The sequence below is a fragment of the Klebsiella sp. BIGb0399 genome, from assembly GCF_003752615.1.
GTDB classification, from domain to species: Bacteria; Pseudomonadota; Gammaproteobacteria; order Enterobacterales; family Enterobacteriaceae; genus Klebsiella; species Klebsiella lignicola.
On the sequence record NZ_RKHT01000007.1, the window covers coordinates 169,330 to 283,278 of the forward strand.

Consider the following 113,949-nt stretch of genomic DNA (forward strand, 5'->3'; position numbering starts at 1 on the left):
TTCGTGATTGCCGATGACTTCGTCATGAAGCTGGCGGGGGAGAAGGTGCTTAATGGCCTGCATAACCACGGGCTCAGCTGCCATGCCACACGCTTTAACGGCGAATGCAGTCATGCGGAAATCAACCGCCTGATCGCCATTCTGCAGCAGCACGGCTGCCGCGGCGTGGTGGGGATTGGCGGCGGTAAGACGCTCGATACCGCCAAAGCCATCGGCTTCTACCAGAAGCTGCCGGTGGTGGTGATCCCGACCATCGCCTCGACCGATGCGCCAACCAGCGCGCTGTCGGTGATTTACACCGAAGCCGGTGAATTTGAAGAGTATCTGATCTACCCGAAAAACCCGGATATGGTGGTGATGGACACGGCGATTATCGCCAAAGCGCCGGTGCGTCTGCTGGTGGCGGGGATGGGCGATGCGCTGTCCACCTGGTTTGAAGCGAAGGCCTGTTTTGATGCCAGGGCTACCAGCATGGCCGGCGGCCAGTCCACGGCGGCGGCCTTGAGCCTGGCCCGCCTGTGCTATGATACGCTGCTGGCGGAAGGCGAAAAAGCGCGTCTGGCGGCCCAGGCCGGCGTCGTAACCGATGCGCTGGAGCGCATTGTCGAAGCCAACACCTACCTCAGCGGCATAGGCTTTGAAAGCAGCGGCCTGGCGGCGGCGCACGCTATTCACAACGGCTTCACCATTCTGGAAGAGTGCCACCATCTGTACCACGGCGAGAAAGTCGCCTTTGGCACCCTGGCTCAACTGGTGCTGCAAAACAGCCCGATGGAAGAGATTGAGACGGTGCTGGGCTTCTGTCAGAAAGTGGGGCTGCCGGTGACGCTGGCGCAGATGGGCGTGAAAGAGGGCATTGAAGGGAAAATTCAGGCGGTGGCGAAAGCGACCTGTGCGGAAGGTGAAACCATCCATAACATGCCTTTTGCCGTGGCGCCTGATAACGTCTATGCCGCGATTATGACGGCCGACCTGCTCGGTCAGCAGTGGCTGGCGCGTTAAGGTTACGCGAACGCGTGGTCTGAACGTGAAGGACGTTTCTCCCCTCCGGCAGTCTCTGCCGGAGGGGTTGTCTATTGGTCAACAGTGGAAAGGGACATGGCGGCGCAGACTCAGGATTCTTCACAATCAGCATCTTCCGTAATTGGCCAGTCGTGGCATCGTTGCAGCCGGTTTATGCAGCGGGACACCTGGCAGGCGCCGCATCAGGCGCAGGGGCTGACGTTTGAGTCGATCTGTCGGCGTAAAACCGCGTTGCTGACTATCGGCCAGGCCGCGCTGGAAGATGCCTGGGAATTTATGGACGGCCGCCCCTGCGCGCTGTTCATTCTGGATGAGTCCGCCTGTATTCTCAGCCGCTGCGGTGAAGCGCAGACGCTGGCGCAGCTGGAAACGCTAGGGTTCCTCGACGGCAGCTATTGCGCCGAAAGCATTATCGGCAGCTGCGCGCTGTCGCTGGCTTCGATGCTGGGACAGCCGGTGAGAACCTCCGGCGATCAACATTTTAAACAGGCGCTGCACGACTGGTCATTTAGCTCGACGCCGGTGTTTGATAATCACGGGCGCCTGTTTGGCTCCATTTCGCTGTGCTGTCTGCGCGAACAGCAGGCGGCTTCTGATTTGTCCCTGACCCTCGCGATTGCCCGGGAGGTGGGGAATTCACTGCTCACCGACAGCCTGCTCGCCGAATCCAATCGCCACCTCAACCAGATGTACGGCCTGCTGGAAAGCATGGACGACGGGGTGATGGCGTGGAATGAGCAAGGGGTGCTGCAGTTTATTAACGTCCAGGCCGCGAGGCTCCTGCATCTGGATGCGCAGGCCAGCCAGGGGAAAAATATTCACGACCTGGTGATGCTGCCGGCGCTGCTGCGTCGGGCCATTAAGCACGCGCGGGCGCTGAATCATGCGGAAGTGACGTTTGAGAGTCAGCATCAGTTTATCGACGCCGTGATTACCCTCAAGCCGATTGTCGAAGCGCAGGGCAACAGCTTTATTCTGCTGCTGCATCCGGTGGAGCAGCTGCGTCAGCTGATGACCAGCCAGTTGGGCAAAGTGAGCCATACGTTCGAGCAGATGTCTGCGGACGATCCGCAAACGCGGCGGCTGATACATTTTGGCCGGCAGGCCGCACGCGGCGCTTTCCCGGTTCTGCTGTGCGGCGAAGAGGGCGTCGGGAAAGAGCTGATCGCCCAGGCGATTCATAATGAAAGTGAACGGGCGGGCGGCCCGTATATTGCGGTTAACTGCCAGCTGTATGCCGACAACGTGCTGGGGCAGGATTTTATGGGCAGCGCGCCGACCGATGATCAAAACGGCCGTCTGAGCCGCCTGGAGCTGGCCAGCGGCGGGACCTTATTCCTGGAAAAAATCGAGTACCTGGCGCCGGAACTGCAGTCCGTGCTGTTGCAGGTGATTAAGCAGGGGGTGTTAACCCGGCTCGATGCCCGCCGGCTGATCCCAGTGGATGTGAAAGTGATCGCCACCACCACCGTCGACCTCGCCAACCTGGTGGAGCAGAACCGCTTTAGCCGCCAGCTCTACTATGCGTTGCACTCGTTTGAGATTGCCATTCCGCCGCTGCGGTCGCGACGCAGCAGTATTTCCGCGTTGGTGCATAACCGTCTGCGCAGTCTGGAGCGGCGTTTTTCATCGCGCCTGAAAGTGGACGACGACGCCCTGGCGCAGCTGGTGAACTACTCCTGGCCGGGCAATGATTTTGAGCTCAACAGCATTATTGAAAATATCGCCATCAGCAGCGATAACGGCCATATCCGCTTGAGCAACCTGCCGGAATATCTCTTCTCCGAGCGTCTGGGCAGCAGCGACAGCGCGTCGCCGCTCTTACCCGCCAGCCTGACCTTCAGCGCCATCGAAAAAGAGGCAATTATTCATGCCGCCCGCGTCACCAGTGGCCGGGTGCAGGAGATGTCCAGCCTGCTCAATATCGGGCGCACGACGTTGTGGCGCAAGATGAAGCAGTACGATATCGACGCCAGCCAGTTCAAGCGTAAAAACCAGGACTCATCGTTGACCTGACGCCCGCGCGGCGCGCCAGTTAGTGCGCAAACGAGCGTTTTAAGTGCGCAGAAAACCGCCATGCAAACGTTTGAATGAGGGCTGAATCAAATAAAGGCAACGTTCTCTTTGATATCCCGGCGAACTTGGGTCCATAGTATAAACATGTTCATCACATGGTTAATTTTAAGGATAAGAGCATGCCAACAGCGATAGATAAAGCATTAGATTTTATTGGTGGTATGAACACATCAGAACCGGCTCCGCCTTCAATGGATGAAAGCACAGCTAAAGGCATTTTAAAGTATTTGAATGAGTTAGGTGTTCCGGCAAGTGCCGACGACGTGATGGCGCGAGGTCAGCAGGAGGGATGGAACGCCGGGTTCACGGAAAAAGTGGCCGGATGGGCAGATAAGATCGCATCTGGTGACCGTCTCATTATTAAAAACCCTGAGTTCTTCTCTTCCTACATGCGGGAGCAGCTGCGGGAACTGGTGTGAGTTGAGCGTTTCAACCGCCCATTCATGACCGTGCTGTTCAGCGTATAAGGTATAAAAAAGGAGCGAACCGTTATTAACGGCGCTCCTTTTATTTTTACCTGTCTGCGGATGGCTTCAGTGACGATGGCGGCGGTTTCTAACCGCACACGTAGGTCGCGTTGTGTTCTATCAGCACCGGCTTAAAACCTGCTTTCACCGCCAGCATGGCGTTCTCAAGGCCGCCCGTTTGCTTGTAGATGCCGACTTTAAAACCGTCATTGGCATCCGTCGATGACTGCAGCTCCAGAAATGTACCGTTTACCCGCAGTGTTTTCGGGAACAGCGTCACATCCACCTGATAATGCTGGCCCCCGTCGGCGCCACACGCCAGCACCGGACCGCTTGAAGCGGGAAACACGCTTGCGTTAGCCGAAACCGAAAACCACCCCGCAACCAAAGCCAAAATCATGACCTTTCTGAAATCCATCGTATCGCCTTCAAAATGAAAGGGGCGAAATGTAATGGTGTTCCGTGGGCAGCGACAGTCCTTTAATGGCCTGTTGGCGGGCGTTAACTGGTGTGGTGGCAGTGCGAAACGCTAAAAAGCACAAGGGCCGGCGATTTCTCGCCAGCCCTTGCGGTGTCTGGTGGCCCCTGCTGGACTTGAACCAGCGACCAAGCGATTATGAGTCGCCTGCTCTAACCACTGAGCTAAGGGGCCGTGGCGAGGGATTATAAAGTAACTGGCAAGCGCAATCCAGCGTAAAACGCACGGCTGCTGATTTTATAAACAACGCATTTTCAATCCTTTATAATCACCTTTTCGGTATTGAGTGGGTGAAAAGATGATCAACGATATTCTGGCTCCGGACCTGCGGGTAGTCTTCTGTGGCATCAACCCCGGGAAGTCCTCCGCGCATACCGGCTTTCATTTTGCCCATCCGGGCAATCGCTTCTGGAAGGTGATTCACCAGGCCGGATTTACCGAGCGCCTGCTGGCGCCGGAAGAGGAGCAGCATCTGCTCGATACCGGCTGCGGTATCACGATGCTGGTGGAACGCCCGACGGTGCAGGCCAGCGAAGTGGCGTTGCAGGAGTTTCGCAGCGGCGGGCGGGAGCTCACCCTGAAAATGGAACAGTATCAGCCGCGAGCGCTGGCGATCCTCGGCAAACAGGCTTTTGAGAAAGCCTTTCAGGTGCGCGGCGCGCGCTGGGGAAAGCAGTCGGTCATCATCGATGCCACGCAAGTATGGGTGTTGCCAAACCCCAGCGGGCTCAATCGCGCCACGCTGGAAAACCTGACTGAAGCCTATCGCGAGCTGTACGATTCGCTCTGAATCAACGCTATACCGCGCTTTATCCCGACATTTCTCTGCTGCCCTGACGCCGGCCTGAACCCGGAGTCAGGCAATATCACGACGCCCTTTCGGAATGTGACCTCCGCCGCTAACTCGGTGTGATGCCTGTTTTGTCCTGTTTTATGTCATCTCTGTCCGTTGATCCCAAATGGCATCCGGCATTTTATGAAGCTCAAGGTTCCGGCTTGCGGAACCGATGGCCTGTCAAACTGCTACTGACCTGAAGGATAAACGAGATGACGCATCACATTACCCTTCGCTTCGACGACGGAGCGACGCAGTCCATAGAATGCCGTGCGGGAGAGTCCGTTGCGGATGCCGCCCTGAGAGCGAAAATCTATATCCCACTCGACTGCCGTGACGGCGTCTGTGGCACCTGCAAGTCAACCTGCGAATCCGGTCAGTACCAGCACGGGGACTATGTCGACGACGCGCTTTCAGCGCAAGAAGTGGCTGCCGGCCGGGTGCTGACCTGCCAAATGCACCCCTCCAGCGACTGCGTGGTGAACATCGCTGCCGCCTCCGGGATGTCGGGCGCCAGCGATGCCGTTTATCAAGGGCGGGTAACCGCCAGCCAGCAAATCTCGGCCACGGCGCTGACCTTCTCCGTCGCGCTGGACGATCGCCAGGCGCTGAGCTTTTTACCCGGCCAGTACGTCAATGTTACGGTTCCCGGTAGCGACCAGACGCGCTCCTATTCCTTCAGCTCTGGCCCGTCGAAAGACGAGGTCTCATTCCTGATCCGCAACGTACCGCAGGGGTTGATGTCGACCTGGGTCCGTGAACAGGCGCGCATTGGCGATGCCATTACGTTGCAGGGGCCGATGGGCAGCTTCTACCTTCGGGCGATCGAGCGTCCCGTACTGTTCCTCGCGGGAGGGACCGGCCTCGCGCCGTTCTTGTCAATGCTGGATAAAATGGTTGAGGACGGTCCCGGCGAACAGCCGGTGCATCTGATCTTTGGCGTGACCAGGGATGAGGACCTCGTCGAAATCGCGGCGCTGGAAGAATACGCCAGCCGCCTGCCGAACTTCAGCTTCCTCTGTACTGTGGCGGACCCGGACAGCAGCTATCCCCATAAAGGCTATGTCACGCAACATATCACCGGGCAGCAGCTCAACGAGGGTGATGTGGATATTTACCTCTGCGGGCCGCCGCCGATGGTGGACGCCGTGCGCTCATATCTCTCGTCGCGCGAGTTAACGCCGCGCAACTTTTACTATGAGAAATTCGCCGGGAGCGCGGTCGTGGCCCAGACGGGTGAAGCGCCGATCGCCCCGGTCGATGTGGATAACGCCTTCGACCTGCGTCTGGCACTGGAGCTTGGTGCGGTACAGTTGACGATGGGACGCCTCTCTGCGGAACAGCTCATGACCTTCCGCCGGCTGGCGGAGGCGATGGCCCCGTGGGTCTCCGGACGGCGGTTTATCGATGTGGCGCGCTATAGCGAGGCGAACCACGCCTTCCACATGTTTCTTATTGAAGCGTCAAAGAATGCCTTACTCATCGCGCTCTACAAACAGCTCGCCATTCAGGATTACATCGGCCGGGCGCTGACCAACACCATCGAGATTGTGGGGGACATCGTTCAGCAGCACCGGGATCTGGTGGCGGCATTTGAATACGACGATCTCAACGCGGCGCGCAACGTGCTGGCGCAGCACGCACTGCACTCACGAGCGACTATGAGCCGGGCGCTGGAGCAGATGACGCCTGCCGCCAGCGCGCCTGCTGCGGTGAAAACGACACCGTTGCCTCCGGTGGCGGAACCAGAACCGGAACCGGCGCGCTGTCCGTTTGCGGCCCTCGCCATGCCGGCCTATTCCCATGAGCTGGAGTGGCCTCCGGAACTGGCGCCGTTTAAGGTGGTGGACGATGGCTATCAGGGCGATCCCTACGAACACTATCGCTGGATGCGTGAACACGCGCCGGTCCTGCGCTGCCAGTCGGCGACCTCCGACGTCTGGTTCCTCTCGCGCTACGAAGATGTGTATCAGGCGATTCGTAATCCGAAATTGTTCTCCTCGGAAGTCGTCAGCCCGCCGCCGCTGACCTTCCTGACGCTCTTCGACTCCCCGGCCCACTCGCGGTTGCGGAAGGTGGTTCAGCCTTCGTTTATGCCGCTGTCGCTGGAGCCGTTTATCGCCGAGATCGAGCGACGCGCCGAAGTGCTGATCGATAACCTGATTGCCAAAGGCGGAGGCGACGTGGTGGAGGAGTTTGCTATTCCGCTCAGTATCGCCACGATTTCAGCGCTGATCGACGTGCCCAACGAAGACGAAGATAAGATGAAGTTCTGGTCCGATGAAACCTTCAGCTACTTCGGCCGTCTGGCCCGAAACGCGCCGGGAACCGGTACGGACGAGCAGAGTGCGAAAGCTTTCTTCGCCTATCTTAAGGCAGCGATGGAGCGCCTGTACCTCAGCAACAGCCAGTCTATCGGCGGCCATATTGCCCGTATGTGGAAAGAGGGGCTGCTCTCTGAAAAAGAGTCCACCGAACTGTGCGCCTTCGTGTTTATCGCCGGGCATGACACGACCACTATTCTGGTGGCCAACGCCTTCCGGATGTTTGCCGAACAGCCGCAACTGGTGGGCCGGATCCGCGACAACCTTGACGATGCCGAGCGCTTTGTTGAGGAGGTGGCTCGCTATCGCGGCACGGTGCAGCGGGTGAGTCGTATCACCACCGAAGCGACTGAAATCGCGGGTGTGACGCTGCCGAAAGGGGCGGTGGTGCGCCTGCTGTTGTCCGCCGCCAATCGCGACAGCCGGAAATTCCCTGACGGCGACACCTTCGATATCGACCGCGACACCAACGGGCATCTTGGCTTTGGCAACGGCATCCACAAATGTCTCGGCCAGCCGCTGGCGAAGCTCGAAACATTGATAGCGAGCAGGCTGGTGGCGCAAAAAGTGGGGGAGATAACCTTCGATCCGCAACGGCCCATTCAGTATGTGCGCGGCAATAACCTGACCAACTCCGGGCCGGAACATCTGTTTGTGCGCTTAAGCAAACGCCCTGACTAAGTCGCTCCAGCCACCGCCGGGTTCCGGCGGCGGTTACGGTTCGTCAGCGTCGTTCGGGGAGTAAAGCGACAGCCGGCTCTGCTCCTTGATGCGGTATTCGGTGGGGCGCAAGCCGGTCTGCTTGCGGAAGAAGCGGCCAAAATAGGCCTCGTCACGAAAGCCCAGCTCGCCGGCTATCTGCTTCACGCTGAAGGATGAATAGCCGAGCAGCCTTTTGGCTTCGTGGATCGCCCGCCGGTCGATGGCTTCAATCGCCGAAATGCCGAAGGCTTCGCGACAAATCCGCGTCAGCTGGCCGGGAGTGACGCCCATGGCGTTGGCATAGCTGGCAACCGGACGACGCGTGCGGCAGCGCTCATCAAGCAACGTGCGAAAGCGCTCGATACGCGCGGCAAGCGCCGCGCGTGCCGGGTTGCCCGCCAGCCGGGCCTTCTCGCTGAGACGGGCGATCTGGACAAACAGGGTGATCGCCAGCGCCAGTCCGGCGGTGAACTGCCAGCGCTCGGGGCGCTCGGCTTCCCGGCCGATGGCCTCAAACAGCGTCTCCAGCGGTTCGCCGCAGCGGCTTGCGGGATCGACGGTCAGCACCGCCGGCGTTCGCACGAAGGTCAGCAGTTCAGGCGCCACGGTGATGGCGACGGATTCGATAGCCGACTGGGCCGCCGTCATCACGTGGCCATCGACATTTTTGCAAAAGCGAAAGCCGTGGACCGAGCGGGCCGGTACGACGATCAGGCACGGCGCGTTAAAGGCCCAGACCTTACCGTCGATGGTGGCCTCGCCGCTGCTGTGCGTCACATACAGCGCCTGAATTAACGTGTCATGAAAGTGGGGCGTGATATCGAAGTCAAAGCGGCCCGCGCGCGATGGAATGCGCTCGTGATGCACGATATCGACGGAGGATTGCGCGGCCTCGGCGCCGTACAGCGCATAGTTTGGCAGCTCCCGCTGGCGGAGGCCGTTAGCAGGCATGGCGCTGGCTCTGAGTGGGGTGACTCTGCTGCATAAGGGCTATCTCCAGAGGATGACGGGGCATTTATTCGGCAGTAAACGTTTCTGCCGCGCAAGTGCAAGATCCTCATCTTGTGAGCTCGGTCGGAATGATGTTTGTCCCCCAACGTAGCGTTTTCGGATGAGAAATTTGAAGCCCGGCACACTTCTGCGCAATTTTTCAAAAGTGCATGTTTTGGCGAGAAAGTGACCTTCTTTTTCCCCGGTGAGATGTCAAAAATGCAAATGAAACAAATTTAAAACAATAAATCGACAATTTAGATCATTCATCTGCGAGGTACCCTATGAAAAACCCGAACGCTCGTGCTGACGCCGGTTTGCGTGCTGTGCAATCCAGGGGAGAGTGCTGATGGCCGGAGAACTTCTCGTTCGCGAATGCGATGTTCTGGTGGTCGGCAGCGGCGTTGGCGGTCTCTCCGCCGCCGTCACCGCCGGTCTGAAGGGGCTGGATGTACAGGTCATTGAAAAAGATCGGGTGTTCGGCGGGACCACGGCCTTTTCCGGCGGCGTGCTGTGGATCCCCGATAATCACCTGGCGCGTCAGCAGGGGATCGAAGACAGCCAGGAGGCGGCCCGTACCTATCTGCAGGGCGAGGCGGGGGAGAGCTACCGCCCGGAGATGGTGGAGGCATTTTTACGCCATGGTCCGCAAATGCTGCGCTTTTTGGAGGAAAAGAGCCGCTTTCGCTGCAACCTCTATCAGTACCCGGACTACCACCCCGATGCACCTGGCGGCGTGATGCGCGGGCGCTCGGTAGTACCGGAAGCCTTTGATATTCGCGCGCTTGGCCCGGCAATGCGCCGTTTGCGTAAGCCTCTGCGCACCATCACCTTCATGGGCATGATGTTCAGCTCATCGAATAACGATCTGAAGCACTTTTTCAATGCGACCCGTTCCCTGACCTCGTTTATCTACGTCGCGAAACGCCTGAGCCGCCATCTGCTGGAATTGGCCCGCTATGGACGCGGCGTCACGGCAAACGGCGGTAATGCGGTGGTGGCCCGGCTGGCCTGCTCGGCGCTGGATCTCGGCATCCCGATTCATACCGGCGTGGCGGCAAAAGATCTTATCGTGGAGCAGGGCGTGGTCCGCGGCGTCATGGTTGAGCATCAAGGGGAACGCATCGCGCTGTATGCCAGACGCGGAGTGGTGCTGGCCAGCGGCGGGTTTGCGCGCGATGAACCGCGGCTGAAAAAGAGTTATCCGCACGTCCGGCGCGGCGGGAGCCAGCTCTCGCCCACCCCGCCGGGCGTGGATACCGGCGATGGCATCGCGATGGCGGAACGCATCGGCGCCCGCTTTGATGATAGCTACCGCCATGGAGCGGCGTGGATCCCGGCCTCGAAAGTGAACATCGGGCGTCGGGAATATGTCTTTCCGCACCTCGTCGACCGCTATAAGCCGGGTTTTATCATGGTTAACCGCCATGGAGTTCGCTTCTGCAACGAGGCCGACTCCTATCACGATGTTGGCATCGCCATGCTGGAAACCTGCCGTGAGGATACCGAAACCTTCGCCTGGCAAATCTGCGATCGGCGGGCGTTACGCCAGTACGGGATGGGCTTTGCCAAACCGGCCCCGTTGCCGGTGTCGCTGTACCTGAAAAGCGGCTATCTGGTCGCCGGCAAAACGTTGCAGCAACTGGCGCAGAAAATCGGGGTACCGCCTGCGGCACTCGAAAACACGGTGACCACCTACAACGCCGCCGCACGGCAGGGCAAAGACCCGCAGTTTGGCCGCGGCGAATCTGCGTATAACCGCTACCTTGGCGATGCGAATCACCAGCCTAACCCTTGCGTGGCTCCGATCGAGCACGGGCCGTTCTATGCCGTGAAGATGTTTATGGGCGACCTCGGCACCTTCCATGGGCTGAAAACCGATGCCAACGCCCAGGTGCTGGATAACCAGGGGATCGCCATTCCGGGGCTGTACGCCGCGGGGAATGAGATGGCCAGCATTATGGGGGGAAGCTATCCCGGAGCGGGGATCACCCTTGGCCCTGCCGCCACCTTTGGCTATATCGCCGCCTGCAGCCTGACGGCTCTGGGGGAAACCGAAACGATGCCGCAGCGTGCCGCATCATGAGTTTGGAGAACACCATGTCAACACTCTTCAGTCCGTTACCGGTCGGCCCATTGACGCTGACCAACCGCATTGTCGTGCCGCCGATGTCGCAATATTCAGCGTCAGACGACGGTATCGCCACGCCCTGGCATGCCCAGCACATTGGCGGATTAGCGATCTCCGGGGCCGGAATGGTGATTTGTGAAGCCAACGGCGTGACCGCCGATGGCCGGATTACGCCCTGCTGCCTTGGGCTGTGGAACCACGATCAGCAGCAGGCGCTCGGTCAATTGCTCGCGGATATTCGCACCTACAGCAACACCCCCATCGGCGTGCAGCTTAATCATGCCGGGCGTAAAGCGGGGACGAACCCGCCGTGGCGCAACCAGGGCGCTTCGCTGGCGGATGACGAAGGCGGCTGGCCGACCGTGGCGCCGTCGGCCATTGCGTACAAGCCCGGCTGGCGTGTGCCGGCGGCGCTGGACGAAGCCGGTATGACGCGGATCATCGCCGGCTTCGTCGAGGCGGCGCAGCGGGCGCTGGAGGCCGGCGTGGACTTTGTCGAACTGCACGCGGCGAACGGGTATCTGCTGAATCAGTTTTTATCGCCGCTCAGTAATCAGCGTGATGACCAGTATGGCGGCAGCGCTGAAAACCGCATTGCGCTTCCCGCTGCGGGTCGCCCGGGCGTTACGCGATGCCTGGCCGAAAAACCGTCTGCTGGGCGTGCGCTTTAACGGCGGCGAGTTTGCCGAAGGGGGGCTGTTGCTGGATGAAGCGGTGCAGTTTGCACGTGAGCTACACCAGCTTGGCTATGATTATCTTCATGTTTCTGGCGGCTATAACATCTATAACCAGCAACCGCCCGCCGACCAGCCCGGCTATATGGTGCCTTTCGCGCAAGCGGTGAAAGCGGCGCTTCCCGACGCGGTGGTCATTACGGTGGGGCTGATCTACGAAGCCGCGCAGGCGGAGGCCATCATTGATGAGCAGCGCGCGGATCTGGTGGCGATTGGCCGCGGTCTGCTGGACGATCCAAACTGGCCCATTCATGCGGCGATCGCGCTGGGGGTACCGGCGCCATGGCCGAAACCGTACGATCGTTTTGGTCCGCTGGGGTGGCCAACGCACCAGACTCAGGAGGCCAAATGAACACGATGCCGATAGTGGATCATCGGATCTATACCATCCGCTTGCGCAAGATGGGCGAGTTTCTGGAGGTGTTTCATCGCCTGGCGATGCCGGTGCTGCTGGATACGCTGGGCCAGCCGCTGGGGTTCTACACCAGCCTTGTCGGCCCGCAGAATCAGTTTGTGCACCTGTGGGGATACGAGAGCCTGAGCGAGTATGAGCGCCGCAGCGCCCTGCGCGATACGCATCCGGATTTCGCGGCCTATTTAAGCGCGTCTGAGCAGCTGATTATTTCTCAGGAGACCCGGCTGATCCGCGCGGCGGCGATGCCGTCCCGCTGAACCCGATCCACTTTCCCCTCACCGCCGGGTGAGGGGAAGCGTGACGATGTTGATGGAGGCATCATGAACCAGGTTAACCACATTCCGGTTTTTAAACTGTACGGCGAAAACCGGCACTGGACCACGCCGGATCTGCTGCACTGCGAATCGATCCAGAGCCGCAGCAGCCTGTATGACTGGAGTATTCAGGCGCACCAGCATACCGATCTGATCCAGCTGCTTTATATTCATAAGGGGCAGGGCGAGATCGAGATCGAAGGGATGACCCACCATTTTAGCGATGCCTGTATTCAGATAATCCCGGTGCTGTGCGTGCACGGCTTTCGTTTTTCATCCGGAACCGAAGGCTTTTCACTGTCGCTTGCTACCCCCCTGGTCGCGCAGTTTGAACAGCAGTTTGGCCGGTCTTTGCAGGTGCTCAATCAGCCGGCCTGTCTGCCGGTTGGCGAGTCAGGATGGCAAATTCATTCCCTGTTTCACACCCTTCATCAGGAGTGCCAGGCGGACAACGATGCCCGGGACATGATGCTCTATTCACAGTTGAGCGCGCTGATGGTGTGGTTGAATCGCCAGGCGCTGCCCCGTCCGGAGGTGAGCGATAAGGTGGAGCGTAAGCGCGCCGTTATTCGGCGTTTTAATCAGCTGGTGGAAAGCCACTACCGCGAACATTTTCAGATTGCCCATTACGCCAGCCAGATTGCGATGTCCGGCGCGCATCTCAACACCCTGTGTCGGGAGTTTTATGGTTGCAGCGCGCTGAGCGTTCTGCATCAGCGTCTGCTGCTTGAGGCCAAGCGCAGCCTGCTGTACACCAGCATGACGGTGAGCCAAATCTCGGATTACCTTGGCTTCAGCGACGCGACCTATTTTTCGCGTTTCTTTCGCCGCAGTACCGGCGTGTCGCCGCGCGGCTTCCGCGAGAGGCCGGTGGAACCAGACCGCCAGCCTCCCGGAATAGCATGATCCGCCAGGCTGGCGGGCAGTTTAGTTGCCGGAGTAACCGGGACGCGGGATTTTCCCCATCAGCATGGTGGGCAGGCCGCCATCCACTCCCAGTTCCGCGCCGTTGATATAGCTCGAGCGTTCACTTAGCAGGAACAGAACGGCGCGGGCAATGTCTTCCGGCTTACCGATACGCTGGCTGGCGGTGAAGGATTCGCGGCTCTGGCGTACGCCGGGTTGCGCGTAGTACTCGGCGGTCAGGGCGGTTTCAATCATCCCCGGGGCGACCAGGTTACTGCGGATACCTTCCTGGCCCCATTCCACGGCAATTTGCTGCGATAGTAGACCCACCGCCGCTTTCCCCGGGCTGTAGGCGCCGCTCCAGGGCTGCGGGATACGCCCGGAAATAGAACCGATATGCACGATGCTGCCGCATCTGGCGGCGCGCATATCGTGGGCAAATTCACGCGCGCACAGCAGATAGCCGGTCAGGTTCACTGCCAGCTGGGCGTTCCACTGCTCGAGGCTGATATCCGCCAGCCCCGCCGGGCGTAAAATACCGGCCGCGTTGACCAACCCATAGCAGGGGCCGAGGTGGGCGCGCACGCTCTGTGCCGCTTCTTTTACCTGTTCTTCATGAGCCACATCACAGGCGACGGCCAGGCGTTTGCCGGGGTACTTTTGCAGGCGTTGGCGCAGCGCTTCACACCCCTGAGGGTTTCGGTCGAGCAGGGCGACATCGGCGCCTTGCTGCGCCAGCGCGGTGGCGATGGCTTCGCCGATCCCGCTGGCGGCGCCGCTCACGGCAAAGACGCGATTAGCCAGACCCAACCAGTCATGAGTGGTCTGTGATTCAGTCATGGTGTCTTCCTTTTTTATTGGTATATGCAGGGGTAAGCAGAGCGTTTATTGTTCGATAAGCGCTGGCGAAAAGGAATGCACGAACGAAAAGCAGAAGAGGATTTTTCGCGGAAATAAAAAAAGCCAGTCGGTTGACTGGCTTTTTGTCGGATCGTTAATCGGAACCGATTAATCGTCGAGGAAGCTACGCAGCACTTCAGAACGGCTCGGGTGACGCAGCTTACGCAGCGCTTTCGCTTCGATCTGACGGATACGTTCGCGGGTTACGTCGAACTGTTTGCCGACTTCTTCCAGCGTGTGGTCGGTGTTCATATCGATACCGAAACGCATACGCAGAACTTTCGCTTCACGGGCGGTCAGGCCAGCCAGAACGTCGTGAGTGGCGGCACGCAGGCTTTCCGTGGTAGCGGAATCCAGCGGCAGCTCGAGGGTGGTATCCTCGATGAAATCACCCAGATGCGAATCTTCATCGTCGCCGATCGGCGTTTCCATGGAGATTGGCTCTTTGGCAATTTTCAGCACTTTGCGAATTTTATCTTCCGGCATCAGCATACGTTCAGCCAGCTCTTCCGGCGTCGGCTCGCGACCCATTTCCTGCAGCATCTGGCGGGAGATACGGTTGAGCTTGTTGATGGTCTCAATCATATGCACCGGAATACGGATGGTGCGCGCCTGATCCGCGATAGAGCGGGTAATTGCCTGACGGATCCACCAGGTCGCGTAGGTGGAGAACTTGTAGCCGCGACGATATTCGAACTTATCAACCGCTTTCATCAGACCGATGTTACCTTCCTGAATCAGATCCAGGAACTGCAGACCACGGTTGGTGTATTTCTTGGCGATAGAAATAACCAGACGTAAGTTTGCTTCAACCATCTCTTTCTTCGCACGGCGGGCTTTCGCTTCACCGATGGACATGCGACGGTTGATATCTTTAACCTGCTCGATGGTCAGGCCGGTTTCTTCTTCAATCTGCTGCAGTTTCATCAGGCCGCGCTGAACGTCTTCTTTCACGTCATGCAGCTTTTCAGACCACGGCTTGTTCATAGCGACAGCGGCGTTGAACCAGGTTTCGCTGGTTTCGTTGCCGGTGAACAGCGTGATGAAGTTTTTCTTCGGCATTTTGCACTGTTCAACGCACAGTTTCATGATGATGCGTTCCTGAGTACGGACGCGATCCATCATGCTACGCATGCTGCCAACCAGGTAATCGAACTGTTTCGGTACCAGACGGAACTGTTTGAACACTTCGGACAGCTTGAGAATTTCTTCCTGCGCGGCGGCGTGGCTACGACCTTTTGCTTTAATGGTGTCGCGGGTCAGTTCGTACTGCGTACGCAGTTCACCGAATTTCGCGCGCGCCAGCTCAGGGTCGATGCTGTTGTCGTCATCGCTGCTGTCGTCATCGTCGTCTTCATCTTCGTCTTCGTCGTCATCCATCTCTTCCTGAGACAGTTCAGAACCGACGTGCGTTGCGGTCGGCGCCAGATCTTCTTCAGCGTTAGGATCGACAAAGCCGGTGATCAGGTCAGACAGACGTGCTTCTTCCGCTTCAACGCGATCGTACTGCTCGAGCAGATAGGTGATGGCTTCCGGATATTCAGCAACGGAGCACTGAACCTGGTTAATCCCATCTTCAATACGTTTGGCGATGTCAATTTCGCCTTCACGCGTCAGCAGTTCGACGGTACCCATTTCGCGCATGTACATGCGCACCGGATCGGTTGTCCGTCCGATTTCAGATTCAACACTGGACAGCACCTGTGCAGCTGCTTCTTCTGCATCTTCGTCAGTGTTGTTGCTGTTTTCAGCCAGCAGTAGATCATCGGCATCCGGTGCTTCTTCCATCACCTGAATGCCCATGTCATTGATCATTTGGATGATGTCTTCGATCTGATCGGAGTCGACGATATCTTCCGGCAGATGGTCATTGACCTCGGCATAGGTCAGATAGCCTTGCTCCTTACCACGTTGGACAAGAAGCTTCAGCTGTGACTGCGGGTTTTGCTCCATAAGACGGTATCCACACTTATTTCGTTTGATTGGTGTCGACAACAAACTGCCAACATTTAAAGCGAGGGCGTACTTATATTATTGCCGCTGCGCCTCAGCGCGGCTGTCGGGGGCTTCCCGAACGATATTCGGCACTTAAGCCGTGCAATTCATTTCTTTGCCAGTTCCTGACTGATGGTCCAGAGTTCCCGGCGTTCTTCACTGCTTAAACCGTGTGTGCGGTCACGAGCTATCAACTCTTCTTGCCGCAGTTCCAGCAGTGAATCAAACATATGGTTGAGCGAGTCGGTGAAGGTTTTTTCCGCGATATCTTTATCTGCTATATCGTCCCACATCGACAGTTTTTCAAGGGTGGCGGCCTCATTTGTGCCGCGATACTGCTCTAAAAGCTGCCCGGTCGTCAGACCTGGCTGTGACAAACAGGTTTTCACCAGTTCGCTGAACAGACCCAGTCCCGGCATTTTGCGCTGATCCAGACCTTCTAAAGGTGGAACCAGCGGGGCCAGGTCCGGGTTTTGCACCAGCAGCCCTATAAGTATACGCATGGTCGTGCGTTTTAGCTGCGGTGCGGGACGCGGGGCACCACTTTCTGTCTGTTTTGGCATTAAACGTTCAAGCTGGGCGTCATCTAAAATCCCTAACTTGTTGCCTAATTCCTGACGTAAATATATGCGCAGCGTTTCGCCCGGCACCTGGGTTATCAGCGGCAGCGCCAGCGTACTGAGCTGCGCGCGCCCATCCGGGGTGCTTAAGTCGACCTGCGGCATCAGGCTGTTAAACAAAAACGTGGAGAGCGGCTGAGCCTGCTCCATCCGCGCTTCGAACGCCGCTTTACCCTCTTTACGCACCAGCGTATCCGGGTCTTCACCGTCAGGCAGAAACATAAAGCGTAGCTGACGACCGTCGGTCATGTACGGTAGCGCCGTTTCCAGCGCTCGCCAGGCGGCATCGCGGCCGGCCCGGTCGCCGTCGTAACAGCAGATGACCTGGTTGGTGGCCCGGAACAACAGCTGAATATGGTCAGCTGTGGTCGAGGTTCCCAACGACGCTACGGCATAATTGATGTCGTACTGCGCCAGCGCCACAACGTCCATATAGCCTTCGACAACCAGCAGACGGGGTGGTTCGGCGTTATCCTGCTGCGCCTCATAAAGGCCATACAGCTGGCGACCTTTATGGAAAATATCGGTTTCCGGGGAGTTCAGGTATTTCGGCAGGGCATCGCCCAGCACGCGTCCACCAAACCCAATGACCCGGCCTCGCTTATCGCGGATGGGGAACATCACCCGTTCGCGGAAGCGGTCGTAACTGCGCCCCTTATCGTTCGTAACCAGCATGCCGGCATCGATAAGCGACTGGCGGTTTTCTTGATTGCCGCCAAACCGTTTTAAGACGTTATCCCAACCGGGCGGCGCGTAGCCAATCGCGAAGCGCGCAATGACCTCGCTGCTTAAACCGCGTTTTGCCAGATACTGGCGCGCAGGGTCGGCGGCGGGGTGTGTCAGAGACTGTTGGTAAAACGCATTCAGACCGTCCATTAACTGATAGAGACTTTGCCGTTGATGGCGCTCTATCTGACTCGGCCCGCTGCCTGCTTCGTATGGCACTTCGAGGTTGTGCATGGCGGCAAGTTCTTCGACCGTCTCCACGAACTCGAGCTTGTCGTAGTTCATCAGGAAGTCGACGGCGTTGCCGTGCGCACCGCAACCAAAGCAGTGGTAAAACTGTTTTTCACCGTTGACGGTAAAAGAGGGGGTTTTTTCGTTATGGAATGGACAGCACGCGTGGTAGTTCTTGCCCTGCTTCTTGAGCTTTACCCGCGCGTCGATAAGATCGACGATGTCGGTTCGAGCCAGCAGGTCATTAATGAATACGCGTGGAATTCGTCCAGCCATAGGCCCCGTAAACTATACACATGATCCTGTAGACGGCCTCAGCGTTGACTGCGGACGTTCTGACCTGATGCTGTGTATATGCTAATGCATAAACGAAAATAAGCCGCGCATTCCTTCCGGAAGCACGGCCTTACAACTACAACTCGGTCTGAATTGAGGGCTGTGCCCTCAACAGATTAGTACAGACGAGTGCGGCGTGCGTTTTCGCGAGCCAGTTTCTTCGCGTGACGTTTCACTGCAGAAGCTTTAGCGCGCTTACGTTCGGTAGTCGGTTTTTCATAGAACTCACGACGACGAACTTCCGCCAGAACACCCGCTTTTTCACAGGAACGCTTGAAGCGACGCAGAGCTACGTCGAACGGCTCGTTTTCACGTACTTTAATTACCGGCATGTGCCTCTCACCTTTATTAATTCGGTTTGCTGCTGGCATCAACGCCAGCTTATTTCAAAATGGTGCGGAATTTTACTGCAACTACTGCTGCTTTGTAAAGCACCTGCGCCCTTTTTGAAAGGACTTTTATAAGGGTGAGGAGTATACACGAGCCTTCTTCCTGGGGCGAACAAAGTTTTACCGCGATACGCTGAGGGTATACATCAACCGGCATTGGTCCTACACTGCGCGGTATTAGAGTGAGGTAAAAAAGACATGCGTGTACTGGGTATTGAAACATCCTGCGATGAAACCGGCATCGCCATTTATGACGACGAAAAAGGGCTGCTAGCCAACCAACTGTATAGTCAGGTGAAATTACATGCTGACTACGGCGGTGTTGTGCCTGAGCTGGCTTCACGCGATCACGTGCGCAAAACCGTACCGCTGATCCAGGCAGCATTAAAAGAGGCCGGGCTGACGGCAAAAGACATTGATGCAGTGGCCTATACCGCCGGACCGGGTCTGGTTGGCGCGCTGCTGGTCGGCGCTACGGTCGGGCGCTCGCTGGCGTTTGCCTGGAATGTACCGGCGATTCCGGTGCACCATATGGAAGGCCACCTGCTGGCACCGATGCTGGAAGATAATCCGCCGGAATATCCTTTTGTGGCGTTGCTGGTTTCCGGTGGCCATACCCAGTTGATCAGCGTCACCGGCATTGGCCAGTACACGCTGCTGGGCGAGTCTATCGATGATGCCGCAGGCGAAGCCTTCGATAAAACGGCGAAGCTGCTGGGGCTGGATTATCCTGGCGGGCCGATGCTGTCTAAAATGGCGGCGCAGGGCACCGAGGGACGATTTGTCTTCCCGCGTCCGATGACCGACCGTCCGGGGCTGGATTTTAGCTTCTCAGGCCTGAAAACCTTCGCGGCTAACACCATCCGCAATAACACCGACGACGAGCAGACCCGTGCCGATATCGCCCGGGCGTTTGAAGATGCGGTGGTGGATACTCTGATGATCAAGTGCAAGCGAGCGCTGGAACAGACCGGCTTTAAACGCCTGGTGATGGCCGGTGGCGTGAGCGCGAACCGCACGCTGCGAGCGAAGCTGGCACAGATGATGACTAAGCGCGGCGGCGAAGTCTTCTATGCTCGCCCGGAATTCTGCACCGATAACGGCGCGATGATCGCCTATGCCGGGATGGTGCGTCTGCGCACCGGCGCGAAGCCTGACCTCGGGGTGACCGTGCGTCCGCGCTGGCCGCTTGCTGAACTGCCTGCGGCGTAAGCCACTCTACAGGCCGACGCTGCGTCGGCCTGTTTCTTTCCTGCTTTCCTGCGTTACTCCATACTCTTACACAGCGAGCAAATCGCGCCCTGATGCTTGTGCGAGTGCATCACGTCCGGACGTTCATACTCTTCATCACAGCTGAGACACTGGTAAACGGTGGTGGAAGCGTTGCCTTGCGCGTCGTAGCGCGGTTCGCTGATACCGTCGTCGTGCTGTTTGATGTAGTAACGGCCACCGGTAAGGATCCCCATCAGCGGGGTCATCACCAGCGCCACAACCAGGGCAATCAGCGGAGAGAATGGCGCCAGGGTCGCTCCCAGCAGGCCGAAGAAGGCGCAGATCGACAGGCCAGCGGCCAGGGCGAAAGAGACCACGCCGACCGGGTTGACGTTGTGAATCATCCCGCGACGATATTCCGGCTGCGCCGGCGCGAGCTTCAGCAGCCCCTTGTTCACGGTGATATCGGTGGCAACCACCACAACCCAGGCAATGGCAAAGTTAGAGTAGAAGCCGAGGATCCATGACAGGGCGCTGAACATATCGCCCTCCATCAGCGCCAGCGCAATCGCCAGGTTGACGATCACGAAGATAATCCGCCCCGGATAGCGTTTGGTGGTCCGTGTCCAGGCGCTGGTCCACGCCAGCGAGCCGGAATAGGCATTGGTAACGTTGATTTTAATCTGCGAAATCACCACCAGCACCACGGCCAATGTTAACGCCAGCCAGCCGGGCACCAGGTTATCAAAGACGCTGACAAACTGTTGCACCGGTTCGGTGTTGTGCACCGCCGGGAAGCGGGTCAGCAGATAGAAGCCGAGGAAGGCGCCGATGATCTGTTTAATCGCCCCCAATACGACCCAGCCCGGTCCGGCGGAAAAGACCGCCAGCCACCAGCTTTTGCTGTTCTCCGCCGTTTTTGGCGGCATAAAGCGCAGGTAATCGATCTGTTCACCAATCTGCATAATCAGCGACAGGCACACGCCGGCGCCGAGCATAATGGCGGTTAAGTCGACGTGCGCGGCGTTGTTTTTGCCGCTGAAATTCATGAAGCCGTCCACCAGGCCCGGGTCTTTGGCAATCAGCCAGGCCACCGGCACCACCATCAGCACTAACCACAGCGGCGTCGTCCAGACCTGCAGGCGGGTCAGCGCTTTCATACCGTAAATTACCAGCGGCAGGACCATCAGGGTGGCGATGAGATAGCCCATCCACAGCGGGATCCCAAGGCCAACCAGCAACCCCTGGGCCATGATCGAGCCTTCAAGGGCGAAAAAGATAAAGGTAAAACCGGCAAAGATAATGCTGGTGATCACCGAGCCAAAATAGCCGAAGCCGGCGCTACGGGTGATGAGGTCGAGGTCGATGTTGTAGCGGGCTGCGGTAATGGCCAGCGGGATCCCGGTCAGAAAAATCACCAGCGCCGCCAGCAGGATAGCGTAAATGGCGTTGGTGGTGCCCCATGCCATGCCGATGCTGGCGCCGATTGAAAAGTCCGCCAGATAGGCGATGCCGCCCAGCGCGGTTACCGCGACGACGCCCGGTCCCCAGCGACGGAAACTCAGCGGGGCGTAGCGCAGGGTATAATCTTCCAGGGTTTCCCGGGAGCCTGATGTATCGGTCTGTACAGGCAGCTCAGTTTTAATATCCAGTGATGACATCGTCATTCCTTAATGGTTAGGCATGACTATGATTAGCAAACCTTATGCCACATCCTGATGTCACATCGTGGCGCAGCGGCGGCGGGCCTGGTGGGGTGAGCGAGCGTAAAGAAAGGGCAGGGCGTGCACCATGCGGGCGCAGGCGCGTCCGCATGGTGCAGAGGATGTTATCGCAGCATGCCCTTGTCTTCGAGGAAGGCGATGATGTTGTTCAGCCCATCGCCGCTTTTCAGGTTGGTGAAGGTCCACGGGCGTTCGCCGCGCATGCGCATGGTGTCGCGTTCCATCACTTCCAGCGATGCGCCCACATACGGTGCAAGGTCGGTTTTGTTGATCACCAGGAAGTCAGATCTGGTGATCCCTGGACCGCCTTTACGCGGGATCTTTTCGCCTTCCGCGACGTCGATGACGTAGATGGTCAGATCCGCCAGCTCGGGGCTAAAGGTGGCGCTCAGGTTATCGCCGCCGCTCTCAACGAAGATCAGGTCGAGGTTACCGAACTTTTCGCTCAGCGCTTCCACCGCCGCCAGGTTCATCGAGGCGTCTTCACGGATCGCGGTATGCGGGCAGCCGCCGGTTTCGACGCCGACGATACGCTCTGGCTCCAGCGCACCGGCTTCGGTGAGGATGCGCTGATCTTCTTTGGTGTAGATATCGTTAGTAACGACCGCCAGTTGATAGCTGTCACGCATCGCTTTACACAGCGCTTCCAGCAGGGCCGTTTTCCCGGAACCGACCGGGCCGCCGACGCCAACGCGCAGCGGGTGTTTGTAATTGTTCATGCTGTCTCCTAGGAACGGAATATTCGGGAATACTGGGTTTCGTGCCGGGCGGAGGCAATCGCCGCCAGCGGCGTCGAGGAGCCGATGGCGCTGTCCGGTGCCGCAAGGGCGCTGGCCATATCCGCCGCGTAACGATCGCACAGACGTAAAATCAGCTGTTGAGCTGCCTGCTGGCCGAAGGGGACCAGCTTAACGCCCGCCATCACCGCGCTTTCGATCCAGCTGTAGCCAAGGCTCAGGGCCAGATCGGGGATGGCGATTTGCCAGCGCACGCCCAGCCAGGCTATCCCGGCGAGCTGGCTTTGCTGGCACAGCTTGCGCCAGGGCGGCGGGCAATCCGGCTGCCAGTCCGCCAGCAGCCGGGCAAATGCCGCACCGCGATTGCGCTCTTCCTCGCGCAGTTCGCGGGTTTCGCGGCAGGCCAGCAGCCAGGCGGTCCAGCGCTGGGCGGACGGTAAATCGTCCTGTTCGCAGGCGCGATACAGGCGGGCGAACAGCGGCAGATCGACGGTGAAAAAGCTCTGTTCCATCTGCTGTAGCTGCCAGCGCTCAAAGGCCGGGGTATCCGGCACCCAGCCCGCTTCCACAGCCCATTCCAGCCCCTGCGACCAGCTGTAGCCGCCGACCGGCAGGCTGCTGCTGGCCAGCTGCATCAGCCGCAGACGTTTTTCCGGCGTCGGCATTTAGTGGTTGTGCTCGTGATGGTGATGTTCGTGATCATGGCCGTGACTGTGCCCGTGACTGTGCCCGTGATGATGCCCGTGGCTTTCGCTGGCGTACGCGCCTGCTTCCGGCTCGAAGGGTAACTGGGCAAAACTCACCGCCAGGCCAAACTGACGCAGCATATCGTCCAGCACGTGGTCGTGATGAAAGCGCAGTTCGCCGGGCATGATCTGCAGCGGGACGTGGCGGTTGCCGAGGTGATAGCAGGCTTTCGCCAGCATGAACGGATCGTCGCAGCGCACCACCGATACCCCTTCATTAGCGGCGATCACTTCGATGAACTCGCTACCCTCTTCATTGCTGAGCACATCGCCACCGCGTAACAACAGCCCGCGCGGCAGCAGCAGGCCCGCTTCACGGCCATCGTTAAGGGTCACTTTGATACGGCTTTTTACCCGCACATCAATCGGCAGCGTGACGCTGGCGGTCAGCGCTGCCGCGGGAGAATCAACTCGTTGGGTCAGATAGAGCATCCGGACTCCTTAAAACAGAAAATAACGTTGCGCCATCGGCAGAACCTCTGCCGGTTCGCTGGTAATCAACTCGCCGTCGATACGGACCTCATAGGTCTGGGCGTCGACGGTGATATTCGGCTGCAGACTGTTGTGGATCATATCGGCCTTCTGCACCGTCCGGCAGCCTTTGACCACCGCCGTCGCGCTGTGCAGATTCAGGCGTTGCGCCACGCCGCCGTCTACCGCCGCCTGCGGCAGGAAGGTGAGGCGGCAGTGATGGCGGGCGCTGCCCAGAGCGCCGAACATCGGGCGATAGTGCACCGGCTGCGGCGTCGGGATCGAGGCGTTGATGTCGCCCATCGGCGCGATGGCAATCATGCCGCCCTTGATCACCGTCGCCGGCTTAACGCCGAAAAATGCCGGTGACCACAGCACGAGGTCCGCCAGTTTCCCGACTTCCACTGACCCTACTTCATGGGCGATGCCGTGGGTCAGCGCCGGGTTAATGGTGTACTTGGCGATATAGCGCTTCACGCGGAAGTTGTCGTTATCGCCACGCTCTTCCGCCAGCGGCCCGCGCTGGACCTTCATCCGGTGCGCCACCTGCCAGGTGCGCAACACCACTTCGCCCACGCGCCCCATCGCCTGTGAATCAGACGAGGTCAGCGAGAAGGCGCCGAGGTCGTGCAGGACATCTTCTGCGGCAATGGTTTCCCGGCGTATACGCGATTCGGCAAAGGCGACATCTTCGGCGATATCCGGGTCGAGATGGTGGCAGACCATCAGCATATCGAGATGTTCGTCGATGGTATTGACGGTGTAGGGCAGCGTCGGGTTGGTAGAGGAAGGAAGAATATTGGGGTGCGCGCAGGCGGTGATGATATCCGGCGCATGGCCGCCGCCCGCCCCTTCGGTATGGAAGGTGTGGATGGTCCGTCCGCCAATCGCCGCCAGGGTATCCTCGACAAAGCCAGATTCATTCAGGGTGTCGCTGTGTAACGCCACCTGGATATCCATTTCGTCGGCCACGGTCAGCGCGCAGTTGATGGTCGCTGGCGTCGCGCCCCAGTCCTCATGGATCTTCAGGCCTATCACCCCGGCGGCGACCTGCTCGCGCAGCGCTTCCGGGTTGGAGCCATTACCTTTCCCCAGCAGGCCGATATTCACCGGCAGGCTGTCTGCCGCCTGCAGCATCCGTGAGATGTACCACGGGCCGGGAGTGCAGGTGGTGGCGTGGGTCCCGGCCGCCGGGCCGGTGCCGCCGCCAACCATGGTGGTGACCCCGGAGACCAGCGCCTCTTCCGCCTGCTGCGGGCAGATCCAGTGGATATGGGTGTCCACGCCGCCTGCGGTGACGATCTTCCCTTCGGCGGCAATCACTTCGGTTGCGGCGCCGATCGGGATCGTTACGTTGGGCTGGATATCCGGGTTACCGGCTTTGCCGATGGCGAAGATCCGCCCCGCTTTGACCCCGATGTCCGCCTTGATGATCCCCCAGTGGTCGATAATCAGGGCATTGGTCAGCACCAGATCGACGCACTCATCGGCCAGCATTTGCCCCTGGCCCATCCCGTCGCGGATCACTTTGCCGCCGCCGAATTTGACCTCTTCGCCGTAGGTGGTGAGATCGTCTTCGACCTCTACCCACAGTTCGGTGTCCGCCAGCCGCACTTTGTCGCCGGTGGTGGGGCCAAACATATCGGCATAGGCCTGGCGTGAAATATCACTCATCGTGTGCCTCCAGATTACCCATCACATCGCCACGAAAACCGTACACCGCGCGGCTACCGGCAAGCGCCACCAGCTCTACTTCGCGTTTTTGCCCCGGTTCAAAACGGACCGCGGTACCGGCGGCAATATTCAGGCGATAGCCGGTAGCCTGCGCCCGGTCAAACTTCAGCGCCGGGTTAACTTCGGCAAAATGGTAATGCGAGCCGACCTGAATCGGCCGGTCTCCATGATTCTCAACGATCACGCTGCGGGTGGCACGCCCCACGTTCAGGGCGATGTGCCCCGGCTGCACCTTGTATTCACCTGGGATCATCGTGATACCTCAGATTATCGGGTTATGGACGGTGACCAGCTTCGAGCCGTCCGGGAAGGTGGCTTCGACCTGGATGTCGGGGATCATTTCGGGCACGCCCTCCATGACCTGTTCGCGGCTTAACACATGACGGCCGGTTTCCATCAGCGTCGCTACGCTGGTGCCGTCGCGCGCGCCTTCCATAATAAAGGCGCTGATCAGGGCCACCGCTTCCGGATAGTTCAGCTTGAGGCCACGGGCCAGACGACGCTCGGCGACTAAGGCGGCGGTAAACAGCAACAGCTTGTCTTTTTCTCTGGGGGTCAGTTCCATAGCGTTCTCTTAGGTCAACCAGATTCGGGGAAGAACCGGGGATTTCCCGGTCAAATGCGGGCGCATAAACTGCCAGATATCACGCATTGCCCGCTGGCAAAGTAAGTTGTCGTCACTTAAAAATCGGACCGTCAGCAGGCCGTCGGTGAGGGTGGCGCCGGCATAGTTCGCCAGCGGCGCCAGTCGGTCGCGTACGCCCTCCAGCAGGGCTTCAGTGGCAGGGTAGAACAGCAGGGTGCCGACCCACGGCTGCTCCGCCACACTGGCCAGCCGCCCATCTGCGAGGCTCAGGCGTTCGATTAGCAGCGGCGAGCCATCCATCCATACTTCAAGGCGGTTGTTGAGGCTGCCGTGGCTAAAAGTTTCGCCGATGACCGGACGACCAAGACACAGCAGATCCCAGGCGAGCAGCGTGCTGGAGGCGCTCAGGTGAAAAGCGGTGTGCAGCGTGGCCTGCGCGCCGGGAAAGAAAATAGCGTCCTGCGGCAGCCACTCCAGCGTGGCGTTTTCCGCCAGCGTCAGCGTTTGTTGCAGTCGGGCTTGTGGGCCGCTGCTGCGATAAAACTTGCTGGCGCCGGGCATGGTGATCAACGTGTGGCAGCCTTCATCGAGCGTGGCGCTAATCGTCAGCTCATCACCGCCGACGATGCCACCGGGAGGATGGAGCAAATAGAGATGGCAGGTATCTTCTTCCGGGTAAAAGGGACGCTGGACGGTAAGTGGACCGACATGGCGGGCGGAGGTCAGAACCGTTTTGCCGCTGCGATGGTGAAAGTGAAGATCCAGCGTGGCCTGCCAGCCTTTTTTATGTTCTGGTAACGCGGTGCTGTGCAATGTAGCGCCCCTGCAAAAATCAAGATAAAACAGCAGCGATGAGTATTGATCGGAGAGAAAGTATCGCGATCATATGAAAAGCTTATGAATGAAACGCGGGAAAACAGCCGCCTGCGCGACGGCTGTTCAGAGGCTGGTTATGGCGCCTGGTAATCCTCGGCGTCAATGTCGTAGCCCGAAGGCTCCCAGCGAATGGCAAGCAGCGACAGCAGGCCAATCAGCGGCGCGGCGGCGATAACCCAGAATACCTGAGTATCCAGCGCCGCAACCAGCAGCGGGAACAGGAACAGCGACAGAGTAGAGCTGCTGCGCATCAGGGTCTGGTTGAGGCCAACCCCGACGCCGCGCAGCGAAGTCGGGTAGCTCAGAGATGCAAAGGTCATGGTGTGCGCGCCGGGGCCAAAGCCCTGACCAAAAAGGAACAGGGCCAGCATGGCGACCGCCGCGATCCCTTCACCGACACCTTCCGGGCGGCCAACCAGCGCCAGGCCGAGCAGCGCCGTCAGCTGGCAGCTGTAACCGGCCAGCGACATCCTCCACGCGCCTAAGCGCGGGACCAGCCGCACGGCCAGCAGGCCACCAACGAACGCAAACAGCAGATTCAGCGCCAGCGAGATCAGAATGGTGGTCAGCATCGACTGGACAAAGAAGCTGGAGATAATGACCGGCAGGCCGAAAGCCACGGCGTTATAGGCAAAGGAGGAGACTACCGACAGCAGCGTTGCCAGGGTGGTACGCCGCAGATAGACGCCCTGGAACAGACGTAAATAGTTACTCCACTGGGCCTTTTTCACCACCGGCGCAGGGTTATCCAGCGCCTCCTGGGCCACATGGGCATTAATGTTATAGGCCTGGCGCAAAATGGAGGCCGCTTCGCGCAGGTTGCCCTGATTGGCGGCCCACACCGGGGATTCGCTCATGTAGCGGCTACGAATCGCGATGATCACCAGCGCGGGGACGGCGCCGAAGCCGAGAATGATGCGCCATAGCCAGTCGCTGTGGCTGTCCGGCAGCACGGCGTAGAAAAAGAGCACCAGCAGATACGAGATGCTGATGGCGGCATACCAGGTCGGGCACCACATGGCGACGCTGGAGGCTTTGTTGCCCGGCCCTTTGAGCTTCGCGAACTCGCTGAGGAAGGCCATCGCCACCGGCAGGTCGATCCCGACCCCAAGCCCCATCACAAAGCGGGCGGCGGTCAGGACATATTCATTGGGCGCCAGCGCACAGGCGATAGCGGCCACCACAAAGAACAGCATATCGGCCATAAAAACCCGATAGCGGCCGATTTTATCGGTCAGGTAACCCCCGATCAACGCGCCAACGATAGCCCCGAAGGTGATGGCGGATGCCACCATCCCGGTGCCCGCCGGGGTCAGGTTGAACTCGCGGGTAATATCTTTCAGGCCGAAGGCGAGGGAGCCAAGATCGTAAGCATCAAGGAAAATCCCGCCAAGGGCGATGCCGATGACAATACGCGCATTGTTGCGCCCGCTGCTGCCTTCATTAATTAACCGGGATACATCGGCGGCGCCGCGTATCCATTGGACTTCCCCGCCAGGCGAGCCGGTCGCGGTGACCGGAGCGGCATTAATTACGTCTGTCATGATGGTGTTCTGTGATGTCTGTTCAGGAGGATCAGAGTAAACAGCGCTACAGGCGGGAATAAATCACATTTGGTTATAAGACATAACTAACTGATTGTTGTGAAAGGATTATCTTCGGCGAGGTGGCGAATCAGGATGATTGGCGGTAAAACAGGGCAATTCTGTGAGATTGTCGGGGCTAACGCCGCCCGGCAACGGTAACCGGGGGCGAGATTATTTCTGCTCTGGCTTTTTTTTGTTCTTCTTCAGGCGGCCCCAGATTTTGCTTTCCTGGCGGCGCCACAAGCGCTGAATATTGTCGTGGTGGCGCAGTAGAATCAGGCACGAGAGCATCGATACCGGGAAGGTATACTGCGGTTTGAACCACCAGACATAGAAGGGGGCAATCAGCGCGCTGACGATAGCCCCAAGCGACGAGTAGCCGCTCAGCAGGATGGTCAGCAACCAGGTGCCGGCCATCACGCCGGTCAGATCCCAGCCGATAGGGGCAATTGCACCAAACGCGGTGGCGACACCTTTACCGCCGCGAAAATGAAAGAACACCGGCCAGATATGGCCCACGCAGGCCGCAATCGCGACCAGGCCCAGCCAGAACGGCGTCAGGCCGAGCGCCCAGGCACCCCACACGGGAAGCATGCCTTTGAGCACGTCAAAAATCAGAACCGTTACGGCTGCTCCTTTGCCGCCAATTCGTAGCACGTTAGTCGCCCCAGGATTGCCTGAGCCGCTATCGCGAGGGTCGGGCAGGCCAGCGAGACGACACACCAGAATGGCGCTGGAAATTGAGCCGCAGAGGTAGGCAAGGATAACCAGTCCAGGCGCGATTGCACTCATCAGCTGTTCCATTTTGAAAATGTCATTTTGTCCCCTTTACCCTTCGCGTCGCCGGCGCACCGGTGGTTCTCGTTCAGACGCAGGCCGCCTGAAACGTCGAGCCAGACCGCGTGTACCGCCGCGGAGTTCCTGCTATGCGAATTATTTTGGGGATGTCTTTGCATCTGTGGATAATACGCATAATTCGCCGGAAGTGGTATCCGGTTTAGCCAAAAAGCAGGCAGGTCGTGATGGATATTGTATTTATAGAGCAACTTTCGGTAATCACCACTATCGGGGTTTATGACTGGGAACAGACTATTGAACAGAAACTGGTGTTCGATATCGAAATGGCCTGGGACAACCGCAAAGCGGCGAGCAGCGACGATGTCAGCGATTGCCTCAGCTATGCTGACATCAGCGAGCTGGTGGTGGGGCACGTTGAAGGAGGGCGCTTTGCACTGGTCGAACGTGTGGCGGAAGAAATTGCCGATCTGCTGCTGGAAAAATTCCCGTCTCCGTGGGTGCGGATCAAAGTCAGCAAACCAGGTGCGGTGGCCCGGGCGGCCAATGTCGGCGTGATTATCGAGCGCAGCCGGGCATAATCGGGCATGGCCTTAATCTGAAATAAAACTTTTCAGGTCATATTGATTAAACAAAGGGTGTTTATACCGGTCATAGCTGGCGGTTATCGGGATACATTATTGTTATGGACTACAGGAGAGGACTCGAAATTTGAGCGGACTCCGTGTACGCTCCGATTTCCCGCGCCGTCCGTGTCCAAACTGGCCGCATCAATATCACCTGATGGAAGGGTTCAGCGTATCTGGTTTTTTCATTTTACTGTTAAAGGGTTTATGGGATGAGCGATATACACTCGCTGCTGGTGGCGGCAATATTGGGTGTGGTTGAAGGGTTAACGGAGTTTTTACCGGTTTCCAGTACCGGGCATATGATTATCGTCGGTCATCTTCTGGGTTTTGAAGGTGATACCGCGAATACTTTTGAGGTGGTCATTCAGTTAGGTTCTATCCTGGCGGTTGTCGTGATGTTCTGGCGTCGTCTGTTTGGCTTGATCGGTATTCATTTCGGCAAACCGCCGGTGCATGAAGGGCAGGGAAGCGGGCGCTTATCGCTGATTCATATTCTGTTGGGGATGATTCCGGCGGTGGTGCTGGGGCTGGTCTTCCACGATATGATCAAATCGCTGTTTAACCCGATCAACGTGATGTATGCGCTGGTGGTGGGTGGCGTACTGCTGATCGCCGCGGAAGTGTTTAAACCGAAGCAACCGCGCGCCGTGGGCATCGATGATATGACCTATCGTCAGGCGTTTGCGATTGGCTGTTTCCAGTGTCTGGCGCTGTGGCCGGGCTTCTCCCGTTCAGGGGCGACCATTTCCGGTGGGATGCTGATGGGCGTCAGCCGTTATGCGGCATCAGAGTTCTCTTTCCTGCTGGCCGTGCCGATGATGATGGGCGCCACCGTGCTGGATCTGTATAAGAGCATCGGTTTCCTCAGCGTGAGCGACATTCCGATGTTTGCCGTTGGGTTTATCATGGCGTTCATCGTGGCGCTGATCGCGATTAAAACCTTCCTGCAGCTGATTAAACGTATCTCGTTTATCCCGTTCGCCATCTACCGCTTTATCGTCGCGGCAGTGGTCTACGTGGTGTTCTTCTAAGCACTAAGCACAGGGTAAACCTGGCCCTCAGTCTTGCGGCTGAGGGCAGCGTTGTTCCTTCCACTGCGCGACGGCCAGAATCCGGCGTCGCGTCAGTTCTTCACGAATCTCCGGCCCTTTAAGCCCCAGCGCGACCACCTCTTTGGTCGACACCGACTGGGCGACATCCCAGGCTTCAAGCAGCAAACGCCCCTGCGGGTAATCGCAGGCTTCAAACCCGGTGCGTCCGCGAACATCGGCCTCGCTGGTTAGTGCAATTTGCCTGACGCGCTGCGGCTTGCGCCAGGCGTCGATATTGTCGAACAGCTTAATCAGCGTTTTGGGCTGCAGGATTGGCAGGGTGTGGATCAGGTCGTGGAACTCGGCAACCAGCTTCGCCAGATCGCGAATATCGTTTGGCACACGCAGACGGGCGCAGAGTTGCTCCACCAGCTTAACACCCGCCGGGCCGTGGCCGTGGTGGCGTGGCCACAGCGCCTTCGGCGTCAGCCCTTTGCCAAGGTCGTGGCACAGGGTCGCAAAACGCACGTCAACGTCCGGCGACAGCATTGCCGCCATCGTCAGGGTCATCAGGGTATGCAGGCCGGTGTCGATTTCCGGGTGCCATTTTGCCGGGGCGGGTACGCCGTACAGCGCGTCGATCTCCGGGAACAGCACGCCGAGCGCATGGCAATCGCGTAAGGTCTGGAAGAACACCTGCGGATTGCGGGTGCTGAGGGCGTTTTCGGTCTCTTTCCACACCCGCTCGGGCGTCAGGTGGGCCAGTTCGCCAGCGTCGGCCATCTCGCGCATCAGCGCCAGGGTCTCATCGGCAATGCGAAAACCAAGGTGGGCATAACGCGCCGCAAAGCGCGCCACGCGTAAAACGCGTAGCGGATCTTCACTGAATGCCGGGGATACATGGCGCAGCAGGCGCAGGTGCAGGTCGGACTGACCGCCGTAGGGGTCGATAATCTGGCCGTCAGCGTCCTGGGCCAGCGCATTGACCGTCAGGTCACGGCGCAGCAGATCTTGCTCGAGAGTGACATCCGGGGCGGCATAGCAGGTGAAGCCGGTGTAGCCCGAGCCGGATTTCCGCTCGGTACGCGCCAGCGCGTACTCTTCCCGGCTTTGCGGATGCAGAAACACGGGAAAATCGCGGCCTACCTGCTGGTAGCCCGCGTCAAGCAGTTGCTCAGGCGTCGCGCCCACGACAACCCAATCTTTATCTTTGACCGGTAGCCCTAATAATGCATCCCGAACCGCACCACCGACCAAATAAATCTTCACGCCCTGCTCTCCCGTATCTGCTTTGTGCAAGATGATACGTAAGTCTGGCAGAGAAGACGAATTAGTTCATCCACCGGTCTTTACGTTTACGGCTCGGAACCAGATGAGGCAACACGAGACCGAGCAGCAGGCCGATACCCAGCACGCCACCGCCGTACATAAACCACTGCATAATAATGGTGCGCTGTTTGTCATCCAGCTGGAGATTGGCGGCATTGACCTTCTTCTGGGCGACAACCAGCTCATTTTTCAGCTTTTGGTTCTCGTCTTTCAGCGCGTTGATGACGTTATCGCTGCCCGCGACTTTTTTCTGCATGTCGGCAGTGCGCTGGTTCCAGGTGGTATCGATGTTATTCAGCTTGTCGGTCAGGGTTTTCACCTGATTTTCCAGATCCGGCACGCGGGTACGCAGGCTGGGCTCGGTGCTCAGCTCTTTCAGCGGAATCCAGGCGGTACGGCCATTGCCGTCGCGGATCTGTGCATAATTGGTGCTGTCATTGGTTTGCAGCAGAGAGACTTCTTCCCCAGCGTTGATGGTGCCCTGAAGACGATAATTATCGCCAGGACCCGTACGAACCCAGGTGTTCAGTTCATCAGAAACATAGCGTTTTTCTTCTGCATGAACCGCCGTCGCGGCGCTAAGCGCCAGCACAACAAAAGTAATAAGGCGTAATTTTGGCATCAGGTCATCGTTAAGTCATAAAAAGGTGAACGATAGTAGTGGCATCGCCATAGCGACGCAAAGTTTTCTGCCACAATCGGAAACATCCAAAGGGTGGCCCGGCAAAATGCGCAATGTGCATTGCATGGCGAATCGCCGCAAAATACTATCTACTGACAAAAAATATCGGCATTAGTTCGCCGTATTTTCCCGGCAGAGCACAGAAGCGGAAGAATTCAGTCATGACTCAAGAAATCGAATTAAAATTTATCGTCTCCGACAATGGCGTAGAAGCACTGCGTCAGCACCTTAACACGCTCAATGCCCAACATACGCCTGCGGGCCAGTTGCTCAATATTTATTATGAAACCGCGGATAACTGGTTGCGTCGTCATGATATGGGGCTGCGGGTTCGCGGCGACAGCGGTCGTTACGAAATGACCCTGAAAATTGCCGGCCGGGTGGTGGGCGGATTGCATCAGCGTCCGGAATACAATATCCCGCTGGACGGTCCCGAGCTGGCGCTGGAGCGCCTTCCTGCCGAAGTCTGGCCCCAGGGGGAGCTGCCTGCTGAGCTTGTACAAGGCGTGCAGCCGCTGTTCAGCACCGATTTTGAGCGTGAAAAATGGGTGGTCAGTGAAGGTGAAAGCCAGATTGAAATCGCCCTCGATCGCGGGGAAGTGAAGACCGCTGACCATCAGGAAACGATCGGCGAACTGGAACTGGAGCTGCTCTCCGGCAAGACGGAAGATGTGCTGACGCTGGCCCGTCGTCTGCTGGAAACCGGCGTACTGCGGCAGGGGAGCCTGAGCAAAGCCGCCCGCGGCTACCATCTGGCCCAGGGCAACGCTGAGCGCCCGGTCACGGCGTTCGGGGTTGTGCAGGTCGCGGCAAAAGCCAGCGTTGAGCAGGGGCTGGAAGCGGCGCTGGAAAACGCGCTGGCGCACTGGCTCTATCATGATGAGGTCTGGAGCCGCGGCAATCCGGCGGCCAAAACCGAAATTCTGCGGGCCATCGCGCGGGTTCGTCACGCGCTGGTGCTGTTTGGCGGAATTGTGCCGCGTAAGGCTACCGCCTCGTTGCGTGAAGCGCTCAACGTGGCTGAAGCGGCGCTGGTAGAGGCCGGAAAAGACCCATCGGCGGTGTTTAGCATTGCCACGGTCAGCGCCAAACTCACGCTGACCGAATGGCTGGTGAACCGCGGCTGGCGTGAATCGTTAAATGAGGGTGCGCAGAAGAAAATCGCCGGCTCGTTTAAACGCTTTGCCGATATCCAGCTATCGCGCGCGGCTGCCGAATTAAAAAATGCGTTCCAGCAAACCCTGGGGGACGACTATGAAGGCCAGCTGCCGCGCCTCACCCGTGACATCGACAGCATTCAACTGCTGGCCGGCGCCTATGCCGACGCTGCCGCCGCCTGGCTGGAGAACTGGCTGGAAGTGCGTCGTGCCATAGAACACCGGGATCGCAGCGTCATCGATTATTTCCGCCGCCAGGCGCTGGCCGCAGAGCCATTCTGGCTGCATAGTGGCAAACGATAATTTCAGGCCAGGGAGACCCCTATAATGCCGCTTTCTTCGCAGTTACAGCAGCACTGGCAGACGGTTGTGGACCGCCTGCCAGCGGATTTTCCAGTATCGACATTAAGCCCACAGGCGCAGTCGGTGATGGCGTTCAGCGATTTCGTCGAGCAAAGCCTGGTGGCCCAGCCGCAGTGGCTGGCGGAGCTGGAAAGCGCCCCGCCCAGCGCGGAAGAGTGGCGACACTATGCCGAGTGGCTACAGGCGGCGCTGGCTGAGGCTAACGACGAAGCGGCGCTGATGCGCGAGCTGCGCCTGTTCCGCCGCCGTATTATGGTGCGCATCGCCTGGGCCCAGGCGCTGCTGTTGGTCAGCGAAGAGAGCAGTTTGCAGCAGCTAAGCGCGCTGGCCGAGACGTTAATCGTTGCCGCCCGCGACTGGCTGTATAGCGCCTGCTGCAAAGAGTGGGGGACGCCATCGAATGCCCAAGGCAAGCCTCAGCCGCTGCTGATTCTCGGGATGGGCAAACTGGGCGGCGGCGAGCTTAACTTCTCGTCGGATATCGACCTGATTTTTGCCTGGCCGGAGCATGGCTCCGCCCTCGGCGGGCGTCGGGAGCTGGATAATGCCCAGTTCTTTACCCGCCTGGGACAGCGACTGATTAAAGTGCTCGACCAGCCGACGCAGGATGGCTTTGTCTACCGCGTCGATATGCGCCTGCGTCCCTTTGGCGACAGCGGGCCGCTGGTGCTGAGCTTTGCCGCGCTGGAAGATTATTATCAGGAGCAGGGGCGCGACTGGGAGCGCTATGCGATGGTCAAAGCGCGGATCATGGGCGATAACGAAGGGACTTACGCCAACGAGCTGCGCGCCATGCTGCGGCCGTTTGTCTTCCGTCGCTATATCGACTTCAGCGTGATCCAGTCGCTGCGCAATATGAAAGGGATGATTGCCCGTGAAGTCCGCCGTCGTGGGCTGAAGGACAATATAAAGCTCGGCGCTGGCGGCATCCGCGAAATCGAATTTATCGTCCAGGTCTTCCAGCTGATCCGCGGCGGGCGCGAACCGGCGCTGCAGCTCCGGGCCTTGCTTCCGACGCTGGCCGCCATTGAAGAGCTGCATTTGCTGCCGGAAGGCGACGCCACCCGGCTGCGCGAAGCCTATCTGTTCCTGCGGCGCCTGGAAAACCTGCTGCAAAGTATCAATGACGAGCAGACGCAAACGCTGCCACAGGACGATCTCAACCGCGCCCGTCTGGCGTGGGGGATGCAGGCTGATGACTGGGAGACGCTCAGTACGCGGCTGGCGGAAAAAATGGCCAACGTGCGCCAGGTGTTTAACGAGCTGATTGGCGATGACGAAGCCCAGTCACCGGATGAGCAACTGGAAGAGTACTGGCGCGAGCTGTGGCAGGATGCGCTGGAAGAAGACGACACCAGCCCGGCGCTGGCCCATCTTGAGGATAGCGATCGCCGCAGCGTGCTGGCGCTGATTGCCGATTTCCGCAAAGAGCTGGATAAGCGCACCATCGGCCCGCGCGGGCGTCAGGTGCTGGATCAGCTGATGCCGCATCTGCTCAGCGAAGTGTGTTCCCGCACCGATGCGCCGGTACCGCTGGCGCGCATTACCCCGCTGTTGACCGGCATCGTCACCCGCACCACCTACCTTGAGCTGCTCAGTGAATTCCCCGGCGCGCTGAAGCACTTAATCAGCCTCTGTGCCGCTTCGCCGATGGTGGCCAGCCAGCTGGCGCGCCACCCGCTGCTGCTGGATGAGCTGCTGGATCCTCACACCCTCTATCAACCGACGGCTACCGATGCCTACCGCGATGAGCTGCGCCAGTATCTGCTGCGCGTGCCGGAAGAGGATGAAGAGCAACAGCTGGAAGCGCTGCGCCAGTTTAAACAGGCGCAATTGCTGCATATTGCCGCTGCCGATATCGCCGGAACGCTGCCGGTGATGAAAGTGAGCGATCACTTAACCTGGCTGGCTGAAGCGATGATTGATGCGGTGGTACAGCAGGCCTGGATGCAGATGGTGGCGCGTTATGGTCAGCCAACCCATCTGCATGACCGCCAGGGACGCGGTTTTGCGGTTGTCGGCTACGGCAAACTGGGAGGCTGGGAGCTGGGTTACAGTTCTGACCTCGATCTGGTGTTCCTCCATGACTGCCCGGTTGAAGTGATGACCGATGGCGAGCGTGAAATCGATGGCCGCCAGTTCTATTTGCGCCTGGCCCAGCGCATCATGCACCTGTTCAGCACCCGCACATCGTCGGGCATTCTCTACGAAGTGGACGCTCGCTTACGCCCTTCCGGCGCTGCCGGCATGCTGGTTACCACCGCCGATTCTTTCGCCGACTATCAGAAAAATGAGGCCTGGACCTGGGAGCATCAGGCGCTGGTGCGCGCTCGGGTGGTCTATGGCGACCCGGCGTTGCAGGAGCAGTTTGATACCATCCGTCGCGATATTCTCAGCACGCTGCGCGACGGGGCGACGCTGCAGACCGAAGTGCGGGAAATGCGCGAGAAGATGCGCGCCCACCTCGGGAATAAGCAGCGCGACCGCTTTGATATTAAAGCCGATGCCGGAGGCATTACCGACATTGAATTTATCACCCAGTATCTGGTCCTACGCTATGCGCATGAAAAACCGAAGCTGACGCGCTGGTCGGATAACGTGCGCATTCTGGAACTGCTGGCACAAAACGACATTATGGATGAAGGCGAAGCTCGGGCGTTGACCCACGCCTACACCACGCTGCGTGATGCGCTGCATCATCTGGCCCTGCAGGAACTGCCGGGCAATGTCGCCCCTGATGCCTTTACCCACGAGCGCGAGCAGGTGAGCACCAGCTGGCAGAAGTGGTTGATGGATTAACTAAAAAACCGGGTGTGCTATTATCGCGCGCAAAGTTTGCATCTCGCAGGAGAGAGTCATGAAAGTAACGCTGCCGGAGTTTGAACGTGCAGGAGTGTTGGTGGTTGGCGATGTGATGCTGGACCGCTACTGGTATGGTCCCACCAGCCGTATTTCCCCTGAAGCCCCGGTACCGGTGGTGAAAGTGGAAAATATTGAGGAACGTCCTGGCGGCGCAGCAAACGTGGCAATGAATATCGCCTCCCTCGGCGCGACCTCCCGTCTGGTCGGGCTCACCGGCATTGATGATGCTGCGCGGGCGTTGAGCAAAGCGCTGGCTGACGTCAATGTGAAGTGTGATTTCGTCTCCGTGCCGACGCACCCGACCATCACCAAGCTGCGCGTGCTGTCGCGTAACCAGCAGCTGATCCGCCTTGATTTCGAAGAAGGATTCTCTGGCGTTGACCCACAGCCGATGCATGAGCGTATTCAGCAGGCGTTGGGGACCATCGGGGCGCTGGTGCTGTCTGACTACGCCAAAGGCGCGCTGACCAGCGTTCAGACCATGATTAAGCTGGCACGTGATGCCGGCGTGCCGGTACTGATTGATCCGAAAGGCACCGATTTTGAACGTTATCGCGGCGCCACGCTGCTGACGCCGAACCTCTCTGAATTTGAAGCGGTGGCGGGCAAATGCAAAGACGAAGCGGAGATTGTCGAACGTGGCCTGAAAATCATTGCTGATTTCGAGCTATCCGCGTTGCTGGTGACCCGCTCTGAGCAGGGGATGACGCTGCTGCAGCCGGGCCGTCCGCCACTGCATATGCCGACTCAGGCGCAGGAAGTGTATGACGTGACCGGCGCCGGTGATACGGTGATCGGCGTGCTGGCGGCGACGCTTGCCTCCGGCAACACCCTGGAAGAGGCCTGCTACTTCGCCAACGCGGCGGCGGGCGTGGTGGTCGGCAAACTGGGGACCTCTACCGTATCGCCTATCGAGCTGGAAAACGCGGTCCGCGGGCGTGCCGAGACCGGGTTCGGGGTGATGAACGAAGACGAGCTGAAGCAGGCGGTAGCGGCGGCACGTAAGCGCGGTGAGAAAGTGGTCATGACCAACGGGGTGTTTGACATTCTGCATGCCGGTCACGTGTCGTATTTGGCCAATGCGCGCAAGCTGGGCGATCGCCTGATTGTGGCGGTTAACAGCGATGCATCGACCAAACGTCTGAAGGGCGAGACCCGACCGGTTAACCCGCTGGAGCAGCGCATGATCGTGCTGGGCGCGCTGGAAGCCGTGGACTGGGTGGTCTCGTTTGAAGAGGATACCCCGCAGCGCCTGATCGCCGGGATCCTGCCGGATCTGCTGGTGAAAGGCGGTGATTATAAGCCGGATGAGATTGCCGGCAGCGAGGAAGTCTGGGCCAACGGCGGCGAGGTGCTGGTGCTCAACTTTGAAGATGGCTGCTCAACCACCAATATCATCAGGAAGATTCAGAAAGATAGCGGGAAGTAATGACTGACGCCGAAGTGCCGGTAAAACGGCCGGCGGCGTAAGGAATAAGCCCGTTGAAAAGGCCTGCGATCGCGAGATCGTGGGCTTTTTTTTATTTAATCATGAGAGAAATGATTCAGCGCAATAAATAATCTATTCAGGCGCATTTTTCGTACAGAAAGCGGTAGCGTAAGTATAAATACTGAAGTCAGTAAACAGCATATGACCTAACAGAACACTCACGGTTGAAGGAGTATGCGGATGAATCATCACGAACTGTATTCAATGAAGAACTTTGATTTTCTGGCGCTGAGTTTTGCCAGAATGCGCGCACAAGGCCATAGCGTTGATCTCCAGGCCATTGTCGGCAATATGGATGAGGAACATCGTGAATGGTTTTGTCAACGGTATGAACTCTACTGCCGTCAGGTCGATGAAGAGGTTGCGTCGGAAGTTGAACACTAAGAGCACGGCCCAGGGCCAGGCAACAATGTACGCCTACCAGGGTAGGCTCTGAAGCAATAACGGGCCGCAGCGGGCCCGTTATTTTTTACGGCTTCTCTTCGACGTCCGGGGCCGCCGAGCGGCTTTCCAGATCGCTGATACGCTGTTCCAGTAAAGCCAGTTTCTCGCGGGTGCGCAGCAATACCTGAGTCTGTACATCAAACTCTTCGCGGCCAACCAGATCCAGACGGGTCAGCTGCGACTGGAGGACCTGGCGGATTTTCTTCTCCACATCATCCCCAAGATCGCGCAGGCCTTTCGGCATTGACTCATGGACCTGGCGGGCGATTTGTTCAATTTTTTTCGGGTCAATCATGGTGGTTTCCTGCTCTGGTCGATTTGTCGCTTATTGTAGTGCGAACGGCGGGCGCTATAAACCAGAAATGTTTGAAGCTTATACGTTGCCGATGATAATCAATAGCGTTATAGTTACTTCGCTTATTCTCAGGGCGGGGCGAAATTCCCCACCGGCGGTAAATCAACCATGCGTTGAAAGCCCGCGAGCGCTTTTTGCGAAAGCAGAAAGGTCAGCAGATCCGGTGTAATTCCGGGGCCGACGGTTAGAGTCCGGATGGGAGAGAGTAACGGCTCAGCCGGATTGCGATCCGCTTGCGTTGACTTTTGCCGCTTAACCGGCACTCCTAAGACTGCCCTGATTCTGGTAACCATAATTTTAATGAGGTTTATTTACCATGAATCAGACGCTCCTTTCCTCTTTTGGTACCGCTTTTGAACGTGTGGAACACGCTTTAAATGCACTGCGCGAAGGCCGCGGTGTGATGGTGCTTGATGATGAAGACCGTGAAAACGAAGGCGACATGATTTTCGCCGCCGAAACCATGACCGTTGAGCAGATGGCGCTGACCATTCGTCACGGCAGCGGCATTGTCTGCCTGTGCCTGACCGACGAACGCCGTAAGCAGCTTGACCTGCCGATGATGGTGGAAAACAACACCAGCGCCTATGGCACCGGCTTTACCGTGACCATTGAAGCCGCTGAAGGCGTCACCACCGGCGTGTCCGCCGCTGACCGTGTGACCACCGTGCGTGCGGCTATTGCCGACGGCGCAAAACCTTCCGACCTGAATCGTCCGGGCCACGTTTTCCCGCTGCGCGCGCAGCCGGGCGGCGTATTGACCCGTGGCGGTCATACTGAAGCGACCATCGATCTGGTGACCCTGGCGGGCTTCAAGCCGGCGGGTGTCCTGTGCGAACTGACAAACGACGACGGCTCCATGGCGCGTGCGCCAGAGTGCATCACCTTTGCTCAGAAACAAAATATGGCCGTTGTCACCATCGAAGACCTGGTGGCCTACCGTCGTGAGCATGAGCGTAAAGCCAGCTGATAACGACGGACGTCATCTCAAAGCCCACGCTTGCGTGGGCTTTGTTGTTTTCAGGTCAGCCGATTCCCATAGCCTGCAGGGCAACCAGACTTAATCCCATCACCGACATCCCGCACAGCACGCCATAGCTGGGGTTGCTCTGGGGATCGATCTCTTTTGCCAGCGGCATCAGCTCATCGACCGAGAGCGCCACCATAATGCCGGCAACGGCGGCCATAATAGCGCCCATCACGACCGGCGACACCAGACTGCCAAGGATCAGCCACGCCAGCACACCGCCGAGGATTTCCGCCAGTCCGGACAGCCCGGCCCACAGCACGGCTTTAGAACGCGAACCGGTTGCGGCATACACCGGGCCGGCAACCGCCAGCCCCTCAGGAATATTATGTAACGCGACGGCCAGCGCGATGCCCATACCCAGCTCGAGGTTGTTGCTGGCGGTCACAAAGGTGGCAATCCCCTCCGGGAAGTTATGCAGGCTGATACCGAGGGTCAACAAAATCGCGGTACGGCGTAGATTACGCGGCCGTGCGATACCGGGTGACATCAGGTCCTGCGGATGGGCGTGCGGTAGCAGATGGTCGAGCGCAAAGTAGCCCAGCAGGCCGATGACAAACATACCGTAACCGAGCAGCGGCGACATCCCTTCGGCGTTCAGCGCCGCGGGTAGCATCTCCATCAGCGAGATCAGCAACATGATCCCGGCGGCAAATCCGAGGGAGAATCCCAGCAGGCGATTAGACGGTTTCTGACCCAGGACGCCAAAAATAGCACCGATGAACGTCGCGCTCCCGGCCAGTAGCGTCAATATTAAGGGTGACGACATCATTCCCCTCCTTTGATAAGGATTATCATTAATAATATCGAAATTGTCAGAGTACGGCGAGAGGGTGAAGTGCCCTTTTACAGCGAATTATATCCGTCATACTTCAAGTTGCATCAGCGTTGGCCTTCCTGCAACTCGAAGTATTGAGGGTATACATTCAAATTTTCTGACGATCATCATCATGCTTATCTGAGTTATTCCTGACGCAAAAACGCGTAATGTGAAGGCATCACAATTCCTCTCTAGTTATTAAGGATATCACCATGTCCCGTACCCGAATGCCAGCGTTGTTTTTAGGCCACGGCAGCCCGATGAACGTGCTGGAAGACAATATTTATACCCGTACCTGGCGCCAGCTGGGCGACACATTGCCGCGTCCAAAAGCGATCGTGGTGGTTTCTGCGCACTGGTTTACGCGCGGCACCGGGGTGACGGCCATGGAAACGCCGAAAACGATCCACGATTTTGGCGGCTTCCCGCAGGCGCTGTACGATACGCATTATCCGGCTCCTGGTTCCCCGGCGCTGGCGCAGCGCCTGGTTGAGCTGCTGGCGCCGGTTCCCGTCACGCTGGATAAAGAGGCCTGGGGCTTCGATCACGGCTCATGGGGCGTCCTGATTAAAATGTACCCCGATGCGGATATCCCGATGGTGCAGCTGAGTATCGACAGCACCAAACCGGCGGCCTGGCATCTGGAGATGGGGCGTAAGCTGACGGCGCTGCGTGATGAAGGCATCATGCTGGTGGCGAGCGGTAACGTAGTCCATAACCTGAGAACCGCACGCTGGCACGGCGAGAACACGCCATACCCGTGGGCGGAGTCCTTCAACGATTACGTGAAAACCAACCTCAGCTGGAAAGGACCGGTGGCTGAACATCCGCTGGTGAACTATCTGGCGCATGAAGGTGGCTCGCTCTCAAACCCGACGGCGGAACACTTCCTGCCGCTGCTCTATGTGCTGGGCACCTGGGACGGCGAAGAGCCGATTTCTATTCCGGTAGACGGTATTGAGATGGGATCGCTGAGTATGCTGTCTGTGCTGATTGGGGCGTAACGGCGGCGGCAATAAATCACCCCGGCAACCATTTTGCGCTGCCGGGGTGAGGTTTACTCGACGAAAATATGCGGGTAGAAGCGGGACAGATCCTGAGTGATCAGCGCCCGATCTTCGCGCACGCCGATCCCGGCGGGCTGGTCGTTGATCAGCCAGCTGCCGATCAGCGTATAGCTGTCGCCAAATTTCGGCAGCGGATAGAACTCCTGCACGATCGTACCTTCTTCACCGTACGGGCCTTCTACGGCCTCCAGCACTTTGCCGTTCTCGACGATCGACACGTTGGCACCTTCGCGGGAGAAGATCGGTTTGATGACGTACTTCTCCATCTCCGGGTGCGCATCTTCGCTGAAGTAAGCCGCCAGCAGGTTCGGGTGGTTAGGGAACATTTCCCACAGCAGCGGAAGCAGCGCTTTGTTAGAGATGATGCTCTTCCAGGCCGGTTCCAGCCAGCGTACGCCAGCATCTTCCAGCTTGGTGGAGAACATCTCGCGCAACATGTATTCCCACGGGTAGAGCTTGAACAGATTGCCAATCACCTGATCCTGCAGGTCGGTAAACTGACCCTTTTCGCCGAGGCCGATATCTTCGATATACAGAAACTCGGTGGCGACGCCGGCTTCCGCCGCGCAGTCCTGCAGATACTGGACGGTGCCGCGATCTTCTTCGGTATCGCGACAGCAGGCCATATGCAGCAGCTGGAAGCCAAACTGCTCGCGCAGCTGGCCGAAGCGCTCAATCAGTTTTTCCTGCAGGCTGTTGAACTGGTCGCTGCCTTCCGGCAGCTGCCCGGCGTTGATCTGATCTTCCAGCCAGATCCACTGAAAGAACGCGGCTTCATACAGCGAAGTCGGGGTATCGGCGTTGTTCTCCAGCAGCTTTGGCGCACCGACACCGTCCCACGCCAGATCGAGACGCGAGTACAGCGACGGCTGGTTGGTTTTCCACGACTGGCGCACAAAGCCCCAGGTATGTTTCGGGATACGGAATTTGGCCATCAGCTCATCGCTGGCGATGACTTTTTCCACTGCCTGCAGGCACATTTGATGCAGCTCGGCGGTGACGTTTTCGAGCGTTTCAACCTGGGCCAGCGTCAGTTTGTAATAGGCTTCTTCGCTCCAGTAGGGCTCGCCATACATGGTATGAAAGTTAAAGCCGTATTCCGTCGCCTTTTCACGCCAGTCCGGGCGCTCCGTGATGCTGATTCTTTCCATGGTGTTTAGCCGCCCATTGAGCGTTTAGTCGAGGTCGTGCCCGCAGCGCTACGCTGCATGGTGGATTGTTTTGCCACCGACTCACCAAACCCACCGCGCGTTACGGTGCTGGTGGTCGCCGGTTTAGGCGCCATTGCCGTCTTCGGCACGTTCATTGTCCGGCCCGGTTGCGCGGCGCCGTAGCTCTTACCACCGGCATCGGTGTATTGACCGTAGGCCGGGCTGGCCGGGTTTTTCGAGCTGAACAGCGGCTGCTGCGCGCCCATACCGCCGCCCATCATTCGGCCCATCATGTAGCCGGCCATCAACGGCATCCAGAAGCTGCCGCTGCTTTGCGCCTGGGCCTGGTTTTCTGGAGCTACGCCCGCCTGAGCTGGCGTCTGCTGGCACTGGCCTTCACCGAATTCCGCGACGCAATCTTCACGCGTGGCGTATTTCGGTGCGGTACGTACCGCTTCCTGCTGCGCGTTGTTGAACGCGGTGGTGCACTCTGCGCTCTTGCCCGGGTTTGCGGTAGAGCAGTCGTCGGCGTTTTGATAGAGAGAAACCGTCTCGTCGGTTTTTTCACAACCGGCAAGCATAAATACGGCCGTAACGGCAAGGGCGACTGGCGTCAAATGACGTGCGCTCCAGCTTTTACGGAACGAGGCATGATTGATATTTTTTGTCCGTTTCATATTTGTCTTCCAGGACCCAGTGGTATGGCATTTTGTTAACGCTCAGGATAGAGGATGAGTGGTGGAAAATGAAGCGAATAGGGGCGGAAAGGAGGGGAAAGCAGGGGATCTTTACGTTGCCTTACGTTTAGCGCTTCGCTTAGTTGAATTCGTTAAGCGAAGCGCTATCGTACCGCGGCGATTACTGACGGAAAGGATTGGTGCCGCTGGTTTTTGTCGTGCGGGTGGTTGATGCCGGGGTTGCCGCCGGTGCCGCATTGCTGCTGTAACCGTCTGCGTTGGCATCCTGCTGCGGAGTTTCCGGCGCCACGCTGTCTGGCGATGTTGCTACCGGTTTGCCCAGCGTGTTGTTCAGTGCCACCAGATCCTGCTCGTTCAGCGTACCGAGCGCAGATTTAATGTTCAGCTGGTTAATCAGGTAGTTATAACGCGCGCTGGAGAGCTGTTGCTTGGCGTTATACAGCGTGGTGGTTGCATCCAACACGTCGACGATGGTACGCGTACCGACCGAATAACCGGCTTCCATGGCATCAAGGGAGCTCTGAGCAGAGACCACCGCCTGTTTATAGGCGTTGATGCTGCTGATAGAGGCATTGATGTTGTTAAAGGAAGAACGAACGGTCTGTACGACGCTACGATGCGAGCTTTCCAGCTGTTCGCTGGCGCCAACAAAGTTGTATTGCGCCTGTTTGACCTGCGAGTTCACCATCCCGCCCTGATACAGCGGCAGCGAGAAGCTCAGGCCGACTTTGTTCTGCCCGGCGTCGTTGTCGTCATACTGGCTGTTGTGGGTTTTGGAACCGCTGTAGGAGGTGTTGGATACCCCGGTCGATGCGGTCAAATCCAGTGTCGGCATATGGCCGTCTTGTGCCTGGCGAATTTGTTCGCGCGCAAGATCCTGGTTCAGACGTGCCTGCAGCAGCGACAGGTTACGGTTTTCCGCTTCCTTCAGCAGCGCGTTCACGGTCTGCGGCTTGTTGGTCTTAAAGCCGTCAACGTTCAGCGATGCCAGTTCCGGATAGTAGTTGCCGGTAACCTGACGCAGCGATTCTACCGCGTTATCGAGGTCGTTGCGTGCGGTGACTTCGTTAGCCAGCACTGAATCGTATTGTGAACGGGCGTTCTGCACGTCGGTGATCGCCACCAGGCCCACGTTAAAGCGTTGGGTGGTTTGATCTAACTGACGGTAGATAGCCTGTTTCTGCGCTTCGGTGTAGGACAGCGTATCAATCGCGCTCAGGACGTTAAAATAGGCCGTAGCGGTGTTCAGAATCAGCGTTTGCTGATCGGTCTGATAGGTCACATCCTGAATACCAGCTGCTTTTTCCTGCAGCGTCAGGGCGCGCCATTTCGACATATCAAACAACGTTTGTGTTAACTGCAGCGAACCACTGGTGACATTAGAGTTCACGCCGTTGCTGTCGCGGTAGCCATTGGTATAGGTATAATCAGCACCCAGACCGAGCTGAGGCAGTAACGGGCTACGTGCTTCGTTGATCTTTTCGAATGCAGCATCACGATCGGCTGCTGATTTACGCAGGTCAGGGTTGCTGACGCGCGCCTGCTGATAAACCTGCATCAGGTTCTCTGCCTGGCTCATGGCGCTGAAGCCAGTCAGGCCAAGGCCGATGAGGATGGGGAGAAGTTTCTTCATTTGCATTCCTTGTTGTGAAGCATAAAGTGCAGCCCAAATTTTAAAGTTATCTGCTGATTGTATCGACTCTGCCGCGGTAAAAAGTTGGCGTTACGTGCCATCGGGCGGTAATTTGCACCAATCTAACATACAGACTGTAAAACGGTAGCCAAACGGCTTATAAATCCTTCATTTCGGATTCGCAGGACAGAGACTATGAGCAAGCCCAATCAGCAAGGAAATACCTTCTCTAAAAACGATGTAGAAATTATTGCACGCGAAACGCTTTATCGTGGTTTTTTTTCGCTGGACTTGTACCGTTTTCGCCACCGTCTGTTTAACGGCGAGATGAGCGGAGAGGTGACGCGCGAAATTTTTGAGCGCGGGCATGCCGCAGTCTTGCTACCCTTTGACCCGATACGCGATGAGGTTGTGCTGGTCGAGCAGATTCGCATCGCGGCGTATGATACCAGCAAAAGCCCGTGGTTGCTTGAGATGGTCGCCGGTATGATTGAAGAGGGCGAATCCCCTGAAGATGTTGCCCGGCGTGAAGCGGTAGAAGAAGCCGGGCTGGAAGTCGGGCGGACAAAACCGGTGCTGAGTTATCTGGCCAGCCCCGGCGGCACCAGCGAACGACTGTCGATTCTGGTCGGTGAAGTCGATGCGACGACAGCAAAAGGGATTCATGGCCTGGTGGAAGAAAATGAAGACATCCGGGTGCATGTGGTAAGCCGGGAGCAGGCTTATCAGTGGGTAGAAGAGGGGAAAATCGACAACGCGGCCTCTGTCATCGCCTTGCAATGGCTGCAATTGCATTATCACCATTTACGTAACGAGTGGACAAAATGAAGCGTTATACACCTGACTTCCCGGAAATGATGCGCCTGTGCGAAACCAATTTTGCTCAGCTGCGCCGCCTGTTGCCTCGAACCGATACGGCTGGCGATGTCGCGGGTTATCAGGTGGGTAATGCGCAGTATCGACTCACTATCATCGAATCGACTCGCTACACTACATTAGTCACGATTGAACAGACGGCGCCAGCGGTAAGCTACTGGAGTTTACCGTCGATGACGGTGCGTCTTTATCATGATGCGATGGTGGCTGAAGTGTGTTCGACTCAGCAGATCTTTCGCTTCAAAGCAAAGTATGATTATCCTAATAAAAAGTTGCATCAACGCGACGAAAAGCATCAAATTAATCAGTTCCTGGCGGACTGGCTGAGATACTGTTTAGCACATGGAGCGATGGCGATTCCGGTTTGTTAGCGTCGTGAAACCTAAGGACACCATTTGGAAAGCCTGTTAAATCTGCCTCTGGCTGGTGAGACCAGAGTCAGGATATTACAAATTACTGATACTCACCTGTTTGCTGAAAAACATGAAACGCTGTTAGGCATCAATACCTGGGAAAGCTACCAGGCCGTGCTGGATGCCATCCATGCTTCACAGCGTGAATGCGATCTGATTGTGGCAACAGGCGATTTGGCGCAGGATCATTCAGCCGCGGCCTATCAGCACTTTGCTGAAGGTATCGCGAGTTTTGCCGTGCCCTGCGTCTGGCTGCCGGGCAATCATGACTTCCAGCCTGCGATGTACAGTACGCTGCAGGAGTCCGGCATCTCCCCGGCTAAACGGGTTTTACTGGGCCAGCACTGGCAAATATTGTTGCTGGATAGCCAGGTCTTCGGCGTGCCCCACGGCGAACTGAGCGACTTTCAGCTGGAATGGTTGGAGCAGCGCCTGGCAGAAGAACCCGAGCGATACACGTTACTGCTGTTGCATCACCACCCGCTTCCTTCGGGCTGCAGCTGGCTGGATCAACACAGCCTGCGCAACGCCGGCGCGCTGGACCGCGCACTGACCGCTTTTCCACGGGTGAAGCATCTGCTCTGCGGCCATATTCATCAGGAACTGGATCTCAACTGGAACGGACGGCGGATGATGGCGACCCCATCAACCTGCGTACAGTTCAAGCCCCATTGCGCCAATTTTACGCTGGACACGATTTCCCCCGGCTGGCGCTGGCTGGATCTCCATGCCGATGGGACGTTGACCACCGAAGTCTGTCGCCTTAAGGGCGTGAAGTTTCACCCGGATATTGCTTCAGAAGGATACTGATGGCTACGCTCCTTTATCTGCACGGTTTTAACAGTTCACCGCGGTCGGCAAAAGCGACGGCGCTGAAGGAGTGGCTGGCGCAGACCTTTCCTGAAATAAACATGGTGGTGCCGGAACTGCCTGCCTATCCGGCCGAAGCCGCAGAGTTACTTGAGGCGATAGTGCTGGAACACGGCGGGGAACCGCTGGGGGTTGTCGGCTCTTCCCTCGGGGGCTACTACGCCACCTGGCTATCGCAGTGTTTTATGCTGCCAACTGTGGTGGTTAACCCGGCGGTACGCCCTTTTGAACTGCTGAACAATTTCCTTGGCCTCAATGAGAATCCGTACACCGGGCAGCAATATGTGCTAGAGTCTCGCCATATTTACGATCTCAAAGTCATGCAAATCGACCCACTGGAAGCGCCCGATTTACTCTGGCTGCTGCAGCAAACGGGCGATGAAGTGCTTGATTACCGCCAGGCCGTTGCTTATTACGCTTTATGCCGGCAGACGGTCGAAGAGGGTGGCAACCACGCATTTGTCGGCTTTGAAGATCATTTCACTCAGATTATCGATTTTCTGGGTCTGCGTTAAGCAGCCCTGGATCACCTACGAATACACACCATGACGCAATCTTCATATAACGCTGATGCCATTGAGGTCCTCACCGGGCTTGAGCCGGTTCGCCGCCGTCCGGGGATGTACACTGACACAACACGTCCTAACCATCTCGGTCAGGAAGTTATTGATAACAGTGTGGATGAAGCACTGGCCGGCCACGCGAAACGCGTGGAGGTCATTCTTCATGCCGATCAATCGCTGGAAGTGATCGACGACGGGCGCGGAATGCCGGTTGATATCCACCCGGAAGAAGGGGTTCCGGCCGTTGAACTGATCCTCTGCCGGCTGCATGCGGGCGGTAAATTCTCCAATAAGAGCTACCAGTTCTCCGGTGGTTTGCATGGGGTGGGGATTTCGGTGGTCAACGCCTTGTCGAAACGCGTTGAAGTGAACGTGCGTCGTGATGGTCAGGTCTACAGCATCGCCTTCGAGAACGGCGATAAAGTCGAAGATCTCCACGTCACCGGGACCTGCGGCAAACGCAATACCGGGACCAGCGTGCATTTCTGGCCTGATGAAAGCTTCTTTGACAGCCCGCGATTCTCCGTAACGCGATTGACGCACGTGCTGAAAGCCAAGGCGGTACTCTGCCCGGGCGTTGAGATCGTGTTCCGCGATCAGGTCAATAACAGCGAGCAGCGCTGGTGTTACCAGGACGGCCTGACGGACTACCTGTGCGAAGCGGTGAACGGCCTGCCGCTGCTGCCGGAAAAACCGTTCGTCGGCAACTTCTCTGGGGAAACCGAAGCGGTTGACTGGGCGCTGCTGTGGCTGCCGGAAGGCGGCGAGCTGCTGACGGAAAGCTACGTCAACCTGATCCCAACCATGCAGGGCGGGACCCATGTGAACGGCCTGCGTCAGGGGCTGCTCGAAGCCATGCGTGAGTTCTGTGAATACCGCAATATCCTGCCGCGCGGCGTGAAGCTGTCGGCGGAAGATATCTGGGATCGCTGCGCCTACGTGCTGTCGGTGAAAATGCAGGATCCGCAGTTCGCCGGCCAGACCAAAGAGCGTCTCTCTTCGCGCCAGTGCGCGGCCTTTGTCTCCGGCGTGGTGAAAGACGCCTTCAGCCTGTGGCTCAATCAGAACGTCCAGGCGGCGGAGCTGCTGGCCGAAATGGCGATCTCCAGCGCCCAGCGCCGGATGCGCGCGGCCAAAAAAGTGGTGCGTAAAAAGCTGACCAGCGGCCCCGCGCTGCCGGGCAAGCTGGCGGACTGTACCGCTCAGGATCTGAATCGCACCGAGCTGTTCCTCGTCGAAGGGGACTCGGCAGGCGGGTCAGCCAAGCAGGCGCGCGATCGTGAATATCAGGCGATCATGCCGCTGAAAGGCAAAATTCTGAATACCTGGGAAGTCTCTTCCGATGAGGTGCTGGCGTCGCAGGAAGTCCACGATATTTCGGTGGCGATCGGTATCGATCCGGACAGCGACGATTTAAGCCAGCTGCGTTACGGCAAAATCTGCATCCTGGCGGATGCCGACTCCGATGGTCTGCACATTGCCACGCTGCTGTGCGCCCTGTTTGTGAAGCACTTCCGCACGCTGGTGAAACACGGCCACGTGCATGTCGCGCTGCCGCCGTTATACCGCATCGACCTCGGTAAAGAGGTGTACTACGCCTTGACCGAGGAAGAAAAAGCCGGAGTGCTGGAGCAGCTGAAACGCAAGAAGGGCAAACCAAACGTCCAGCGCTTTAAAGGGCTGGGCGAAATGAACCCGATGCAGCTGCGTGAAACCACGCTTGATCCGAATACCCGCCGCCTGGTGCAGCTGATTATCAGCGATGAAGATGAGCAGCAGACGACGGCGATGATGGATATGCTGTTAGCCAAGAAGCGTTCGGAAGATCGCCGTAACTGGCTGCAGGAAAAAGGGGATATGGCGGATCTGGAAGCCTGACCGGTGGTGTTATCAGAACTGGCGCTGCCGCCAGTTCTGAGGCATGGCTGTTGTACTTCTCTTCAGCACTTCTCTTCAGTATTTCTCTTCGCGTCGCCGGATGACCTTCCCGGCTTCGCCAGCGCTTAAATACCGGACTGCAGGATCCGAATAGTGGTGTCCAGCACGTCGCCTTTCACCGCTTCACCGTAGGCTTTCATGTGCGGCGTTTGCAGGTGCGCTTCAAGATGGGCAACGCTTTCCCACTGCTCAACCATGACGATGGAATCCGGGGAGGTGCTCTGAAAACTTACGCCTGCCGCGTGGTCTACCAGCGGCGCATAGCCGTGGCAACCTTCTTCCTGCAAAACGACAGGGGTAATTTTAGCAAACTGCTCAAGCACGGCCTGACGATGGTGCTGGCCAGGGCGGGTGCGAATTTCTGCGATCACTGTCAACATGATTAACTCAACTCCTTCTGTAGGTAGAGCTTTAGTTAACCAAAAATTTGCGCCAGATGCTTGCGATATTCTGCGATGTAATGCGGAACATCAGGCAGTTTAATGACGTCGTTGGCGATAAACGTCGGCAGGGCGGTCATGCCGAGGAACTGGTTAGCTTTATGGAACGGTAAATAAACACCATCAACGCCGACGCCATGGAAGAACTGGTCTTTATCGGTAAAGGCTTCCATCGGTGCGTTCCAGGTCAGGGAGAGCATATACTGTTTGCCCTGGATTAAACCGCCGGAGCCATATTTCTTGCTGGCGTCGGAGCGGGTACGTCCGTCGCTGGCATACAGCGAGCTGTGGCCTTCGGTGAAGACATCATCAATGTATTTCTTCACGGTCCACGGCGCGCCCATCCACCAGCCTGGCATTTGCCAGATAACCACGTCGGCCCACAGGAAATTCTGCACTTCTTGTTTGACGTCGTAATCGCTATCGGCACGAACGATTTTAACATCATGCCCGGCGTCGCGCAGATAGCCATCCGCGACCTCGGTCAGGGTGTCATTCAGCTGACCGTTGGAGTGGCCGAATTTTTTCGCGCCGTTGATAATCAGGATGTTGCTCATTTTTTACCCTTCAATATTCGATTTTGTCGTCAATTTTACCCCGCAGGGCGAAGCGGGAAAATGAGCGAAATGTGCAAAGTCTTTTGCTAAATTCGCAATAATAACGGTTACCAGCGCACCCGCGCCTCGAAACCGCCTTCGCGGACGGCGTTGAAATCCAGCGTCATCTGGTGCAGCGTGGCGATCCGACGGACGATGGAGAGCCCCAGCCCGCTGCCAGGGGCATCCTGGCCCGGCGGACGATAGAAGCGCTCGCCGATACGCGCCAGCGCCTCGGGACTAATGCCTGGGCCATTATCACGGACGGTAAACTGGCGAGCATCGAGGGTGATATCCACCTGGCTGCCGCGCGGGCTGTAGCGCACCGCATTATCCAGCAGGTTACGCACCAGCAGGCTCAACAACAGCGGCTGCCCCTGGCGCAAGACATGGCTGGCGTGCAGATGCAGGCGCAGATCGATCCCGGCCTGTTGCGCGGCGTGGTACATCTCCATTACCGACGATTGCAGCAGATCATCCATGGCGAGGGTCTGCACGTCATCAAGCTGGGCCAGTGAATCCAGACGCGACAGCGTCAGGAGCTGGTCTACCAGCCGGGTAGCGCGGTCAATCCCTTCATGCAGCTGCGCCAGCGCCCTGTCGCGCCCCTGCGGGTCGTCCGTCGACAGCTGAGCGACCTCGGTCTGAACCTTCAGCGCCGCCAGCGGGCTACGCAGTTCGTGGGCGGCATCGGAGGTGAACCGCCGCTCGCGCATCATGGTGTCATGGGTGCGGGCAAACAGCTGATTCAGCGCCTCGACCAGCGGCCTGACTTCGCTGTGCACCTTGTCGACGTCCAGCGACTCGGGCGAGTCAGGCGCGCGCAGGCGCAGGGTGCGGGCCAGCTGTTTCAGCGGCGCCAGCTCGCGGCTTAACAGTACAATCAGCAACAGGAACATTAGCGGCAGCGCCACCAGCCACGGCGTCAGCTGCGAGGTGACGATATCCAGCGCCATCTCCCGGCGGTAGTCCCACTCCTGCCCGACGACGATGCGGTAGCGGCCATCGCGGGTGGTTAACTGGAGAAAGCGCCATTCGTCGTCATCATTATTCAGATGGCCATCGCTGAACCCCTCCCGGCGGTTATTCCACGGGATATCCTGGCCGTTTTCGCCATCGTGCATGATGTTCTTGCCGTCGGCGCTGAAAATAGCGAACGCCAGCGCATCGTCATCAAGATGCCCGTGTTTGACCTTCTTTTTGGCCCTGATCTGCGGAGGCAGGGTGTGCAGTTCGTCGAAATTGATGGTGCTCAGGCGGCGGGCAAACAGCAGTTGCTGGGTATCAAACAGCTTATCCAGCTTTTCGGTGGTTTGTTGCCAGGCAATAAAGCTGGCGATGCCCCAGGCGGCGCTGGTCAGCAGAAAAAAGAGTAGCGTCAGACGCAGGCGTAGGCTCAGGCGTTTCATGCGTCACCGAGGGTGTAGCCGATACCGTGAACGGTACGAATAAATTCGCTGCCGAGCTTGCGCCGCAGGTGATGCACGTGCACCTCGACCGCGTTGCTGGAGACATCGTCGTCCCAGGTATAAAGCTTCTCTTCAATCAGCTTACGCGGCAGGACGCGTCCGGCATTGCGCATCAGTAGTTCCAGCAAGGCGAACTCCTTGGGTTTTAGCGGTAGATTTTCGCCGTTCACCGTCACCGTCAGGCCGCTGGGATCCAGCGTGACCTCGCCATGACGCAGTTGGCTGCTGCTCTGGCCGTGTGCGCGGCGAACCAGCGCTTCCAGGCGGGCGGCAACTTCAATCAGCGCGAAGGGTTTACACAGATAATCATCGGCGCCGAGGCGCAACCCTTCTACCCGCTGATTGAGCGCATCGCGAGCGGTGAGGATCAGCACCGGCTCATGATGACCCCGATCGCGCCACTCGCGCAGGATATCCAGCCCGTCGATACCGGGCAGCGTCAGGTCGAGGATCACCGCATCGTAAGGGGCGGTATAGAGCGCGGCTTGTCCGGCTTCGCCGCGGGTAAACCAGTCGACGCTAAAGCCCATTTTTGCCAGCCCGGCTTTAATGCCATCGCCGATGAGCTTATCGTCTTCCACCAGTAAAATACGCATTGGTCACTCCTGTGGGGCTCGCCTGCCTGCAACTTGAAATCCATGTGATCTAGAGGCAGTAAACCGCGTTGCAACCGTCGCTGTACAGCAATAAAATTTCTTTTTACCGCTTAAGAAGTTGTTAAGTTTTGCCTGATGTAATCGTGACGATATAAACATAAAGGGAGAACCTATCATGAAGAAAATTGCTGCAATGACCGCTATCGTGGCCTTAATTTCCATGCCGGTACTGGCGGCGGAGCAGGGCGGTTTCAACGGACCTGCCGCCACGCAATCCAGTCAGACGTCAACGCAAAACGGCGGCTTTATTGGCCCGAACGGCAGCGTCACGACGGTGGAGAATGCCAAATCGCTGCGCGATGACACCTGGGTGACCCTGCGCGGTAAAATTGTTCAGCGCATCTCCGACGACCTGTACAAATTCCAGGATGCTTCCGGAACCGTGAATGTGGATATCGATCACAAGCGCTGGAACGGCCTGACCGTGACGCCGCAGGACACCGTGGAAATTCAGGGCGAGGTCGATAAAGACTGGAACTCGGTGGAGATCGACGTCAAACAAATCACCAAAGTCGCCCCGTAATCGCGACATCGCGCAAGATCGGTCAGGAATCGCTATTCTGGCTCTGCCAGAGTATGTCCGGAGGAGGAGACGATGAACGAGACCAGGACAAGCCCGGTGTACGCCGGGCGTTTTCAGCGCGTGTGTTTATACATTGAGCGTCATCTGGATGAATCCCTGTCGCTGGAGACGCTGAGCGCGATCGCGCATAGCTCGCCGTATCACTTTCACCGGCAATTTACTGCCTATAGCGGCGTGCCGCTGTATCGCTATATTCAGTGGCTGCGTTTGCGCCGCGCCTGCTGGCGCCTGGTGTTCAAGCCGCAGGATAAAATTATCGATATTGCCCTGGATGCCGGGTTTCAGAATCCGGAATCGTTCAGTCGTGCCTTCCGTGCCGCGTTCGCTCAAAGCCCCAGCCAGTTCCGTCAACAACCGGACTGGCAGGAGTGGCATCGACGCGTACCGAAACACAGGTTACAGGAGCAACATCCGATGATGGTTAAAATAGTTCAGTTTCCCGACACGCAGGTGGCGATGTTACGTCACCGCGGCAGTCCTGATTTGGTTAATACAACGGCGGCGCAGTTTATCGCCTGGCGCAAAGCGAGCGGATTATCGCCGGTTGTCACCTGCGCGACCTGGGGCGTCTCGTGGGACGATCCCGCGACCACCCCCGCAGACGAATTCCGTTTTGATATCTGCGGGTCCGTCAGTGAACCGATAGCGGAAAACACCTTTGGCGTTGTGAATGGCAATATTCCGGGCGGGCGATGTGCAGTGGCGCGCCACCACGGCTCTCTGGATACGCTCGCACAAAGTATCTGGTCTCTTTACCGTGACTGGCTACCGACGTCAGGTGAGGCGCTGCGCGATTTTCCGGTGTTTTTCCGTTACCTCAACTTCGTGCATGACGTCGGCGAACACGAGCTGCAGACCGATATTTATCTGCCGTTGCGCTGATTCGCGCTAACGGAATCCTCAGTCGATCTCACGGCCTGTGACTCAGGGCGTGAGATCGGGTATTATCGCCGGTAGTTTTGCCGTCCGCACGGTCGGTACGCAGATTGAGGATTCACGATTAATGAGCGATATGGCAGAGCGCCTTGCGCTGCATGAATTTACGGAAAATGCCTACCTGAACTATTCCATGTACGTCATCATGGACAGGGCATTACCGTTTATTGGCGATGGCCTGAAGCCGGTCCAGCGTCGCATCGTTTATGCGATGTCCGAGCTGGGACTGAACGCCAGTGCTAAGTTCAAAAAGTCCGCCCGCACCGTTGGTGACGTGCTGGGTAAATATCACCCGCACGGCGATAGCGCCTGCTATGAAGCCATGGTGCTGATGGCGCAGCCATTCTCCTACCGTTATCCGCTGGTGGACGGGCAGGGGAACTGGGGTGCACCGGACGATCCTAAATCCTTCGCCGCGATGCGTTACACCGAATCCCGTTTGTCGAAGTATGCAGAACTGCTGCTGAGCGAACTGGGCCAGGGAACCGTCGACTGGGTGCCGAACTTTGACGGGACGATGCAGGAGCCGAAAATGCTGCCTGCGCGCCTGCCGAATATTTTGCTCAACGGCACCACCGGCATCGCCGTGGGGATGGCAACCGATATTCCTCCGCACAACCTGCGTGAAGTGGCACAGGCGGCGATCACCCTGATCGAAAAGCCGCAGACCTCGCTCGACGAGCTGCTGGATATCGTCCACGGGCCAGATTACCCGACCGAAGCGGAGATCATCACCCCGCGCGCTGAAATCCGCAAAATCTACCAGAATGGTCGCGGCTCGGTGCGCATGCGTGCGGTATGGAAGAAAGAAGACGGCGCGGTGGTGATCAGCGCGCTGCCGCATCAGGTTTCCGGCGCGCGTGTGCTGGAGCAAATCGCCGCCCAGATGCGCAATAAAAAGCTGCCGATGGTTGACGATCTGCGTGACGAATCGGATCACGAGAATCCGACCCGTCTGGTGATTGTCCCGCGCTCCAACCGCGTGGACATGGAGCAGGTGATGAACCACCTGTTCGCCACCACCGACCTCGAAAAAAGCTATCGCATTAACCTGAACATGATCGGCCTCGACAATCGCCCGGCGGTGAAAAACCTGCTGGAGATCCTGTCGGATTGGCTGACCTTCCGTCGCGATACCGTGCGTCGTCGTCTGAGCTACCGTCTGGAGAAGGTGCTCAAGCGGCTGCATATCCTGGAAGGTTTGCTGGTCGCCTTCCTCAATATCGATGAAGTGATTGAAATTATCCGCCACGAGGACGAACCGAAGCCGGCCCTGATGTCGCGCTTTGGCATCAGCGAAACCCAGGCGGAAGCGATCCTCGAGTTAAAACTGCGCCATCTCGCCAAACTGGAAGAGATGAAGATCCGCGGCGAGCAGAACGAGCTGGAAAAAGAGCGCGATCAGCTGCAGGCGATCCTCGCGTCAGAACGCAAAATGAATAACCTGCTGAAGAAAGAGCTGCAGGCCGACGCCGACACCTTTGGTGACGATCGTCGCTCACCGCTGCGCGAGCGTGAAGAAGCGAAAGCGATGAGCGAGCACGACATGCTGCCGTCCGAGCCGGTGACCATCGTGCTGTCGCAAATGGGCTGGGTGCGCAGCGCCAAGGGCCATGACATCGATGCGCAGGGCCTGAGCTATAAAGCGGGTGACAGCTGGAAAGCCTCGTCGAAAGGCAAGAGCAACCAGCCGGTGGTGTTCATTGATACCACTGGACGAAGCTACGCCATCGATCCGATTACGCTGCCTTCGGCACGCGGCCAGGGCGAGCCGATTACCGGTAAGCTGACGCTGCCGCCGGGCGCCAGCGTGGAACACATGCTGATGGAAAACGACGACCGTAAGCTGCTGATGGCTTCTGATGCCGGCTACGGTTTCGTCTGCACCTTCAACGACCTGGTGGCGCGCAACCGTGCGGGCAAGGCGCTGATCACGCTGCCGGATAACGCCCGGGTGATGGAGCCGCTGGTCATTGAAGATGAGTCCGACATGCTGCTGGCGATAACCTCGGCCGGGCGTATGCTGATGTTCCCGGTCAGCGACCTGCCGCAACTGTCCAAAGGCAAAGGGAATAAGATTATCAATATTCCTTCGGCGGAAGCCGCCTCCGGGCAGGATGGTCTGGCGCACCTGTTTGTACTGCCGCCGCAGAGCACGCTGACGATTCATGTCGGCAAGCGTAAGATCAAACTTCGTCCGGAAGAGCTGCAAAAAGTCACCGGTGAACGCGGTCGTCGCGGTTCATTGATGCGCGGATTGCAGAAAATCGACCGCGTGGAGATTGATTCACCGCGTCGCGCATCGGCAGGTGATAGCGAAGAGTAAGATGAGCATCCCCTGGCGCAAAACCGGGGGTGCTAAAATTTGCCGCAAAATCGTTGTTTATTCAGGTGTTGCGATTAACAATAGGCGCAAAATCATTCAATATCTACCGGGGCGATCGGCGCATAACCCCGGCGCCAGCAATCTGCTAAACAACGAGTCAGGCGGTTTGGGTTTTAGAGGTAGCTATGCTATTTATTTTTCGACTAATTGTTGTTGTTATTTATTGTATCTTTGTGTGCATATTTGGCTGTATTTACTGCTTGTTCAGCCCACGGAATCCAAAACATGTTGCCACCTTCGGGCATCTGTTTGGCCGGCTGTCCCCGGTATTTGGCCTGAAAGTAGAAACGCGTAAGCCTGCCGATGCTGAGCAGTATGGGAATGCGATCTACATCGCTAACCATCAGAACAACTATGATATGGTGACGGCATCCAATATCGTGCAGCCGCCGACCGTGACCGTAGGTAAAAAGAGCCTGGTGTGGATCCCGTTCTTTGGCCTGCTTTACTGGTTGACGGGGAACCTGCTGATTGACCGAAATAACCGGGCGAAAGCGCACGGAACGATTTCGCAGGTCGTCGATTCGTTTAAAAAACGCAACGTCTCTTTCTGGATGTTCCCGGAAGGTACCCGTAGCCGTGGCCGTGGCCTGCTGCCGTTTAAAACCGGCGCTTTCCATGCGGCTGTCGCTGCTGGCGTGCCAATTATTCCGGTATGCGTTTCTAACACTTCGAATAAAATTAACCTCAATCGCCTGAACAACGGTCTGGTGATTGTTGAAATGCTGCCGCCGGTCGATACCAGCCAGTATGGTAAAGAGAACGTTCGCGCGCTGGCAACGCACTGCCGCGAACTGATGGCCGCGAAGATTGAAGAGTTAGATCGTGAAGTTGCCGAGCGCGAAGCGGCGGCAAAGAAATAAAACAGGAACTGCCGCGATAGCGCGTGCACGTGGCTAGCGGGAAACGAATTCCCCTTTTGATTTGTTTGTATTTCATGGAGTTAATATGTCATTCAGTCGGCGTCAGTTTATTAAGGCTTCAGGCGTAGCGCTTTGCGCGGGAGCCGTGCCGCTGAACGCACATGCCGCCGGCCAACAGCCTGCACTGCCGGTGCCGCCGCTGCTGGAGTCGCGCCGCGGCCAACCGCTGTTTTTAACCCTGCAGCGGGCGCACTGGTCATTTACTCCCGGCACCCGCGCGTCGGTCTGGGGCGTGAACGGTCGCTACCTTGGGCCGACAATCCGCGTGTGGAATGGGGATGATGTAAAGCTTATCTACAGCAACCGTCTGACGGAAAACGTCGCCATGACCGTTCGCGGCCTGCAGGTTCCCGGCCCGCTGATTGGCGGGGCGGCCCGCATGATGTCGCCGAACGCCGATTGGGCGCCGGTGCTGCCGATTCGCCAGGGCGCTTCCACCCTCTGGTATCAGGCGAACACCCCCAACCATATGGCCAAACAGGTCTACAACGGTCTGGCCGGGATGTGGCTGATAGAAGATGAGGTCAGCAAAAATCTCCCGGTGCCGAATCACTACGGCGTCGACGACTTCCCGGTGATCATTCAGGATAAGCGCCTGGATAACTTCGGTACGCCGGAGTATAGCGAGCCGGGCAGCGGTGGTTTTGTTGGCGATACGCTGTTGGCGAACGGCGCGCAGAGCCCGTATGTCGAAGTGTCACGCGGTTGGGTGCGCCTGCGCCTGCTGAATGCCTCTAACTCCCGTCGCTATCAGCTGCAGATGAGCGATGGCCGGCTGATACATGTTATTTCTGGCGACCAGGGCTTTTTACCGGCCCCGGTGTCGTTGAAGCAGCTATCGCTGGCTCCCGGCGAGCGGCGCGAAATCCTGGTCGATATGACCAACGGCGATGAAGTGTCGATCACCTGCGGTGAAGCGGCCAGCATTGTTGATCGTATTCGGGGCTTCTTCGAACCTTCAAGCATCCTGATTTCTACCCTGCTATTAACGCTGCGTCCGACGGGCCTGCTGCCGCTGGTGACCGATAGCCTGCCGGTGCGTCTGCTGCCGACGGAAATTCTCACCGGGACGCCGACCCGCACCCGCGATATCACGCTGGGCGACGATCCGGGTATTAACGGCAATCTGTGGGATCCGCAACGCATTGATATTACCGCGCAGCAGGGGACATGGGAGCGCTGGACGGTGCGTGCCGATCGGCCGCAGTCGTTCCATATTGAAGGCGTGATGTTCCAGGTGCGCAACGTTAACGGTTCTGTTCCGTTCCCGGAAGATCGCGGCTGGAAAGATACCGTGTGGATCGACGGGCAGGTGGAGCTGCTGGTGTACTACACCCAGCCTTCCTGGCCACACTTCCCGTTCCAGTACTTAAGCCAGACGCTGGAACTTGCCGACCGTGGATCTATCGGTCAGATCCTGGTAAATCCGGCACCGTAATGCCGCATACCCCAGCCGCATCATGGTTGGGGTATAAGAAAATCTCCCTTCATTTCTATCATCGATCCGGCTTATAATCGCCGGCCTTTGATTATTTTTTTATCATTTTTCCGGAAGCAATATGAGCGCAATATCCCTGATCCAACCGGATCGTGACCTTTTTTCCTGGCCGCAGTACTGGGCCGCCTGCTTTGGCCCCGCGCCGTTTTTACCAATGTCACGCGAAGAGATGGATCAACTTGGCTGGGATAGCTGCGACATTATTCTGGTAACCGGCGATGCTTATGTTGACCATCCGAGCTTCGGTATGGCTATCTGCGGGCGCATGCTGGAAGCGCAGGGGTTCCGCGTCGGGATTATTTCCCAGCCGGACTGGAACAATAAAAATGACTTTATGCGTTTGGGTAAACCGAACCTGTTCTTCGGCGTCACCGCCGGCAACATGGATTCGATGATCAACCGCTATACCGCCGACCGTAAACTGCGTCACGACGATGCCTACACCGCCGGCAACGTTGCCGGTAAACGCCCGGACCGCGCCACCCTGGTTTATACCCAGCGCTGCAAAGAAGCGTGGAAAGATGTCCCGGTTATCCTCGGCGGCATCGAAGCCAGCCTGCGTCGTACCGCGCATTATGATTACTGGTCTGATACCGTACGCCGTTCGGTGCTGGTGGACTCGAAGGCCGATATGCTGATGTTCGGCAACGGCGAACGCCCGCTGGTTGAAGTGGCGCATCGTCTGGCCGCCGGCGAGCCGATTGGCCACATTCGCGACGTGCGCAACACCGCCATTATGGTCAAAGAGGCGCTGCCTGGCTGGAGCGGCGTGGACTCCACGCGTCTGGACACCCCGGGCAGAATCGACCCGATTCCGCACCCGTACGGGGAAGATCTGCCGTGCGCCGATAACAAAACCGTGGCGCCGCCGAAACAAGAAGCCAAACAGGTGACCGTTCAGCCGCCGCGCCCGAAACCATGGGAAAAGACCTACGTTCTGCTGCCTTCCTTCGAGAAGGTCAAAGGGGACAAGGTACTTTACGCCCATGCGTCACGTATTCTGCATCATGAGACCAACCCTGGCTGCGCCCGCGCGCTGATGCAAAAGCACGGCGAGCGTTATATCTGGGTAAACCCACCGGCGATCCCGCTGTCGACGGAAGAGATGGATAGCGTGTTTGCGCTGCCGTATAAGCGCGTTCCGCACCCGGTCTACGGCGACGAACGTATCCCGGCTTACGAGATGATCCGCTTCTCGATCAACATCATGCGCGGCTGTTTCGGCGGCTGTTCGTTCTGTTCGATCACCGAGCATGAAGGGCGCATTATTCAGAGCCGTTCCGAAGATTCGATCATTAACGAAATCGAAGCCATTCGCGACACGGTACCGGGCTTTACCGGTATTATCTCCGATCTTGGTGGTCCAACGGCCAACATGTATATGCTGCGCTGTAAGTCACCGCGTGCCGAGCAAACCTGCCGCCGCTTGTCCTGCGTCTATCCTGATATCTGCCCGCACATGGACACCAACCATGAGCCAACGATTAATCTGTATCGCCGCGCTCGCGATCTGAAAGGGATCAAAAAAATCCTGATCGCTTCAGGTGTGCGCTATGACATCGCCGTTGAGGATCCGCGTTACATCAAAGAGCTGGCGACCCACCACGTGGGCGGCTATCTGAAGATCGCGCCGGAACATACCGAAGAAGGCCCGCTGTCGAAAATGATGAAGCCGGGAATGGGCAGCTACGACCGCTTTAAAGAGCTGTTCGATACCTATTCGAAGCAGGCGGGCAAAGAGCAGTACCTGATCCCGTACTTTATTTCCGCTCACCCGGGAACCCGTGACGAAGATATGGTGAACCTGGCGCTGTGGCTGAAGAAAAACCGTTTCCGTCTCGATCAGGTGCAGAACTTCTATCCGTCGCCGCTGGCCAACTCGACCACCATGTATTACACCGGCAAGAACCCGCTGGGTAAAATTGGCTATAAGAGTGAAGACATTGTGGTGCCGAAAGGGGACAAACAGCGTCGTCTGCATAAAGCGCTGCTGCGTTACCATGATCCGGCAAACTGGCCGCTGATTCGTCAGGCGCTGGAGACCATGGGCAAAAAACACCTGATTGGCTCACGCCGCGAGTGTCTGGTGCCTGCACCGACCCTTGATGAGATGCGTGAAGCACGCCGTCAGAACCGCCACACGCGCCCGGCGTTAACCAAACATACGCCAATTGTGCATCAGCGTTCGAACGGTGAGGCGACGGCGAAGAAGCCGGTAAAGCGCGCTAAGAGCGCCAGTCGCTAAGACGATGGTATTGCCCGGTGGCGTATCGCTTGCCGGGCAGACAATACGCTGAAAAAGCTGAAAAAGCTGAAAAAGCTGAAAAAGCTGAAAAAAAGCCGGACTGGTATTCACGCCAGTCCGGCTTTTTACTTTTTAGTCGGCAGACTTTTATCCGCCAAACTGATCCGGATCCGGACCAAGACGCTTGTTCTGGTCCAGTTTTGCCATTTCACTCAGTTCGTCTTTATCGAGACGGAAGTCCCAGACGTTAAAGTTTTCGGCGATACGCGCCGGGGTCACGGATTTAGGAATGACCACCAGACCGTTGTCCAGATGCCAGCGAATGACGATTTGCGCCGGCGTTTTTCCGTACTTATCTGCCAGATGGTGGATAATTTTCTGATCAAACACCCCTTCACCGCCCTGTGCCAGCGGGCTCCAGGATTCAGTCTGGATCTTGTGGGTGGCGTTCCAGGAATGGAGCTGACGCTGTTGTAGCAGGGGATGGAGTTCCACCTGATTGACAACCGGCGCTACGCCAGTTTCATCGAGCAGCCGCTGCAGATGGTGGACCTGGAAATTACAGACGCCGATGCTCTTGATCAGCCCCTCTTCTTTCAGTGCGATCAGGTTTTTCCAGGCGTCAACGTAGTGGTCTACGGCCGGAACGGGCCAGTGGATAAGGTATAAATCGACGTAGTCGAGCTGCAGTTTACGCAGGCTCTCCTGCAGTGCTTCACGCGGATGTTTTTGGTCGTCATTCCACAGCTTGGTGGTAATGAACAGCTCATCGCGTGGGACGCCTGCACTGCTTAACGCCGTGCCGACGCCGCTCTCATTCTGGTAGGCTGCGGCGGTATCAATGGAGCGATAACCGACTTCCAGCGCCTTATGAATGGCGGAGACGACTTCCTCGTTGCCTGCTTTCCACACGCCGAGACCCAACTGTGGCATCAGATTGCCGTCGTGCAGTTTTATAACGGTGGGATGTGTCATGCCTTCCTCCTGTTAATGAAACCTGGCGGTATTCATTCCGCCAGGGGGTAGCATTAAGTCTGGACGAAATAGCTCAAAACGGTAGTTAAACTCTTCTCCATCGCCGCGGATCGGGCGATGGAGAGGTGACGAACGCGGACGAACTTAGCGTGCAGCCTCGTAAATCCGGCGGCTGACGTCGAGGGTGATATCCTGATTTTCACCCAGTTGAGTCATGCCATGTTCTTCCAGTTTAGCCAGTAACGCCGGAATGGAGCTGCCGTCGAGGCCGTAATCAGAAAGACGGGTTGGGACGCCCATCTGTTCGAAGAATTGACGCGTCGCCGCGATAGCTGCATCGATGCGCTGGTCTTCAGAACCTTCGGTGATATTCCAGACGCGCGCGGCATACTGCAGCAGTTTGGCGCGTTTGGTATCGCGTTTTTCATTCCACAGCACCGGCAGCACGATGGCCAGAGTCTGCGCGTGGTCAAGACCATGCATCGCAGTCAGTTCGTGTCCCAGCATATGGGTTGCCCAGTCCTGCGGCACGCCAGCGCCGATCAGGCCGTTTAACGCCTGGGTCGCGGCCCACATGATATTGGCACGCACATCGTAGTTTTCCGGCTCCTGCAGCGCTTTCGGGCCATCTTCAATCAGGGTCAGCAGAATGCCTTCGGCAAAGCGATCCTGAATTTTGCCATCAACCGGATAGGTGACGTACTGCTCAACGGTATGGACAAAGGCGTCAACTACCCCGTTAGCGACCTGGCGCGGCGGCAGGGTGTAGGTGTAAACCGGGTCGAGGATCGCAAATACCGGCTGCACGTGAGAAGACATAAAGGCGCGTTTGTCGCCGGTGGTTTTACGGGAGACCACGGCACCTTTGTTAGATTCGGAACCGGTGGCTGGCAGCGTCAGCACGGAGCCCATCGGGATCGCGCTTTTCACGTTGCTGCCGTAGGTTTCGAGGATTTCCCACGGGTCGACGTTTTCGTCATAGTGCGCCGCCGCGGCGATGAACTTAGTGCCATCCAGTACCGAACCGCCGCCAACGGCCAGCAGGAAGGTGACCTTTTGTTCACGGGCGATTTTGACGGCGTTCATCAGGGTTTCATAGGAAGGGTTAGGCTCAATCCCGCCAAACTCCAGCACGTCAAAACCGTTCAGCGCGCTGAGCACCTGATCGAGCACGCCGGTTTTCTTCACGCTACCGCCGCCGTAGGTCACCAGAATACGGGCATCTGCCGGGAGCTGATCGCGCAGGTTGTCGATAGCGCCTTTGCCAAACAGGATGCGGGTTGGGGTATATAGATTGAAATTGTTCATTACGCGTGTCCTCAAAAAATAAAAACTGCCGACAGAGATAATGCCTCGGCCAGATGACGGTCATTGTGGTCCTGTCGCCTGTTCCTCTCAATGCACATTCCTGCCGTTGTCTTGCCCATTTCTCCATGGTGCTGGAGAAAAGGCAGGAATGTGCGCACAATGCAGTGGTGAGAAAACCGCTGGAGAGTCACCGAAAATGAACCGCGCCGAGATATGTCAGCTGCTGACAGATAAAGTTAATGCGCTGAAAGATAAAGAAGAAAGTCTCAGTATGCTGCTGCCAGATATCCGTCTGCTGTACGGCACGCAGCCGGGTACACGTACCCCGGTGATGTACCAGCCCGGCATCGTTTTTCTCTTTTCCGGCCATAAAATTGGTTACATCAATGAGCGAACTTTTCGTTATGACACCAATGAATACCTGCTGCTGACCGTACCGCTGCCGTTTGAGTGCGAGACCTTCGCTACCCCAGAGGTGCCGCTGGCGGGGTTACGCCTGAATGTCGATATTCTGCAGCTACAAGAGCTGCTGATGGATATCGGCGAGGACGAACAGTTTCAGCCCGCGATGGCCTCAAGCGGCATCAACTCGGCGGCGTTATCGGAGGAGATCCTCTGCGCGGCGGAGCGGCTGCTGGACGTGATGGAACGCCCGCTGGACGCGCGTATCCTCGGGAAACAGATTATCCGCGAGATGCTCTACTACGTGCTCACCGGGCCGTGTGGCGGCGCGCTGCTGGCGCTGGTGAGCCGACAGACCCATTTCAGTTTGATTAGCCGGGTTCTGAAGCGCATCGAAAGCCAGTACACCGAAAACCTGAGCGTCGACCAGCTGGCGGCGGAAGCCAATATGAGCGTCTCGGCGTTTCACCATAATTTCAAATCGGTGACCAGCACCTCGCCGCTGCAATACCTGAAAAACTATCGACTGCACAAAGCGCGGATGCTGATGATCCATGACGGCATGAAAGCCAGCGCCGCGGCGATGCGCGTGGGGTACGAAAGCGCGTCGCAGTTCAGCCGGGAGTTTAAGCGCTATTTTGGCATGACGCCGGGGGAAGACGCGGCGCGGATCCGCATGATTCAGGGGATTTAATGTCAGAACCGGGAAGGCGCTGGCGTGGTCCTTCCCGGTAAGAAGGATATCTTATACCTTTCCTGCCCGCGCAGCATTTTTTCACTTCTCTTTTGATTTCAACCCATTTTTATATCGATATATACGTGATTATATATCGGTGGTTTTTTATGCAGCCTTATATCCTAAATAATTCAAGTTGCAGGACAGACAAACACACATGCAACTTGAAGTATGACGGGTAGAAATCTGTTCTGCACAATGCCACCAGTAAACATCTCTTTGCCGCATGGCGTCCATCGGGCGAAAAGCGGACTGCCTCCGTCAGCACAATAACTATAAGCAGGAAGAACGCGATATGAAAATAATAAAATGGCTACTTATCGGTTTGGCACTATCCGGCAGCCAGTTGTCTGCCGCCACGGAATTGCATCTGTACGCGGGGGCCGGGCTGCGTGTTCCGGTCGACCTCATCGTTGCCCGATATGAAAAAGAGAGCGGAAATAGTGTGACGGTCGAGTACGGTGGTTCCGGACAAATTCTGACGCGTTACCAGCTTACGCAGCAGGGCGATCTTTTCCTCCCCGGCTCGGCCGATTATGTCGACAAATTACAGCAGCAGGGCAAAGTCACGTCTGCTTTTCCACTCGTCCATCACACGCCGGTGATGGCCGTGCGCAAGGACAGGGCTGCGGGTATTAACTCTTATGAGGCACTGGCTAAAAGCTCACTAAAAATAGGAATGGGAGACTCTCAAAGTATCGCACTGGGTAAAAGCGGTGAAAAACTGCTGGAAGCCTCCGGATATGGCGATGCGTTGCGTCAGAAGGTGGTTGTTCGTACCGCGACGATAAAACAGCTAGTGCTCTATTTACTGAATGGTGATGTAGATGCTGCAGTCATCGGCAGGACGGATGCGGTGAAAAATCAGCAGCACCTGATGCTGCTGCCAGTACCAGCAAATACGCCCGATGAAGTTGCGACGTTGGCGATTTTGCAAACCAGCAGGCATCCGCAAGCGGCCCGCGAGCTGGCGAAGGCGTTTACCTCCCCACAGGGGATTAAAACGTTTACCGACCTCGGCTATCTGCCGCTGGAAAAATAAATCCTGATGTTTAATCGAAAGGGGAACTCGCTGTCCTGGCTGATGTTTGCGCCACTCTGTCTACTGTTAATGCTGGTTGTCGGCTCGCTGCTGTCGTTGATAGTCGAGCTGGATTTTTCCACGCTGGTCCAGGTTCTGCGGGAGCCGGAACTGCATTTTGCCGTAGCGATGTCAGTGGTTACCGCATTGCTGTCACTGCTGTTGTCGCTGCTTATCGGGGTGCCTGCTGCGTGGATGATGGCGAGAACAAATTTCAGGGGAAAGGGCTTTATTGACGCGCTGCTGGATATTCCGTTGGTGACGCCCCCGCTGATCGTCGGAATTGGCCTGCTTCTGCTTCTGGGACAGCGTGGACCGATGAGCGGGATATTTCCGCAACTGCCCACACTGCTATTTTCTCCGTTGGGGGTGATTATCGGTCAGACCTATGTCGCCAGCGCGATTGTTGTTCGTTCTGCCAGCGCTGCGTTTGCATCACTCGATCCTGCATATATCGCCACGGCGCATAACCTTGGCCTGACGCCGGTTCGTACACTACTGTTGGTGGAAATTCCGCTCTGCTGGCCCTCTCTGCTAAGCGGCGGCGTACTGGCGCTGGCCAGAGCTCTGGGAGAGTTTGGTGCAACGCTGATGCTGGCGGGTGCTATCCGCTTCAAAACGGAAACGTTGCCGATGGCCGTGTACTTGAATATCGCCAGTGGCGATTTTTCGTTAGCGATAGGTTGTGCGCTGCTGCTGATGTTGCTGGCGGGGTTGCTGCTCGTGGCTCTGCATCGGATACAGCGTCTGTATAAAACGAGGGAATATGTTACGCGTTGAACAGATCGCTACGTTGATTTTGCAGGAGATAAGTTTCCACGTTCCGAAGGGAAGCTGCGTGGCAATTGTCGGGCCTTCCGGTAGCGGGAAAACCACCTTGCTGAATGCCATCGCCGGGGGAGCACTTGATCGGGGGGCCATTTATCTGGATGGACAACGGATTGATGGTCTTCCGGCCTGGCAAAGACCCTGTCGTTATCTGAATCAACGGCTTTATCTGTTTCCTTATCTGACGGTACGAGGAAATCTTGCGCTGGCGCAGTATGCGGCAGCACTGCCGCGGGACAAAAAACAGCAAATGGCACTATTAGACGAGATGGGGATCGCTCACCTGGCGCAGCGTTATCCGCGGCAAATCTCTGGCGGCGAGCAGCAACGAGTGGCGCTGGCCAGGGCGATGATCTCTCGCCCGAGACTTCTGCTGCTGGACGAACCTTTCTCAAGCCTGGATCGGGAAACACGTAGCCGTCTGTGGGAGGTGGTTCGCATGCTGCGCCGCCAGGCGGTAACGATTGTTATGGTCACGCATGATCCAGAAGAGGCCGAGGCGCTGGCAGATAAGCAACTGATGCTGTACAACGGCAGGCTGGTGGCGGAGGTGAAATAAGAGAGGAGACCCTCTCTTATTGATGACTTATGACGCGCTGCAGTATTTCTTCTTGATAACCACGGCCAGGGTGCCGACCAGACCCGCCACCAGCAGCGCAATCGGCAGGATCATCAGGCAGGTCATGACCTGGTCTTCATGGCGTTTGACGAACGGGATCATGCTCAGCGCATAGCCCAGACCGGTGACCACGCTCACCCACAGCAGCGCGCTCAGCCAGTTAAAGAACTGGAAACGGCGGTTTGACAGCCCGGAGATCCCGGCCATCGTCGGGAGCAGGGTGCGCACGAACGCCAGAAAACGCCCGGCCAGCAGCGCCAGCAAACCATGTTTATCAAACATGCAGGTCGCACGTTGATGATACTTTTGCGGCAGATGCGCCAGCCAGCCTTTCACGGTGGCGGTATTGCCCAGCCAGCGCCCTTGCAGATAGCTCAACCAGCAGCCGAGGCTGGCCGCCGCGGTAAGAATGGCAAGTGTCGGCACAAAGTCCATGACGCCTTTAGCAATGAGCGCCCCGGCGAGCAGCAGCAGGCTGTCTCCGGGTAAAAATGAAGCGGGTAGCAGACCGTTTTCCAGAAACAATGTCGTGAACATGACCAGATAAACAACGCCCACAACCTGGGGGTTTGCCAACGCGGCAAAATCATGTTGCCACAGGGCGGCGACAATCTCTTGAATGACAACCATGGACTTTCCTAAGTGGTACCGTATTTGCGAGTAGTGTACTCCTGAAGAGCCCCGAACACCTTGATCTCGGGCGCAACAAAAGCGGCCGCCGATACAGAGCGTCCGCCATTATTGCCACTCACCGTCACTTTACACGATACGAGAGAAGCCTGCCGCTAAATCCGCCCGCAGATCGTCAACATTTTCTAATCCAATATGCAGGCGAATCAGCGTGCCGCTGAAATCGACTTCCGCTTCCGGGCGGATGGCGGCGATCTGCTCCGGCTGGTTCGCCAGAATCAGCGACTCAAAGCCGCCCCAGGAGTAAGCCATGCTGAACAGGCTGAAGTTGTCAAGATAGGTTGACAGCTCGCTGTCGGTCAGGCGCTTGTTGAGGACAAAAGAGAATAACCCGCTGCTGCCGGTGAAATCGCGTTTCCAGAACTCATGGCCCTTACTTCCCGGCAGTGCAGGGTGATTGACGCGTGAGACCTGCGGATGTTGCGCCAGCCATTCGGCAATCTGCAGGCTGCTTTCGTGGTGCTGACGCAGGCGAACGCCGAGGGTGCGCAGGCCGCGGCTGGTCATATAGGCGGTATCCGCATCCACCATTTGCCCCATCAGGTAGGCATTCTCCCGCAGTTGATCCCAGCAGCGCGCGTTGGATACCGCGGTGCCGACCATCGCATCGGAGTGGCCGATCAGGTACTTCGTCCCGGCCTGAATGGAGATATCGACGCCAAAATCCAGCGCCTTAAACAGCACGCCTGCCGCCCAGGTATTGTCGATCATGATGATCGCTTCTGGCGCCACGCGGCGCACGGCGGCAACAATAGCCGGAACGTCATGGACTTCCATGGTGATAGAGCCGGGAGATTCCAGGAACACCACGCGGGTATTTGGCTGGACCTGACGGGCGATATCCGCGCCCACCAGCGGGTCAAACCAGCTGGTGGTGACGCCGAGTTTCGCGAGGATTTTGGTGCAAAAGTCCTGGCTGGGCTCGTATGCGGTGTTGGTCATCAGCACATGGTCGCCCTGTTCGACGAACGCCAGAATGGTATTGGCTACCGCCGCCGCCCCGCAAGGGAACAGCGCGCAGCCGGCGCCGCCTTCCAGTTCACACATCGCTTCCTGTAGGGAAAAGTGGGTGAGGGTGCCGCGACGGCCATAAAACAGTTCGCCTTTCGCCCGATTGCGGGTGGCCTGCTTTTTGGCTTCAACGGTATCGAAAACCAGCGACGAGGCACGCTGAATCACGCTGTTGACCGAGCCCTGAGTATATTTTTTGCTGCGCCCGGCATTCACCAGCGCGGTATCAAGATGTTTGTCCGCCATGTTTTTATTACCTGCTTTTATACGTCTGGACGTCTAAACTAGCATGAATGGACAATCGTGTACTGATGAATGGTCGATACGGGTAAAAATATCGCGGAATCCGCTGATGGCCGCTTTTTTACTGCGTAAGCGCAAAGAATCTAAACGTGATTTGCTGCACAGTGTAAATACTAATGAGAACCACTATCAATTCGATGCTTTTTTGATATTATTGTGCTCAGATTTTGTGATTTACGTCCTGGAGATTCAGCGTGGGTAATAATTTGATGCAGGCGGACCTGTCCGTTTGGGGTATGTATCATCATGCCGATATTGTCGTTAAGGTAGTGATGATCGGCCTGATTCTGGCGTCGGTAGTCACATGGGCTATCTTTTTTGGCAAAGGGGCTGAAATTCTCTCCAGCAAACGCCGCCTCAAGCGTGAACAGCAACTGCTTGCTGACGCTCGCTCCCTCGACCAGGCCAGCGATATCGCAAATAATTTTCATCCGAAGAGCCTGAGCTCGCAGCTTATCAATGAAGCGCAGAACGAGCTGACGCTGTCCGAAGGTGTCGAAGATAACGAAGGCATCAAAGAACGTACCGGTTTCCGCCTTGAGCGCCGCGTGGCGTTTGTCGGCCGTTACATGGGCCGTGGCAACGGTTACCTGGCGACCATCGGCGCGATCTCGCCGTTCGTCGGCCTGTTCGGTACCGTCTGGGGTATCATGAACAGCTTTATCGGGATTGCCCAGACGCAGACCACCAACCTGGCGGTTGTCGCTCCGGGTATCGCAGAAGCGTTGCTGGCAACGGCTATCGGCCTGTTTGCCGCCATTCCTGCCGTTGTTATCTATAACATTTTCGCCCGCATGATCGGCAGCTACAAAGCCTCTCTCGGCGACGTTGCCGCGCAGGTGCTGCTGCTGCAAAGCCGTGATCTTGACCTGAGCGCCAGCGGCGTTAAGCCGGTCCGTTCCGCTCAGAAATTACGAGTAGGTTGATGCCCCATGGCGATGCATTTTAACGAGAATCTTGATGATAACGGCGAGATGCATGACATCAACGTCACGCCGTTTATCGACGTTATGCTGGTGCTGCTGATCATCTTTATGGTGGCGGCACCGCTGGCTACCGTTGACGTGAAGGTTAACCTTCCTGCCTCCTCCAGCCAGCCGCAGCCGCGTCCGGAAAAACCGATTTATCTGTCGGTAAAAGCGGACAAAACCATGTTCCTCGGTAACGATCCGATTACGGAAGAGAGCATGATTAACGAGCTGAACGCGCTGACGGAAGGCAAGAAAGACACCACCGTTTTCTTCCGCGCCGATAAGACCGTGGACTACGAAACAATGATGAAAGTGATGGATACCCTGCACCAGGCGGGTTATCTGAAGATTGGTCTGGTGGGCGAAGAAACCGTCAAAGCGAAGTAACCCTCCCGATAACGCTTCTCAGGCTGGCCTTGTGCCAGCCTTTTTTATGCCTGACGCACGGGCTTATATTGCCAGGGCGCCGACAGGTTACGATATAATGCCCCCCATTTTTATTAACTTACAGGATCCTATGGAACGCTTTCTGGAAAATGCTATGTATGCCTCACGCTGGCTGCTGGCACCGATTTATTTTGGCCTGTCGCTCGGGCTGGTTGCGCTGTCGATCAAATTTTTTCAGGAGATATTCCACATCCTGCCGCATATCTTCAGCGTCGGTGAGTCGGACCTGATTCTGACACTGCTGTCGCTGGTTGATATGACGCTGGTGGGCGGCCTGCTGGTGATGGTGATGTTCTCCGGCTACGAAAACTTTGTCTCTCAGCTGGATATCAACGAAGGCAAGGAAAAGCTCAGCTGGCTGGGCAAAATGGACGCTACTTCGCTGAAAAACAAAGTGGCGGCGTCGATTGTCGCTATCTCGTCGATCCATCTGCTGCGGGTCTTTATGGATGCCAAAAACGTACCGGACAACAAACTGATGTGGTACGTCATCATCCATCTGACCTTTGTGCTGTCGGCGTTTGTGATGGGCTATCTTGACCGTCTGACCAAGGATAAGCACTGATTGTCAGGCCCGGCGGCGCTCGACCGCCGGGCCGGTTTCTTATTGATCCGACGACGTTTGCCATAAATTGAGCTGCCCGTCGGCCACGTGCTGGTCAATCCGCGCCAGCTCTTCTGCACTGAAGGTCAGGTTTTGCAGCGCCTGAACGTTCTCCTCAAGCTGCTGCGGACGACTGGCGCCAATCAGTACCGAGGTCACCCGCGAGTCCTTCAGCAGCCAGCTGAGGGCCATCTGGGCCATACTCTGGCCACGGCTATTCGCCATCTCCTGCAATAACCGCAGGCTGTTGAGGTTGGCCTCGCTGAGCATATTTTCCGTCAGCCCGCGCGCCCGTTTCCCTTCGTAGAACATCCGCGACCCCTCCGGGATCTGCTGGAGATATTTGCCGGTCAGCAAGCCCTGCGCCAGCGGCGTAAAGGCGATGCAGCCGACGCCATTCTCCTCCAGCGTATCCAGCAGCCCGCTGGTGTCGACCCAACGGTTAAGCAGGTTGTAGGAGGGCTGGTGGATCAGCAGCGGGATCTTCCACTCGCGCAGCAGCGCCGCCATCTCCCGGGTGCGCTCCGGTGAATAGGAGGAGATCCCGACATACAGCGCTTTACCGCTCTGTACCGCCTGCGCCAGCGCGGCGGCGGTCTCTTCCATCGGGGTGTTTTCATCGACGCGATGCGAATAGAAAATATCGACGTAATCCAGCCCCATGCGCTTCAGGCTCTGGTCGAGGCTGGAAAGCAGGTATTTGCGTGAGCTGCCGTTGCCGTAAGGGCCGGGCCACATGGAATAGCCGGCTTTCGTCGCGATGATCAGCTCATCGCGGTAGGCGGCGAAATCCTCGCGCAGCAGGCGGCCAAAGTTTTCTTCAGCGCTGCCGGGCGGCGGCCCGTAGTTATTGGCCAGATCGAAGTGGGTAATCCCCAGATCAAACGCTTTGCGCAACAGCGCACGCTGGTCATCCAGCGCGTGACCGTGGCTGAAGTTGTGCCACAGTCCCAGCGACAACAGGGGCAGCTGCAGACCGCTTTTGCCGCAGTAGCGGTACTGCATCTGGTCGTAGCGGGTAGGGGCGGCTAACCAGGACATGTTCTCTCCTCATGAATTAAAACGTTGTTTCTATTTTATCTGGTATGGCACTCTGGTGACGTTTGCTGGATCACAATGCGTAAGATTGCTGGCGACATAGTGAGCTTATGCTTTGCTTAATAGGGCTTCATTTCCGGAGAAAAGATGATGACGCGACTGACGGCGAAAGATTTTCCGCAAGAGTTACTGGAGTATTACGACTATTACGCGCACGGCAAAATTACCAAGCGGGAGTTTTTGCAGCTGGCCGGTAAATACGCCGTCGGCGGCATGACCGCGCTGGCGCTGTTTAACCTGCTGAAACCCAACTATGCGCTGGCAGAGCAGGTGCTGTTTACCGACCCGGATATTCGTGCGGAATATATTCGCTATCCCTCTCCCGACGGCCACGGCGAGGTGCGCGCTTATCTGGTGGTGCCGACCACCGCGACCGTGAAACCGGCATCGGTGATTGTGGTGCATGAGAATCGCGGCCTGAATCCCTATATTGAAGATGTTGCCCGGCGGGTGGCAAAAGCCGGCTATATCGCGCTGGCGCCGGATGGCCTGAGCTCCGTGGGTGGCTATCCCGGCAACGATGACGAGGGACGCGAGCTGCAGAAAAAAGTCGATCCGCAGAAGCTGATGAACGATTTTTTTGCCGCTGTCGCCTTTATGGAAAAGCATCCGCAGGCGAGCGGCAAGGTGGGGATCACCGGTTTTTGTTACGGCGGCGGAGTGTGCAATGCCGCCGCGGTCGCCATCCCGGAGCTGGCCTGCGCGGTGCCGTTTTATGGCCGTCAGGCGCCGGTCGCCGATGTTGAAAAAATCCATGCGCCGCTGCTGCTGCACTATGGGGAGCTGGATAAGCAAATCAACGCCGGATGGCCGGCCTATGAAGCGGCGCTGAAGGCGCACAACAAAGTGTACGAAGCCTACATCTATCCCCAGGCGAATCACGGTTTTCACAACGACTCCACACCGCGCTATGACCGCGAGGCCGCCGAACTGGCCTGGAAACGGACGCTGGCCTGGTTCGATAAATACCTGAGCTAACGTTGCCGGAAAATTGCCAGAAATAGCGCTAACGCTGGCTCAAAAAATCGCTATATAATTTTATATATAACGATTAGGAGCCTATCCCAGTAGGCGTACATTGTTGCAGCCAACTTGGTCACAAAATAGCCTGATGGGGAGGCAGAGATGGATAACCACTTCGGCAAAGGACTCATGGCGGGGCTCAATGCCCCCCAGGCGGAAAGCGCCAGTAAGGCGGCCAGTTTTTGCGCCGACTATAAGCGCGGGTTTGTGCTGGGCTATTCGCAGCGCATGTTTGAAAAAACCGGCGATCGCCAGCTTAGCGCCTGGGAAGCCGGGATCCTGACCCGTCGCTATGGCCTCGACCGTAATATGGTGATGGACTTCTTCAAAGAGGGGCAATCCTGTACGGCGGTGCGTTACTTTATGGCGGGGTACCGGCTGGAGAGTTAACTACCGAAGGCCGCAGCCTTCGGTAGGCGTTCGGCTATGCCTGGCGTTTGTCTTCGGTCAGGGTATCGAAGTCGCTGGCATCATGGCGTTCATGCAGCTGCTCGTTAAGCGGGCCGTTGGTACGGTTAACGATGCGCCCACGCTTCACCGCCGGACGATTAGCGATATCCTGCGCCCAGCGCAGAACGTTTTTATAGCTGCCGGCATCGAGGAATTCCGCGGCGTTATAGGCGCCACCGAGCACCACGTTGCCATACCACGGCCAGATGGCCATATCGGCGATGGTGTACTCTTCCCCGGATACATAGCGGGTGCGGGCCAGCTGTTTATCCAGCACGTCGAGCTGGCGTTTGGCTTCCATCGTGAAGCGGTCGATCGCGTACTCGATTTTCACTGGCGCATAATGATAGAAGTGCCCAAAGCCGCCACCCAGGAACGGGGCTGAGCCCTGTAGCCAGAACAGCCAGTTCAGGGTTTCGGTTCGCCCGGCGGGATCTTTTGGCAGGAAGAAACCAAACTTCTCGGCGAGATAGAGCAGGATGCTGCCGGATTCAAACACGCGGGTTGGCGGGGTGGTGGAGTGGTCGCTCAGCGCCGGGATTTTTGAGTTAGGGTTCACCTCAACAAAACCGCTGGAGAACTGATCCCCTTCGCCGATGCGGATCAGCCATGCATCATATTCCGCACCGCTCACGCCCAGCGCCAGCAGTTCTTCCAGCAAAATCGTCACTTTCTGGCCGTTTGGCGTGCCCAGCGAGTACAGCTGTAGCGGATGTGTGCCTACCGGCAGCGTTTTTTCGTGAGTGGCGCCGGAGACGGGGCGGTTGATGTTGGCGAATGCTCCACCGTTGCCTTGCTTCCATTCCCACACTTTCGCGGGTTGGTAATTATTCTCTGACATGATGACCTGCCTTTTTAGTGAGAGATTGAGGGAGTGTAGCAGGAGTTAGATGTCGGGTTTAACCGTCTGAGGCTTAGAGGCTAGTCCATTAGGCTCTTAGTGCGGGGGAAAATTCCCCGGCAAGCGCCGCTCACCGGGGAACAGGGCAGAGGCTCAGGCCATAATCCGCGCGGCCCACACGCTAATATCGTCTCCGCTGCCGAGATCCGGCTGCACCAGACCGTTAACCATAAAGGTCGGCGAAACGTGGATGCCGTTCTGCCGGGCATATTTGCTGTGCCATTTAATTTCCGTCTGCAGCTCAGGACGGGCAAAGGCGGTGGACAGCAGCACCTGGCTGTAGCGCTCGATGCGCTGGACAATCTGCTGCGGCGTGGTGTCCATATTCGGCCCGCTACAGTGGTCGGTAAACTCAAACTCTTCGCGATGGTCGGCGACCGCTCTTAGCACTCTGAGCGCCTGCTCTCTGCCGTGCGGCAGCGTCGATGCGGCAAGAATACAACGCACGATCACCCCCGAGAACAGATGCCAGGGCTGAGACTGCAGACGAATTTTGATCGTCACATTATCGGCGCCGACTTCGTCCAGCAGGTCGTCCAGTTTCCTGAACGCCTTGACGGAATAGGGGCAGGTTGGCTCCAGGAAAACCTCAAATGTCCGTGGACCGTGGCCCCAGACCAGCGGCTGAGCCTGCAGATGCGGTTGTGTGCTCATACTCAACTCCTGATGTTGTTTTGTTATTCGTTGTTTTTTCCCTGAAAAACCCGGATTGTTATCAACGGCGTGCAACCTGAAGTATGACGGGGAGAGGTTATCAATAACGATATCACTTTTACCCGAGGGCGCAGGGTTATTTTCCCGCAGGGCACGATCGGTGAATCCAATGAGTGGTATCATCATCCCACCTCTGTCTGGTAAGTGCCTGCGGCAGGATAAGAAGAGGGAGTTTTGTTCCGCCAACTGCCCAGGCTGCATTAATTTGAGGTCAGGCTAATGAGCAAAGGATCGACAAGCAGTGATGCCCCTTTTGGTACATTGTTAGGCTACGCGCCGGGCGGCGTAGCAATCTATTCATCGAATTACAGCAGCTTAAATCCGCGAGACTATCCGGATGACGCGACGTTCCGCAGTTATATCGGTAGCGAGTATATGGGGCACAAATGGCAGTGCGTCGAATTCGCGCGTCGCTTTTTGTTCCTCACCTACGGCTTTGTCTTTACCGATGTCGGCATGGCCTATGAAATATTCTCCCTGCGCTTCCTGCGCGAAGTGGTGAATGACAATATTCTACCGCTCCAGGCCTTCGCCAACGGCTCTCAGCGCCCGCCGATGGTTGGATCGCTGCTGATCTGGCAAAAAGGCGGTGAGTTTAAACATACCGGCCACGTCGCGGTGATCACGCAGCTGGTGGGCAATAAGGTCAGAATCGCCGAGCAAAACGTTATCCATACGCCGCTGCCGCAGGGCCAGCAATGGACCCGCGAGCTGACGCTGGAGGTGAAAAATGGCCTCTACACCATCAAAGACACCTTTGCCGATACCGAAATATTAGGCTGGATGATTCAGACCGCCGATACCGAGCACAGCCTGCCGCAGCCGGTGCTGCCGGGTGAGGCGATGGCTATCCGCGGCGCAAGACTGCCGAACAAAGGCCAGTTCCGCGGCCACTGGCTGAACGAGAAAGACTCGCTGCAGAAAGCCTACGTCGCCGCCAACGGCCACGTCATTAATAAAGACCCCTACCAGTATTTCACCATCACCGAAAGCGCCGAGCAGGAGCTGATCAAAGCGACCAACGAGCTGCATTTGATGTACCTGCACGCCACCGACAAAGTGATGAAAGATGACAACCTGCTGGCGTTGTTTGATATCCCCAAAATCCTCTGGCCGCGTTTGCGCCTCTCGTGGCAGCGCCGTCGTCATCATATGATTACCGGCCGCATGGATTTCTGTATGGATGAGCGCGGGCTGAAGGTCTATGAGTACAACGCCGACTCCGCCTCCTGCCATACCGAAGGCGGGCTGATCCTCGAGCAGTGGCTGAAGCAGGGATACTACGGTACCGGCCATAATCCGGCGGAAAATCTGCTTGATGAGCTGGCGGGGGCGTGGAAGCACAGCCGTGCTCGTCCGTTCGTGCACATCATGCAGGACAAGGATCTGGAAGAGAACTATCACGCCCAGTTTATCCAGCGTTCGCTGACTCAGGCAGGCTTTGAAAGCAAGATCCTGTTCGGCCTCGATGAACTGCACTGGGATACCGCCGGACAGTTGATCGACGGCGACGGACGACTGGTGAACTGCGTCTGGAAAACCTGGGCCTGGGAAACCGCCATCGAACAGGTGCGTGAAGTGAGCGCCGATGAGTATGCCGCCGTGCCGATCCGCACCGGACATCCGCAAAACGAGGTGCGGCTGATCGACGTCCTGCTGCGTCCTGAAGTGCTGGTGTTTGAGCCGCTGTGGACGGTGATCCCCGGCAACAAGGCGATTCTGCCGGTGCTGTGGTCGCTGTTCCCGAACCATCGCTATCTGCTGGATACCGACTTTGTGGTCAATGAAGAACTGGCGAAAACCGGTTATGCGGTGAAACCGATCTCCGGCCGCTGCGGCAATAACATCGACCTGATTGGCCCGAAAGACGAAGTGCTGGATAAAACCAGCGGGCAGTTTGTCGATCGTAAAAATATTTACCAGCAACTATGGTGCCTGCCGAAGGTGGATGGTAAATACATTCAGGTATGTACGTTTACCGTGGGCGGCAACTACGGCGGGACCTGCCTGCGTGGCGATGATTCTCTGGTGGTCAAAAAAGAGAGTGATATCGAGCCGTTAATTGTGCTGAGCGACAACGATAACCGTTAACCTCAACCCGGACTGAACGATACGTACTGAAGCCCCGGCCAGCATCGCACGGCCGGGGAATATGCAGTAAGAAACAGATAACACATCACAACAACAAGACAGAAAAGGAAAATAGCATGCACGATAGGCGACTCGCCGTCCGCGCGGGTGAACTCAAGCCCTCCGCCGTTCGCGAACTTCTCAAGCACAGTAAGCTCCCCGGCGTTATCTCGCTGGGCGGCGGCATTCCGGCTCCGGAACTTTTTGATACCGAAGGTCTGAATCTGGCGGTGCAGCAGGTGATGAGCGGGCGCTTCAACGATGCATTCCAGTATGGGCTGACCGAAGGCTACCCGCCGCTGCGTCAGGCCGTGAGCGAACTGTGCCAGGCGCGCGGTGTTGCCTGCCAGGCCAGCCACGTCTATATCACCTCCGGTTCGCAGCAATCGCTGGATATCGTGGCCCGCACGCTGCTCGATCCGGGCGATGCGATCGTGGTGGAGCGTCCGACCTATCTGGCGGCGTTGCAGGTATTCCAGCTGGCGCAGGCCAATATTCTCAGCGTGGATACCGACGATAACGGGATGCTGGTTGAGCAACTGGCCGATCTGCTGGCCACCACGCAGGTGAAAGCGGTCTATCTGGTGCCGACCTTCGGTAACCCAGGGGGAAAAACCCTGAGCGACGATCGCCGCCGCCGTCTGGTTGAGCTGGCGAAGCAGCACGATTTTGTCATCATCGAAGATGACCCCTACGGTGAAATCAGCTTTACCGATGAAGTCCGCCGTCCGCTGTATCAGCACGCGGTGGAACTGGGCTGTGAAGATCAGGTGGTCTACACCTCGACGTTCTCCAAAATCCTCGCGCCGGGGATGCGTATCGGCTGGATCGTCATGCCGGACTGGCTGGCGCACCAGACGGTGATCGTCAAGCAGGCGGCGGATCTGCATACCAATATGCTGTCGCAGGTGATCACCGCGGAATACCTGGCAATGAACCGGCTGGATAGCCAGATCGCGCTGATCCGTGAAGATTATCGTAAGAAGTGTGTGGCGCTGGCGGATGCGCTGGAATCGCGCCTCGGAGAGCACATCGAGTTCAGCCGACCGCAAGGCGGTATGTTCCTGTGGGCCCGTTTCCGTTATCCGTTTGATACCATGGCATGGTTGCAGAAAACGCTGGAAAACGGCGTGGTGTACGTCCCGGGCGAAGCGTTCTATCACGACAATCCGGACACCCGCACGCTGCGTCTGTCTTATTCTACGGTGTCGGAAGAAGGGCTGATGACCGCCGTCGAACGTCTGGCGAAGTCGCTGTAGGTCTGAATCATTAACTCCGCGCCGCCGGGCGGCGCAGAGTTTTAATATGGTTTAATCGCTTTCGGCAATACGATCATCAAGCCAAATCAGCATTAATGAAGAGAGAAAGGCCACGGCAAGCGTGCCAATAAAGAGCCACATAAAAGAATCCCTCAGAGGTGTTTTATTATTTTTCTGCTGTTACCGGTGAGTGGTGGTTGGTGTTGCGCATGGTCACTTTGGTCGTATTCTGGGACGTCGCGAGGGTGAAGAAATCATCAGCATCAATATCAAAATTCAGAACAATTTCCCGGTAATTCCCGCAGTGAATTAATTCCTTTGCTTCTTGCATACTACTGGCTGTTATTGTCGGCATCGTCTTATCTCGTATGAAAACTGGTTAGCAAAGTAAGAGCTTGTGCATATCAGATCAACTCTTTTTTGATAGCGGTGAGAAATAGACTATTTCCTTATTATTACAAAGGAAAATAGCCGGCGAGAGAAATGAACGGGGCAAAACGTCATTTAACGCTCTGCCCCGGTGCGTTAAAAGGCGTAAGCCACGCTGAGGTTTCCGCTGTAGCCGTGGCTGTCTCCGCCGCTGGCGATTTCCGCCTGGCCGCCAAGATTCAGGCTCAGCGCCCCGCGGGTGAGGCCAATATTGGCCCCGGCGTTAACGATATCGCGGCTATCATAGGCAGAATGCTGCCACACCTCATAACGATAGACCTGGCCACCGGTGCTGACCGACGGGCCGCTGAAGAAGTGCTCGTAGCCGATATTTACCGCCGGCGAGAGCGTCCAGCTGCCGAGGCTGTGCGGGTTAAAGGCGAGATTCACCCCGGCCAGCCCGCTGCTGCTGTTTTCACTCACGCTATCGACGTCCAGCGCCAGCTCGCTGCCGCTTTCGTGGAAGGCATCCATGCGCAGATGGGTGAGCCGGGTGCCGATGGAGGATTCCACGCTGACCGCCTCAAACGCGCTGACGTAACCCAGGCGCAGCGTACCGCCCACCACCTGACCGTGGGTATCGCCGGAGGCGGTGCCTAACCCGCCATTCAGCCGACGGGTGCTGCTGTAATCGACCCAGCCAGCGTTAAGGTCAGCGGCGGCAAAAGGACCATGGGCGAGATCCTCGAAGGCGTAACGCGTACCGATCCCTACCAGCGTGGTGTTGGCGTCGGCTTCCGCGTTGGCGCTGCTCAGCGAGCCCCAGCTATAGCCTACGGTGCCGTAAGCGCTGAGCTGCGCGTTCACCCGTTGGGTATAGCCCAGCAGCGTCCCGGTGGAGTGTTCGTTGCTGCTGGCGGCACGGGAAGAACCATCGGTCCCCAGATAGCCGTTCAGCGCGGTCAGCCAGAGCTTACCTTCGCCGTCCCGTAGCTGACGGCTGTCGGTATTCGGCGCCAGCGCCTTGTCCAGTCGCGAACCGCTGCGCAGCAGATAGCTGGCGGTATCGGCATAAATCTGCCCGCCAACCTGCGATTCCACGCCCCCGAGCGTCCCGGCATCGATCGCCGATTGCAGGTAGTTGTTGTAAGCCGTGTAGTGGCCGGACAGCTCGCTATTTTGTAGCGCATTCAGCAGCGCTGCGCCCTGGGCGGCGTTGCCGCGTAGCGCGCTCTGACCCGGCAGCTGCGCATAGTGAACCATTTTGCCGCGCAGCACGTAGATAGTCTCCTGTGACAGCCCCAGCCCTTCCTTGAGGTAATTATCTACCGTGCCGTATTGCGAGGTGATCTCATCGAGACCGGCCTGCAGATAGCTGGCATCGACGCCAAGCAGCGGCTCGTAGATCGCCGCCATCGCCGGTGGCATCGCCGCGAGAGTCGCCGCAATCCGCTGGCGGGTATAGTCATTGGTCGCGAGGTAGTTTTCCATGATGGTGGCGCTATCGACGCCGGCAATGCTCAGCAGCATCGCCGCGGTCCAGCCGGTCCGGTCTTTGCCGGCGGTGCAGTGAAACAGGGCGGCGCCATCGGCGCTGGCTAAATCGTTAAACAGGGTCGTGAACTGCGCGCGCATTCCCGCATCGCTGACGAACGAGACGTTAGCCTGCTGCATCATGGCTTTCGCGGCGGCAGCGCTGGTGACGGACACGCTGGTGATGTTGCTGCCGGAGGTGCCGCTCCCGATGATGTCGATGTTGGTATAGGTGGCGCCGTCCGGCAGCACGTCCGGGGCGCTGGCGATTTCGCTGGGGGTACGTAAGTCATAAACGTCACTGATCCCCAGTGAACTGAGCGTCGCCTGGTCCGCGGCAGAGAGCGTCAGCGCGTTGGCGCGATAAAACACTCCGGTGCGCATGGTGCCATCGTGGCTGGTGGTATAAACCGAGGTCGTCCCCGCGATATCGCGGAAATTATCAATGCTGGAGAGTATTGGGGTATTAATCGGCGTAGCGTAGAGCGCACCTGAAAGGGTGCTGGCGACCAGAGACAAAGAAAAAGGAATATAGCGATTCACAATGAGCCTCAGTTATATATGGGGTGAAACTGACTTTTTGTTGAGGCCTGGAAATATAGGTGTGAATTGTTGCAGAATTATTTCTGCCTGAGATTTTATGATTCGCAACAACCCGTTATGTGAAATGTTCGGGGGATTAAAAAACAAAATAGTGAGCTATTTTTTAATTTATCGCTATTTTTAACGGGGGTCCCGGCGGTGGAAAAGCAGAATGTTGTTTTATCCAATCGTTAGCCAGCTAATCCTTCGTTGTTGCGGTAATTGCGGGGGAATAGTGGGGGAGTGGTGGAGGCCGTCGTGGCCTCCACCGCAGGATCACAGCTGATATTGCCAGCCGAGCAGGATGCGCTTGTCCGCCTCATCCAGATAGGTATTGTTATCCTGAACATAGGTCATCACTTTGACCGAGTTATGTTCCGTCAGGTTATAGCCAAGGCCGATACCGGCAAAGTAGCCTTTGTAGTTGTCGCCGGCATCGTTCTTCGAACCGTAGGATCCCGCCAGAAAACCCAGCAGGCGCAGATTTTCGCTAAGTGGCTTCAGCGCGAATGCCCCCAGATAGCCGCTACTGCCGGTCACATTGGTGGACTCAAAACCGTTAGCTGGCGATGGCATACCGTCAAAACCCGGCTGTGAACAGGCCTTGTGTTTATCGGTATTACACGCCATGTGGTCGCCATCGTTATAGGTATATCCCGCCATCGGGAAGATCTGGAAGCCGGCCGGCTCGATACCAAAGAAACTCAGAGGGATAAAGGTGCCGACGGAATAGTTGGTTTGCGATGAATCATCGGGAAACTCATTTTTACCAAAGTTGAAATTCAAAATCCCAATCGGAAATAACCATGAGCCACCGACGCGCCACTCTGAAGCATCGCTATTGACCCGGACGTTCAGTTTCTTGACCTGATCGAAGGCCAGAGAGCCTGAGAATGAGACGTTGCTGTCGTTCATCTCATAGTTATCGGACCAGGAGACCCCGACTTTGGTGGTGACTTTGGTCGGATCGTCCGCTGATTTTTCAGCGTTGGTTTTAACTTCTCCCGCCTTAGCGAAAGGAACACCGGAAAACAGCCCGATGCACAGGGTAAAAAGGGGGAGGTATTTCATTTGCATTACTAATATCCAGAGTGAAGATCAACACGTCTTAATTAAACGACAACCAATAACTGTACAGGTCGTAGCGTATTTTAAGGCATGGATTTACATTTAATTTTGAATTTTACCGGTGGTATTAAATATATTAGTTGTTCTTAACAACAGATGGCCGAGAAAATAAAAACACCAGCGGTAACAACAGAAAACACAAGAACATCATCAGGCGGAAATCCTGATAGTAAGCCAGCACCGTCGCCTGACGCGTCACTTCGCCGTTGATGGCCAGCAGCCCCGGCAGATGATGAATGTTGTACGCGCCGGACTGCATATCATGCTGCAACGCCTTATTGAACGGGTTAATAAAGCCGGAGAAGGTCATGTGGTTACGCTGGACCTGCTGCGCCAGGTAGGTGGTCACGACCGAAATCCCGATACTGCTGCCGATATTGCGGATCAGCGAATAGAGCGAGGTCCCTTCGGTACGATACTGCGCGGGCAGCGTCGAGAAGGTCAACGTGGAAAGCGGCACGAAGGTTAACCCCATCCCGATCCCCTGGACCACGCCGGAGCTGATAATATCCCACGGGCTCATCCACATGGCGTAACGCGTCATCATCCACAGGGAAAACGCCATGATCACGATACCGACGCTAATCACGTAACGCATGTCGACCTTGCCCGCGATACGCCCGACCAGCATCATGCTTAGCATGGTGCCAAACCCGCGCGGGGTCATCAGCAACCCGACGTCAATCACCGGATAGCCCATCATGCCTTGCAGCAGCGGCGGCATTAGCGCCATCGTTGCCAGCAGGATCGTCCCCACCACAAAGCTGAACAGCAGGCCGACGACAAAGTTCTTATCGTGGAAAATCCCCGGGTCGATAAACGGCTTTTTGATGGTGAAGATATGCACCACGAACAGATAGAGCGCCAGCGCGGCCAGTACCGCCTCGATAATAATTTCACCGCTGGAAAACCACTCTTTTGACTCGCCGCGGTCGAGAAACAGCTGCAGGCTGCCGATGGCGACGCTGAGGAAAAAGAATCCCAGCAGGTCAAACTTCCGCGTACGGTCGACGGGGGTTTCGCTGACGAAGGTGCTAATGCCCAGCCAGGCCAGAACACCAAAAGGAATGTTGATATAAAACACCCAGCGCCAGCTGTAATACTCGGTTAACCAGCCGCCCAGCGCCGGGCCAAGAATCGGACCGACCATCACCCCCATGCCCCACATGGCCATGGCGGAACCATGTTTCTCCGGCGGCCAGCTGTCCAGCATCACCGATTGCGACAGCGGCACCAGACTGGCGCCAAATATCCCCTGCAATAAACGGAACAACACGATCTGGTTGAGCGTCTGCGCGGCACCGCACAGCATCGAGGCGATCGTAAAGCCAATCACCGCAATGACAAACAGACGCTTACGCCCGATACGCGCGGAGATAAACCCGGTCAACGGCATGGCGATGGCCGCCGCGACGATATACGAGGTCAGTACCCACGAAGTCTGGTCCTGGGTGGCCCCCATGGCGCCCTGCATATGGGGCAGGGCAACGTTGGCGATGGTGGTATCCAGCGCCTGCATAATCGTCGCCAGCATCACCGAAAAGGTGATCAGCAGGCGACGGTCAACGGCGCTGTTTTTCGGCGGCGCAGCCGCAATCACATCAGACACGGTTCCCCCTTACGACGCGCTGTTGACGTCAGATTGGGTATCGATTTTGATCGCCGCGCTCAGGCCAGCACGAAGCTGCGGCTGTTGGGCGTCAGTTTGCAGACGAATACGTACCGGGACACGCTGGGTGACTTTGACCCAGTTGCCAGTGGCGTTTTCGGCCGGGATCACCGAGTATTCCGCGCCGGTCGCCGGGCTAATGCTGCTCACTTTGCCGTGCCAGGTCACCCCTGGGGCGTAATCGACATTAATTTCTGCCTGCTGGTTATTGCGGATATGCGCCAGATCTTTTTCCGTGAAATTCGCTTCGATATATAAGTTCTTATCGGAGACTAATAACATGGTGGTGGTGCCGTTCTGCACATATTCGCCTTTCTGCAGCACTTTGGTAATGGTGCCGGAGGCCGGGGCATATTCCTGCACGTGCGACAGATTATTTTTGGCGGTATTTAACTCGGCCAGCGCCTTTTTATAACGCGGGTGTTGTTCAACCGGCATTGCAATATCGCCGCCAAAGCTATCCGCCACTTCCTGCAGCTGTTTTTTAAGCATGTTGACTTCCAGCGCCATCAGCAGCGTTTTTTGATGGGCGCCATCGAGATCCGAGGCGGAAACATAGCCAGGCCCGTTCAGACGATGCAGACGGTCTTCCTCACGCTGGGCATACTGGTGCTGACTTTGCGACACCGCGATATTCGCCAGCTTGCTTTGGTATTGCGATTTGATGGTGTTCAAATCGATAACGGTAGTATTCAGGTCGGACTCTGCCTGGGCGACAGCCAGCTGATAGGGCTTCGGATCGACGCTAAACAGCAGGTCGCCTTTATTAACGTGCTGGTTCTCTTTCACCGCGACATTTTCAACCCGGCCAGCGACTTCCGCGCTAATGCCGGTTTTATCCGCTTTGACGTACGCATTATCGGTTTCGACGTAACGACCGTTGGCTAAATAATACCAGCCACCCGCGGCCAGCCCCAGAGCAGGCACAACCAGTAACAGCATGACACGCAGTTTTTTAATATTCATATTGTCGATCTCTTCATTAAACAGGCTCTAAATATCCCGATAGTGAGCGACCCAGGATGCCCGGTATGTGAATGTTGATGGCACGCGATGACATGCGATGTGAACCATCGGTGCCTTGCAGGGATAATTGATGAATGGCGAACGGCTACCGCAAGGTGTCGTTGATAACGGGTAATATAATTAGCACGCTTATTATAAACTAAGCACCTCGTGCTATTAGCTGTTTAAAAATAAACGCCGGGCGCGGGGGAAATGACGCTGGAAATAGTGATGAGCCCGCGGTGAAGCGGGCTTGGGGAAAAGCAGCAGAGGGGGTTACAGCAGGCCGATCTCTCGGGCGGTGCGGTCGACGGCTTTTTTAGTCTTCTCAACCAGCTCATCCAGCTCGCTGTGGCTGGCGATAAGCGCCGGGGCCATGATCATGCGTCCCAGGGTCGAGCGGATAATCACGCCTTCCTCAAAGCCGATGGTCCGGCAGCGCCAGGCCAGATCGTTTTCATTGGCAAAGCGTTTGCGGGTCTGCTTGTCTTCGGCGAACTGCAGGGCCGCGACCAGGCCTGCTCCCTGGATTTCACCGATCAGCGGGTGGTTGCCAAACACTTCGCGCAACGTCTTTTGTAAATAGGGACCGCTGTCGTTACGCACTGTCGTCACCCACTGCTCATCCCGCAGCGCTTTGAGGTTGGCGATGGCGACAGCGGCAGCCACCGGATGGCCGGAGTAGGTCAGACCGTGGGCGAACACGCCGCCTTTCTCGACCAGCACGTCGGCCATGCGCTTGCTCAACACCAGGCCGCCCATCGGTACGTAGCCGGAGGTGAGTCCTTTGGCAATGGAAAGGGTATCCGGTTCGAAGCCAAAATATTGGTGGGCGAACCACTCGCCGGTTCGGCCAAAGCCGCCGATGACTTCGTCGGCACACAGCAGCACGTCATGTTTCCGGCAAATGCGTTGAATCTCAGGCCAGTAGCTTTCCGGCGGGAACACCATTCCCCCGGCGCCCTGGAACGGCTCGGCAATAAAGCCGGCGACGTTCTCTGCCCCCAGCTCCAGAATTTTCTCTTCCAGCTGGCGGGCGCAGCGCAGCCCGAACTCCTGCGGCGTCAGGTCGCCGCCGTGCATATACCAGTAGGGTTCATCGATGTGGGCGACGTCGGGGATCATCCCACCCATGGTGTGCATCGCTTTCATGCCGCCGAGGGCTGTGGCGGCAAGGGTTGAACCGTGATAGCCATTCCAGCGGCCAATCATCACCTTTTTCTGCGGCTTATCGAGGATCTGCCAGTAGCGACGCACGGTGCGGATCAGCACTTCATTCGATTCGGAACCGGAGTTGGTGTAGATGGCATGGCTGTAGTGGCCGGGCAGCAGGCTGAACAGCAGTTCGGACAGCTCGATGACCGTGGGGTGCGTGGTGTGAAAGAACATATTGTAATAGGGCAGTTTGGCGAACTGTGCCGCCGCGGCATCCGCCAGATCCTGACGGCTGTAGCCCAGTTGGGTGCACCACAGCCCGGACATGCCATCGAGGTATTTATTACCGTCGTTGTCCCACAGGTGCAGGCGCTCGCCGCGCACCATCACGCGCGCCCCTTCGGCATTCAGCGCTTTCTGGTCAAGGAAGGCATGGATATGGTGTGCGGCATCTGCGCTTTGATACTCGGTGGTAGAGCGCGTCGGGCGAACAGAATCGATCATTTTTTTCTCCTTTAAGCGGAATCAGCGCGCGGCAATGGCCGCTGCCTGCTAGCGAAACTGGAACCAGGTGGTTTTAAGCTGGGTGAATTTGTCGAAGGCGTGCAGCGACAGATCCCGGCCAAAGCCAGACTGTTTATTGCCGCCAAATGGCACCGTGACATCCAGCGCATCGACGGTATTGACCGACACCGTTCCGGCGTTAAGACGCCCGGCCACGCGGTGCGCACGGTGCAGGTCATCCGTCCAGACTGAGGCGGCGAGGGCGTAAATATGGTTGTTGGCCAGATGGACCGCCTGCTGCTCATCATCAAAAGGCAGGACCGCCAGCACCGGGCCGAAAATTTCCTCTTTCCACAGCGGCATCTCTTCGCTGACCGTTTCCAGCAAGGTGGGCTGTACGTAGTTGGCAACCCCGTCAATCTCAACCTGCTGGCCGCCGGTGAGCACGTGAGCGCCCGCCTGTTCAGCACAGCGGATAGCGTCGATCACCTTCTGCGCATGCGCGGCGCTGACCATGGCGCCCATTTTGGCCTGAGGATCGAGCGGGTGAGCCGGTGCCCAGGCCTGCATTTTTACCTGTAGCCGGGCGATGAATTCAGCGTAGATCGGGCGTTCAACCAGCAGGCGCGAGTTGGCGGAGCAGACCTCGCCCTGGTTAAAGCAGATGCCAAATGCGGCTTTTTCGGCGGCCAGATCGAGATCCTGGCAGTCGGCAAAGATGATATTGGCGCTTTTACCACCGCACTCCAGCCACACCTGCTTCAGATTGGATTGCGCGGAATAGGCCATAAAGGCCTTTCCGACGGCGGTCGAACCGGTGAAGGTGATCACGTCGATGTCGTGATGCAGCCCAAGCGCGGTGCCGGCTTCGGTACCGAGACCGGTGACCACGTTCAGCACGCCAGGCGGCAGACCCGCTTCGAGGGCCAGTTCGCCCAGGCGCAGCGCCGAGAACGGTGAGTTTTCGGACGGTTTCAGAATCACGCTGTTGCCGGCGGCCAGCGCAGGCCCCAGTTTCCAGCAGGCCAGGTCGAGCGGAAAGTTCCACGGGACGATGGCCGCCACGACGCCTACCGGCTCGCGGGTGAGGGTGGCCAGCGAACCTTTGCGGGTGGGGGCGACCTCGTCGTACATTTTGTCGATGCTCTCGGCGTACCAGGCGATGACGTGCGCGGCGCCGGGAATATCGATATTCAGCGCATCGTTGACCGGTTTGCCCATGCTGGCACTCTCCAGCAGCGCCAGCTCTTCACGGTGTTCGAGGATCAGCGCGGAGAGCCTGAGCAGCACGGTTTTACGTTCCTGTGGCGACAGCCCTGACCAGACGCCGGCGTTGAAGCTATCGCGGGCCGATTTCACCGCAAGATCGATATCTTCCGCCTGCAGCGCGGTGACCTCCGCGAGTACGGTATTGGTCGCCGGGTTGATCGCCGGGCACACCGCGCGGCTGTGGGCGAAGCAGGGGCGGCCATCGACGATCGCGTGGCTGATAAAGCGTTGCTCCCGCAGTTTATGCTGCCAAAAGTTTCTGTCAGACATCCGACTCTCCCTTAATGTGTTGCTTGTTTGTTATTTATTTGTTGCCGTTAATTCATGATGCAGGAGGGGAGGACGACGAGAAAGGACTAAAAATCTAGGTAACCTCCATAAAAAACTGTGTTAGTCCCGCTGGCGGGAAATAGCCGCGAATTCACGGGGCGACGGTGACGGGGATGACTGTCGCGAGAATCGCCGTGAAAGGTTTTTAATGTATTGTATTTAAGGTAATTATTTTATTTTTCTTCACGATTTTGTTTATTGCCACAGGCGTGCTTTGACAATATTTAATATTGTCTTTCATGTCATTAGATTATAAAAAAAATAGCGATGAGCTTAATATCGGGCAGGCTGGGTACCGCTTGATGGTCGTCGGCGTGCCATTGTGCGGCAGCTGTCTGTTAATTTTTTGTAAAAATCAGACCCGTGTCGGATTGTTGATCTTTTTCCGCTGGCGGGGTTGCGGGGGCAGGGGAGCATCGTTTAATGCTAACGAGCTTATCTCTCTGAGAATAAAAAATAAGGTACTCCCCGATGCCCCACTTCACCCTGAAACAGCTGAAATACTTCGTGGCCGTTGTCGAAGCCGAGAGTATTGCCGAAGCCTCCCGACAGCTGCACATCGCGCAACCGTCCGTCTCCATTGCGGTAAAAACGCTGGAAGATATGTTTGAGCAACAGTTTTTTATTCGCCACCATGCCCAGGGCGTGTCGATGACCCCCAGCGGGCAGCGCTTTTATGAGAAGGCCAAAGAGCTGCTGCGCCTGGCGCATCAGTTTGAGCAAAATTCGAAAGCGGATAACGAACTGGTCTCCGGCATTATTTCGCTCGGCTGTTTTGAAACTGCGGCGCCGCTCTATTTGCCCGCGCTGATTGCCGGGTTTAAAAAAATCTATCCGGATATCACCATTAAAATTTACGACGGCGAACAGCATGAAATCGCCCACGGCCTGCATCGCGGTCGCTTTGACCTGGCGTTTCTGTATGACCTGGAGCTGGATACCTCCATCCAGACGGAGAGTCTCAACGCACCGCAGAAACCCTATGCTCTGCTGCCAGCGAACCATCCGCTGGCGCAGCGGGCGACGGTGAAGCTCGCCGATCTGCATGCCCTGCCGATGGTGCTGCTGGATGTGGTGCCGAGCCGCAACTATTTTATCAGTATTTTCAAAGATAAAGGCTACAACCCGCAGGTTGCCTATAGCTCGCCGTCGATTGAAATGGTGCGCTGTATGGTCGGCCAGGGGCTGGGCTTTTCGGTGCTGGTGACCCGCCCGGTGTCGGACGTGACCTATGATGGCCAGCGGGTGCGCTGCGTCGAGATTCAGGATGAGATGGCCAACTCCACGCTGGTCATGGCGCATCTGCGCAGCAGCGAGCCAACCAAACCGACGCAGCTGTTTATGGAATATTGCCGTCACGCGGTGCTCAGCCCGCCGGACGTCGAGGCAAAGGTAGCCTGACCCCCAAAAGACAGCCGTCTGATTATTTTAAACAGACGGCTTAAATATAAAAAAACGAGGCTCTTAACCTATTTTTTATTGCTTGAGCGTTGGCGCATTATTTTTATTTCACGACTTTTATTGAGCTGTTTCAGGCCCGATATCCTGCGGTTTTTTATATTTATTCAGACTATTCAAGGTGCTGCACTCTGCATCACTATTTTATTCTCAGGTTCTAAATTTATAATAATTTACCTGTTTGTTACGGTTTATTAACCTCGGTCCTGCGCAGTGGTTTATTCCTGGCGATTGAACACCATTCGAAGGACACATGTTATGACCGTAGAAAAAACAAATATTGATACGCTGATTGTGGGCGGGGGCCAGGCCGGTATTGCCATGAGCGAGCATCTGACGAAGCTTGGCATTTCACATCTGGTGATCGAGAAAAACCGCATTGCGGAAGCCTGGCGTACCGGGCGTTGGGACTCGCTGGTGGCGAATGGTCCGGCGTGGCATGACCGCTTTCCCGGCATGGAGTTTAAGGGGGGGGATCCCGACAGCTTCATTCCCAAGGAGGGGGTAGCGGAATATTTTGAAGATTACGTCAGGGAATTTGCGCTGCCGGTGCGTACCGGGGTGGAGGTCAAGAGCGCGGTACGCAACAGCGGGCGTCCGGGATTTACCATCGAAACCACTGATGGCGTGATTGAAGCGCAGCGCATTGTGGCGGCGACCGGGCCCTTTCAGAAACCGGTGATCCCGGCGATTGCGCCGAAAGAGAGCGAGATCCATCAGATCCACTCTGCCCGCTACTACAACCCCGAACAGCTGCCTGCTGGTGGGGTGCTGGTCGTCGGGGCGGGTTCCTCCGGGGTACAGATTGCCGACGAACTGCAACGTGCGGGCCGCCAGGTCTATCTGTCCGTTGGCGCCCACGACCGTCCACCACGCGCTTACCGCGATCGCGATTTCTGCTGGTGGCTGGGGGTGCTGGGCATGTGGGATGCGCCTGCCAGCGCGCCGGGGAAAGAGCATGTCACCATCGCGGTAAGCGGCGCCCACGGCGGACATACCGTCGATTTCCGCCAGCTGGCGCAGCGCGGCATCACCCTGGTGGGGCTGACCAAAGCCTTTGAATCCGGTACGGCCACCTTCCAGGCGGATCTGTGTGACAACATCCGTCGCGGAGATGAAAACTACCTGGCGCTGCTGGATGCTGCGGATCGCTACGTTGAGGCAAACGGCCTCGATCTGCCGCCGGAGCCACAGGCGCGCGAGTTTTTACCCGACCCGTCGTGCATGACGACACCGATTCTGTCACTGAATCTCGCCGATGCCGGGATCACCACCATTATCTGGGCGACGGGCTATGCGGTGGATTACAGCTGGCTGAACGTCAACGCTTTCAATGAGCAGCGTCGGCCGCAGCATCAGCGCGGTGTCTCCAGCGAACCGGGGGTCTATTTCCTCGGATTGCCGTGGCTGTCACGCCGTGGCTCAACCTTTATCTGGGGCGTCTGGCATGACGCAAAACACATTGCGGACCATATCGCCACCCAACGCAAATACAGCCAGTACCAGTCCGCCGGTCAGCGCTGAACATTCGCCCATTGAACAGGATAAACAAGATGCCAACCCATACCCGTATTCGCATGTTTAACACCAAAGAGACCTACCCGAATCAGAGCCTGGATAACGATTTATGCCAGGCGGTTCGCGCCGGCAATACCGTCTATGTTCGTGGTCAGGTGGGGACCGATTTTTCCGGGAACCTGGTGGGGCTGGGCGACCCGCAAGCCCAGGCCGAGCAGGCGATGAAAAACGTTAAACAGCTGCTGGAAGAGGCCGGCAGCGAGCTGTCGCACATCGTGAAAACCACCACTTACATTATTGACCCGCGCTACCGCGAGCCGGTGTATCAGGAAGTGGGCAAGTGGCTGAAGGGCGTCTTCCCGATCTCCACCGGGCTGGTGATTTCCGCGCTGGCGCAGCCACAGTGGCTGATGGAGATCGATGTGATTGCCGTGATCCCTGATGATTACGTGAAATAAGGAGCCACCATGACCTTTTCTATTGCTGCTTATTGCCCGGAAAGCGGGCAGTTTGGTATTGCTATCAGCTCCTCCAGCATTGCCGTCGGCGCGCGTTGCCCGTGGCTCCAGGCCGGCGTGGGGGCGGTGTCCAGTCAGAATATTACTTTACCGGCGCTGGGGCAGATCGCCCTGGCCCAGCTGGAGCAGGGCGTTGAGCCTGAAAAGGCCCTGCGCCGCGCGCTGGCGGAGGATGATTTCAGCCGTTACCGGCAAATTATCGCCATCGATGCCAACGGCAAAACAGCCTCGTTCAGCGGGGATAAAACCCTCGGGATTTACCACGTTGCCGAAGGGCAGAGCTGTATCGCCGGCGGCAATATGCTGGCCAGCCCGTCGGTTGTTGAGGCGATGGTGAGCGGATTCGAGCGTAGCGAAGGCGAAATGGCGATGCGGCTGATTGCCGCCCTGAAGGCCGGACTGGCCTGCGGCGGTGAGGCCGGCCCGGTGCATTCTGCGGCGGTGAAAGTGGTGGATGACTACTCGTGGCCGCTGGTCGACCTGCGGGTGGACTGGAGCGATGACGATCCCATCGGGGAGCTTTCCACGCTCTGGCAGGCGTATGAACCGCAGATGCAGGCCTATATCACGCGTGCGCTCGACCCGCGGGAGGCCCCCAGTTACGGAGTGCCGGGCGATGAATAATCAGGCGACAACGATACTGGCAACGCTACTGGCTTTTGATACCACCAGTCGCGAATCCAATCTGGCAATGATCGACTACATAAACCGCTTTCTGAGCGGTTTTGGCATTGAATCCCGGCTGTTTTTTGACGAGGAGGGTAAAAAGGCGAATCTCTATGCTCGTCTGGGGCCACCGGGGCCGGGCGGGGTGATGCTCTCCGGTCATACCGACGTGGTCCCGGTTGACGGGCAGCGCTGGACGGTCCCTCCTTTTGAACTCACCCTCCGCGACGGCCTGTGCTACGGCCGTGGCAGCAGCGATATGAAGGGTTTTATCGCCTGCGTTCTGGCCTCCGTGCCCGCGTTTCTCGCCCAGCCATTAACCATGCCGCTGCATCTCGCCTTCTCGTATGATGAGGAGGTGGGCTGCCTGGGCGTCCGGAGCCTGGTCAACCACCTGAAAGCCTCAACGGAGAAGCCCGCGCTGTGCATTATCGGCGAGCCCACCGGGATGCGCCCGGTATATGGCCACAAAGGCAAGTTAGCGATGCGCTGCCATATTCACGGCAAGGCCTGCCATTCGGCCTATGCCCCGGAAGGGGTGAATGCCATTGAGTATGCAGCGAAGCTGATGACCCGATTAGGCGTGCTGGGTGAAAAGCTGGCGCTGCGCCAGGATGCGCGTTTCGACCCGCCGTACAGCACGGTGCAGGTGGGGCTAATTAGCGGCGGCGCGGCGCTGAATATCGTGCCTGAACGCTGCCAGTTCGATTTTGAAATTCGCCATTTGCCGGATGTCTCCCTCGACGAAACCCTTTCCGGGCTGCAGTCCTATGCCGAAGAAGAGCTGGTACCGGCGATGCGTGCGGTTGCGGAGGACGCCACGATTCGCTTTCATCCCCTCAGCCAGTATCCAGGCCTGCTGAGCGACCCGCAGTCGGCGTTTGCTGGTTGGCTGGCGCAGTGGGCGGGAAATGCTGACTTTGCTACCGTCGCATTTGGTACCGAAGGCGGTCTGTTTGACGAGGCGGGCGTGGCGACGATGATCTGTGGGCCGGGCAGCATGGAGCAGGGGCACAAGCCGGATGAATTTATTGCGCTGGCCGAACTGGAGAAATGCCTGGCGATGTTAGATAACCTGCGCCACTGGATGGCCGTCTCCTGACTATAACGATAACGATAAAGCGCCCATTATTGGGCGCTTTTTTTTCCTCTTTTTCTCGTTTAGCGCGGGATATTTCCGCGTGCCATATTCTGCTGGTCGTGGGAAACCGTGGGTAAAAAAAACTCCGGAGGGTATCCGGAGTCAGGAATAAACACTGAGGGAATGTATTGCTTAAGCTTTCTCTTTAGCAAAAGCCATCTTCTTGACAGTCTTCGCTTTCGAGAGCGTGTAATAGACAGGTGAAACCACCAGCAGACCAATAATCCAGGATAAATCAGCCCCGCCAATTGATAACGCAATCGGGCCGGTATATATAGCCGTTGACATAAACGGCACTTCTACCGCAATACCTAATAAATAACAGAAGATGGCGGTCGCATTAAAATAACCGTAGACGCCGCCATCACGTTTGAAGAACGATTCAACATCATATTCACCGTGGGCGACCAGGTAATAATCCACAAGGTTAATGGCGGTCCATGGCACCAGGACATACAACAGCACGGTAATAAAGTTGGTATAGATTAATAAGAAGTTTTCCTGACCATAAATTGCCAGCGCGATTTCGAGGAGCATCGTCAGAATCGCGGTAATGATTCTGGCCCGCGCCATCGGCGACCAGCCATCAATAAAGGTCTGGCCCAGGGTCAAGGTACAGAGCACGCCGCAGTACAGCATCATTGAGTTGGTGGCGGCGATCCCTAAGGCCAGAACCACAATCACCACCGCACCCATGCCGCCGGTGAGGTCGATAATGCCTTGAATAATATCATCATTACCAATGCAGGTGGCGACCAGCACCCCGAGGATCATCGGCAGATATGAGCCTAAAATACAGCCAAAGTAGCTGGCGTAAAACACGCTCTTGTCGTTGGTGCTGTAGGGCATATAGCGTGAGTAATCAGAGACATACGGTGCGTAGGCCAGCTGCCACAGGGCGGCAATGGAGACGGCCCCGAGGAAGCCGACGCCGTTAAAGCCGCCGCGATCGAGAAAATCGACCGGCAGTCCGTGCACAAAGACGATCCATAAAAAGGTCGCCGCCAGCACAATCCCTGAAATCCACGACATTATTCTGGCGTAGGAGTGGATGATTTTATAACCAAAAATGGTTGCGAATAAGCTGAGCGCACCTACCACAATAATACCGATATCTGAGTTCATCGGTTTATAGATAGCATGCATGGATTGCCCGCCTAATACCAGGCTGGAGGCGGTAAAGCCGATATACATTAATACGACTATCGATACCACCAGCACGGAACCATAGGAGCCGAACTGACCTTTGGTTTGTACCATTTGCGGCACGCCCAGTTTAGGCCCCTGAGCAGAATGTAGCGCCATAAACAGGCCACCAACCAGGCTGCCGATAAGTAATGCAATCACTGACCAGAAAAATGAAAGATGGAAAATAGTGACGGACATGGCACCGGTAATAACGGTGAGCAGCATAATATTAGAACCAAACCAAATGGTAAAAAGATCGCTGGGTTTACCGTGTCGCATATTAAGGGGAATGGGTCTTATGGTATTACTTTCAAGATTTTCAACAGGCACAGATTGATGTTTAGTCATGGCGCTCTCTCATCACTGCGAGGCTAAGTCAGCGTTATACCCGTCATACTTCAAGTTGTATGGGCGTTGGCGTTACTCGTTCACCCCAGTCACTTACTTCAGTAAGCTCCCGGAGATTCTCTGCGTCGCCGCCTGCCTACAACGCGAATTATTTAGGGTATAGATGGATATTCCAATGAGGAGTACAGCTAATCTACTCATCATAACATTTCGTTTACCATTGTCACAATCTCGCAGCATTTAAGAAATTATTAAAAATGTCTAACGTCGATATAAAAAAAATGCTTTACCTCTGTCCTGGCGCCTGATTCAACGGCGCGAATAAACCCGAAAAACCATTTTGCAGCGGTTTCTGCTATCTAAAAGGCGATTTAATAATTAACTCGCTGGAAGGTTATTTTCAGGCAGATAAAACTCCGCCTCGGTGAAAATTGTCCGGAATGATTGGTTGTCAGCCACGGTATAAAAGGCCTGGTTATTCTGTGGAGAATTTGTGGCGGATGTCTGCACCATGATTTTTAAAGATAAGAATTGTTATTTTCAAATAAATCAATGAATTGGTTTGTTTCCTGAATAGGGTGAATTGAAGCGGGATGCGGCAGCGGAAATTAAGAATGCGAAAGCGCTCACACTCCGCGCTATTTAGTGAGAGTGTGCAGCGGATCAATATTTAAAACATGTGTTGTTTAACCGGGCTGGTAAAAGCGGCCTGTCAGCCGGGAGCGTCTGGCTGGCCGTCGCTCCCGGTGATGGAGTGAATCAGTAGCCGACGGTGTAGATCCGCCCAGTCTGCACCCCTTCCACGCTACGGCGATAGGCCCTGGCGACGGTTGCGGCGGGAATGCTGTCGAAGCCGGGGAAGAAACTGTCATAGGTCGCGAGCGATTCCGTCAATACGGTGGGGCTTATCAGGTTAATGCGGATCCCGCGCGGTAGTTCGCAGGCGGCGGCGCGGACAAATCCTTCCAGTCCGGCGTTCACCGTGGTGGCGTTGACGCCCTGGGCAATCGGTTCGTGAGCGACAATCCCGCTGACCAGGGTAATCGAGCCGCCATCATTCAGGTAGTGCTGCCCGGTCAGCGCCAGGCGAATTTGCCCCAGCAGCTTATCCTGCAAACCTTGATTGAAATCCTGGTCGGTCATGCTGGCCAGCGGACCAAAGAACAGATTGCCGGTGGCCGAGACGATGGCATCGACCTGGCCGATGTTTTCAAACAGCGCTTCAACGCTTGACTGCGAGGTGATATCAACCTGGAAATCGCCGTGGGTACGACCCACGCGAATCACGTCATGTTGGTGACTCAGTGCTTCACTGACCGCCTGTCCGATGGTACCGCTGGCTCCGATAACGATGATTTTCATGGCTGGCTCCTTATCTGTGGTGAGCCTCTATTCTTTAATGAAACAGGAATCGGATAAACTGGCTAAAAGTTAGATGATTACTAACCAGAGGTTTGCAATATGGATAAGCTGCGCGGAATGGAGATACTCATCGCCGTGGTGGAATGCGGTAGCTTCACCGATGCGGCATCGCGGCTGGAGATGTCGGCGGTGATGGTCGGGAAATACATCGCCAATATCGAGCGCCAGCTCGGCACCCGACTGCTTGAGCGCAATACCCGCCGCCAGAGCCTGACCGACGCCGGGCGGGTCTATTATGAGGAAGCCAGGCGGGTTGTGGAACAGGTCGCCATTGCCGAACGCTCGGTCGAACGGCTGCGGCTGGCGCCCGCCGGGACGTTGCGTATTAGCGCGCCAACCTCCTTTGGCGCCTGTGTGATCGCGCCGCTCACCGCCAGCTTTTTGCAGCGCTGGCCGGATGTACGCATCGAGCTGGATCTGACCAACCGGATGGTCGATCTGGTGGATGAAGGCATCGACCTGGCGATCCGTATCGGCGATATTCACAACCGCGATCTGGTGGCGAAATATCTCTGTCCATACCGCATGGTGATCTGCGCCGCTCCCGATTATCTGGCCCGCTACGGTACGCCGCTCACCCCGGCGGATTTGGCCAGCCATCGCTGTCTGTCCCATACGGTATGGACCGCGCGCAACGAGTGGATATTGCCGGGCGAACAGGACGCGGTGCGCTGGAAGCGTGATGCGGTGCTGCGCTGCAATGACGGGCACGGCCTGCGAATGGCGGCCATCGCCGGTGCCGGGTTGCTATTACAGCCGGAAGTCCTGCTCAGCGAGGCGCTTGCCAGTGGCAAACTGGTGCGGGTACTGGACGCCTACACGCCTCAGTCACGACCGGTCCATTTGCTGTGGCGTCAGGATCTGCGCCCGTTGCCGAAGCTGAGCCGCTTTGTGCAGCACGTGATGACCGCGTCGGAACGTGATTTATGAACTACGCTTATCCCGTCATTCATTCACGACACAGTTCACGGAGTCTGTCATGGGGTTACTTGATCAGATTGGCGGCATGCTGGGTGGGCAGGCCGGTAAAGCGGAGCAGCTGCAGGCCATTATGAGCTGGATCCAGCAGCAGGACGGTATTCAGGGCGTACTGGAGAAATTGCGCGGCGGCGGGCTGGGAGAGATCGTCGAATCGTGGATCGGCCAGCAGAACAACTTGCCGGTTTCCCGCGATCAGGTGTCGTCGGCGTTAGGATCCTCCGCGCTGCAGGATCTGAGCGATAAGCTGGGGATCGATCCGCAAACAGCATCGTCGGTGATTTCTGAGTATCTGCCTAAAATCGTCGATGGCTTATCACCCAACGGCGAGGAGCCTGCCCAGCAGGACCTGCTGTCAGAAGGCATGAACCTGCTTAAAGGTAAGCTGTTCGGCTAAGGATGGGGGCGGGGTAAGTGGCGTGCCGCAGATCGTCGCACGGCATTTGCTATTGGCCCTGTATTCCTGAACGCACAGACCCGCCTGACAGGCGGGTTTTTTATCCGTGCACCTTTCTTCGCATTGAACATCGTTCAAACTTACATTTGATATGTTGAAATAAAGGTTTTTGAGATACCGTCATGCACCAGTTGAGATAACTAAACATCATGGCTCAATTTAAGCACTTTGAACTTTCCCTTCTTAACCCCAGCTTTGACTCCCCTTTGCCACTTATGCTGTCACGCTGATTATGCCGTGCCTGATAATATGAAGAACAGTACTACCCGCCACGGCTGGTATTCACTATTGCTGGGTAAGATCACTCGTATGCCATTATTAAAAGATGGGTTCAGTTAGCCTTTTTATAAAAATAATCCTTCCACCATTTATAAAGTTTCCCTACACTAATTTTACAGCGCTGTTTTTAACTAACCTACTGATTAAATTGCTAATTTTTAGCGAGGGATTATGAGCACACTCAAAATGGAGTCGATTGGTCAGGTTGTTGTCAATCAAGATATGTATCGCCTTGTGTTAAAACCAGAGTATCGTGCAGCGCTGGCAACATTGGAATGCATTCCCCACATGCAGGTTTTATGGTGGTTTAATCATTGTGATAATTCCAGATCACGTAATGTACTTACGGTAGACACCCCTTATCTACATGCACCAAATATAGTAGGAATATTTGCAACGCGTTCACCTGAACGGCCGAATCCTATCGCATTAACCTGTTGCCAAATTACCTATGTGGATATTGAAAAAGGGGAGGTAGGATATAAGTTATATTGACGCTGAGAATGGTTCACTATTACTTGATATTAAGCCTTATATGCCAAGCTTCGATCGGCTTGAACATATAGGAGAACAGCCTGATTGGTTTTCTAATTGGCCAGATAGCATCGAAAAATCACGTGATTTTGACTGGGCCAGAGTGTTCAACTTTGAAAATTAATCAATGAAAGTGAAAACACCTACACCTACACCTACGCGTAGGTGTTTTCTTCAGCCAGCTGTTTGCCGACCTGAATTCGATGAAGAGTCCGTATTGCAGAAAACAAAAAACCCGCCATAGGCGGGTTCTTCTAAATAGTGGTGCCCGGACTCGGACTAACGCCGCAGGCGTTGAACAGCGCGCCTGTCGCGCTGGCCCCGGAAGGGGTGAGCGGTTTACCGCGAATAATCGAACGGAGTTCGATGGAGAGTCCGGTTCTCAGAAAGCAAAAAACCCGCCATAGGCGGGTTCTTCTAAATAGTGGTGCCCGGACTCGGACTAACGCCGCAGGCGTTGAACAGCGCGCCTGTCGCGCTGGCCCCGGAAGGGGTGAGCGGTTTACCCGCGAATAATCGAACGGAGTTCGATGGAGAGTCCGGTTCTCAGAAAGCAAAAAACCCGCCATAGGCGGGTTATTCTAAATAGTGGTGCCCGGACTCGGAATCGAACCAAGGACACGGGGATTTTCAATCCCCTGCTCTACCGACTGAGCTATCCGGGCAACGGGGCGCATTAAAACCGATCCGCCTCGCTGCGTCAACGAAATTTATTCAATTTGATGCAGACTGCACAATCTATCACCAGTTCGAATTAAAAGCACGCATCTTCAGGCGAAAAATGCCGTCCAGGCCAGTGATATCGGCATTGCCAGCAGCAGGGCGGGCAGCATGTTCACCACCGCAAACATCTTAATTCCGCAGATGCGCAGACCCGTTGCCAGCAGCAGCATCCCGCCAACGGCGGTAAAATCTGCCATCATCATCGGCGTTGTCAGCGGCATAATCAACGAGGCGCAGGCCGCCAGCGACAGCTGAATAAGCAGCATCGGTACGCTAATCGCGGAAACCGCAAACCCAAGGGTGCAGGCGAAAATCGTGGCGGTGAAAAAGTCGAGAAAGGCCTTAGCGATCAGTATGCTGGCATCGCCGGTCATGCCCTCGCGCATGGCACCAAAAATCCCCGTACCGCTGGCGCAAAACAGCACGATAATAGCGACGTAGCTCTGTATAAACGACGCATTCACCGGGGCCTTGGTTTTGCCTTTCGGCGTGAGCCATTGCTGGAGCTTGCTCACCAGGGTATTGACGCCTTTTTCCATGTTACAGGCTTCGCCAAGCAGCGTTCCCACCAGCGTTGATAGCACCATTACCGGCAGGTTGGCGCACTTGATCACCAGCAGAATACCAATGCCCAACGAGGCCAGACCAAAAATAGAGGTCATCGACGTGCGGATCCGCTCCGGCAGTCTCTGGCTCAATAGCGCACCCAGAATACCGCCCAAAAGGACCGCGCCGGCGTTAATAAAAGGTCCTGTAACCACTGTGAAGCTCCTGTTCATTGTCCCTGATCACCGCGTTATTATGACCTGAAAGTGCGGTAAAGGCCTGCGAATATGCCAGCAGATTGCATACAGATTTCATCTTGCGCGGGTATGTCAAAGGTGACATTATTGCGCGAATTTTCTTCTCTTCAACCATGAGGCCGCTGGGATGCTAACACCGTCTGTATATCGCCACTGCCGCAGCGCACATGTGCATCAGCTGCCTCATCTTGCTACGCTATCTTCTGATGACCTGCCACCCATGCGGTGACGGCAGCGCATGCTCACTGCAGGACAACAGTAAGAGCGGACCCGGTCTGTTTTTACTGATGTCGGGCGGTCGGAGCTGGGATCCAGTCAGACCCTGACAGTTCGTTGGGCAAGGCATTAACGCCTTGCCTGAAGCCTTTTACTCTCCCGAAACGGGTATTCGCGCTAATGAAATCCATGCACATTGCCGCCAGCCACGCGCTGGTTTCTCATCTCTCCACCCACCGCAGCGTGGTGGCGCTGGACAGTACTGATTTTACCGATGTGGCGGCAGTCGTCATTACCGAAGCGGACAGCCGCAGCGGCATCCTCACGCTGCTTAATCGCAGCGGTTTTAATCTGCCCGTCTATCTGCTGAGCGATGCCAGCCCGGCAAAGCCACAGGGCGTAACCGCAGTCATCACCGGTAAAGAACAGGAGTGGCTTGAGCTGGAAGCCTCCGCCTGCAGCTACGAAGAACGTCTGCTGCCGCCGTTTTTCGATACCCTGACCCAGTATGTTGAAATGGATAACAGCACCTTCGCCTGCCCGGGACATCAGCACGGTGCTTTCTTTAAAAAGCACCCGGCAGGCCGTCAGTTCTTTGATTTCTTCGGCGAAAATGTGTTTCGTGCCGATATGTGCAACGCCGATGTTAAGCTCGGCGACCTGCTGATCCACGAAGGATCGGCCAAGCACGCACAGAAGTTCGCGGCGAAGGTCTTCAATGCCGACAAAACCTATTTTGTCCTCAACGGCACCTCGGCGGCGAATAAAGTGGTGAGCAACGCTATGCTGACGCGCGGCGACCTGGTGCTGTTTGACCGCAACAACCATAAATCCAACCATCATGGCGCGCTGATTCAGGCCGGGGCAACGCCGGTCTATCTCGAAGCCTCGCGCAACCCGTTTGGCTTTATCGGCGGCATCGACGACCACTGCTTTGACGAAAGCTACCTGCGCAAGCTGATTCAGGAAGTGGCGCCGGAGAAAGCCGATGCGCCGCGTCCGTTCCGCCTGGCGGTGATCCAGTTGGGCACCTACGACGGCACGGTCTACAACGCGCGTCAGGTGGTCGATAAAATCGGCAGCCTCTGCGATTACATCCTGTTTGACTCCGCATGGGTAGGCTACGAACAGTTTATCCCGATGATGGCGGACTGCTCGCCGCTGCTGCTCGATCTGCATGAAAACGATCCGGGCATTTTCGTCACGCAGTCGGTGCATAAGCAGCAGGCCGGGTTCTCGCAAACCTCGCAGATCCACAAGAAAGATAACCACCTGCGTGGCCAGGCGCGGTTTTGCCCGCACAAGCGGCTGAATAACGCCTTTATGCTGCACGCCTCGACCAGTCCGTTTTACCCGCTCTTTGCGGCGCTGGATGTTAACGCCAAAATCCACGAAGGGGAGAGCGGCCGTCGCCTGTGGGCGGAGTGCGTGGCGCTGGGGATTGAAGCGCGTAAAGCGATTATCGCCCAATGCAAAATGATCCAACCGTTTGTGCCGCCGCAGGTGGCAGGACGTCCGTGGCAGGACTATCCCACCGAAGAGATCGCGGCTGAACGTCATTTCTTCAGCTTTGAGCCAGGCGCCCGCTGGCACGGTTTTGAAGGCTACGCCCAGGATCAGTACTTCGTCGACCCTTGCAAACTGCTGCTGACCACGCTGGGCATCGATGCTGAAAGCGGTGAATATACTGACTTTGGCATCCCGGCGACGATTCTGGCGCACTATCTGCGTGAGAACGGTATCGTGCCGGAGAAGTGCGACCTCAACTCGATTCTGTTCCTGCTCACCCCTGCCGAGAGCGCCGAAAAGCTGGCTCAACTGGTGGCGATGCTGGCGCAGTTCGAACAGCATATCGAAGCCGACACCCCGCTGGCCGACGTACTGCCGACCATCTATAACAAATACCCGGTTCGCTATCGCGACTATACCCTCCGTGAGCTGTGTCAGGAGATGCACGACCTGTACGTCAGTTTTGAGGTGAAAGACCTGCAAAAAGAGATGTTCCGCAAACAGAGCTTCCCGCGCGTGGTGATGAACCCGCAGGATGCAAACCGCGAGTTTATCCGCGGTAACGTTGAGCTGGTGCGTTTGAGCGAGGCCGAAGGCCGCGTTGCCGCCGAAGGGGCGTTACCGTACCCGCCGGGCGTGCTGTGCGTGGTGCCGGGGGAAGTCTGGGGCGGCCCGGTGCTGCGCTACTTCCTGGCGCTGGAAGAGGGCGTCAATATGCTGCCTGGTTTCTCGCCTGAATTGCAGGGGGTCTACAGTGAAACGGACCCTGATGGCATCAAGCGGCTGTATGGTTACGTGCTGAAGGCTTAAAAAAAACGCCCCGTCGGGAAGGCGGGGCGCTGCATAGTGTTGCTTTCTGGTATCGCTACCCGTGGCGTATTAATGCGCGGTGGTAGCCTGTGCGCCTGCCGGTGCGCGGACGTGTTTGTACTTAAACAGGGCGATAAAGGCGATAGCCAGCACCAGTGAGTATGCCGCAAAGATCAGCCATACCGGCTGCCAGTCGGTGATACCATTGGTGGTATACATCTCCACCACTTTCCCGCTCACCACGCCGCCGAGGATGCAGCCGAAGCCGTTGGTCATCATCAGGAACATCCCCTGGGCGCTGGCGCGGATTTCCGGGCGCACTTCTTTCTCGACAAATACCGAACCAGAAATGTTGAAGAAGTCGAAGGCGCAGCCGTAGACAATCATCGACAGCACCAGCAGCACGGTACCGAACGGCGTCGGGTCGCCATAGGCAAACAGACCGAAGCGCAGCATCCAGGCGAAGATACTGATGATCATCACATTCTTGATGCCGTAGCGGCTCAGGAAGAACGGGATGGTCAGAATGAACAGGGTTTCCGAGATTTGCGAGATCGACATCATCACCGACGCGTGCTCAACGATAAAGCTGCCGGAGAACAGCGGGTTGTTATCGAAGCTGTGCAGGAAGGTGTTCCCGAACATGTTGGTGATTTGCAGCTCAGCGCCTAACAGCATTGAGAAGATAAAGAAAATCGCCATGCGCTTGTTTTTGAACAGGGCAAACGCGTCCAGGCCCAGCATGGTGCTCCAGCTCTGGTTTTTCTGCTGATTCGAGACCGGGATATGCGGCAGCGTCAGGGTGAACAGCGCAAGGACAATGGAGAGCGCTGCGCCGATATACAGCTGCATATGGCTCAGTTCAAAGCCGGCAAAGCTCACGCCCCACATGGCGATGATAAAGCCGATGGTGCCCCAGATACGGATCGGCGGGAAATCGGTCACGATATCCATACCGGCGGATTTCAACCGGTAGTAGGAGATGGTATTGATTAAGCCCAGCGTTGGCATATAGGCCAGCGAGTTAAGCAGGATGACAAAGAACATTTCTCCTGGCGTGGTGACCTGGGCCGCCATAAACAGCGTACCGGCTCCCACCAGGTGACACAGCGCATACACCCACTTTGCGCTGACCCATTTATCCGCCACGATCCCCAGCAGCGTCGGCATCAGAACCGCCGCAATACCGAGCGAACTATACACGGCACCGATAGACGCGCCATCGAACTTGAGCGTCACAAACATATAGGAGCCGAGTGTTGTCAGCCAACTACCCCACAGGCAGAACTGCAGAAACGACAAAATTTTAAGCTGCAGCTTAAGGTTCATGTTATTTTCCTCACAAAATGGCGGGGTTCTTGTTTTGTTAATTACATACAGGGTTGCTGTTTGATGCGATTCTATCAGCCCCGGTGGTTATGTTTTGTTACCTTCCGCAAAAAAATGCAATCCAGATTAGCTTGCAGATTAAATTGTGATGCAAATAACATTTTCGTATGAAGTGCAGGCGAGGGCGATGGAATACCCGGCCCTTTCTGGTCGCGAAAGGGCGGGTGGGGAGGACGTTTATTTCCGGCGGTAGGACTTCTGCGCGGTATTTACCTTATACAGGTAACGGCGTGATTCTGCGGACGGATGGCGATTGGTGATGGTGGAGTAAACATCACCCGGCGTCATGCTGTTAATGATGTTAGCGGCCTGAACCTTATCGCTGGAGAAGATGCGCAGCACGCTGCCCGCTCCCCCGTTATAGGCGGTGATCACCGCATAGCGCCGCGAGGTCGGGTTATCGATGCCTGACAGATAGACGTTATTCAGCATCGCCAGATAGGCGGTGCCGGTATCGATGTTATTTGCCGGGTCGAACAGATAGCTACGGCTTGGCAGCCCCGATTTACCCTGCGAACGATAGACGTCTTTCCCGGCGCTGTGCTGAACAACCTGCATCAGGCCCAGCGCATCGGCATGGCTGACGGCATACGGGTTAAAGGACGATTCCGTCTGCATAATCGCCAGAATCAACGACTCATCCACGCCATATTTCCGCGCCGACTGACGAACGTAGCCGATGTACTTATGCGCACGTTTGTCGAGGTGGTTGGGCACCAGATTGATGGTAATGCTGTAGATGATGCGCAGGCCGTTGCTGCGACTTTTCAGCCGCGTCTGCAGCAGATAGTCGGCATAGCGCGAGGCGCGCCACTCCCAGCGGATCGGATCGCCGTGGTTATCGACCACCTGGCCGTACAGGAACGGCTCTTTCGAGATCTGAATATCGTCGGCGTCGGAGTAGAGATCGATGGAACCCGGATCGTCGCCCATCAGCAAGGTCTTAATGATCGTCTGGCGTAAACGGCCGGTCGGATCGGTACCTGCGATGGTCTCGACGGTAATGGTCCCCTCATCAAAGTTGATGTGGCTACGGGTCTGATACTGATCGGTGTATTTGACGTAGTCCTTCGGCCCGGCGAGCAGGACTTCTTTATAACCCCAAATATTTTCAATGTTATGGGCAAACTGCCCCATCAGAATATCGAAGCCGTTGGTGTCCTTGACCCAGGCTTCGTTATACCCGGCGCCCTTTTTATTAGAGCTGGAACACGAAACGAGCAAAGGCGCGATGAGCGCTAGCGCTAAATATTTTTTCATCATTCCGGGAGTGTGCGTTGTGTTTGTTGTGCTTAAGGGTCATCTGACGACGACTATTTTTCTGGCGGCGTGTAGCCTTCAATGTGCACATCTTTCCCTTCAAACAGGAACTTGATCATCTCTTGTTCCAGCAGCTTGCGGTGTTCCACGTTCATCATGTTGAGCTTCTGCTCGTTGATTAACATGGTCTGCTTATGCTGCCATTGCGCCCAGGCTTCTTTAGAAATCTCGTTATAGATACGTTTGCCTAGCTCGCCCGGATACAGCTGGAAATCCTGGCCATCAGCTTCACGCTGCAGGAAAGTACAAAAAATCGTTCTGCTCATTAGTGATCCTCTTTGTTCGCCAGAAAGCTATGCCAGCGCCCCGGCTTTCAGTTGTTGCAACAGGCGCTCGACGGGAGCGGCCAGTCCGACCGACGGTGGCTGCGCTAAGTTATACCAGAGTGCGTTGCCTTCATCCATGCATGACCCGGATGAATCTACCTTAAGCCACATCGGGACGATATCCAGATGAAAGTGGCTGAAAGTATGGCGGAACGCGGTCATCTGCGTCAGAGTATCGGCCTTAATTTGCCGCTGAGCCAGCCATTCACGCAGTGCGGACTCCTCCTCAAACTGCGGAAAGCAGAATAATCCGCCCCACAATCCCACCGGCGGACGCTGGGCAAGAAACACCTCATTACCGTGCTGCATCAGCAGCAAATAGCCGGTACGTTCCGGAATAATCTGTTTCGGTTTTTTGCCAGGATATTGCGCCCAGGAATGGTTTGCATAGGCAATGCAGCCATTATGCAGCGGGCAAATTTCGCATTTGGGCTTTGAACGGGTGCAGACAATCGCCCCGAGATCCATCATCGCCTGGTTAAAACGCTCGACCCCGTTGGCCAGCGTGACCTCTTCGCTGATCTGCCACAGACGCTTCTCCACCTCTTTTTTCCCCGGCCAGCCGCTAACCGCGTAGCAGCGTGCCAGCACCCGCTTGACGTTGCCATCGAGAATGGGGAAATGCTGGCCGAGAGAAAGCGATAAAATAGCGCCCGCCGTCGAGCGCCCGACGCCGGGCAGCGCGGCCACTTCGTCAAAGGTCTGGGGGAATTCACCGCCGTGCTGGTTGGCCACCTGCTGCGCGGCCTTATGTAGGTTACGCGCGCGGGCGTAATAACCCAGCCCGGTCCACAGGTGCAGGACTTCATCCAGCGGCGCCGCAGCCAGGTCGGTCACCGTCGGGAAGCGCGCCATAAAGCGTTCAAAATAAGGGATAACCGTTGTGACCTGGGTTTGTTGCAACATCACTTCGGAGAGCCATACTTTGTAAGGCGTTTTGCCGATTTGCCACGGCAGGGTTTTACGGCCGTATTTGTCGTACCAGTCCAACACCTGGGTTGAAAATTGCGCGGCGAGAAAAGTCAAAGGTACAGCTCCGGAATCGCGAGAACAGGGTGGCAGATTGCAGCATAAGGGCGACAGGCTGTAAACCCTTGCATCCGTCGGGTAACTTTGGATAATGCCCGTTTTCCGAACACTTTCACAAGCAGACTTAACTTTTATGAAAAACGACGTCATATCTCCGGAATTCGATGAAAACGGCCGCCCGCTGCGCCGCATTCGTAGCTTCGTCCGCCGCCAGGGGCGCCTGACTAAAGGGCAACAGCACGCGTTGGATAACATTTGGCCGGTGATGGGCGTTGAATTCAACGAAGCGCCACTCGACTTCTCCGCGCTGTTTGGCCGCGAAGCGCCGGTGACCCTGGAAATCGGTTTCGGCATGGGCGCCTCGCTGGTGGCGATGGCGAAGGCCAAACCCGAGCAGAATTTCCTCGGTATTGAAGTCCACTCGCCTGGCGTCGGGGCATGTCTGGCCTCCGCAGAAGAAGAGGGCGTCCAGAACCTGCGCGTCATGTGTCACGATGCGGTGGAAGTGCTGCACACCATGATCCCGGATAACTCCCTGAATATGGTGCAGCTGTTTTTCCCTGACCCGTGGCATAAAGCGCGTCATAATAAACGCCGTATCGTCCAGGCACCGTTTGCTGAGCTGGTTAAAAGTAAGCTGAAGCTGGGCGGCGTCTTCCATATGGCGACCGACTGGGAAGCCTATGCAGAGCACATGCTGGAAGTGATGTCATCGCTCGACGGCTATCGTAACCAGTCGGAAAGCAACGATTACGTACCGCGCCCGGAATCGCGCCCGGTAACCAAATTTGAACAGCGTGGTCATCGTCTTGGCCACGGCGTATGGGACTTAATGTTCGAGAGGGTAAAATAATGGCAAAAAATCGTAGCCGTCGTCTGCGTAAAAAAATGCATATCGATGAGTTTCAGGAGATCGGTTTTTCCGTTGCATGGCGTTTCCCAGAAGGGAGCACTGAAGATCATATCGACCAGACCGTGAACGATCTGATCGATGAAGTGATTGAGCCGAACAAGCTGGCGTTTGACGGCAGCGGCTACCTCTCCTGGGAAGGTCTGATCTGCATGCAGGAAATCGGCAAGTGCACGGAAGAGCATCAGGCTCTCGTGCGCAAGTGGCTGGAAGATCGCCAGCTCGCCGATGTACGCACCAGCGAACTTTTTGACGTCTGGTGGGACTAAGTTTGACAAGGGTCGGCAATTGCCGACCCGTTTTGTCTTAAGGGAGCTTTATGATGCGCAAAACGCTGTTGGCGGTGGCATTGTCCGTTACCGCTCTGTCCGCGCATGCGGACTACCAGTGTAGCGTCACGCCGCGTGACGATGTGATCCTCAGTCCGCAAAAAGTACAGGTTAAAGGGGAGAACGGCGATCTGGTGATAATGCCGGACGGCAACCTCACCTGGAACGGAAAGTCGTATACCCTGACTGCGGCCCAGCGCGAGCAAGCACAGGATTATCAGGCCGGTTTGCGCAGCAGCCTGCCGTGGATTGATGAAGGCGCGCGCACCAGAGTCGAAAAAGGGCGTCAGGCGCTGGATAAAATCATCACCGAACAGGTGGGCGCCAGCAGCAGCATGCATGGCCGCCTGACCAAGCTCGACGCGCAGCTTAAAACCCAGATGAACCGGGTTATCGAACATCGCAGCGACGGCCTGACCTTCCACTATAAAGCGATCGATCAGGTGCGGGCCGACGGTCAGCAGCTGGTGAACCAGGCGATGGGCGGCATCCTGCAGGACAGCATTAACGAGATGGGCGCCAAAGCGGTGCTGAAAGGCGGCGGCAACCCGTTACAGGGGATCCTCGGCAGTCTCGGCGGCCTGCAAACGGCGATTCAGGAAGAGTGGAAAAACCAGGAAGCGGATTTCCAGAAGTTTGGTAAAGACGTGTGCAGCCGGGTGGTCTCCCTGGAAGACAGCCGCAAGGCGCTGGTGAGCACTCTGAAGTAACGCCTTTCGCGGTGTGCCACGGTCAGCGCCGGGACACACCGCATTCAGTTCACTCAGGCACGCCCGTGGGAAACACGAGAGCGGCGGGCCAGAGAGTCAATAATCACCGCAATCGCCAGTACGCAGCCGGTAATGATGTAGCGCAGCGACGACGGCAGATTCAACAGCGTCAAACCATTCGAAATTGCCTGAATCACGATGATCCCCAGCAGCGCGGACCACGCGCTACCGCGTCCACCGAACAGGCTGGTACCGCCGATGACCGCGGCGGCAATCGCGTTCAGGTTCACATCGCCGGTCCCGGCCTGCTGGCTGGCGGAGGCGAGACGAGACGCCGCCAGAATCCCGCCGAAGGTCGCCAGGGTGGTACAGAGCATAAAGGCGCTGACGTAGATGGCCCGCACGTTGATCCCCGAGCGGCGAGCGGCCTCGCGGTTGCCGCCGACGGCAAACATCGAACGCCCCCACTGGGTACGCTTGAGCGCATAGTTGAGTACCATTACAAACGCCACGAACAGGCCGAAGATCCAGGGTACACCGCGCCCGAGGTTTAGATAGAACACGGCGGCTTCAAAAATCGCCGTTAACACAATGGCGCGCAGCAGCAACGAGCCGACAGCTTCCGCCGAGAGGTTCGCCGCCAGCCGACGGGTCCGCGTTTTGAGGCCAAAAACCACCATCGCCAGTCCGGGCAGCAGCGCCATCAGGTGAGAGAACCAGCCGGGCATCACCATCAATTGCCCGAAACGCACCAACGGCGAGGCGTAGGGCAGGTTGATACTGCCGCTGGGACCGAGGATATACAGCTGCAGCCCGAGCAGCGCCAGCAGGCCGGCGAGCGTCGCCACGAAGCTTGGCATCCCGACTCGGGTATACAGTAGTGCGTAAATCAGGCCGACGCCCAGGCCGCACAGCAGCGCGACGGCGATGGCGGCGGCTACCGGCCAGCCGGCATTCACCCACAGTACACCGACTATCGCCGAGGCGAGGCCGCTCATGGAGCCGACGGAGAGGTCGATCTCTCCGAGCATCAACACGCAGACAATACCCAGCGAAATAAAGCCCACGGTGGCGCAGTCAAACAGCAGGTTGACCAGGTTATTGGGGGCGATAAACACCGGGTTGAGCCAGGTGAAAACCAATGAGATCACGATCAGGCCGGCGATGACCGGGGCGGTGCCGAGATCGCCGGTCCTGATGCGATTGATTTGCGCACGCACCACGCCGAACAGGCCATCGTTGTGCCGGACGCGCTCATCGCTACGATCCAGGGCAGGGCGAGATTCTATCTTGCTGTTCATAACGTTAACTCACTTCAGTAGAACGTAACTGTGATTTCCGTTCGACACGGCGTGACACGGCATTCTCGGTCGCACCGGTAATCGCCGCCACCAGATCCTGGTTTGACGCATCGGGAGTGAAAATGCCCTTGTTGCGACCCAGCCGCAGGACCACAATCCGGTCGGCCACCGCGCGCACGTCTTCCATGTTGTGGCTGATAATAATGACCCCGAGCCCGCGCTCGCGAACGCGTTCAATCAGGTTCAGCACCTCTGCGGTCTGCGCGACGCCAAGCGCCGCGGTGGGTTCATCGAGCATGATGATTTTGGGGTTCATCAGCAGCGAACGCGCAATCGCCACGGTCTGGCGTTGGCCGCCGGAGAGCGAAGCGATCGGCTCGCGCACCGACGGGATCCTGGCCGCCAGCTCCTGCAGCAGGGTCCACGCCCGAACCTCCATCGCAACTTCATCCAGCTGGAAAGGCGCGATCTCGTGGCCTAAAAACAGGTTGGCCACCACATCGAGATTTTCGCACAGCGCTAAATCCTGAAAGACCGTGGCAATGCCGTATTCCAGCGCTTTGCCGGGGCTGTCGAGGGTGATGATGTTGCCGTCGAATTCAATGGTCCCGGCGGTGGGCTGGTGTACGCCAGCGAGGATTTTCACCAGCGTTGATTTACCCGCGCCGTTATCGCCGACCAGCGCGACCACTTCCCCGGCATGGACTTCCAGCTCGATATCGGTCAATGCGCTGACCGCACCGAAGTGTTTCGAGACCTGACTCAGTTTCAAAATGGGTTGCCTGGTGCTGGCGACATGGTCTGGTTTTGGTGTGTGTTCGTGCGACTGTGCTTGCAACATAAAAGAGACCTCAATCATGGCGAAACTACGCCCGTCGCTGAAGACGGGCGCAGGGACATCACTGCTTCTCGATACCTAATTTCTGGCAGGCGGCGGCATAGTCGCCGCTGCAAACCTGAGCGTAGGTCTGGATCTTTTTATCGAAGATTTCCGCTTTGATATTTTTGGCGGTGATCACCGCCGGGGTAAACAGCTGCGAAGGCGTGTTGTACAGCGTGGTGCTCGCCTGCGGTTTCTTACCCTGAATGAGTTCCACGGCGACTTTTGCCGCGGCGGCGGCAACGATTTCTGACGGTTTGGAAATGGTGTTGTATTGGTCGCCGGCGATGATGAGCTGCAGTGCAGCGATGGTGGCGTCGTTTCCGGTGACCGGCGGGACGGGCTGAACGCCGGCGGCTTTGAAGGCGGCAATCGCACCGCCGCCGGTGCCGTCATTGGCGGCGACCACGCCTTTAATCTTGTCGCCAAAGCGGGTTATCTGCCCGGCGGCCCACTCCTGCGCTTTCGGCGGCGCCCACTCCGGCGTGTCAAACTCCGCCAGCGTAGCGTAGCCCGACTCTTTCAGACCACGGTGGATACCATCGCGGATCAGCCCCGCGGCGGCATCGGTCGGCGAGCCGTTAATCTGCAGAACCCCGGCCCCTGTTGGCACGCCGCTCTCTTTCAGATGGTTAACCAGCGACTGGGAAATAGCGTAGCCGATACCTTCGTTATCAAAAGAGACGTAAAAATCCGCCGGTTTGCCGGGGATTGGACGGTCATAGGCGATCACTTTCACATCCTGCGCCTGGGCATTTTCCACCAGCGCGGCGGCGGCAGAAGAGTCCACCGGGTCGAGTACGATAATCTTCGCCCCCTGGGCGATGACCGAGTTGAACTGCTGCTGTTGCAGCGTCGCGCTGGCGTTGGCGTTTTGATAAATGACCTTACAGTCCGCGCACAGCTTGCTCATTTCGGCTTTGAAGCCCGGGAAATCATGCTGCTCATATCGCGTGGAGGCCTGATCGGGCATTAAAAAGGCCACGGTCGCGGATTCTGCCGCCTGTGCCGAGGCGGCCAGGCTGCCGGAGATTGTTGCGAGTGCGATAAAAATATTACGGTAATTCATTGTATTACCCTCTTTTTTATAGGCGTGTTCCCGCCGGGGTTGAGCCGGCGTCACTCAGACTTTTTTAATAAGAGTTACCAATAATTCACATGTAGGATACTTCGGTTTTACATTTGCTCAACCGATGAAGCAGGATTACCATTGCCTAAAAAAGGAGTCAAGAAATGGAAAAATGTCGATGCAGATCTGTGACTGGTCGCAAAGAACTGAATAAAAAACCAGCAACTGATTTGACCGAAACGCGGGTGAAAAACAGGGTGGGATGAGGGCGGAAAGTGCACGAAAAAACGGGCGGTGGGGAACCGCCCGATGAATTACGCTTCGCTGAGGAACAGCTCCAGCAGCGAGTTTAAAAACAGCTTACCGTGCTCGGTTATCTGCCAGTATTGCGCATCTTCGGTCAGATAGCCCTGCGCGAGGGCAGCCTCGATTTGCGGGCGGATCGTGCTTTCATCCAGGCCGGTATAGCGGCTGAATTCTTCGCGCGGCGCCGCTTCCAGCAGACGAAAACGGTTCATAAAGAACTCGAACGGCTTATCGCAGGCTTCCACATCATGCTGGCGTTCTAGGTAACGCCCTTCCATGTAGCCGCGCGGGTGGCGGGTTTTGGCCGTACGCAGAATTCGCCCGTCCGGGAAGGTGATTTTGCCGTGCGCGCCGCAGCCGATGCCAAGGTAGTCACCAAAGCGCCAGTAGTTCAGGTTGTGCTGACACTGATAGCCAGGTTTAGCGTAGGCCGAGGTTTCGTACTGCTGGTAGCCCGCAGCGCTCAGCAGAGCATGGCCCTGCTCGTAGATGTCCCACAGCGCGTCGTCATCCGGCAGTACCGGCGGACG

At 56.9% G+C, this 113,949-nt stretch carries 103 protein-coding genes, 2 tRNA genes, 4 pseudogenes and 1 riboswitch (2 of these 110 cut by a window edge); of the genes and pseudogenes, 55 read left to right on the forward strand and 54 right to left on the reverse strand.

Features of this window, described 5'->3' with window-relative positions:
* The 3 genes from EDF82_RS15390 to EDF82_RS15400 all read left to right on the forward strand — a co-directional run.
* A protein-coding gene (locus tag EDF82_RS15390; RefSeq protein WP_123756403.1) for a glycerol dehydrogenase crosses the window boundary here: on the forward strand, positions 1-1,002 show its 3' portion. It extends 96 nt beyond the left edge of the window; the window shows 1,002 of its 1,098 coding nt (coding positions 97-1,098); its start codon lies beyond the left edge, outside the window; the stop codon is at positions 1,000-1,002.
* Between the two features lie 96 nt (positions 1,003-1,098).
* Positions 1,099-3,039, forward strand: a complete 1,941-nt coding sequence (gene dhaR, locus EDF82_RS15395) for a dihydroxyacetone kinase operon transcriptional regulator DhaR (protein ID WP_123756404.1) — start codon at positions 1,099-1,101, stop codon at positions 3,037-3,039.
* 179 nt (positions 3,040-3,218) lie between these two features.
* Entirely contained in the window at positions 3,219-3,518 is a 300-nt protein-coding gene (locus EDF82_RS15400; RefSeq protein ID WP_217426887.1) for a DUF1889 family protein, read from the forward strand.
* A 136-nt stretch (positions 3,519-3,654) separates the two neighbouring features.
* On the opposite strand, the gene EDF82_RS15405 is transcribed toward EDF82_RS15400, so the two are convergent.
* Together EDF82_RS15405 and EDF82_RS15410 are read right to left on the reverse strand one after the other, a co-directional pair.
* Positions 3,655-3,984: a hypothetical protein gene (locus tag EDF82_RS15405; protein ID WP_123756406.1), complete on the reverse strand. Its 330-nt coding sequence runs from the start codon at positions 3,982-3,984 to the stop codon at positions 3,655-3,657.
* Between the two features lie 158 nt (positions 3,985-4,142).
* Positions 4,143-4,218, reverse strand: a tRNA-Ile gene (locus EDF82_RS15410).
* Positions 4,219-4,342: 124 nt separating this feature from the next.
* Between EDF82_RS15410 and mug the strand changes: the two genes are divergently transcribed.
* From mug to EDF82_RS25470, 3 genes and pseudogenes are all read left to right on the forward strand, one after another.
* Positions 4,343-4,834, forward strand: a complete 492-nt coding sequence (gene mug / locus EDF82_RS15415) for a G/U mismatch-specific DNA glycosylase (RefSeq protein ID WP_123756407.1) — start codon at positions 4,343-4,345, stop codon at positions 4,832-4,834.
* A 257-nt stretch (positions 4,835-5,091) separates the two neighbouring features.
* Positions 5,092-6,108: pseudogene (gene benC, locus EDF82_RS25465) on the forward strand (benzoate 1,2-dioxygenase electron transfer component BenC); the annotation flags it as partial.
* A gap of 33 nt (positions 6,109-6,141) precedes the next feature.
* Positions 6,142-7,884 carry a cytochrome P450 gene (locus tag EDF82_RS25470; protein ID WP_227540142.1) on the forward strand — a complete coding sequence of 581 codons (1,743 nt, stop codon included), beginning with the start codon at positions 6,142-6,144 and terminating at the stop codon, positions 7,882-7,884.
* 33 nt (positions 7,885-7,917) lie between these two features.
* Here the strand turns inward: EDF82_RS25470 and EDF82_RS15425 are convergent, their stop codons facing one another.
* Positions 7,918-8,856: a helix-turn-helix domain-containing protein gene (locus tag EDF82_RS15425; protein WP_123756409.1), complete on the reverse strand. Its 939-nt coding sequence runs from the start codon at positions 8,854-8,856 to the stop codon at positions 7,918-7,920.
* A gap of 388 nt (positions 8,857-9,244) precedes the next feature.
* On the opposite strand from EDF82_RS15425, the gene EDF82_RS15430 reads away from it, so the two are divergent.
* The 4 genes and pseudogenes from EDF82_RS15430 (at position 9,245) to EDF82_RS15445 (ending at position 13,395) form a co-directional block, all read left to right on the forward strand.
* Positions 9,245-10,981 (forward strand): FAD-dependent oxidoreductase, encoded by a 1,737-nt coding sequence (locus EDF82_RS15430; protein ID WP_123756410.1) that lies wholly within the window; start codon positions 9,245-9,247, stop codon positions 10,979-10,981.
* A gap of 14 nt (positions 10,982-10,995) precedes the next feature.
* A pseudogene (locus EDF82_RS25665) lies at positions 10,996-12,112 on the forward strand (NADH:flavin oxidoreductase/NADH oxidase).
* Positions 12,109-12,432: an NIPSNAP family protein gene (locus EDF82_RS15440; protein ID WP_123756411.1), complete on the forward strand. Its 324-nt coding sequence runs from the start codon at positions 12,109-12,111 to the stop codon at positions 12,430-12,432. Before EDF82_RS25665 ends, EDF82_RS15440 begins: the two are co-directional and overlap by 4 nt.
* 63 nt (positions 12,433-12,495) lie before the next feature.
* Positions 12,496-13,395, forward strand: coding sequence for a helix-turn-helix domain-containing protein (locus EDF82_RS15445; protein ID WP_123756412.1), 900 nt, complete (start codon positions 12,496-12,498; stop codon positions 13,393-13,395).
* Between the two features lie 21 nt (positions 13,396-13,416).
* Here the strand turns inward: EDF82_RS15445 and EDF82_RS15450 are convergent, their stop codons facing one another.
* The 4 genes from EDF82_RS15450 to rpsU all read right to left on the reverse strand — a co-directional run bounded on the left by EDF82_RS15450 (position 13,417) and on the right by rpsU (position 18,535).
* On the reverse strand, positions 13,417-14,235 hold the full coding sequence (locus EDF82_RS15450; RefSeq protein WP_123756413.1) for an SDR family NAD(P)-dependent oxidoreductase: 819 nt from the start codon (positions 14,233-14,235) through the stop codon (positions 13,417-13,419).
* A 168-nt stretch (positions 14,236-14,403) separates the two neighbouring features.
* Positions 14,404-16,278, reverse strand: a complete 1,875-nt coding sequence (rpoD, locus tag EDF82_RS15455; RefSeq protein WP_255417679.1) for an RNA polymerase sigma factor RpoD — start codon at positions 16,276-16,278, stop codon at positions 14,404-14,406.
* Between the two features lie 119 nt (positions 16,279-16,397).
* Positions 16,398-18,143 (reverse strand): DNA primase, encoded by a 1,746-nt coding sequence (dnaG, locus tag EDF82_RS15460; protein ID WP_123756415.1) that lies wholly within the window; start codon positions 18,141-18,143, stop codon positions 16,398-16,400.
* Positions 18,144-18,319: 176 nt separating this feature from the next.
* Positions 18,320-18,535: a 30S ribosomal protein S21 gene (rpsU, locus tag EDF82_RS15465; RefSeq protein ID WP_001144069.1), complete on the reverse strand. Its 216-nt coding sequence runs from the start codon at positions 18,533-18,535 to the stop codon at positions 18,320-18,322.
* 255 nt (positions 18,536-18,790) lie between these two features.
* Here rpsU and tsaD point away from each other — a divergent pair, with 255 nt between their 5' ends.
* Entirely contained in the window at positions 18,791-19,804 is a 1,014-nt protein-coding gene (tsaD, locus tag EDF82_RS15470; RefSeq protein WP_123756416.1) for a tRNA (adenosine(37)-N6)-threonylcarbamoyltransferase complex transferase subunit TsaD, read from the forward strand.
* 53 nt (positions 19,805-19,857) lie between these two features.
* Here tsaD and EDF82_RS15475 read toward each other — a convergent pair whose 3' ends face one another.
* From EDF82_RS15475 to EDF82_RS15510, 8 genes are all read right to left on the reverse strand, one after another.
* The gene (locus tag EDF82_RS15475) at positions 19,858-21,465 is read right to left on the reverse strand and encodes a cytosine permease (RefSeq protein WP_123756417.1); all 1,608 of its coding nucleotides are present in this window, start codon (positions 21,463-21,465) and stop codon (positions 19,858-19,860) included.
* Between the two features lie 167 nt (positions 21,466-21,632).
* Positions 21,633-22,247 carry an urease accessory protein UreG gene (gene ureG / locus EDF82_RS15480; protein WP_123756418.1) on the reverse strand — a complete coding sequence of 205 codons (615 nt, stop codon included), beginning with the start codon at positions 22,245-22,247 and terminating at the stop codon, positions 21,633-21,635.
* Between the two features lie 8 nt (positions 22,248-22,255).
* On the reverse strand, positions 22,256-22,930 hold the full coding sequence (locus EDF82_RS15485) for an urease accessory protein UreF (RefSeq protein ID WP_123756419.1): 675 nt from the start codon (positions 22,928-22,930) through the stop codon (positions 22,256-22,258).
* Positions 22,931-23,443, reverse strand: coding sequence for an urease accessory protein UreE (gene ureE / locus EDF82_RS15490; protein WP_123756420.1), 513 nt, complete (start codon positions 23,441-23,443; stop codon positions 22,931-22,933).
* Positions 23,444-23,452: 9 nt separating this feature from the next.
* Positions 23,453-25,156 (reverse strand): urease subunit alpha, encoded by a 1,704-nt coding sequence (gene ureC / locus EDF82_RS15495; RefSeq protein ID WP_123756421.1) that lies wholly within the window; start codon positions 25,154-25,156, stop codon positions 23,453-23,455.
* Positions 25,149-25,469: an urease subunit beta gene (locus EDF82_RS15500; RefSeq protein ID WP_123756422.1), complete on the reverse strand. Its 321-nt coding sequence runs from the start codon at positions 25,467-25,469 to the stop codon at positions 25,149-25,151. Before EDF82_RS15500 ends, ureC begins: the two co-directional genes overlap by 8 nt.
* A gap of 9 nt (positions 25,470-25,478) precedes the next feature.
* A complete protein-coding gene (locus EDF82_RS15505) occupies positions 25,479-25,781 on the reverse strand; it encodes an urease subunit gamma (protein ID WP_123756423.1) in 303 nt (100 codons plus the stop codon).
* Positions 25,782-25,790: 9 nt separating this feature from the next.
* Positions 25,791-26,615 carry an urease accessory protein UreD gene (locus tag EDF82_RS15510; RefSeq protein ID WP_123756424.1) on the reverse strand — a complete coding sequence of 275 codons (825 nt, stop codon included), beginning with the start codon at positions 26,613-26,615 and terminating at the stop codon, positions 25,791-25,793.
* On the opposite strand from EDF82_RS15510, the pseudogene EDF82_RS25475 reads away from it, so the two are divergent.
* Positions 26,605-26,689 (forward strand): annotated as a pseudogene (locus EDF82_RS25475) (short-chain dehydrogenase); the annotation flags it as partial. The gene EDF82_RS15510 and the pseudogene EDF82_RS25475 overlap by 11 nt on opposite strands.
* Positions 26,690-26,752: 63 nt before the next feature.
* Here the strand turns inward: EDF82_RS25475 and EDF82_RS15515 are convergent.
* Both EDF82_RS15515 and plsY read right to left on the reverse strand, forming a co-directional pair.
* A complete protein-coding gene (locus tag EDF82_RS15515) occupies positions 26,753-28,222 on the reverse strand; it encodes an MFS transporter (protein WP_123756425.1) in 1,470 nt (489 codons plus the stop codon).
* Positions 28,223-28,435: 213 nt separating this feature from the next.
* Positions 28,436-29,056 (reverse strand): glycerol-3-phosphate 1-O-acyltransferase PlsY, encoded by a 621-nt coding sequence (plsY, locus tag EDF82_RS15520; RefSeq protein WP_123756931.1) that lies wholly within the window; start codon positions 29,054-29,056, stop codon positions 28,436-28,438.
* 230 nt (positions 29,057-29,286) lie between these two features.
* On the opposite strand from plsY, the gene folB reads away from it, so the two are divergent.
* Complete coding sequence (gene folB, locus EDF82_RS15525; protein ID WP_123756426.1) at positions 29,287-29,640, forward strand: bifunctional dihydroneopterin aldolase/7,8-dihydroneopterin epimerase; 354 nt, start codon at positions 29,287-29,289, stop codon at positions 29,638-29,640.
* A 257-nt stretch (positions 29,641-29,897) separates the two neighbouring features.
* Positions 29,898-30,719, forward strand: a complete 822-nt coding sequence (gene bacA / locus EDF82_RS15530) for an undecaprenyl-diphosphate phosphatase (protein ID WP_123756427.1) — start codon at positions 29,898-29,900, stop codon at positions 30,717-30,719.
* A 27-nt stretch (positions 30,720-30,746) separates the two neighbouring features.
* Here bacA and EDF82_RS15535 read toward each other — a convergent pair whose 3' ends face one another.
* Both EDF82_RS15535 and EDF82_RS15540 read right to left on the reverse strand, forming a co-directional pair.
* On the reverse strand, positions 30,747-31,988 hold the full coding sequence (locus EDF82_RS15535) for a multifunctional CCA addition/repair protein (protein ID WP_123756428.1): 1,242 nt from the start codon (positions 31,986-31,988) through the stop codon (positions 30,747-30,749).
* 61 nt (positions 31,989-32,049) lie between these two features.
* Positions 32,050-32,670 (reverse strand): TIGR04211 family SH3 domain-containing protein, encoded by a 621-nt coding sequence (locus EDF82_RS15540; RefSeq protein ID WP_123756429.1) that lies wholly within the window; start codon positions 32,668-32,670, stop codon positions 32,050-32,052.
* A 221-nt stretch (positions 32,671-32,891) separates the two neighbouring features.
* Here EDF82_RS15540 and EDF82_RS15545 point away from each other — a divergent pair, with 221 nt between their 5' ends.
* The 4 genes from EDF82_RS15545 to glgS all read left to right on the forward strand — a co-directional run bounded on the left by EDF82_RS15545 (position 32,892) and on the right by glgS (position 38,985).
* Positions 32,892-34,190, forward strand: a complete 1,299-nt coding sequence (locus EDF82_RS15545) for an inorganic triphosphatase (protein ID WP_123756430.1) — start codon at positions 32,892-32,894, stop codon at positions 34,188-34,190.
* Positions 34,191-34,211: 21 nt separating this feature from the next.
* The gene (gene glnE / locus EDF82_RS15550) at positions 34,212-37,049 is read left to right on the forward strand and encodes a bifunctional [glutamate--ammonia ligase]-adenylyl-L-tyrosine phosphorylase/[glutamate--ammonia-ligase] adenylyltransferase (RefSeq protein WP_187043077.1); all 2,838 of its coding nucleotides are present in this window, start codon (positions 34,212-34,214) and stop codon (positions 37,047-37,049) included.
* A 58-nt stretch (positions 37,050-37,107) separates the two neighbouring features.
* Positions 37,108-38,541, forward strand: coding sequence for a bifunctional D-glycero-beta-D-manno-heptose-7-phosphate kinase/D-glycero-beta-D-manno-heptose 1-phosphate adenylyltransferase HldE (gene hldE, locus EDF82_RS15555; RefSeq protein ID WP_123756432.1), 1,434 nt, complete (start codon positions 37,108-37,110; stop codon positions 38,539-38,541).
* Positions 38,542-38,781: 240 nt separating this feature from the next.
* Positions 38,782-38,985 carry a cell surface composition regulator GlgS gene (gene glgS, locus EDF82_RS15560; RefSeq protein ID WP_123756433.1) on the forward strand — a complete coding sequence of 68 codons (204 nt, stop codon included), beginning with the start codon at positions 38,782-38,784 and terminating at the stop codon, positions 38,983-38,985.
* A gap of 85 nt (positions 38,986-39,070) precedes the next feature.
* On the opposite strand, the gene EDF82_RS15565 is transcribed toward glgS, so the two are convergent.
* Complete coding sequence (locus tag EDF82_RS15565; protein WP_123756434.1) at positions 39,071-39,340, reverse strand: accessory factor UbiK family protein; 270 nt, start codon at positions 39,338-39,340, stop codon at positions 39,071-39,073.
* Between the two features lie 120 nt (positions 39,341-39,460).
* Positions 39,461-39,611, forward strand: a riboswitch (FMN riboswitch).
* A gap of 105 nt (positions 39,612-39,716) precedes the next feature.
* Here EDF82_RS15565 and ribB point away from each other — a divergent pair.
* Complete coding sequence (gene ribB, locus EDF82_RS15570) at positions 39,717-40,370, forward strand: 3,4-dihydroxy-2-butanone-4-phosphate synthase (RefSeq protein WP_123756435.1); 654 nt, start codon at positions 39,717-39,719, stop codon at positions 40,368-40,370.
* Between the two features lie 55 nt (positions 40,371-40,425).
* Here the strand turns inward: ribB and zupT are convergent, their stop codons facing one another.
* A complete protein-coding gene (zupT, locus tag EDF82_RS15575) occupies positions 40,426-41,196 on the reverse strand; it encodes a zinc transporter ZupT (protein ID WP_123756436.1) in 771 nt (256 codons plus the stop codon).
* A 263-nt stretch (positions 41,197-41,459) separates the two neighbouring features.
* On the opposite strand from zupT, the gene ygiD reads away from it, so the two are divergent.
* On the forward strand, positions 41,460-42,251 hold the full coding sequence (gene ygiD, locus EDF82_RS15580; RefSeq protein WP_123756437.1) for a 4,5-DOPA dioxygenase extradiol: 792 nt from the start codon (positions 41,460-41,462) through the stop codon (positions 42,249-42,251).
* A gap of 53 nt (positions 42,252-42,304) precedes the next feature.
* Here the strand turns inward: ygiD and EDF82_RS15585 are convergent, their stop codons facing one another.
* From EDF82_RS15585 to tolC, 3 genes are all read right to left on the reverse strand, one after another.
* A complete protein-coding gene (locus EDF82_RS15585; RefSeq protein ID WP_123756438.1) occupies positions 42,305-43,465 on the reverse strand; it encodes a glutathionylspermidine synthase family protein in 1,161 nt (386 codons plus the stop codon).
* Positions 43,466-43,470: 5 nt separating this feature from the next.
* Entirely contained in the window at positions 43,471-44,142 is a 672-nt protein-coding gene (locus EDF82_RS15590; protein ID WP_123756439.1) for a DUF1190 family protein, read from the reverse strand.
* 181 nt (positions 44,143-44,323) lie between these two features.
* Entirely contained in the window at positions 44,324-45,796 is a 1,473-nt protein-coding gene (gene tolC / locus EDF82_RS15595) for an outer membrane channel protein TolC (RefSeq protein WP_123756440.1), read from the reverse strand.
* A 195-nt stretch (positions 45,797-45,991) separates the two neighbouring features.
* Between tolC and nudF the strand changes: the two genes are divergently transcribed.
* Genes nudF through parE form a run of 5 tightly spaced genes read left to right on the forward strand, consistent with a single transcriptional unit; the run spans position 45,992 to position 50,396 of the window.
* The gene (nudF, locus tag EDF82_RS15600) at positions 45,992-46,624 is read left to right on the forward strand and encodes an ADP-ribose diphosphatase (RefSeq protein WP_123756441.1); all 633 of its coding nucleotides are present in this window, start codon (positions 45,992-45,994) and stop codon (positions 46,622-46,624) included.
* Positions 46,621-47,043, forward strand: coding sequence for a DUF1249 family protein (locus EDF82_RS15605; RefSeq protein WP_123756442.1), 423 nt, complete (start codon positions 46,621-46,623; stop codon positions 47,041-47,043). Before nudF ends, EDF82_RS15605 begins: the two co-directional genes overlap by 4 nt.
* A 24-nt stretch (positions 47,044-47,067) precedes the next feature.
* A complete protein-coding gene (gene cpdA / locus EDF82_RS15610; RefSeq protein WP_123756443.1) occupies positions 47,068-47,895 on the forward strand; it encodes a 3',5'-cyclic-AMP phosphodiesterase in 828 nt (275 codons plus the stop codon).
* Positions 47,895-48,470 (forward strand): esterase YqiA, encoded by a 576-nt coding sequence (gene yqiA, locus EDF82_RS15615; protein WP_123756444.1) that lies wholly within the window; start codon positions 47,895-47,897, stop codon positions 48,468-48,470. The genes cpdA and yqiA overlap by 1 nt, the downstream gene beginning before the upstream one ends.
* Before the next feature lie 30 nt (positions 48,471-48,500).
* Positions 48,501-50,396, forward strand: a complete 1,896-nt coding sequence (gene parE / locus EDF82_RS15620; RefSeq protein ID WP_123756445.1) for a DNA topoisomerase IV subunit B — start codon at positions 48,501-48,503, stop codon at positions 50,394-50,396.
* 125 nt (positions 50,397-50,521) lie between these two features.
* Here the strand turns inward: parE and EDF82_RS15625 are convergent, their stop codons facing one another.
* The 4 genes from EDF82_RS15625 to qseB all read right to left on the reverse strand — a co-directional run bounded on the left by EDF82_RS15625 (position 50,522) and on the right by qseB (position 53,557).
* On the reverse strand, positions 50,522-50,836 hold the full coding sequence (locus EDF82_RS15625) for a putative quinol monooxygenase (protein ID WP_123756446.1): 315 nt from the start codon (positions 50,834-50,836) through the stop codon (positions 50,522-50,524).
* 35 nt (positions 50,837-50,871) lie between these two features.
* Complete coding sequence (locus tag EDF82_RS15630) at positions 50,872-51,453, reverse strand: NAD(P)H-dependent oxidoreductase (RefSeq protein WP_123756447.1); 582 nt, start codon at positions 51,451-51,453, stop codon at positions 50,872-50,874.
* A 107-nt stretch (positions 51,454-51,560) separates the two neighbouring features.
* On the reverse strand, positions 51,561-52,901 hold the full coding sequence (gene qseC / locus EDF82_RS15635) for a quorum sensing histidine kinase QseC (RefSeq protein WP_123756448.1): 1,341 nt from the start codon (positions 52,899-52,901) through the stop codon (positions 51,561-51,563).
* Positions 52,898-53,557 (reverse strand): quorum sensing response regulator transcription factor QseB, encoded by a 660-nt coding sequence (gene qseB / locus EDF82_RS15640; protein ID WP_123756449.1) that lies wholly within the window; start codon positions 53,555-53,557, stop codon positions 52,898-52,900. The genes qseC and qseB overlap by 4 nt, the downstream gene beginning before the upstream one ends.
* A 175-nt stretch (positions 53,558-53,732) precedes the next feature.
* Between qseB and EDF82_RS15645 the strand changes: the two genes are divergently transcribed.
* The 6 genes and pseudogenes from EDF82_RS15645 to EDF82_RS15670 all read left to right on the forward strand — a co-directional run.
* A complete protein-coding gene (locus tag EDF82_RS15645) occupies positions 53,733-54,140 on the forward strand; it encodes a YgiW/YdeI family stress tolerance OB fold protein (RefSeq protein WP_123756450.1) in 408 nt (135 codons plus the stop codon).
* Between the two features lie 72 nt (positions 54,141-54,212).
* Positions 54,213-55,082 (forward strand): GyrI-like domain-containing protein, encoded by an 870-nt coding sequence (locus EDF82_RS15650; protein WP_123756451.1) that lies wholly within the window; start codon positions 54,213-54,215, stop codon positions 55,080-55,082.
* Between the two features lie 121 nt (positions 55,083-55,203).
* The gene (parC, locus tag EDF82_RS15655; RefSeq protein ID WP_123756452.1) at positions 55,204-57,462 is read left to right on the forward strand and encodes a DNA topoisomerase IV subunit A; all 2,259 of its coding nucleotides are present in this window, start codon (positions 55,204-55,206) and stop codon (positions 57,460-57,462) included.
* Between the two features lie 185 nt (positions 57,463-57,647).
* On the forward strand, positions 57,648-58,385 hold the full coding sequence (gene plsC / locus EDF82_RS15660) for a 1-acylglycerol-3-phosphate O-acyltransferase (protein WP_123756453.1): 738 nt from the start codon (positions 57,648-57,650) through the stop codon (positions 58,383-58,385).
* A gap of 85 nt (positions 58,386-58,470) precedes the next feature.
* Entirely contained in the window at positions 58,471-59,883 is a 1,413-nt protein-coding gene (gene ftsP, locus EDF82_RS15665; RefSeq protein ID WP_123756454.1) for a cell division protein FtsP, read from the forward strand.
* A 33-nt stretch (positions 59,884-59,916) separates the two neighbouring features.
* Positions 59,917-62,155: pseudogene (locus tag EDF82_RS15670) on the forward strand (YgiQ family radical SAM protein); the annotation flags it as partial.
* Positions 62,156-62,335: 180 nt separating this feature from the next.
* On the opposite strand, the gene dkgA reads toward EDF82_RS15670, so the two are convergent.
* Together dkgA and yqhD are read right to left on the reverse strand one after the other, a co-directional pair.
* Positions 62,336-63,163 (reverse strand): 2,5-didehydrogluconate reductase DkgA, encoded by an 828-nt coding sequence (gene dkgA / locus EDF82_RS15675; protein WP_123756456.1) that lies wholly within the window; start codon positions 63,161-63,163, stop codon positions 62,336-62,338.
* A gap of 144 nt (positions 63,164-63,307) precedes the next feature.
* A complete protein-coding gene (yqhD, locus tag EDF82_RS15680) occupies positions 63,308-64,471 on the reverse strand; it encodes an alcohol dehydrogenase (RefSeq protein ID WP_123756457.1) in 1,164 nt (387 codons plus the stop codon).
* Between the two features lie 196 nt (positions 64,472-64,667).
* Between yqhD and EDF82_RS15685 the strand changes: the two genes are divergently transcribed.
* The 4 genes from EDF82_RS15685 (at position 64,668) to EDF82_RS15700 (ending at position 68,077) form a co-directional block, all read left to right on the forward strand.
* A complete protein-coding gene (locus tag EDF82_RS15685; RefSeq protein ID WP_123756458.1) occupies positions 64,668-65,567 on the forward strand; it encodes an AraC family transcriptional regulator in 900 nt (299 codons plus the stop codon).
* Between the two features lie 337 nt (positions 65,568-65,904).
* The gene (modA, locus tag EDF82_RS15690) at positions 65,905-66,651 is read left to right on the forward strand and encodes a molybdate ABC transporter substrate-binding protein (RefSeq protein WP_123756459.1); all 747 of its coding nucleotides are present in this window, start codon (positions 65,905-65,907) and stop codon (positions 66,649-66,651) included.
* 6 nt (positions 66,652-66,657) lie between these two features.
* Complete coding sequence (locus EDF82_RS15695; protein ID WP_123756460.1) at positions 66,658-67,470, forward strand: ABC transporter permease; 813 nt, start codon at positions 66,658-66,660, stop codon at positions 67,468-67,470.
* Positions 67,457-68,077 (forward strand): ABC transporter ATP-binding protein, encoded by a 621-nt coding sequence (locus EDF82_RS15700; RefSeq protein WP_123756461.1) that lies wholly within the window; start codon positions 67,457-67,459, stop codon positions 68,075-68,077. Before EDF82_RS15695 ends, EDF82_RS15700 begins: the two co-directional genes overlap by 14 nt.
* A gap of 27 nt (positions 68,078-68,104) precedes the next feature.
* Here the strand turns inward: EDF82_RS15700 and yghB are convergent, their stop codons facing one another.
* Both yghB and metC read right to left on the reverse strand, forming a co-directional pair.
* The gene (gene yghB / locus EDF82_RS15705; RefSeq protein ID WP_123756462.1) at positions 68,105-68,767 is read right to left on the reverse strand and encodes a DedA family general envelope maintenance protein YghB; all 663 of its coding nucleotides are present in this window, start codon (positions 68,765-68,767) and stop codon (positions 68,105-68,107) included.
* 129 nt (positions 68,768-68,896) lie between these two features.
* Positions 68,897-70,084 carry a cystathionine beta-lyase gene (gene metC, locus EDF82_RS15710; RefSeq protein ID WP_123756463.1) on the reverse strand — a complete coding sequence of 396 codons (1,188 nt, stop codon included), beginning with the start codon at positions 70,082-70,084 and terminating at the stop codon, positions 68,897-68,899.
* Positions 70,085-70,335: 251 nt separating this feature from the next.
* Here metC and exbB point away from each other — a divergent pair, with 251 nt between their 5' ends.
* The 3 genes from exbB to EDF82_RS15725 all read left to right on the forward strand — a co-directional run bounded on the left by exbB (position 70,336) and on the right by EDF82_RS15725 (position 72,124).
* Positions 70,336-71,067 carry a tol-pal system-associated acyl-CoA thioesterase gene (exbB, locus tag EDF82_RS15715; protein WP_123756464.1) on the forward strand — a complete coding sequence of 244 codons (732 nt, stop codon included), beginning with the start codon at positions 70,336-70,338 and terminating at the stop codon, positions 71,065-71,067.
* A 6-nt stretch (positions 71,068-71,073) separates the two neighbouring features.
* Positions 71,074-71,499: a TonB system transport protein ExbD gene (gene exbD / locus EDF82_RS15720; protein ID WP_123756465.1), complete on the forward strand. Its 426-nt coding sequence runs from the start codon at positions 71,074-71,076 to the stop codon at positions 71,497-71,499.
* Positions 71,500-71,629: 130 nt separating this feature from the next.
* Positions 71,630-72,124, forward strand: coding sequence for a TIGR00645 family protein (locus tag EDF82_RS15725; RefSeq protein ID WP_123756466.1), 495 nt, complete (start codon positions 71,630-71,632; stop codon positions 72,122-72,124).
* Between the two features lie 39 nt (positions 72,125-72,163).
* Here EDF82_RS15725 and mgrA read toward each other — a convergent pair whose 3' ends face one another.
* Positions 72,164-73,204 (reverse strand): L-glyceraldehyde 3-phosphate reductase, encoded by a 1,041-nt coding sequence (gene mgrA / locus EDF82_RS15730; protein ID WP_123756467.1) that lies wholly within the window; start codon positions 73,202-73,204, stop codon positions 72,164-72,166.
* Between the two features lie 147 nt (positions 73,205-73,351).
* Between mgrA and yghX the strand changes: the two genes are divergently transcribed.
* Positions 73,352-74,239, forward strand: coding sequence for a YghX family hydrolase (gene yghX, locus EDF82_RS15735; RefSeq protein ID WP_123756932.1), 888 nt, complete (start codon positions 73,352-73,354; stop codon positions 74,237-74,239).
* A gap of 147 nt (positions 74,240-74,386) precedes the next feature.
* A complete protein-coding gene (locus tag EDF82_RS15740; RefSeq protein WP_123756468.1) occupies positions 74,387-74,674 on the forward strand; it encodes a DUF2623 family protein in 288 nt (95 codons plus the stop codon).
* 34 nt (positions 74,675-74,708) lie between these two features.
* Here the strand turns inward: EDF82_RS15740 and yghU are convergent, their stop codons facing one another.
* Together yghU and EDF82_RS15750 are read right to left on the reverse strand one after the other, a co-directional pair.
* Positions 74,709-75,575: a glutathione-dependent disulfide-bond oxidoreductase gene (gene yghU, locus EDF82_RS15745; RefSeq protein ID WP_123756469.1), complete on the reverse strand. Its 867-nt coding sequence runs from the start codon at positions 75,573-75,575 to the stop codon at positions 74,709-74,711.
* Between the two features lie 153 nt (positions 75,576-75,728).
* Entirely contained in the window at positions 75,729-76,289 is a 561-nt protein-coding gene (locus EDF82_RS15750; protein WP_123756470.1) for a thioredoxin domain-containing protein, read from the reverse strand.
* Positions 76,290-76,388: 99 nt separating this feature from the next.
* Between EDF82_RS15750 and EDF82_RS25670 the strand changes: the two genes are divergently transcribed.
* The 3 genes from EDF82_RS25670 to EDF82_RS15760 all read left to right on the forward strand — a co-directional run bounded on the left by EDF82_RS25670 (position 76,389) and on the right by EDF82_RS15760 (position 79,738).
* Positions 76,389-76,493 carry a hypothetical protein gene (locus EDF82_RS25670; protein ID WP_315970249.1) on the forward strand — a complete coding sequence of 35 codons (105 nt, stop codon included), beginning with the start codon at positions 76,389-76,391 and terminating at the stop codon, positions 76,491-76,493.
* Positions 76,494-76,568: 75 nt separating this feature from the next.
* Complete coding sequence (gss, locus tag EDF82_RS15755; RefSeq protein WP_123756471.1) at positions 76,569-78,440, forward strand: bifunctional glutathionylspermidine amidase/synthase; 1,872 nt, start codon at positions 76,569-76,571, stop codon at positions 78,438-78,440.
* A 116-nt stretch (positions 78,441-78,556) separates the two neighbouring features.
* Positions 78,557-79,738: a PLP-dependent aminotransferase family protein gene (locus tag EDF82_RS15760; RefSeq protein ID WP_123756472.1), complete on the forward strand. Its 1,182-nt coding sequence runs from the start codon at positions 78,557-78,559 to the stop codon at positions 79,736-79,738.
* A gap of 166 nt (positions 79,739-79,904) precedes the next feature.
* Here EDF82_RS15760 and EDF82_RS15765 read toward each other — a convergent pair whose 3' ends face one another.
* From EDF82_RS15765 to EDF82_RS15795, 7 genes are all read right to left on the reverse strand, one after another.
* Complete coding sequence (locus tag EDF82_RS15765) at positions 79,905-80,093, reverse strand: hypothetical protein (RefSeq protein WP_123756473.1); 189 nt, start codon at positions 80,091-80,093, stop codon at positions 79,905-79,907.
* Between the two features lie 170 nt (positions 80,094-80,263).
* Entirely contained in the window at positions 80,264-82,183 is a 1,920-nt protein-coding gene (locus tag EDF82_RS15770; RefSeq protein WP_123756474.1) for a tyrosine-protein phosphatase, read from the reverse strand.
* 315 nt (positions 82,184-82,498) lie between these two features.
* Positions 82,499-83,299 carry a hypothetical protein gene (locus tag EDF82_RS15775; protein ID WP_123756475.1) on the reverse strand — a complete coding sequence of 267 codons (801 nt, stop codon included), beginning with the start codon at positions 83,297-83,299 and terminating at the stop codon, positions 82,499-82,501.
* Between the two features lie 127 nt (positions 83,300-83,426).
* The gene (locus EDF82_RS15780) at positions 83,427-84,959 is read right to left on the reverse strand and encodes a DHA2 family efflux MFS transporter permease subunit (protein ID WP_123756476.1); all 1,533 of its coding nucleotides are present in this window, start codon (positions 84,957-84,959) and stop codon (positions 83,427-83,429) included.
* Positions 84,960-84,968: 9 nt separating this feature from the next.
* Complete coding sequence (locus tag EDF82_RS15785) at positions 84,969-85,985, reverse strand: HlyD family secretion protein (protein ID WP_123756477.1); 1,017 nt, start codon at positions 85,983-85,985, stop codon at positions 84,969-84,971.
* Between the two features lie 315 nt (positions 85,986-86,300).
* Positions 86,301-87,683: an aspartate aminotransferase family protein gene (locus EDF82_RS15790; RefSeq protein WP_123756478.1), complete on the reverse strand. Its 1,383-nt coding sequence runs from the start codon at positions 87,681-87,683 to the stop codon at positions 86,301-86,303.
* Between the two features lie 48 nt (positions 87,684-87,731).
* Positions 87,732-89,222 carry an aldehyde dehydrogenase gene (locus EDF82_RS15795; protein WP_123756479.1) on the reverse strand — a complete coding sequence of 497 codons (1,491 nt, stop codon included), beginning with the start codon at positions 89,220-89,222 and terminating at the stop codon, positions 87,732-87,734.
* Positions 89,223-89,753: 531 nt separating this feature from the next.
* On the opposite strand from EDF82_RS15795, the gene EDF82_RS15800 reads away from it, so the two are divergent.
* The 5 genes from EDF82_RS15800 (at position 89,754) to argE (ending at position 94,544) form a co-directional block, all read left to right on the forward strand.
* A complete protein-coding gene (locus tag EDF82_RS15800; protein ID WP_123756480.1) occupies positions 89,754-90,683 on the forward strand; it encodes a LysR substrate-binding domain-containing protein in 930 nt (309 codons plus the stop codon).
* Between the two features lie 315 nt (positions 90,684-90,998).
* Positions 90,999-92,264, forward strand: coding sequence for an NAD(P)/FAD-dependent oxidoreductase (locus EDF82_RS15805; RefSeq protein WP_123756481.1), 1,266 nt, complete (start codon positions 90,999-91,001; stop codon positions 92,262-92,264).
* Positions 92,265-92,293: 29 nt separating this feature from the next.
* The gene (locus tag EDF82_RS15810; RefSeq protein WP_123756482.1) at positions 92,294-92,716 is read left to right on the forward strand and encodes a RidA family protein; all 423 of its coding nucleotides are present in this window, start codon (positions 92,294-92,296) and stop codon (positions 92,714-92,716) included.
* 9 nt (positions 92,717-92,725) lie between these two features.
* Positions 92,726-93,400, forward strand: coding sequence for a DUF1028 domain-containing protein (locus EDF82_RS15815; RefSeq protein ID WP_123756483.1), 675 nt, complete (start codon positions 92,726-92,728; stop codon positions 93,398-93,400).
* Positions 93,393-94,544: an acetylornithine deacetylase gene (gene argE / locus EDF82_RS15820; protein ID WP_123756484.1), complete on the forward strand. Its 1,152-nt coding sequence runs from the start codon at positions 93,393-93,395 to the stop codon at positions 94,542-94,544. Before EDF82_RS15815 ends, argE begins: the two co-directional genes overlap by 8 nt.
* Positions 94,545-94,715: 171 nt before the next feature.
* On the opposite strand, the gene EDF82_RS15825 is transcribed toward argE, so the two are convergent.
* The gene (locus EDF82_RS15825) at positions 94,716-96,119 is read right to left on the reverse strand and encodes a cytosine permease (RefSeq protein ID WP_123756485.1); all 1,404 of its coding nucleotides are present in this window, start codon (positions 96,117-96,119) and stop codon (positions 94,716-94,718) included.
* Positions 96,120-96,878: 759 nt separating this feature from the next.
* A complete protein-coding gene (locus EDF82_RS15835) occupies positions 96,879-97,481 on the reverse strand; it encodes a short chain dehydrogenase (RefSeq protein WP_123756486.1) in 603 nt (200 codons plus the stop codon).
* 99 nt (positions 97,482-97,580) lie between these two features.
* Between EDF82_RS15835 and EDF82_RS15840 the strand changes: the two genes are divergently transcribed.
* The 3 genes from EDF82_RS15840 to EDF82_RS15850 all read left to right on the forward strand — a co-directional run bounded on the left by EDF82_RS15840 (position 97,581) and on the right by EDF82_RS15850 (position 99,750).
* Complete coding sequence (locus EDF82_RS15840; protein ID WP_123756487.1) at positions 97,581-98,471, forward strand: LysR family transcriptional regulator; 891 nt, start codon at positions 97,581-97,583, stop codon at positions 98,469-98,471.
* A gap of 49 nt (positions 98,472-98,520) precedes the next feature.
* Positions 98,521-98,916, forward strand: a complete 396-nt coding sequence (locus EDF82_RS15845) for a YidB family protein (RefSeq protein ID WP_123756488.1) — start codon at positions 98,521-98,523, stop codon at positions 98,914-98,916.
* A gap of 510 nt (positions 98,917-99,426) precedes the next feature.
* On the forward strand, positions 99,427-99,750 hold the full coding sequence (locus tag EDF82_RS15850; protein WP_199733699.1) for a TrmO family methyltransferase: 324 nt from the start codon (positions 99,427-99,429) through the stop codon (positions 99,748-99,750).
* A 628-nt stretch (positions 99,751-100,378) separates the two neighbouring features.
* Here the strand turns inward: EDF82_RS15850 and EDF82_RS15860 are convergent.
* Positions 100,379-100,454: transfer RNA gene (locus EDF82_RS15860), tRNA-Phe, on the reverse strand.
* Between the two features lie 105 nt (positions 100,455-100,559).
* Complete coding sequence (locus tag EDF82_RS15865; protein ID WP_123756490.1) at positions 100,560-101,273, reverse strand: DUF554 domain-containing protein; 714 nt, start codon at positions 101,271-101,273, stop codon at positions 100,560-100,562.
* A 438-nt stretch (positions 101,274-101,711) separates the two neighbouring features.
* Here EDF82_RS15865 and EDF82_RS15870 point away from each other — a divergent pair, with 438 nt between their 5' ends.
* On the forward strand, positions 101,712-103,850 hold the full coding sequence (locus EDF82_RS15870; protein WP_123756491.1) for an ornithine decarboxylase: 2,139 nt from the start codon (positions 101,712-101,714) through the stop codon (positions 103,848-103,850).
* Positions 103,851-103,919: 69 nt separating this feature from the next.
* Here the strand turns inward: EDF82_RS15870 and EDF82_RS15875 are convergent, their stop codons facing one another.
* From EDF82_RS15875 to mutY, 4 genes are all read right to left on the reverse strand, one after another.
* Positions 103,920-105,179: a nucleoside permease gene (locus EDF82_RS15875; RefSeq protein WP_123756492.1), complete on the reverse strand. Its 1,260-nt coding sequence runs from the start codon at positions 105,177-105,179 to the stop codon at positions 103,920-103,922.
* A 237-nt stretch (positions 105,180-105,416) separates the two neighbouring features.
* A complete protein-coding gene (gene mltC, locus EDF82_RS15880; protein ID WP_123756493.1) occupies positions 105,417-106,502 on the reverse strand; it encodes a membrane-bound lytic murein transglycosylase MltC in 1,086 nt (361 codons plus the stop codon).
* 50 nt (positions 106,503-106,552) lie between these two features.
* The gene (locus EDF82_RS15885) at positions 106,553-106,825 is read right to left on the reverse strand and encodes an oxidative damage protection protein (protein ID WP_123756494.1); all 273 of its coding nucleotides are present in this window, start codon (positions 106,823-106,825) and stop codon (positions 106,553-106,555) included.
* A 27-nt stretch (positions 106,826-106,852) separates the two neighbouring features.
* Positions 106,853-107,911, reverse strand: a complete 1,059-nt coding sequence (gene mutY / locus EDF82_RS15890) for an A/G-specific adenine glycosylase (RefSeq protein WP_123756495.1) — start codon at positions 107,909-107,911, stop codon at positions 106,853-106,855.
* Positions 107,912-108,047: 136 nt separating this feature from the next.
* On the opposite strand from mutY, the gene trmB reads away from it, so the two are divergent.
* From trmB to EDF82_RS15905, 3 genes are read left to right on the forward strand one after another with little or no spacing between them, the layout of a single operon-like run.
* Positions 108,048-108,767, forward strand: a complete 720-nt coding sequence (trmB, locus tag EDF82_RS15895; protein ID WP_123756496.1) for a tRNA (guanosine(46)-N7)-methyltransferase TrmB — start codon at positions 108,048-108,050, stop codon at positions 108,765-108,767.
* Entirely contained in the window at positions 108,767-109,093 is a 327-nt protein-coding gene (locus EDF82_RS15900) for a YggL family protein (protein WP_123756497.1), read from the forward strand. The genes trmB and EDF82_RS15900 overlap by 1 nt, the downstream gene beginning before the upstream one ends.
* Positions 109,094-109,143: 50 nt before the next feature.
* Positions 109,144-109,863: a DUF2884 domain-containing protein gene (locus EDF82_RS15905; protein WP_123756498.1), complete on the forward strand. Its 720-nt coding sequence runs from the start codon at positions 109,144-109,146 to the stop codon at positions 109,861-109,863.
* Between the two features lie 53 nt (positions 109,864-109,916).
* Here the strand turns inward: EDF82_RS15905 and EDF82_RS15910 are convergent, their stop codons facing one another.
* The 4 genes from EDF82_RS15910 to hemW all read right to left on the reverse strand — a co-directional run.
* Positions 109,917-111,164 carry a sugar ABC transporter permease gene (locus tag EDF82_RS15910; protein ID WP_123756499.1) on the reverse strand — a complete coding sequence of 416 codons (1,248 nt, stop codon included), beginning with the start codon at positions 111,162-111,164 and terminating at the stop codon, positions 109,917-109,919.
* Positions 111,165-111,168: 4 nt separating this feature from the next.
* A complete protein-coding gene (locus EDF82_RS15915) occupies positions 111,169-112,005 on the reverse strand; it encodes an ATP-binding cassette domain-containing protein (RefSeq protein ID WP_123756933.1) in 837 nt (278 codons plus the stop codon).
* Between the two features lie 58 nt (positions 112,006-112,063).
* Positions 112,064-113,113 carry a sugar ABC transporter substrate-binding protein gene (locus tag EDF82_RS15920; RefSeq protein ID WP_123756500.1) on the reverse strand — a complete coding sequence of 350 codons (1,050 nt, stop codon included), beginning with the start codon at positions 113,111-113,113 and terminating at the stop codon, positions 112,064-112,066.
* 314 nt (positions 113,114-113,427) lie between these two features.
* On the reverse strand, positions 113,428-113,949 hold the 3' end of the coding sequence (gene hemW, locus EDF82_RS15925; RefSeq protein ID WP_123756501.1) for a radical SAM family heme chaperone HemW. Its footprint extends 618 nt past the window's final position; the window shows 522 of its 1,140 coding nt (coding positions 619-1,140); the start codon falls outside the window, past its right edge; its stop codon occupies positions 113,428-113,430.

Excerpts from the sequence above, each read along its gene's own strand:
- dhaR (WP_123756404.1), top strand. The coding sequence starts at position 1,099 with ATGGCGGCGCAGACTCAGGATTCTTCACAATCAGCATCTTCCGTAATT.
- EDF82_RS15400 (WP_217426887.1), top strand. The coding sequence starts at position 3,219 with ATGCCAACAGCGATAGATAAAGCATTAGATTTTATTGGTGGTATGAAC.
- EDF82_RS15405 (WP_123756406.1), bottom strand. The coding sequence starts at position 3,984 with ATGGATTTCAGAAAGGTCATGATTTTGGCTTTGGTTGCGGGGTGGTTT.
- mug (WP_123756407.1), top strand. The coding sequence starts at position 4,343 with ATGATCAACGATATTCTGGCTCCGGACCTGCGGGTAGTCTTCTGTGGC.
- EDF82_RS15425 (WP_123756409.1), bottom strand. The coding sequence starts at position 8,856 with ATGCCTGCTAACGGCCTCCGCCAGCGGGAGCTGCCAAACTATGCGCTG.
- EDF82_RS15430 (WP_123756410.1), top strand. The coding sequence starts at position 9,245 with ATGGCCGGAGAACTTCTCGTTCGCGAATGCGATGTTCTGGTGGTCGGC.
- EDF82_RS15440 (WP_123756411.1), top strand. The coding sequence starts at position 12,109 with ATGAACACGATGCCGATAGTGGATCATCGGATCTATACCATCCGCTTG.
- EDF82_RS15445 (WP_123756412.1), top strand. The coding sequence starts at position 12,496 with ATGAACCAGGTTAACCACATTCCGGTTTTTAAACTGTACGGCGAAAAC.
- EDF82_RS15450 (WP_123756413.1), bottom strand. The coding sequence starts at position 14,235 with ATGACTGAATCACAGACCACTCATGACTGGTTGGGTCTGGCTAATCGC.
- dnaG (WP_123756415.1), bottom strand. The coding sequence starts at position 18,143 with ATGGCTGGACGAATTCCACGCGTATTCATTAATGACCTGCTGGCTCGA.
- rpsU (WP_001144069.1), bottom strand. The coding sequence starts at position 18,535 with ATGCCGGTAATTAAAGTACGTGAAAACGAGCCGTTCGACGTAGCTCTG.
- tsaD (WP_123756416.1), top strand. The coding sequence starts at position 18,791 with ATGCGTGTACTGGGTATTGAAACATCCTGCGATGAAACCGGCATCGCC.
- EDF82_RS15475 (WP_123756417.1), bottom strand. The coding sequence starts at position 21,465 with ATGTCATCACTGGATATTAAAACTGAGCTGCCTGTACAGACCGATACA.
- ureG (WP_123756418.1), bottom strand. The coding sequence starts at position 22,247 with ATGAACAATTACAAACACCCGCTGCGCGTTGGCGTCGGCGGCCCGGTC.
- EDF82_RS15485 (WP_123756419.1), bottom strand. The coding sequence starts at position 22,930 with ATGCCGACGCCGGAAAAACGTCTGCGGCTGATGCAGCTGGCCAGCAGC.
- ureE (WP_123756420.1), bottom strand. The coding sequence starts at position 23,443 with ATGCTCTATCTGACCCAACGAGTTGATTCTCCCGCGGCAGCGCTGACC.
- ureC (WP_123756421.1), bottom strand. The coding sequence starts at position 25,156 with ATGAGTGATATTTCACGCCAGGCCTATGCCGATATGTTTGGCCCCACC.
- EDF82_RS15500 (WP_123756422.1), bottom strand. The coding sequence starts at position 25,469 with ATGATCCCAGGTGAATACAAGGTGCAGCCGGGGCACATCGCCCTGAAC.
- EDF82_RS15505 (WP_123756423.1), bottom strand. The coding sequence starts at position 25,781 with ATGGAACTGACCCCCAGAGAAAAAGACAAGCTGTTGCTGTTTACCGCC.
- EDF82_RS15515 (WP_123756425.1), bottom strand. The coding sequence starts at position 28,222 with ATGACAGACGTAATTAATGCCGCTCCGGTCACCGCGACCGGCTCGCCT.
- plsY (WP_123756931.1), bottom strand. The coding sequence starts at position 29,056 with ATGAGTGCAATCGCGCCTGGACTGGTTATCCTTGCCTACCTCTGCGGC.
- folB (WP_123756426.1), top strand. The coding sequence starts at position 29,287 with ATGGATATTGTATTTATAGAGCAACTTTCGGTAATCACCACTATCGGG.
- bacA (WP_123756427.1), top strand. The coding sequence starts at position 29,898 with ATGAGCGATATACACTCGCTGCTGGTGGCGGCAATATTGGGTGTGGTT.
- EDF82_RS15540 (WP_123756429.1), bottom strand. The coding sequence starts at position 32,670 with ATGCCAAAATTACGCCTTATTACTTTTGTTGTGCTGGCGCTTAGCGCC.
- EDF82_RS15545 (WP_123756430.1), top strand. The coding sequence starts at position 32,892 with ATGACTCAAGAAATCGAATTAAAATTTATCGTCTCCGACAATGGCGTA.
- hldE (WP_123756432.1), top strand. The coding sequence starts at position 37,108 with ATGAAAGTAACGCTGCCGGAGTTTGAACGTGCAGGAGTGTTGGTGGTT.
- glgS (WP_123756433.1), top strand. The coding sequence starts at position 38,782 with ATGAATCATCACGAACTGTATTCAATGAAGAACTTTGATTTTCTGGCG.
- EDF82_RS15565 (WP_123756434.1), bottom strand. The coding sequence starts at position 39,340 with ATGATTGACCCGAAAAAAATTGAACAAATCGCCCGCCAGGTCCATGAG.
- ribB (WP_123756435.1), top strand. The coding sequence starts at position 39,717 with ATGAATCAGACGCTCCTTTCCTCTTTTGGTACCGCTTTTGAACGTGTG.
- zupT (WP_123756436.1), bottom strand. The coding sequence starts at position 41,196 with ATGTCGTCACCCTTAATATTGACGCTACTGGCCGGGAGCGCGACGTTC.
- ygiD (WP_123756437.1), top strand. The coding sequence starts at position 41,460 with ATGTCCCGTACCCGAATGCCAGCGTTGTTTTTAGGCCACGGCAGCCCG.
- EDF82_RS15585 (WP_123756438.1), bottom strand. The coding sequence starts at position 43,465 with ATGGAAAGAATCAGCATCACGGAGCGCCCGGACTGGCGTGAAAAGGCG.
- EDF82_RS15590 (WP_123756439.1), bottom strand. The coding sequence starts at position 44,142 with ATGAAACGGACAAAAAATATCAATCATGCCTCGTTCCGTAAAAGCTGG.
- tolC (WP_123756440.1), bottom strand. The coding sequence starts at position 45,796 with ATGAAGAAACTTCTCCCCATCCTCATCGGCCTTGGCCTGACTGGCTTC.
- nudF (WP_123756441.1), top strand. The coding sequence starts at position 45,992 with ATGAGCAAGCCCAATCAGCAAGGAAATACCTTCTCTAAAAACGATGTA.
- EDF82_RS15605 (WP_123756442.1), top strand. The coding sequence starts at position 46,621 with ATGAAGCGTTATACACCTGACTTCCCGGAAATGATGCGCCTGTGCGAA.
- yqiA (WP_123756444.1), top strand. The coding sequence starts at position 47,895 with ATGGCTACGCTCCTTTATCTGCACGGTTTTAACAGTTCACCGCGGTCG.
- parE (WP_123756445.1), top strand. The coding sequence starts at position 48,501 with ATGACGCAATCTTCATATAACGCTGATGCCATTGAGGTCCTCACCGGG.
- EDF82_RS15625 (WP_123756446.1), bottom strand. The coding sequence starts at position 50,836 with ATGTTGACAGTGATCGCAGAAATTCGCACCCGCCCTGGCCAGCACCAT.
- EDF82_RS15630 (WP_123756447.1), bottom strand. The coding sequence starts at position 51,453 with ATGAGCAACATCCTGATTATCAACGGCGCGAAAAAATTCGGCCACTCC.
- qseC (WP_123756448.1), bottom strand. The coding sequence starts at position 52,901 with ATGAAACGCCTGAGCCTACGCCTGCGTCTGACGCTACTCTTTTTTCTG.
- qseB (WP_123756449.1), bottom strand. The coding sequence starts at position 53,557 with ATGCGTATTTTACTGGTGGAAGACGATAAGCTCATCGGCGATGGCATT.
- EDF82_RS15645 (WP_123756450.1), top strand. The coding sequence starts at position 53,733 with ATGAAGAAAATTGCTGCAATGACCGCTATCGTGGCCTTAATTTCCATG.
- EDF82_RS15650 (WP_123756451.1), top strand. The coding sequence starts at position 54,213 with ATGAACGAGACCAGGACAAGCCCGGTGTACGCCGGGCGTTTTCAGCGC.
- parC (WP_123756452.1), top strand. The coding sequence starts at position 55,204 with ATGAGCGATATGGCAGAGCGCCTTGCGCTGCATGAATTTACGGAAAAT.
- plsC (WP_123756453.1), top strand. The coding sequence starts at position 57,648 with ATGCTATTTATTTTTCGACTAATTGTTGTTGTTATTTATTGTATCTTT.
- ftsP (WP_123756454.1), top strand. The coding sequence starts at position 58,471 with ATGTCATTCAGTCGGCGTCAGTTTATTAAGGCTTCAGGCGTAGCGCTT.
- dkgA (WP_123756456.1), bottom strand. The coding sequence starts at position 63,163 with ATGACACATCCCACCGTTATAAAACTGCACGACGGCAATCTGATGCCA.
- yqhD (WP_123756457.1), bottom strand. The coding sequence starts at position 64,471 with ATGAACAATTTCAATCTATATACCCCAACCCGCATCCTGTTTGGCAAA.
- EDF82_RS15685 (WP_123756458.1), top strand. The coding sequence starts at position 64,668 with ATGAACCGCGCCGAGATATGTCAGCTGCTGACAGATAAAGTTAATGCG.
- modA (WP_123756459.1), top strand. The coding sequence starts at position 65,905 with ATGAAAATAATAAAATGGCTACTTATCGGTTTGGCACTATCCGGCAGC.
- EDF82_RS15695 (WP_123756460.1), top strand. The coding sequence starts at position 66,658 with ATGTTTAATCGAAAGGGGAACTCGCTGTCCTGGCTGATGTTTGCGCCA.
- EDF82_RS15700 (WP_123756461.1), top strand. The coding sequence starts at position 67,457 with ATGTTACGCGTTGAACAGATCGCTACGTTGATTTTGCAGGAGATAAGT.
- yghB (WP_123756462.1), bottom strand. The coding sequence starts at position 68,767 with ATGGTTGTCATTCAAGAGATTGTCGCCGCCCTGTGGCAACATGATTTT.
- metC (WP_123756463.1), bottom strand. The coding sequence starts at position 70,084 with ATGGCGGACAAACATCTTGATACCGCGCTGGTGAATGCCGGGCGCAGC.
- exbD (WP_123756465.1), top strand. The coding sequence starts at position 71,074 with ATGGCGATGCATTTTAACGAGAATCTTGATGATAACGGCGAGATGCAT.
- EDF82_RS15725 (WP_123756466.1), top strand. The coding sequence starts at position 71,630 with ATGGAACGCTTTCTGGAAAATGCTATGTATGCCTCACGCTGGCTGCTG.
- mgrA (WP_123756467.1), bottom strand. The coding sequence starts at position 73,204 with ATGTCCTGGTTAGCCGCCCCTACCCGCTACGACCAGATGCAGTACCGC.
- yghX (WP_123756932.1), top strand. The coding sequence starts at position 73,352 with ATGACGCGACTGACGGCGAAAGATTTTCCGCAAGAGTTACTGGAGTAT.
- EDF82_RS15740 (WP_123756468.1), top strand. The coding sequence starts at position 74,387 with ATGGATAACCACTTCGGCAAAGGACTCATGGCGGGGCTCAATGCCCCC.
- yghU (WP_123756469.1), bottom strand. The coding sequence starts at position 75,575 with ATGTCAGAGAATAATTACCAACCCGCGAAAGTGTGGGAATGGAAGCAA.
- EDF82_RS15750 (WP_123756470.1), bottom strand. The coding sequence starts at position 76,289 with ATGAGCACACAACCGCATCTGCAGGCTCAGCCGCTGGTCTGGGGCCAC.
- gss (WP_123756471.1), top strand. The coding sequence starts at position 76,569 with ATGAGCAAAGGATCGACAAGCAGTGATGCCCCTTTTGGTACATTGTTA.
- EDF82_RS15760 (WP_123756472.1), top strand. The coding sequence starts at position 78,557 with ATGCACGATAGGCGACTCGCCGTCCGCGCGGGTGAACTCAAGCCCTCC.
- EDF82_RS15765 (WP_123756473.1), bottom strand. The coding sequence starts at position 80,093 with ATGCCGACAATAACAGCCAGTAGTATGCAAGAAGCAAAGGAATTAATT.
- EDF82_RS15775 (WP_123756475.1), bottom strand. The coding sequence starts at position 83,299 with ATGCAAATGAAATACCTCCCCCTTTTTACCCTGTGCATCGGGCTGTTT.
- EDF82_RS15785 (WP_123756477.1), bottom strand. The coding sequence starts at position 85,985 with ATGAATATTAAAAAACTGCGTGTCATGCTGTTACTGGTTGTGCCTGCT.
- EDF82_RS15790 (WP_123756478.1), bottom strand. The coding sequence starts at position 87,683 with ATGATCGATTCTGTTCGCCCGACGCGCTCTACCACCGAGTATCAAAGC.
- EDF82_RS15795 (WP_123756479.1), bottom strand. The coding sequence starts at position 89,222 with ATGTCTGACAGAAACTTTTGGCAGCATAAACTGCGGGAGCAACGCTTT.
- EDF82_RS15800 (WP_123756480.1), top strand. The coding sequence starts at position 89,754 with ATGCCCCACTTCACCCTGAAACAGCTGAAATACTTCGTGGCCGTTGTC.
- EDF82_RS15805 (WP_123756481.1), top strand. The coding sequence starts at position 90,999 with ATGACCGTAGAAAAAACAAATATTGATACGCTGATTGTGGGCGGGGGC.
- EDF82_RS15810 (WP_123756482.1), top strand. The coding sequence starts at position 92,294 with ATGCCAACCCATACCCGTATTCGCATGTTTAACACCAAAGAGACCTAC.
- EDF82_RS15815 (WP_123756483.1), top strand. The coding sequence starts at position 92,726 with ATGACCTTTTCTATTGCTGCTTATTGCCCGGAAAGCGGGCAGTTTGGT.
- argE (WP_123756484.1), top strand. The coding sequence starts at position 93,393 with ATGAATAATCAGGCGACAACGATACTGGCAACGCTACTGGCTTTTGAT.
- EDF82_RS15825 (WP_123756485.1), bottom strand. The coding sequence starts at position 96,119 with ATGACTAAACATCAATCTGTGCCTGTTGAAAATCTTGAAAGTAATACC.
- EDF82_RS15835 (WP_123756486.1), bottom strand. The coding sequence starts at position 97,481 with ATGAAAATCATCGTTATCGGAGCCAGCGGTACCATCGGACAGGCGGTC.
- EDF82_RS15840 (WP_123756487.1), top strand. The coding sequence starts at position 97,581 with ATGGATAAGCTGCGCGGAATGGAGATACTCATCGCCGTGGTGGAATGC.
- EDF82_RS15845 (WP_123756488.1), top strand. The coding sequence starts at position 98,521 with ATGGGGTTACTTGATCAGATTGGCGGCATGCTGGGTGGGCAGGCCGGT.
- EDF82_RS15850 (WP_199733699.1), top strand. The coding sequence starts at position 99,427 with ATGAGCACACTCAAAATGGAGTCGATTGGTCAGGTTGTTGTCAATCAA.
- EDF82_RS15870 (WP_123756491.1), top strand. The coding sequence starts at position 101,712 with ATGAAATCCATGCACATTGCCGCCAGCCACGCGCTGGTTTCTCATCTC.
- EDF82_RS15875 (WP_123756492.1), bottom strand. The coding sequence starts at position 105,179 with ATGAACCTTAAGCTGCAGCTTAAAATTTTGTCGTTTCTGCAGTTCTGC.
- mltC (WP_123756493.1), bottom strand. The coding sequence starts at position 106,502 with ATGATGAAAAAATATTTAGCGCTAGCGCTCATCGCGCCTTTGCTCGTT.
- EDF82_RS15885 (WP_123756494.1), bottom strand. The coding sequence starts at position 106,825 with ATGAGCAGAACGATTTTTTGTACTTTCCTGCAGCGTGAAGCTGATGGC.
- trmB (WP_123756496.1), top strand. The coding sequence starts at position 108,048 with ATGAAAAACGACGTCATATCTCCGGAATTCGATGAAAACGGCCGCCCG.
- EDF82_RS15900 (WP_123756497.1), top strand. The coding sequence starts at position 108,767 with ATGGCAAAAAATCGTAGCCGTCGTCTGCGTAAAAAAATGCATATCGAT.
- EDF82_RS15905 (WP_123756498.1), top strand. The coding sequence starts at position 109,144 with ATGATGCGCAAAACGCTGTTGGCGGTGGCATTGTCCGTTACCGCTCTG.
- EDF82_RS15910 (WP_123756499.1), bottom strand. The coding sequence starts at position 111,164 with ATGAACAGCAAGATAGAATCTCGCCCTGCCCTGGATCGTAGCGATGAG.
- EDF82_RS15915 (WP_123756933.1), bottom strand. The coding sequence starts at position 112,005 with ATGTTGCAAGCACAGTCGCACGAACACACACCAAAACCAGACCATGTC.
- EDF82_RS15920 (WP_123756500.1), bottom strand. The coding sequence starts at position 113,113 with ATGAATTACCGTAATATTTTTATCGCACTCGCAACAATCTCCGGCAGC.